104 protein-coding genes, 1 pseudogene, 1 CRISPR repeat array and 1 riboswitch (2 of these 107 cut by a window edge) are annotated in these 115,343 nt (G+C 44.9%); of the genes and pseudogenes, 66 read left to right on the forward strand and 39 right to left on the reverse strand.

Annotation, left to right across the window (positions count from 1 at the left end):
- From csx10 to JGK36_RS00605, 14 genes are all read left to right on the forward strand, one after another.
- Positions 1 to 1,092, forward strand: partial view of a CRISPR-associated RAMP protein Csx10 gene (gene csx10 / locus JGK36_RS00540; protein ID WP_293174781.1) — the 3' portion only. It extends 177 nt beyond the left edge of the window; the window shows 1,092 of its 1,269 coding nt (coding positions 178–1,269); its start codon lies off the left edge, out of view; its stop codon occupies positions 1,090 to 1,092.
- Positions 1,089 to 1,517 carry a hypothetical protein gene (locus JGK36_RS00545; RefSeq protein WP_293174778.1) on the forward strand — a complete coding sequence of 143 codons (429 nt, stop codon included), beginning with the start codon at positions 1,089 to 1,091 and terminating at the stop codon, positions 1,515 to 1,517. Before csx10 ends, JGK36_RS00545 begins: the two co-directional genes overlap by 4 nt.
- 42 nt (positions 1,518 to 1,559) lie before the next feature.
- Positions 1,560 to 2,681 carry a putative CRISPR-associated protein gene (locus tag JGK36_RS00550; RefSeq protein WP_293174775.1) on the forward strand — a complete coding sequence of 374 codons (1,122 nt, stop codon included), beginning with the start codon at positions 1,560 to 1,562 and terminating at the stop codon, positions 2,679 to 2,681.
- A 53-nt stretch (positions 2,682 to 2,734) separates the two neighbouring features.
- On the forward strand, positions 2,735 to 3,586 hold the full coding sequence (gene csx7 / locus JGK36_RS00555) for a CRISPR-associated RAMP protein Csx7 (protein ID WP_293174772.1): 852 nt from the start codon (positions 2,735 to 2,737) through the stop codon (positions 3,584 to 3,586).
- Positions 3,587 to 3,593: 7 nt separating this feature from the next.
- Entirely contained in the window at positions 3,594 to 4,214 is a 621-nt protein-coding gene (locus JGK36_RS00560) for a hypothetical protein (RefSeq protein WP_293174769.1), read from the forward strand.
- A 29-nt stretch (positions 4,215 to 4,243) separates the two neighbouring features.
- Positions 4,244 to 5,203, forward strand: a complete 960-nt coding sequence (locus JGK36_RS00565; protein ID WP_293174767.1) for an RAMP superfamily CRISPR-associated protein — start codon at positions 4,244 to 4,246, stop codon at positions 5,201 to 5,203.
- Positions 5,200 to 5,676: a hypothetical protein gene (locus tag JGK36_RS00570; protein ID WP_293174764.1), complete on the forward strand. Its 477-nt coding sequence runs from the start codon at positions 5,200 to 5,202 to the stop codon at positions 5,674 to 5,676. The genes JGK36_RS00565 and JGK36_RS00570 overlap by 4 nt, the downstream gene beginning before the upstream one ends.
- The gene (locus tag JGK36_RS00575) at positions 5,673 to 6,752 is read left to right on the forward strand and encodes an RAMP superfamily CRISPR-associated protein (RefSeq protein WP_293174761.1); all 1,080 of its coding nucleotides are present in this window, start codon (positions 5,673 to 5,675) and stop codon (positions 6,750 to 6,752) included. Before JGK36_RS00570 ends, JGK36_RS00575 begins: the two co-directional genes overlap by 4 nt.
- 2 nt (positions 6,753 to 6,754) lie before the next feature.
- Positions 6,755 to 7,390, forward strand: coding sequence for a hypothetical protein (locus tag JGK36_RS00580; RefSeq protein ID WP_293174758.1), 636 nt, complete (start codon positions 6,755 to 6,757; stop codon positions 7,388 to 7,390).
- A 236-nt stretch (positions 7,391 to 7,626) separates the two neighbouring features.
- Entirely contained in the window at positions 7,627 to 7,857 is a 231-nt protein-coding gene (locus JGK36_RS00585; RefSeq protein ID WP_293174755.1) for a hypothetical protein, read from the forward strand.
- Between the two features lie 170 nt (positions 7,858 to 8,027).
- Entirely contained in the window at positions 8,028 to 8,249 is a 222-nt protein-coding gene (locus JGK36_RS00590) for a hypothetical protein (RefSeq protein ID WP_293174752.1), read from the forward strand.
- Positions 8,250 to 8,252: 3 nt separating this feature from the next.
- A complete protein-coding gene (locus JGK36_RS00595; RefSeq protein WP_293174749.1) occupies positions 8,253 to 8,747 on the forward strand; it encodes a hypothetical protein in 495 nt (164 codons plus the stop codon).
- A 158-nt stretch (positions 8,748 to 8,905) separates the two neighbouring features.
- Positions 8,906 to 9,331: a hypothetical protein gene (locus JGK36_RS00600; RefSeq protein ID WP_293174746.1), complete on the forward strand. Its 426-nt coding sequence runs from the start codon at positions 8,906 to 8,908 to the stop codon at positions 9,329 to 9,331.
- Between the two features lie 322 nt (positions 9,332 to 9,653).
- Positions 9,654 to 10,868, forward strand: coding sequence for a glycosyltransferase (locus tag JGK36_RS00605; RefSeq protein ID WP_293174743.1), 1,215 nt, complete (start codon positions 9,654 to 9,656; stop codon positions 10,866 to 10,868).
- Between the two features lie 153 nt (positions 10,869 to 11,021).
- Here JGK36_RS00605 and JGK36_RS00610 read toward each other — a convergent pair whose 3' ends face one another.
- The 6 genes from JGK36_RS00610 to JGK36_RS00635 form a co-directional block, all read right to left on the reverse strand.
- On the reverse strand, positions 11,022 to 11,930 hold the full coding sequence (locus JGK36_RS00610) for a MoxR family ATPase (RefSeq protein WP_293195722.1): 909 nt from the start codon (positions 11,928 to 11,930) through the stop codon (positions 11,022 to 11,024).
- 322 nt (positions 11,931 to 12,252) lie between these two features.
- Entirely contained in the window at positions 12,253 to 13,479 is a 1,227-nt protein-coding gene (locus JGK36_RS00615; RefSeq protein ID WP_293174737.1) for a bifunctional riboflavin kinase/FAD synthetase, read from the reverse strand.
- Between the two features lie 373 nt (positions 13,480 to 13,852).
- Entirely contained in the window at positions 13,853 to 14,776 is a 924-nt protein-coding gene (locus tag JGK36_RS00620) for an MBL fold metallo-hydrolase (RefSeq protein WP_293174734.1), read from the reverse strand.
- A gap of 263 nt (positions 14,777 to 15,039) precedes the next feature.
- Entirely contained in the window at positions 15,040 to 16,275 is a 1,236-nt protein-coding gene (locus JGK36_RS00625) for a transposase (RefSeq protein WP_293174989.1), read from the reverse strand.
- A 46-nt stretch (positions 16,276 to 16,321) separates the two neighbouring features.
- Positions 16,322 to 16,465 (reverse strand): hypothetical protein, encoded by a 144-nt coding sequence (locus JGK36_RS00630; RefSeq protein WP_293174987.1) that lies wholly within the window; start codon positions 16,463 to 16,465, stop codon positions 16,322 to 16,324.
- A 333-nt stretch (positions 16,466 to 16,798) separates the two neighbouring features.
- Complete coding sequence (locus JGK36_RS00635; RefSeq protein WP_293174731.1) at positions 16,799 to 16,987, reverse strand: hypothetical protein; 189 nt, start codon at positions 16,985 to 16,987, stop codon at positions 16,799 to 16,801.
- Positions 16,988 to 17,274: 287 nt separating this feature from the next.
- On the opposite strand from JGK36_RS00635, the gene JGK36_RS00640 reads away from it, so the two are divergent.
- Together JGK36_RS00640 and JGK36_RS00645 are read left to right on the forward strand one after the other, a co-directional pair.
- The gene (locus tag JGK36_RS00640) at positions 17,275 to 17,448 is read left to right on the forward strand and encodes a hypothetical protein (RefSeq protein ID WP_293174728.1); all 174 of its coding nucleotides are present in this window, start codon (positions 17,275 to 17,277) and stop codon (positions 17,446 to 17,448) included.
- 211 nt (positions 17,449 to 17,659) lie between these two features.
- Positions 17,660 to 18,589: a hypothetical protein gene (locus tag JGK36_RS00645; protein ID WP_293195720.1), complete on the forward strand. Its 930-nt coding sequence runs from the start codon at positions 17,660 to 17,662 to the stop codon at positions 18,587 to 18,589.
- On the opposite strand, the gene JGK36_RS00650 is transcribed toward JGK36_RS00645, so the two are convergent.
- Positions 18,557 to 19,171: a hypothetical protein gene (locus JGK36_RS00650; RefSeq protein ID WP_293195718.1), complete on the reverse strand. Its 615-nt coding sequence runs from the start codon at positions 19,169 to 19,171 to the stop codon at positions 18,557 to 18,559. The genes JGK36_RS00645 and JGK36_RS00650 overlap by 33 nt on opposite strands.
- 130 nt (positions 19,172 to 19,301) lie before the next feature.
- On the reverse strand, positions 19,302 to 19,466 hold the full coding sequence (locus JGK36_RS00655) for a hypothetical protein (RefSeq protein ID WP_293174719.1): 165 nt from the start codon (positions 19,464 to 19,466) through the stop codon (positions 19,302 to 19,304).
- Positions 19,467 to 19,699: 233 nt separating this feature from the next.
- Here JGK36_RS00655 and JGK36_RS00660 point away from each other — a divergent pair, with 233 nt between their 5' ends.
- Entirely contained in the window at positions 19,700 to 20,599 is a 900-nt protein-coding gene (locus JGK36_RS00660; RefSeq protein WP_293174716.1) for an alpha/beta hydrolase, read from the forward strand.
- A gap of 391 nt (positions 20,600 to 20,990) precedes the next feature.
- Here the strand turns inward: JGK36_RS00660 and JGK36_RS00665 are convergent, their stop codons facing one another.
- Positions 20,991 to 21,518, reverse strand: a complete 528-nt coding sequence (locus JGK36_RS00665) for a DUF4330 domain-containing protein (protein ID WP_293174713.1) — start codon at positions 21,516 to 21,518, stop codon at positions 20,991 to 20,993.
- Between the two features lie 710 nt (positions 21,519 to 22,228).
- Between JGK36_RS00665 and JGK36_RS00670 the strand changes: the two genes are divergently transcribed.
- A complete protein-coding gene (locus JGK36_RS00670; RefSeq protein WP_293195716.1) occupies positions 22,229 to 23,080 on the forward strand; it encodes a M48 family metallopeptidase in 852 nt (283 codons plus the stop codon).
- A 556-nt stretch (positions 23,081 to 23,636) separates the two neighbouring features.
- A CRISPR array of direct repeats spans positions 23,637 to 25,208; the repeat unit is 36 nt; unit sequence GTTTCAATCCCCTTGCGGGGAAGTCGTTTGGGAAAG.
- 392 nt (positions 25,209 to 25,600) lie between these two features.
- Here JGK36_RS00670 and JGK36_RS00675 read toward each other — a convergent pair.
- The 6 genes from JGK36_RS00675 to rfbF all read right to left on the reverse strand — a co-directional run bounded on the left by JGK36_RS00675 (position 25,601) and on the right by rfbF (position 31,045).
- Positions 25,601 to 26,380, reverse strand: a complete 780-nt coding sequence (locus tag JGK36_RS00675; protein WP_293195714.1) for a metallophosphoesterase family protein — start codon at positions 26,378 to 26,380, stop codon at positions 25,601 to 25,603.
- Between the two features lie 528 nt (positions 26,381 to 26,908).
- On the reverse strand, positions 26,909 to 27,655 hold the full coding sequence (locus JGK36_RS00680; RefSeq protein ID WP_293195711.1) for a DUF1995 family protein: 747 nt from the start codon (positions 27,653 to 27,655) through the stop codon (positions 26,909 to 26,911).
- Positions 27,656 to 27,802: 147 nt separating this feature from the next.
- Positions 27,803 to 28,546 (reverse strand): cyclase family protein, encoded by a 744-nt coding sequence (locus JGK36_RS00685; RefSeq protein WP_293195709.1) that lies wholly within the window; start codon positions 28,544 to 28,546, stop codon positions 27,803 to 27,805.
- Positions 28,530 to 28,694, reverse strand: coding sequence for a hypothetical protein (locus tag JGK36_RS00690; protein ID WP_293174698.1), 165 nt, complete (start codon positions 28,692 to 28,694; stop codon positions 28,530 to 28,532). Before JGK36_RS00690 ends, JGK36_RS00685 begins: the two co-directional genes overlap by 17 nt.
- A 41-nt stretch (positions 28,695 to 28,735) precedes the next feature.
- Positions 28,736 to 29,818: an acyl-CoA dehydrogenase family protein gene (locus JGK36_RS00695; protein ID WP_293195707.1), complete on the reverse strand. Its 1,083-nt coding sequence runs from the start codon at positions 29,816 to 29,818 to the stop codon at positions 28,736 to 28,738.
- A gap of 450 nt (positions 29,819 to 30,268) precedes the next feature.
- A complete protein-coding gene (gene rfbF / locus JGK36_RS00700; protein ID WP_293174692.1) occupies positions 30,269 to 31,045 on the reverse strand; it encodes a glucose-1-phosphate cytidylyltransferase in 777 nt (258 codons plus the stop codon).
- Between the two features lie 498 nt (positions 31,046 to 31,543).
- Here rfbF and JGK36_RS00705 point away from each other — a divergent pair, with 498 nt between their 5' ends.
- On the forward strand, positions 31,544 to 32,083 hold the full coding sequence (locus JGK36_RS00705) for an RNase A-like domain-containing protein (RefSeq protein ID WP_293174689.1): 540 nt from the start codon (positions 31,544 to 31,546) through the stop codon (positions 32,081 to 32,083).
- The gene (locus JGK36_RS00710) at positions 32,080 to 32,379 is read left to right on the forward strand and encodes a contact-dependent growth inhibition system immunity protein (protein ID WP_293174686.1); all 300 of its coding nucleotides are present in this window, start codon (positions 32,080 to 32,082) and stop codon (positions 32,377 to 32,379) included. The genes JGK36_RS00705 and JGK36_RS00710 overlap by 4 nt, the downstream gene beginning before the upstream one ends.
- Positions 32,380 to 32,664: 285 nt before the next feature.
- On the opposite strand, the gene JGK36_RS00715 is transcribed toward JGK36_RS00710, so the two are convergent.
- Positions 32,665 to 33,993, reverse strand: a complete 1,329-nt coding sequence (locus JGK36_RS00715; RefSeq protein WP_293174683.1) for a beta-xylosidase — start codon at positions 33,991 to 33,993, stop codon at positions 32,665 to 32,667.
- Between the two features lie 207 nt (positions 33,994 to 34,200).
- Positions 34,201 to 37,725, reverse strand: a complete 3,525-nt coding sequence (locus JGK36_RS00720) for a glycosyltransferase (protein WP_293195704.1) — start codon at positions 37,723 to 37,725, stop codon at positions 34,201 to 34,203.
- Between the two features lie 455 nt (positions 37,726 to 38,180).
- Here JGK36_RS00720 and JGK36_RS00725 point away from each other — a divergent pair, with 455 nt between their 5' ends.
- The 3 genes from JGK36_RS00725 to JGK36_RS00735 all read left to right on the forward strand — a co-directional run bounded on the left by JGK36_RS00725 (position 38,181) and on the right by JGK36_RS00735 (position 48,145).
- Entirely contained in the window at positions 38,181 to 40,499 is a 2,319-nt protein-coding gene (locus JGK36_RS00725) for a tetratricopeptide repeat protein (protein WP_293195701.1), read from the forward strand.
- A 582-nt stretch (positions 40,500 to 41,081) separates the two neighbouring features.
- Positions 41,082 to 42,374, forward strand: coding sequence for an ATP-binding protein (locus JGK36_RS00730; protein ID WP_293174674.1), 1,293 nt, complete (start codon positions 41,082 to 41,084; stop codon positions 42,372 to 42,374).
- A gap of 578 nt (positions 42,375 to 42,952) precedes the next feature.
- Positions 42,953 to 48,145 (forward strand): PAS domain S-box protein, encoded by a 5,193-nt coding sequence (locus JGK36_RS00735; RefSeq protein WP_293195699.1) that lies wholly within the window; start codon positions 42,953 to 42,955, stop codon positions 48,143 to 48,145.
- 150 nt (positions 48,146 to 48,295) lie between these two features.
- Here JGK36_RS00735 and JGK36_RS00740 read toward each other — a convergent pair whose 3' ends face one another.
- Positions 48,296 to 48,859 carry a Uma2 family endonuclease gene (locus JGK36_RS00740; protein ID WP_293174668.1) on the reverse strand — a complete coding sequence of 188 codons (564 nt, stop codon included), beginning with the start codon at positions 48,857 to 48,859 and terminating at the stop codon, positions 48,296 to 48,298.
- Between the two features lie 164 nt (positions 48,860 to 49,023).
- Between JGK36_RS00740 and JGK36_RS00745 the strand changes: the two genes are divergently transcribed.
- Positions 49,024 to 50,418 (forward strand): lipid-A-disaccharide synthase-related protein, encoded by a 1,395-nt coding sequence (locus JGK36_RS00745; RefSeq protein ID WP_293174665.1) that lies wholly within the window; start codon positions 49,024 to 49,026, stop codon positions 50,416 to 50,418.
- Between the two features lie 474 nt (positions 50,419 to 50,892).
- On the opposite strand, the gene JGK36_RS00750 is transcribed toward JGK36_RS00745, so the two are convergent.
- Positions 50,893 to 51,642, reverse strand: coding sequence for a 2-phosphosulfolactate phosphatase family protein (locus tag JGK36_RS00750; RefSeq protein ID WP_293174662.1), 750 nt, complete (start codon positions 51,640 to 51,642; stop codon positions 50,893 to 50,895).
- Between the two features lie 222 nt (positions 51,643 to 51,864).
- On the opposite strand from JGK36_RS00750, the gene JGK36_RS00755 reads away from it, so the two are divergent.
- The gene (locus tag JGK36_RS00755) at positions 51,865 to 52,758 is read left to right on the forward strand and encodes an EI24 domain-containing protein (protein WP_293174659.1); all 894 of its coding nucleotides are present in this window, start codon (positions 51,865 to 51,867) and stop codon (positions 52,756 to 52,758) included.
- A 131-nt stretch (positions 52,759 to 52,889) separates the two neighbouring features.
- On the opposite strand, the gene JGK36_RS00760 is transcribed toward JGK36_RS00755, so the two are convergent.
- The gene (locus tag JGK36_RS00760; RefSeq protein WP_293174656.1) at positions 52,890 to 53,165 is read right to left on the reverse strand and encodes a hypothetical protein; all 276 of its coding nucleotides are present in this window, start codon (positions 53,163 to 53,165) and stop codon (positions 52,890 to 52,892) included.
- 546 nt (positions 53,166 to 53,711) lie between these two features.
- Between JGK36_RS00760 and JGK36_RS00765 the strand changes: the two genes are divergently transcribed.
- The 4 genes from JGK36_RS00765 (at position 53,712) to JGK36_RS00780 (ending at position 58,463) form a co-directional block, all read left to right on the forward strand.
- The gene (locus JGK36_RS00765) at positions 53,712 to 55,223 is read left to right on the forward strand and encodes an MBOAT family O-acyltransferase (protein ID WP_293195697.1); all 1,512 of its coding nucleotides are present in this window, start codon (positions 53,712 to 53,714) and stop codon (positions 55,221 to 55,223) included.
- 10 nt (positions 55,224 to 55,233) lie between these two features.
- Positions 55,234 to 56,136 (forward strand): hypothetical protein, encoded by a 903-nt coding sequence (locus tag JGK36_RS00770; protein ID WP_293195695.1) that lies wholly within the window; start codon positions 55,234 to 55,236, stop codon positions 56,134 to 56,136.
- Between the two features lie 216 nt (positions 56,137 to 56,352).
- On the forward strand, positions 56,353 to 57,084 hold the full coding sequence (locus JGK36_RS00775) for a hypothetical protein (protein WP_293174647.1): 732 nt from the start codon (positions 56,353 to 56,355) through the stop codon (positions 57,082 to 57,084).
- A 461-nt stretch (positions 57,085 to 57,545) separates the two neighbouring features.
- Complete coding sequence (locus JGK36_RS00780) at positions 57,546 to 58,463, forward strand: serine/threonine-protein kinase (protein WP_293189699.1); 918 nt, start codon at positions 57,546 to 57,548, stop codon at positions 58,461 to 58,463.
- Here the strand turns inward: JGK36_RS00780 and JGK36_RS00785 are convergent.
- From JGK36_RS00785 to JGK36_RS00805, 5 genes are all read right to left on the reverse strand, one after another.
- The gene (locus JGK36_RS00785) at positions 58,441 to 58,680 is read right to left on the reverse strand and encodes a hypothetical protein (protein ID WP_293174641.1); all 240 of its coding nucleotides are present in this window, start codon (positions 58,678 to 58,680) and stop codon (positions 58,441 to 58,443) included. The two genes, JGK36_RS00780 and JGK36_RS00785, sit on opposite strands and share 23 nt — an antisense overlap.
- Positions 58,681 to 58,758: 78 nt before the next feature.
- Positions 58,759 to 59,028: a hypothetical protein gene (locus JGK36_RS00790; protein ID WP_293174638.1), complete on the reverse strand. Its 270-nt coding sequence runs from the start codon at positions 59,026 to 59,028 to the stop codon at positions 58,759 to 58,761.
- Positions 59,029 to 59,655, reverse strand: a complete 627-nt coding sequence (locus JGK36_RS00795) for a J domain-containing protein (protein WP_293174635.1) — start codon at positions 59,653 to 59,655, stop codon at positions 59,029 to 59,031.
- A 259-nt stretch (positions 59,656 to 59,914) separates the two neighbouring features.
- On the reverse strand, positions 59,915 to 60,508 hold the full coding sequence (locus JGK36_RS00800) for an ATP-dependent Clp protease proteolytic subunit (protein ID WP_293174632.1): 594 nt from the start codon (positions 60,506 to 60,508) through the stop codon (positions 59,915 to 59,917).
- A gap of 208 nt (positions 60,509 to 60,716) precedes the next feature.
- Entirely contained in the window at positions 60,717 to 61,376 is a 660-nt protein-coding gene (locus JGK36_RS00805; RefSeq protein WP_293174629.1) for an ATP-dependent Clp protease proteolytic subunit, read from the reverse strand.
- Between the two features lie 223 nt (positions 61,377 to 61,599).
- On the opposite strand from JGK36_RS00805, the gene JGK36_RS00810 reads away from it, so the two are divergent.
- The 5 genes from JGK36_RS00810 to thrB all read left to right on the forward strand — a co-directional run bounded on the left by JGK36_RS00810 (position 61,600) and on the right by thrB (position 65,809).
- A complete protein-coding gene (locus JGK36_RS00810; protein WP_293189707.1) occupies positions 61,600 to 62,835 on the forward strand; it encodes a VWA domain-containing protein in 1,236 nt (411 codons plus the stop codon).
- Between the two features lie 142 nt (positions 62,836 to 62,977).
- Positions 62,978 to 63,544 carry a Uma2 family endonuclease gene (locus JGK36_RS00815; protein WP_293174623.1) on the forward strand — a complete coding sequence of 189 codons (567 nt, stop codon included), beginning with the start codon at positions 62,978 to 62,980 and terminating at the stop codon, positions 63,542 to 63,544.
- Between the two features lie 4 nt (positions 63,545 to 63,548).
- A complete protein-coding gene (locus JGK36_RS00820; RefSeq protein ID WP_293189709.1) occupies positions 63,549 to 64,025 on the forward strand; it encodes a tetratricopeptide repeat protein in 477 nt (158 codons plus the stop codon).
- A 52-nt stretch (positions 64,026 to 64,077) separates the two neighbouring features.
- Positions 64,078 to 64,647, forward strand: coding sequence for a Uma2 family endonuclease (locus JGK36_RS00825; RefSeq protein WP_293195692.1), 570 nt, complete (start codon positions 64,078 to 64,080; stop codon positions 64,645 to 64,647).
- 88 nt (positions 64,648 to 64,735) lie between these two features.
- A complete protein-coding gene (gene thrB / locus JGK36_RS00830; protein WP_293174613.1) occupies positions 64,736 to 65,809 on the forward strand; it encodes a homoserine kinase in 1,074 nt (357 codons plus the stop codon).
- Here the strand turns inward: thrB and JGK36_RS00835 are convergent.
- Complete coding sequence (locus tag JGK36_RS00835; protein WP_293174610.1) at positions 65,798 to 67,159, reverse strand: NB-ARC domain-containing protein; 1,362 nt, start codon at positions 67,157 to 67,159, stop codon at positions 65,798 to 65,800. The two genes, thrB and JGK36_RS00835, sit on opposite strands and share 12 nt — an antisense overlap.
- Positions 67,160 to 67,387: 228 nt before the next feature.
- On the opposite strand from JGK36_RS00835, the gene JGK36_RS00840 reads away from it, so the two are divergent.
- The 22 genes from JGK36_RS00840 to JGK36_RS00940 all read left to right on the forward strand — a co-directional run bounded on the left by JGK36_RS00840 (position 67,388) and on the right by JGK36_RS00940 (position 87,928).
- Positions 67,388 to 67,612: a hypothetical protein gene (locus tag JGK36_RS00840; protein WP_293174607.1), complete on the forward strand. Its 225-nt coding sequence runs from the start codon at positions 67,388 to 67,390 to the stop codon at positions 67,610 to 67,612.
- Positions 67,613 to 67,724: 112 nt separating this feature from the next.
- Entirely contained in the window at positions 67,725 to 68,885 is a 1,161-nt protein-coding gene (locus tag JGK36_RS00845) for an FxsB family cyclophane-forming radical SAM/SPASM peptide maturase (protein WP_293174604.1), read from the forward strand.
- A 34-nt stretch (positions 68,886 to 68,919) separates the two neighbouring features.
- Entirely contained in the window at positions 68,920 to 70,764 is a 1,845-nt protein-coding gene (locus JGK36_RS00850) for an HEXXH motif-containing putative peptide modification protein (protein ID WP_293195689.1), read from the forward strand.
- A 7-nt stretch (positions 70,765 to 70,771) separates the two neighbouring features.
- Positions 70,772 to 71,743 (forward strand): DUF483 domain-containing protein, encoded by a 972-nt coding sequence (locus JGK36_RS00855; protein ID WP_293174598.1) that lies wholly within the window; start codon positions 70,772 to 70,774, stop codon positions 71,741 to 71,743.
- An 83-nt stretch (positions 71,744 to 71,826) separates the two neighbouring features.
- Positions 71,827 to 72,627 carry a hypothetical protein gene (locus JGK36_RS00860; RefSeq protein ID WP_293174595.1) on the forward strand — a complete coding sequence of 267 codons (801 nt, stop codon included), beginning with the start codon at positions 71,827 to 71,829 and terminating at the stop codon, positions 72,625 to 72,627.
- Positions 72,628 to 72,952: 325 nt separating this feature from the next.
- Entirely contained in the window at positions 72,953 to 74,026 is a 1,074-nt protein-coding gene (gene fbp / locus JGK36_RS00865) for a class 1 fructose-bisphosphatase (RefSeq protein ID WP_293195687.1), read from the forward strand.
- Between the two features lie 196 nt (positions 74,027 to 74,222).
- Complete coding sequence (tal, locus tag JGK36_RS00870) at positions 74,223 to 75,374, forward strand: transaldolase (protein ID WP_293195684.1); 1,152 nt, start codon at positions 74,223 to 74,225, stop codon at positions 75,372 to 75,374.
- A 252-nt stretch (positions 75,375 to 75,626) separates the two neighbouring features.
- A complete protein-coding gene (locus JGK36_RS00875) occupies positions 75,627 to 76,457 on the forward strand; it encodes a hypothetical protein (RefSeq protein WP_293195681.1) in 831 nt (276 codons plus the stop codon).
- Positions 76,458 to 77,987 carry a glucose-6-phosphate dehydrogenase gene (zwf, locus tag JGK36_RS00880; protein ID WP_293189723.1) on the forward strand — a complete coding sequence of 510 codons (1,530 nt, stop codon included), beginning with the start codon at positions 76,458 to 76,460 and terminating at the stop codon, positions 77,985 to 77,987.
- Positions 77,988 to 78,286: 299 nt separating this feature from the next.
- The gene (opcA, locus tag JGK36_RS00885) at positions 78,287 to 79,651 is read left to right on the forward strand and encodes a glucose-6-phosphate dehydrogenase assembly protein OpcA (protein ID WP_293174581.1); all 1,365 of its coding nucleotides are present in this window, start codon (positions 78,287 to 78,289) and stop codon (positions 79,649 to 79,651) included.
- A gap of 244 nt (positions 79,652 to 79,895) precedes the next feature.
- Positions 79,896 to 81,413, forward strand: coding sequence for a cobyrinate a,c-diamide synthase (locus JGK36_RS00890; RefSeq protein ID WP_293174578.1), 1,518 nt, complete (start codon positions 79,896 to 79,898; stop codon positions 81,411 to 81,413).
- A 100-nt stretch (positions 81,414 to 81,513) separates the two neighbouring features.
- A complete protein-coding gene (locus JGK36_RS00895) occupies positions 81,514 to 82,005 on the forward strand; it encodes an ureidoglycolate lyase (protein WP_293174575.1) in 492 nt (163 codons plus the stop codon).
- Positions 82,006 to 82,140: 135 nt separating this feature from the next.
- Complete coding sequence (locus JGK36_RS33770) at positions 82,141 to 82,431, forward strand: hypothetical protein (protein WP_325314872.1); 291 nt, start codon at positions 82,141 to 82,143, stop codon at positions 82,429 to 82,431.
- The gene (codA, locus tag JGK36_RS00900) at positions 82,386 to 83,399 is read left to right on the forward strand and encodes a cytosine deaminase (protein WP_293231029.1); all 1,014 of its coding nucleotides are present in this window, start codon (positions 82,386 to 82,388) and stop codon (positions 83,397 to 83,399) included. The genes JGK36_RS33770 and codA overlap by 46 nt, the downstream gene beginning before the upstream one ends.
- Positions 83,400 to 83,547: 148 nt before the next feature.
- Positions 83,548 to 83,988, forward strand: a complete 441-nt coding sequence (locus tag JGK36_RS00905; protein ID WP_293174572.1) for a KGK domain-containing protein — start codon at positions 83,548 to 83,550, stop codon at positions 83,986 to 83,988.
- A 19-nt stretch (positions 83,989 to 84,007) separates the two neighbouring features.
- A complete protein-coding gene (locus JGK36_RS00910) occupies positions 84,008 to 84,316 on the forward strand; it encodes a hypothetical protein (RefSeq protein WP_293174569.1) in 309 nt (102 codons plus the stop codon).
- A 17-nt stretch (positions 84,317 to 84,333) separates the two neighbouring features.
- Complete coding sequence (locus JGK36_RS00915; RefSeq protein ID WP_293174565.1) at positions 84,334 to 84,786, forward strand: hypothetical protein; 453 nt, start codon at positions 84,334 to 84,336, stop codon at positions 84,784 to 84,786.
- 84 nt (positions 84,787 to 84,870) lie between these two features.
- A complete protein-coding gene (locus tag JGK36_RS00920) occupies positions 84,871 to 85,179 on the forward strand; it encodes a hypothetical protein (protein ID WP_293174562.1) in 309 nt (102 codons plus the stop codon).
- An 11-nt stretch (positions 85,180 to 85,190) separates the two neighbouring features.
- On the forward strand, positions 85,191 to 85,643 hold the full coding sequence (locus JGK36_RS00925) for a hypothetical protein (RefSeq protein ID WP_293174559.1): 453 nt from the start codon (positions 85,191 to 85,193) through the stop codon (positions 85,641 to 85,643).
- A gap of 100 nt (positions 85,644 to 85,743) precedes the next feature.
- Positions 85,744 to 86,205 carry a KGK domain-containing protein gene (locus JGK36_RS00930; RefSeq protein WP_293174556.1) on the forward strand — a complete coding sequence of 154 codons (462 nt, stop codon included), beginning with the start codon at positions 85,744 to 85,746 and terminating at the stop codon, positions 86,203 to 86,205.
- Between the two features lie 68 nt (positions 86,206 to 86,273).
- Positions 86,274 to 86,450 (forward strand): DUF4089 domain-containing protein, encoded by a 177-nt coding sequence (locus JGK36_RS00935; protein WP_293174553.1) that lies wholly within the window; start codon positions 86,274 to 86,276, stop codon positions 86,448 to 86,450.
- Between the two features lie 14 nt (positions 86,451 to 86,464).
- Entirely contained in the window at positions 86,465 to 87,928 is a 1,464-nt protein-coding gene (locus JGK36_RS00940; RefSeq protein WP_293195678.1) for an AtzE family amidohydrolase, read from the forward strand.
- Positions 87,929 to 87,936: 8 nt separating this feature from the next.
- Here JGK36_RS00940 and rpsU read toward each other — a convergent pair whose 3' ends face one another.
- The 5 genes and pseudogenes from rpsU to JGK36_RS00965 all read right to left on the reverse strand — a co-directional run bounded on the left by rpsU (position 87,937) and on the right by JGK36_RS00965 (position 91,653).
- Positions 87,937 to 88,131, reverse strand: a complete 195-nt coding sequence (gene rpsU / locus JGK36_RS00945) for a 30S ribosomal protein S21 (protein ID WP_006632476.1) — start codon at positions 88,129 to 88,131, stop codon at positions 87,937 to 87,939.
- 329 nt (positions 88,132 to 88,460) lie between these two features.
- Positions 88,461 to 89,571, reverse strand: a protein-coding gene (prfB, locus tag JGK36_RS00950; RefSeq protein WP_293174547.1) for a peptide chain release factor 2 whose coding sequence is annotated in 2 segments (ribosomal slippage) — positions 88,461 to 89,498 and positions 89,500 to 89,571 — 1,110 coding nt in all. Because the reading frame shifts where the segments join, the coding sequence is not laid out codon by codon here.
- Between the two features lie 66 nt (positions 89,572 to 89,637).
- On the reverse strand, positions 89,638 to 90,096 hold the full coding sequence (locus tag JGK36_RS00955) for a peptide chain release factor-like protein (protein WP_366025133.1): 459 nt from the start codon (positions 90,094 to 90,096) through the stop codon (positions 89,638 to 89,640).
- Positions 90,082 to 90,627 (reverse strand): annotated as a pseudogene (locus tag JGK36_RS00960) (PCRF domain-containing protein); the annotation flags it as partial. The gene JGK36_RS00955 and the pseudogene JGK36_RS00960, both read right to left, overlap by 15 nt.
- Before the next feature lie 297 nt (positions 90,628 to 90,924).
- Complete coding sequence (locus tag JGK36_RS00965) at positions 90,925 to 91,653, reverse strand: Bax inhibitor-1 family protein (RefSeq protein WP_293174544.1); 729 nt, start codon at positions 91,651 to 91,653, stop codon at positions 90,925 to 90,927.
- Between the two features lie 568 nt (positions 91,654 to 92,221).
- Between JGK36_RS00965 and JGK36_RS00970 the strand changes: the two genes are divergently transcribed.
- The gene (locus JGK36_RS00970) at positions 92,222 to 92,575 is read left to right on the forward strand and encodes a PEP-CTERM sorting domain-containing protein (RefSeq protein ID WP_293174537.1); all 354 of its coding nucleotides are present in this window, start codon (positions 92,222 to 92,224) and stop codon (positions 92,573 to 92,575) included.
- Between the two features lie 119 nt (positions 92,576 to 92,694).
- Here JGK36_RS00970 and JGK36_RS00975 read toward each other — a convergent pair whose 3' ends face one another.
- The 3 genes from JGK36_RS00975 to JGK36_RS00985 all read right to left on the reverse strand — a co-directional run bounded on the left by JGK36_RS00975 (position 92,695) and on the right by JGK36_RS00985 (position 97,596).
- Positions 92,695 to 93,891, reverse strand: a complete 1,197-nt coding sequence (locus tag JGK36_RS00975) for an RNA-guided endonuclease TnpB family protein (RefSeq protein WP_293195769.1) — start codon at positions 93,889 to 93,891, stop codon at positions 92,695 to 92,697.
- A gap of 210 nt (positions 93,892 to 94,101) precedes the next feature.
- Positions 94,102 to 96,201 (reverse strand): magnesium chelatase ATPase subunit D, encoded by a 2,100-nt coding sequence (gene bchD, locus JGK36_RS00980; RefSeq protein WP_293195676.1) that lies wholly within the window; start codon positions 96,199 to 96,201, stop codon positions 94,102 to 94,104.
- A 42-nt stretch (positions 96,202 to 96,243) separates the two neighbouring features.
- The gene (locus tag JGK36_RS00985; RefSeq protein ID WP_366516513.1) at positions 96,244 to 97,596 is read right to left on the reverse strand and encodes a HAMP domain-containing sensor histidine kinase; all 1,353 of its coding nucleotides are present in this window, start codon (positions 97,594 to 97,596) and stop codon (positions 96,244 to 96,246) included.
- A 137-nt stretch (positions 97,597 to 97,733) separates the two neighbouring features.
- Between JGK36_RS00985 and JGK36_RS00990 the strand changes: the two genes are divergently transcribed.
- From JGK36_RS00990 to JGK36_RS01010, 5 genes are all read left to right on the forward strand, one after another.
- Positions 97,734 to 99,071: an SLC13 family permease gene (locus JGK36_RS00990; RefSeq protein WP_293174531.1), complete on the forward strand. Its 1,338-nt coding sequence runs from the start codon at positions 97,734 to 97,736 to the stop codon at positions 99,069 to 99,071.
- Positions 99,072 to 99,358: 287 nt separating this feature from the next.
- Positions 99,359 to 99,570: riboswitch (cyclic di-AMP (ydaO/yuaA leader) on the forward strand.
- A 100-nt stretch (positions 99,571 to 99,670) separates the two neighbouring features.
- A complete protein-coding gene (ntrB, locus tag JGK36_RS00995) occupies positions 99,671 to 100,519 on the forward strand; it encodes a nitrate ABC transporter permease (RefSeq protein ID WP_293174528.1) in 849 nt (282 codons plus the stop codon).
- Between the two features lie 241 nt (positions 100,520 to 100,760).
- Positions 100,761 to 102,188, forward strand: coding sequence for an ABC transporter substrate-binding protein (locus JGK36_RS01000; protein ID WP_293174526.1), 1,428 nt, complete (start codon positions 100,761 to 100,763; stop codon positions 102,186 to 102,188).
- A gap of 235 nt (positions 102,189 to 102,423) precedes the next feature.
- Entirely contained in the window at positions 102,424 to 103,266 is an 843-nt protein-coding gene (locus tag JGK36_RS01005; protein ID WP_293189735.1) for a nitrate ABC transporter ATP-binding protein, read from the forward strand.
- A 55-nt stretch (positions 103,267 to 103,321) separates the two neighbouring features.
- Positions 103,322 to 104,113, forward strand: a complete 792-nt coding sequence (locus tag JGK36_RS01010; protein WP_293174520.1) for a universal stress protein — start codon at positions 103,322 to 103,324, stop codon at positions 104,111 to 104,113.
- A gap of 129 nt (positions 104,114 to 104,242) precedes the next feature.
- On the opposite strand, the gene JGK36_RS01015 is transcribed toward JGK36_RS01010, so the two are convergent.
- Together JGK36_RS01015 and JGK36_RS01020 are read right to left on the reverse strand one after the other, a co-directional pair.
- Positions 104,243 to 104,461: a hypothetical protein gene (locus JGK36_RS01015; protein WP_293174517.1), complete on the reverse strand. Its 219-nt coding sequence runs from the start codon at positions 104,459 to 104,461 to the stop codon at positions 104,243 to 104,245.
- 354 nt (positions 104,462 to 104,815) lie between these two features.
- Positions 104,816 to 106,792 carry a S9 family peptidase gene (locus tag JGK36_RS01020; RefSeq protein ID WP_293195674.1) on the reverse strand — a complete coding sequence of 659 codons (1,977 nt, stop codon included), beginning with the start codon at positions 106,790 to 106,792 and terminating at the stop codon, positions 104,816 to 104,818.
- On the opposite strand from JGK36_RS01020, the gene JGK36_RS01025 reads away from it, so the two are divergent.
- The 3 genes from JGK36_RS01025 (at position 106,782) to JGK36_RS01035 (ending at position 108,530) form a co-directional block, all read left to right on the forward strand.
- Positions 106,782 to 106,925, forward strand: a complete 144-nt coding sequence (locus JGK36_RS01025; RefSeq protein ID WP_293195671.1) for a hypothetical protein — start codon at positions 106,782 to 106,784, stop codon at positions 106,923 to 106,925. The two genes, JGK36_RS01020 and JGK36_RS01025, sit on opposite strands and share 11 nt — an antisense overlap.
- Before the next feature lie 86 nt (positions 106,926 to 107,011).
- Positions 107,012 to 107,935: a nucleoside hydrolase gene (locus tag JGK36_RS01030; protein ID WP_293195669.1), complete on the forward strand. Its 924-nt coding sequence runs from the start codon at positions 107,012 to 107,014 to the stop codon at positions 107,933 to 107,935.
- 217 nt (positions 107,936 to 108,152) lie between these two features.
- Positions 108,153 to 108,530: a VanZ family protein gene (locus tag JGK36_RS01035; protein ID WP_293195667.1), complete on the forward strand. Its 378-nt coding sequence runs from the start codon at positions 108,153 to 108,155 to the stop codon at positions 108,528 to 108,530.
- 347 nt (positions 108,531 to 108,877) lie between these two features.
- Here JGK36_RS01035 and JGK36_RS01040 read toward each other — a convergent pair whose 3' ends face one another.
- The 3 genes from JGK36_RS01040 to JGK36_RS01050 form a co-directional block, all read right to left on the reverse strand.
- Complete coding sequence (locus JGK36_RS01040; RefSeq protein ID WP_293195665.1) at positions 108,878 to 110,482, reverse strand: DUF4335 domain-containing protein; 1,605 nt, start codon at positions 110,480 to 110,482, stop codon at positions 108,878 to 108,880.
- A gap of 93 nt (positions 110,483 to 110,575) precedes the next feature.
- Positions 110,576 to 111,181 (reverse strand): DUF3038 domain-containing protein, encoded by a 606-nt coding sequence (locus tag JGK36_RS01045; protein WP_293156631.1) that lies wholly within the window; start codon positions 111,179 to 111,181, stop codon positions 110,576 to 110,578.
- A gap of 368 nt (positions 111,182 to 111,549) precedes the next feature.
- The gene (locus tag JGK36_RS01050; protein ID WP_367120242.1) at positions 111,550 to 114,189 is read right to left on the reverse strand and encodes an endonuclease MutS2; all 2,640 of its coding nucleotides are present in this window, start codon (positions 114,187 to 114,189) and stop codon (positions 111,550 to 111,552) included.
- Positions 114,190 to 114,746: 557 nt separating this feature from the next.
- Between JGK36_RS01050 and JGK36_RS01055 the strand changes: the two genes are divergently transcribed.
- Positions 114,747 to 115,343 carry the beginning of a response regulator gene (locus JGK36_RS01055; protein ID WP_293195663.1) on the forward strand. The gene runs 648 nt beyond the window's last position, so 597 of the gene's 1,245 nt are visible here — the first part of the coding sequence; it begins with the start codon at positions 114,747 to 114,749; the stop codon falls past the right edge of the window.

Genomic DNA, 115,343 nt, shown 5'->3' on the forward strand with positions numbered 1-115,343 from the left:
GGCGGCGATTTTCAAGCTTTATTCTTGAGTGAACATCCCGCAATTTTTCAAAATGCTTATCCAGCACTGATATTTGATGGCGATCTAGTCTCTAAAGATACATTTGAAGAATATGGAGTTTTACCTGCAACAGCACTCAGTTCTAAAAATAAGCCTGGTTTCAAAGAGGAAGAGGACGATCCAGAAAGAAATGGCGTTTTTGACACTTTAATCGATCGCTTTTGTGCTGAAGGTTATGGACATCCCTACGATCCAAATTGCCCAAAAGATGGAGGGAGAGTCGATTCTGCTGGAATTACTTTTTATGGTAAATTCGACGATATGTATCACAGTCTTAAGGTCAACAAACGCCTACTAACGCGAGTTGGGATTAATCGTCGCAGGGCTACATCGGAGGAAGAAATACTTTACAGCCTGGAAGTTTTGAATGAATCTCAGGAAACCAAACAAAATCCTGTTTACTATCTAGGTGCGATTTTAGTGGAAGACGATTTAGCAGAATCTCTGCGAAATTTCATTCAGGATCGCCATCAAAATTTTCGGTTGGGCGGTTCGACTTCCAGAGGATTGGGGAAAGTTGAAATTCAGACAAAAAATCCTGTTGATGCTAAGATAGATGTGAGCGATCGCATCGATGAATTCAATCAAAGGCTAAAAGAGCGTTGGGACAAATGGGTAGTTTTTGGCAGTCCTATTAAAGAGTCACCAACAAAGCTAACTTACTTCACCCTGGACTTGCAATCTGATGCTATACTGACTGAAAACTGGCGACGTACAACTGTAATATCTGAAAAGATGTTGCACCAGTTTGCAGGGGTTGAAGCTCAAGATAAATCTTTGCGTTTGGAGGCGGCTTACAGCAGTTATGATTTTCTGTCTGGTTGGAATGCGGGCTGGGGGTTGATGAAAGATGTAGAGCTGATTACCACGAAAGGAGCGGTTTATTTGTTCAGTACAACTCAACCAGAGCTTTGGATTCAGAGATTGGGAGAGTTGGAAATGAGGGGATTGGGCGATCGAACTTCTGAAGGCTTCGGTCAAATTCAAATTTGCAACGATTTTCACCTTATATTTAGAGACAAGCCAGTATGAGTATAAGCACAGAGCAAAAAATAGAGTTAGAAGTACAAAGATCTATTCGCCAAGTAGAAGACGATCTAGTCATTTGGATTCAGGATGCTTTAGATACTTGTCAATATGGCAAGTCGGGAAAAGAAGAACTAGAGGAATCACAGTTCCGCAACTTAGTCCGCGTTGCTGACACAACTGATAGTGCAGAAGTTATTAAAAACTTTGTGCGATATCAAGTAGGAAGAGATAGAAAATGGGGAAGGGGGGAAGAATCTTTAGCGACAAGGCTGATTCAAGATATTGATGGTAACATTAAAAATAGTGCTGGAATAATTGCAGAATGTTCTCAAACTGACTTTAAACCTATTTGGCTGGAACTAATTCGCCGTTATTTAGGTTATGGCTCTCGACATCTCAAGTATTTGAAAGATGGACAAAATCTCTAACTATCTATAACAGTCTTCCATAAATTAATAGGAGATTTTGAAATGATTAAGACAGTTATATGCTCCGTGGGTATCAGCGCTGCCAGAAAAATTTCAGGAGTTAAACCGCGGGAGCTAACTAATTGGGTTAGACAGCAACAAAGTATGGAATGTGCTGCTGAAACAATATTTTCTACTTTCCGTGATATCCGTCCAGAAGGAGAAAGCTTGAAGAACGACTTATCCGCGGAAATTCATTCTCTTGTTCGGATTGGGATTACCAATCAAGATAGAATAATTTTGCTTGCTTCAAGTACGGACGACGGATATTGCTGCGCTCTTGCGGTTGAGAAATATCTAAAACATCATTGGGAGGGTATATATGCCAAAGCAGAATCAGTTCCGGGGCTTCAAGTTATAGATCCCGATCTTTTCCGAACAACAGGAGTAGTTGAATTTGTACAGCGCATTATTAAAGAAGTTAATAGCTATGAGGCAAGTAATATTATTCTGAATCCGACTGGAGGATATAAAGCACTGGTTCCTTACACAGTTTTACTGGGGATGTTGAAAGGAGTTAAGTGTGATTATATTTTTGAACAGTCAACTACAGTTATAGAATTACCTCCACTTCCTGTAGAATTTAAGCGATCGCAATTTGAAGCTTATAAAGATTTACTAGAAAAGATTGAGCGTGAGACAGCAATTACTCAAGCAGAATGGGAAAATAATGTCCCTTATTCTGAAAGAGAAGCGTTTAAGCCACTAATTGAGTTTTCCGAGGAAGGAGTAACTATTTCTGGTGTAGGTTTCTTGTTTCTTGAGGAAATGCGTAAACCTTCAGTTTTAGTCCCCTTTCTTTCTCAAAAAGCTATTAGAGATTGTTTTGATAATCTGGCACAACTAAGACAGTGTGATCCATTTGCTTTTTTGTTGAAGGCTGCTAGTTCCAAAGATGGTTTTCAACAATATGAACATATTAACGTTGGGAATGGGTTGCGCTGGCTCAAGCCTGGTAGAACAACCGATCGCTATTTAGTATCTGTGGAAGATTGGCGTATGCTGGTGTGGAGAGCAATCCGCGAAGATCAGGAGGGTCCAAAATATGCAAGTAAGGTTACAGTCGATCCTACAACTGAACGGCGATCGTATGCTCCTTTCATGCGTATGGAATTTGTGAAATAATTGATGTGTTCAGTTGGTTAAGTCTGAATTAACTTAATTACGTAGGTAAGTTTATGTTTGATACATTCAAAAATCGACTGGAAATCACAGGAACACTTACAACAGTAACGGCATTACGCATTAGTGCCGGACGTTCCACTGAGCCCATCGGCTCCGATTTACCAGTAATCAAAGATGCTTTGGGTAGACCTTTAATTCCCGGTTCAAGCTTTAAAGGTGCTCTGCGATCGCGCTTAGAGAGCTTCCTTCGAGGTATTGACCCAAATTTAGCAGAAGATCCGGCTAACTACACAACTTCAACTAGAAACAATCAAGTCAAAGCTTTCAAAGAAAAGTACAAAAATAATGACTTAAATTTAACACAAGAACTCATCGGTATAACCGACGATATTGGTAGTTTATTTGGCACTCCTTGGATGGCTAGTAAATTCCAAGTTCGCGACTTAACCGTACAACCCGATGCGTGGTTTGGACAATATCAAGAACGAGATGGTGTAGCCATTGACAGAGACACAGAAACCGCCGCAGATGGCAAACTTTACGACTACCAAGTTGTCCCCGCCGCAACACCGTTTGATTTTAAAGCAGTAGTTGAAAATGCTCACGATTGGGAATTGGGTTTATTGATGATTGGTTTGCACCAATTTGAGACAGAACAAATACCTCTCGGAGGCGGACGATCGCGCGGCTTAGGTGTGGTTAAACTAGAAATTGACAAAATGCGCTGGATTGATGTCGAAGACCATCCCGAATTTTTGTTAGAATACTTACAAAAGTTAGTCATGGGAGATGAAACGGCTTATGAAGATGCGGCCGATTATAAAGATGAGTGGGTACAAAAGCTGATCGATCGACTGACTCCTAAACAAACCAAATCATCTGAAACTATAACTCAGACACAGTGAGGTAAATATGGCGTTCAGCAATTATCAAGAACTCGGCGAAGTTCTTCAAAATTTTCAGATTTACTACACAGAAGTCAATTTTATAGGCGAAACTGAGTTTGATATTCCTAGCTGCTTTCTAAAAGATTTGGAAATTGTCATTCAGGATGGATTACCTGATGATTCAGAATTTACAATTTGTGAGAACTTAATTTATCCAGTTGTCAAAGAAGTTTGGAAACATTATCGTACTAAGTTTGTTTTGTGGAGTCATAAATATCTCACGGATTGTGAAAACCCTGACAGGTTTCCTGAATATATTTTGGCTAAACGCTCTCATTTGGGAAAAGTCGTTTTTGATAAACCTTATTTGGTATTAGTCGATGCTAAGCAAGATAGATTTCATGAAGGGTGGGTTCAATGTCTTCTTGAAATGATTGTTGCACAGCAGACTGGCGATCGAACAAATAACGCTATCTTTGGAATTGTTTCCCACGGTAGACTTTGGGAATTTGGCAAACTTGAAGGGGATAAATTTATATGCAATAGAAAATCCTATACAATTCAGGAAATCGATCTACTCTTTGCTGCCGTTAACTATGTTTTTCAGCAATGCGAAATTCAGCTAAATGAGTTAGTAGCTGCTTAATTCTAAATCATCTCTCGACCTACTAAACTATGCACAAACGATTTGTCAATCATTGTACCATTGACTTAACTCTCATTCCTGACGGGCCGATTCTGATAAAATCCGGTAAAGAAGGAGCCGATCCGACTAAACCGGATATGGAATTTGTCGAGACTTACCACGCAGGAGGCAAGTCAATTTATCTACCGGGAAGCAGTTTAAAAGGTGCTATTCGCGCTCATGCTGAGAGAATTGTCAGAACCATAGGAACAGATAGTAATCCTAATAATCCAGACATTCTCTGGGCTAACGATCCATTGAATGACAATTACGATTACTTACAGAAGAAATCATCCAGCGATATTTACAAGTTATCTTCATTTACCGATCGCATTTTCGGCAACACTTCAATTGCTAGCAGACTTAGAATAGAAGATGCTCACCCAATTGATAAGAAACAGCTTAAAATTCAAGAACGAAATGGAGTCGCGATCGATCGCGTTTTTGGTTCCGTAGCCGTGGGCCCATTTAACTATCAAGTCTGCACCGCTGGAGAATTTCGCACTAAAATACATCTGAAAAACTTTTCCTTAGCACAATTAGGCTTAATTGGCTTAGTTTTGCGAGACTTAAATGATGGCTGGTTTGGCATCGGTTTTGCTAAATCTCGCGGTTTGGGGACGGTGACAGTAAAATTTAACGAAGCCGTAGTTCAGTATCCCGGTTGTGTATTAGATGAAGATAATCGCCAAATTAAACAAATAGTAAAGCCTGGTCAATGGGGACACGCTTTCTTGCTGGGTGCAGGAGAATTTTTAGAAGTTGATGAAGCCGGAAATTACGGCTTTTCTCAACCCGATCGCGAACAAACTCCAATTGCTGCTGAACCGATGGATTTAGGTTTTGGAGTGCAGCTAAAATGGCAAGGTGATGGTGAGACTGGTGTACCCAATTTATTTAAATGTGCAGTTTCTGCTTGGAGTAAGCTTTTAACAGGTGCTGTAGCATGAATACAGGTTTTGTATATGTTCGATCGCGTTTATCACCGGATGAAGCCAAAAAGTTGCTAGAAGAGTTAGCAACTGAGGAAAGTTACTATTTTGTGCGATCGCCCCACGCAGTCAGTGGCATTTGCAGGAAATTGCCCGATGAGTTGTCTCTCGGCTTTGAAGGGCAGATGTTTAATAGCGATCGCGAATTGCGCTGGAAAAAGCAGGGAAGTACATATGAAGCGTTAATCCTGAGTAGGGTTCCAGCCGATTTAGAGGGATTTGAGGCGATCGGCGAAAATTGGGAATGCTGCGATCGCGCTGCTTACTTTCACAGCCTTGACGAACCCAAATTTCCTAAAACTTTTATCTATAAAGGAGAAAATGACGAAAAAATTGACTCTAAGAATATTACCATAGGTCAGCGATACTTTAAAGACCAAAGAACTGCCACCGTTCATTTTATCGCCCTCACCGTCAGGAGTAAAAAATGACTAATAATCCCGTACCTAAACTCCGAGGTTCTACACCGCCGCCAAGCCGCCCCGTTTCTAATAACTATGCTGGTGAAATCGGAGTGCCTAAACCTTATGAATTAATTAGTTTTCCCAACGAACGCCCGCCGAAAAAAGCTCCTGCCGGACATCACAAATATTTGGTCGATCGCCTGCACGGAACTTTGTTTATCACTTTGAAAGTTCAGACTACTTTGCACGTCTCTACAGGCGTAGTTGTCATGGGTAGCGACATAGGCAGCCGCGTCCCTTTAATCAAAACAATGGTTCAAAATATTGACCAAAAACTATCAATTCAAGGTAGTTCTCTCAAAGGCTGCATCCGATCGGCATACGAAGCCATTACTAATAGCACTTTAGCAGTAATTACATCAAGATACAAAGATAAAATTCCGTCCGATCGCCTGCCTTGTAAAAATAAACAAGAACTCTGTCCGGCAAGTCAAGTATTCGGTGCTTTAGATTGGCAAGGGCTAATTGAATTCAGCGATGCTAAATGCGAAAAAACAGGTTTTGCTACTGGATTTATGCCATCTTTATATCGTCCCCGTCCTGACCAAAGAAGAGCATATTTTGACCAAAGAGGTAATGTAGCTGGACGCAAGTTTTATTATCACACAATTAGAGCGATCGACAAAGGTCAAAATCAAGGCATTACTGTTCAGCAAGCTGCTAAAGAGTATACTTTTAAAACACAGATACAATTCAAAAATTTAACGCCAGCAGAGTTGGGAACGCTTTTGATTGTGCTGGGCCAAGATCCAAAATATGCGATCGCCCTCAAGGTAGGTGGCGGGAAGCCGATCGGCATGGGAACCATGACTGTGGAAGTCACAGCAGCAAGGGTGTTGCAGAACAAGGGAGATTTGCGCGATCGCTATTCTTCCTACAATCCTCCCGAATCTGACAGCATGAATGGCACTGAATTGCAACAGTTCATGCAAAAAAATATTCAAGCTGCTCATTCGAGTTTAGTGCAAGCAACTCAATTGCAAGAACTGGCTGAAGTCTTAAAATATCCGACCGATCGCGAACCTCCAACAGGAATGTATTAAAGATGTCGAATACTGAATTAGTCACAGAATCTTTGACCGAACACCAGTGGGGAATTGCTCACGCGATCGCGCAAACTCTGGTAAAAGAACAAACCGATGTCAATGAATTGGGAAAGGCGATCGCCTATCTTCGCGCTTCAGTCAATGAGTCCAATGCGGGAGCGAGGTTTTTCAAATACTTGAAAACCTTAGTCAGTAATGGCAGACAAATCGGTCACAGCAAAAAAACATCTGACTATTACCAGAATATTGACGAAGCTTGCACCAAGTATCTTCAAAGCGAACAAACTAATCCGCAGAAAATGCTGGAAATTTTAGGTTGGTCAGCACGTCTGATGAGATATTACAGAGAAGCTGTGCCAATTGAGGAAATTGTTGCGCCAGTAGCCGAGTCAGCGCGGCAAGCGGAAATTGCTCAAGTTATGCAGTCTGAAAAGTTTGAAATTGGTCAAATCTTGGCAGCTACTGTTATTGCCGTAAAAGCAAATAAGGTAACTTATGAAATTCTGGGAACTATTAAGCTGACGGAAAAAGAACCCAAAAAAGCTAGTTCTCTCCAAGAAGGACAAGCTGTCGCAGTCAAGATTGTCGCTATCAAGGAAGATGGGAATCTCAAAAGTGTAAAATGTGTGGACTGATCTAGCCATCAAATCTACCAACTTTTACGGATTATAACAATAGTCCGGACAGTGTTTAGGTCGTAGTCTGAAACCCTCGATTTTCCGTTGGCAGCTCGCCCAATCGCCCTAAACCCCTTATTTGAGACTGGACAACCAAAAACTGTCTGCGGAAGTATTGTTACAACAGGGTTGCACATGAGTTATGAAAAGGTTTAGAATGGTTAGTGTAAGATTCTTAAAAACTTTAGTTGTTTATGGATAGCCCCCAAATGGTCAACTCTAAACTATCTCTAGCTAACTCTCAGCCGTTTATGGAGAAATACCAAAACGAATCTGACTATTACTCAGCATTGAACCGTTCCGAGTCCACTCAAAAGAAAGTCAAACAGAAGTATTGTGTAGCTTGCTATACAGTTTTCTGGGGAAATGCTGTTCCAGGCTACTTTGTCTCGTCACAAAAGTCCGAATACCGACTTGTAGCCTAACAGAAAACGGCGCAGCTTAAATAATTAGCTCCTAAAAGCAGCCCATTGTGTCAGCTAGCGTTTGCCTATAAACTAGGAACTGCCCACATGAATATATCCAGTTCCTAGTTTTAAACAAAGCCCAAGAATCTGTGATAGTTTTTCTAAGATAATACCTAAGGATGACACAAATGAATGATGTAGAAAAAAACAAAGTTTATCTGGTGACTGGTGTAGTAATAGCTATTGACGAGAGCGATGGGATATTAATAGCAGGGATGTTATCAGATAGTCCTTTTACTGCGGAAGAGCCAGAGTCAAAACAGACACAAAATTTGGTAGGCAATTTTGCATTTACCAGGCAAAAAGCCAAGTTTTTAAGAGACCGTCTTAATGAATTTTTGCAGGAATAGACAATGACAGTAATCACAAACTCAAGAGCAGAACTTCAAAGCTCAAAATCGAATCCAAAAACTTTTAAATTCTTTGAATTCCCTCCTTCTCCTCTGAAACCAAAGCAGTCATTTAAATCGCCTACTGCTCCTGTTGAAGTACAGGAATTAGTCCAGAAGTTAGCCAAGATAGATGGTGTCGCCAAAGTTAGAGCAATAGCTCCTAGAACGGAAGACATTCACTGGATTGAGTTTGAATTAGAACTATGCCCTGAAACAGAGTTGGATTATGAAACTTGGGACAAAATCCAAGACTTAGTAATTGATTGTGAATGGGATTTACGCGATAAAACTAATGAAAAATGGTACTTTGACGAAAAACTCGTGGAAAAGTTTGTCAAAATCCAAGACGGAGCGAAAGAAGTTGCTCGATCGGAAATAATAACTTTGTCAAGTCCTACAAGTTATTATAATCCAGTTAAGTCTGGCAGTAATTGGTATGTTATAGCTAGAACTTAAAACAATTAGGCGTTGCTGAATAGAGACATAATTCATCGACGATCTCGATACACACGGCAAGGGAGAATAACCGTTCATTCCTACCCAAATTTATATCTGCGATCGGCAACGCCAAAGATTAAATTACTGAACAAACTAGAAAGTAGCTGTTGATTTTTATGCCGAGCGAACAGTCCCATCGCGAACAAGCTAAGAATAATGAAGAGGCGGCACTTAGTATCAGAGATACTTTTCCTGATTGGGCAGTGACAATGTGTTTTTACTCAGCTTTACACTGCATCGAAGCTTATGCAAAGGTTCAGAAAGTCGATCTTGAAGAAAAATATCAAGGTTCCTCATCGCCACACGATCGCCTGTTTGATTATGTTCGTGACATTGCTGACAGGCGAGATAGAAGCTTGGAGAAGGCTTATAAAAATCTGAAAAATGAAAGTCAAATAGCGCGATACTTAACAGGTATGAAAGCAGGTATAAAAACAAGTATAAAAACTAATTCTCGGTTTCATTATACTAGACATACAAAAATAGATGTCGATCGGTCTTTTGATAATCTACAAATAGTTAAAAAGCTATTAAATCCCTGAGAAAAAGATATAAAACTCAGCTTCTAACTTTCACATACTTGAATTTTAAACAAAATAGGGATAGGCTGGTAAGCTTAAGAAGCAAGAGTTTCTTAAGTGAAAAATCAAACAACTGCCAACTTCCCCTAACGGGGACGGAAACAAACTCTTCCGTAATGCTGAATAACAGTCAGATTCATTCTGATAGTTGCTCAGACTTCCCCGCAAGGGGACTTTAATCATCCACCTAATTGACCCAAACTTTCCCGATCGCCCGATCGCCCTTCACCTCCCATAAGGCTAGACTGGTTTAGAGTTTTACCACAAAAATTTCTCCCCCTTCATGAACATCGCCTACCTAGTCAACCAATACCCCAAAGTCAGCCACAGCTTCGTCCGCAGAGAACTCCTAGCCGTCGAAACTTGCGGCCTCAAAGTCGGGCGTTACTCCATTCGATCCTGCGAATCCGAACTCGTAGACGGCGCAGACAAACAAGAACAAGAATTGACCAAAGTCATCCTAGGAGTTGGCGTACAGGGCTTAGCGTTGGGCTTACTCCGCACTGCCGCAACTAGACCAATTCGATTCCTCGAAGCTTTGCGCTTAATGTTCAAAGTTGGCTTACACTCAGAACGCGGGATTTTACTGCATCTAGCTTATTTCGCAGAAGCTTGCATTCTTTTAAACTGGTTCGCAGAATCCGGTACCACACACGTTCACGCTCACTTCGGCACAAATTCCACAACTGTTGCAATGTTATGTCGCGTCCTAGGCGGCCCGACTTACAGTTTCACCGTTCACGGCCCCGAAGAATTTGATAAAGCTACACTTCTTTCCTTAGATGAAAAAATTAAACGATCGACCTTTGTAGCAGCAGTCAGTTCCTTCGGCAAAAGTCAGCTATTTCGGTGGTGCGATCGCGCTTATTGGTCAAAAATCAACGTCATACACTGCGGCGTCGATGCAGCATTTTTAGCCGCACCCCACGTCCCCATACCCGCAGCACCCCGCTTAGCCTGCATCGGGAGACTCAGCGAACAAAAAGGTCATTTGTTACTACTAGAAGCCGCCAGCAAGCTAGCCGTTCAAGGCTTGGAGTTTAAATTGGTATTTGTTGGAGACGGGCCGCTGCGAGCTGAAATTGAACAGCAGATTGCACAACTCAATCTGCAAAACTATATAGAAATTACCGGCTGGGCCAGTGGCGATCGAGTTCAGAAAGAGATTTTAGCTTCCCGCGCCATGGTATTGCCGAGTTTTGCTGAAGGTTTACCCGTCGTAATTATGGAAGCCCTCGCTCTCAATCGACCTGTAATTAGCACCTATGTTGCTGGTATCCCGGAGCTCGTAGAACCCGGTGTTTGCGGTTGGTTAGTTCCTCCCGGTTCCGTAGAAGCATTAGCGGTTGCAATGCGTGCGGCATTGGAAGCACCTTTAGAAAAGCTAGAAGAAATGGGGAAAATAGGAGCCGAACGGGTTGCTCAACAACATAATGTTGATCTAGAGGCAAAGAAATTAGTGGCGCTATTTCAAGGATCTATTCAACAATCATCATAATATAAGAAGACCGGGCGGTTAAAACCGCGTCGATACAGACGAAACCCGCCTCCGCGGGTTGAAGAATTGGCGATTTCAACCGCCGAATTATCTTTAGTCCGCGGAGGCGGACTTTGTTTGTGTAGACGCGGTTTCAACCGCCGTCTTATCTTTTTAAGGAATAGCAACTTCTCTCAACAACTTATCAACAATCGTCTTCGCCTTCCTTCCCCCCGCCGGAATCAACCGATGAGAAAGTACGTGCGGCGCTAAATCCTTCACATCATCCGGGGTAGCAAAATCCCGCCCCGAAATAAATGCCAACGCTTGAGATGCCCGGTGCAACGCCACCGCACCACGGGGACTCACGCCTAGAGTAATCTCTTCATCCTCGCGAGTCGATCGCACCAAATCCACAATATACTGCTTCAAAGAGCCTTCCACCTGCACCGCAGCGCACAAACGGCGCAATTCCTGCACCTGTTCCAAGGAAATACAAGGCTGCAAATCTTCCACAGCAAAAGTATCAGACAGCCGTTCCAACATTTGCAACTCTTCCGACGCAGCGGGATAGCCCAACGTCAAAGACAAAGTAAATCGATCCATCTGCGCTTCCGGTAGCGGAAAAGTGCCTTGATATTCGATCGGGTTTTGAGTTGCAATCACAAAAAACGGCGCCGGAACATTCCGAGAAACTCCATCTACCGTCACCTGCTTTTCTTCCATCACTTCCAGCAAAGCAGATTGAGTTCGCGGCGTCGCCCGATTGATTTCATCCGCCAGCAAAACATTAGCAAAAACTGGGCCCGGCAAAAACTCAAACTTGCCACTGCTAGGATTCCAAATATTAGTACCGGTAATATCCGTTGGTAACAAATCGGGAGTACACTGAATTCGTTGAAACTTCCCATCGATCGATCGCGCTAAAGACTTCGCTAACAGCGTTTTTCCCACACCAGGCACGTCTTCCAGCAGCGCGTGTCCGCCCGAAAGCACGGCTACAAGTACCAAGCGAATAGCATCCGCTTTACCGACAATTGTCTTGCCTAGATTTTGTTTGAGCCGCTCAATATGTTCTCTCATATCCCTGATTTTTAAGTAGAAGGAAGAAGGAAGAAGGAAGAAGGAAGAAGGAAGAAGGAAGCTTTTTAGCCTTCCGCATTTTACCTTAATTACGTTGATTTACTTAATTGCTAATTGCTAGTTGTTAATTGCTTGTTCTTTTATTCTCACTCAGCCTGCGCGGACTTCGTTTTTGTACACGCGATTTCAATCGCCCAAGCAAAACTATACACAATGGATTCATAATTAGGACGGGCTAGAAGCCCATCCCACAATTATTTTTCTTGTGGGATGGGCTTCTAGCCCGTCCGAAATTTTGCTTAAAAAAACTTTTGCAAGAGATCTATTCATCATTGGCAGCTAACACCTTTCTAGCAACATCACAATCTGCCTGAATTTGATTTTTGAGAGCATCCAGAGAAGCGAATTTTTGTTCGGGTCGCAAAAATTCTATCAAACTTGCGCTCAAGGTTTGACCGTACAAATCCCCAGACCAATCTAACAGATGAACTTCTACAGTTAGTTGTAGACCGTTTACCGTCGGGCGGCAACCAACATTCATCACCCCATTTATGAATGATAAATCTGATGCTTGGCGCGGAATTAGAGATTGGGGATTTTCCCACTTATAGGCAGAATTTTCATCTTTTTTGATGATTCCGCCTCCATCCTTCACCGAGACTCGCACCGCGTACACGCCAAAACGCGGCAAAAATTTTTCCGGTGGCAGTTCGATATTAGCAGTCGGAAATCCGATCGTCCTACCCAGCCGCTGTCCGCCCACCACAGGCCCGACTAAACTGTAAGGCCGCCCCAGCAACTTATTCGCTTTTGTGAGGTCGCCGGATGCTAAACCTTCGCGGATCGCGGAACTGCTGATTCGATCGCCCTCATCGCAATTGTGCAGGGGTATCAGCGCAACATCAATACCGTAACCCGAGGCGATCGACTGCAAATCTACAGCCGTCCCAGCACGTCCGCGTCCGAACCGAAAATCCACCCCCACACTAATACGACTCGCTTGCAGTTGCCGCACCAGAATTTCCTCGACAAACTCAGCAGCAGTCAATGCTGCCAATTCTCGATCGAACGGCAGCAGCACAAGTTGCTCGACACCCATTGCTGCGAGCAATTCTACCTTTTCTGCCAGAGGTGTCAGCAGTTTTTTGGGTTGACCTGTAAAAAATTCTTGCGGGTGGGGATTGAATGTCACCACAGTACCGTAAAGCCGATCGCCCGCAGCATCATCGCGACCAGAGAGGCTGTTGCCCTCGGCCCGGGGGTGCGCCACGATCGCACCATTGAAATTCAGGGCGCTGCGGGCTGTTTCCGGCAGTGCTGCTGAGTCGTTTTCCCAGCTTGCCGGATGTTCGCCTTCCAAATTTTGATCTCTGCCAGCGTTTGGGCGCAAGTTTTGCCCCGACGCAGAAACCGTCGCAGAAGTTAGCCCCGGCGATCGATTTAAAATTGGCTGCACGACTTGTTGATGCCCTAGGTGCAAACCATCAAAGTTTCCCAAGGCAACAGAAGTTGGAGTCAGAGCAGCGGTTGAAGAAGAAGTTATCCACACGCTTAAGATTTTGCCATACTTAGCCAGATTGCGATCGCCAGTCGATTTTAGATTTTAGATTTTAGATTTTAGATTTGACTCCACAGAATCGATACTGGGAGTTAGAACTTCGATCTAAACTTTTTGGTTCTCTACGACTTAAGCCGGGGCTTGTATCCGTCTTTGAGTCAGGTCAGCCCTCACTTAAATTTTAGATTTCAGACCTCAAGATTTACCATAAAGAATTGGTTGAAAGCCTCTCTCTTTGAGGGAGAAATAAAAATCAGACTATTCATTACTCCCATCCTCTTCCTTGTAGATGCCGCTCTCAAACTGTCAACTGTCAACTGTCAACTGTCAACTGTTTAAGAACCATCTGGCAATCTCAAATCCATCACGCAGGCACTTTAGGGGCTTCCACCGACCCTTCAGACGACCCTTCAGACAAATCCTTGTTTTGAGGAGGCAGCAACTGTAACGACAAACCTTCCCGCGCCATCAAACTGTTCGGGAACCTTTGAGCCACTTGCTCTCCCACCTTGTCTAAAAACTCGTCATTGTGCAGCGGATCGTGGTGAAAAATCACCAACTTTTTGACATTAGCAGCCTTTGCCACCTTCACCGCTTCCTGCCAAGTCGAATGTCCCCAGCCAACCCTGCTAGACTTTTCCGAATAATACTCATCATCCGTATAAGTAGCATCATAGATCAGCACCTCAGCATCGCGAGCCAAATACAGCACATTTTCGTCCAAACGATCGGGAAAATGTTCAGTATCAGTCACGTAAGCAGCCGCATAACCCCGCCAGTTGACGCGGTAGCCGATCGCTTCACCGGGGTGGTTCAACAAAGCTGTTTCCACCTTAATCTCTCCGATTTCCATGGGTTCACCCACTTCTATATCGTTAAATTTCAGGTCTGCCCCCATAATTTGCAGGGGCACCGGAAAATTAGGGTGGAGCATCTGGTCGTTGAGTCGCTGCTGGATAGTAGCTTGATTAGGAGTAGGAGCAACGGCCCCATAGATGTGAAAACAATTGCCTTTAATAAAAGCTGGGACAAAAAATGGGAATCCTTGAATGTGATCCCAGTGAGTGTGAGTAAAAAACATATGAGCTTCTACGGGCATCTGCGACAGGAGAGTTTGTCCCAAAACCCGCAACCCAGTACCGCCATCGAAAATTAGGCGGCTGTCACCCACTCGCATTTCTATACAGGGCGTGTTGCCCCCGTAACGTACTGTTTCAGCTCCGGGAGACGCTATACTACCTCTAACGCCCCAAAAGTGAACCGTAAATTGGTTTTGCATACTAGACATGGGTTTTCCTGCAAGATTGTTCCGGCGAGCCATCGATAAGGTGTTTACATAATATTAGTAAGGCTTTTACCATCAAACCCAAGCTTTTTGACGGTCTAGTTTCCCACTTGTTGGAAGTGCCAAGAGTCTCGCTTCCCAGAAAATGCAAAACTGTTGGGCTTGATAACTGAGGAATAAATTACAAGGTGGACTGATGAAGTCTCGATCGTAACTATTCTTTTCTCTCTTCACTAGCGTAACCGATACTTTTTTGCTAACATTCGTCAACAAATACATAGGCTGAGATGTTCTCTCAACCAAGGTGTATCAACCGATGCCCGCAAGAAAATCCCGCGAGCACCATTTAGATCCCTGTTCATGCAGCGTCCATCTCGGTCTCTAATAACACGAGAACCGCCAATCTTCTTGACTTCTCCAGTCCAAGAAACTGTCTTTGATGTATAAGCTTCGTTGATGTCAGTCAGGGCTACCTTACCTGACTCCCAAGCTTTCCATTCAAGATGTTTCTTGAACTGATAATGAGATAAAGTCAGCATCTGACGCACGGTTTTAGAGCGAATTTTGCGACGTGACTTGCTAACCATCTTTGAAGATTCAAATGATGGCAATAAGATGACATCGAAATTATCAACTAAGAATTTAGCAGTCTTGTCGTGCAACTCTTTAACCATGTGTTGAACCTTGGACTTCAACCTGTCAGCAGCCTTTTTAAATCTTTTCTTCTGCGCGCTAGGAGATGCGCTCATTTTTGAGATTAACCTGTCTAGCTTGAAGCACAGTTTTTGGATTTGAAGATTGGAGTCATTGCCGAGATATCCGTAAGAACTCTCGGAAATAAAAGTCATGAACGTGCGAACACCGGGATCTAAGGCAACCACGCGACCTTGGTTGTCGGTCTGACGCGGCTGCACTTCTTCGGAGACAATTAGATAATACTCGCCATAGGCAAGCATTAGCCGTCCGTCACTGAAATCCTTGGGTAATGCCTCTTTCAGCTTTGACCGACCCAATATTGTGTGATAGATGCCACAATCTTTGATTGCAGATTTAGGGATGTAAATAGATTGCTTTGTATCCTTGCGACTGCGGAATTTACAGCGACGCACTTGTCCGTCTTTTTTGAAGTCTGCTTTGGCTTTTTTGACGGCTTGACAGGCGTCTTTAATTGCAATTGATTTAATTTGAAATGGAACCGATGACGCCCAGTCAGGTAATGAGTTGAGAATCCCTGTCTTGATCGTTAGCCAGTTGGCTTTGGTTCCCGGCTCCTGTAAGTATTTAATTGTTGCATTAAATACGAATCGGGAAACACCGAACCATCTTTTCAACAGAGCTTTTTGTTCAGGGCTGGGGAATATTCGGATCTTTCTTGATTTTCTGGCTGTAGCTCCTGAGGCCGTGCATTCGGCAACGGTAGCCGTGAAGGATGGCAAGAAAATCGGCTGTGAGTTCGGTTTCAGGGCAGTGAAAAGGGTTTGAGAGAACCAGGAGTTCTCCACCGTTTTGCTTGACCATAAACTCGAATAGCTCAAATCCGAATCTGCTTTAGATGTCTCTACAGGCAACAACAATCTTGAGCTGATCTGTGCGCATAACTCTGACCAGTAGGGCTTGCAGTCCTTTTCTCTTAAAGTTGAGTCCAGAGCCGATGCCTTGGAGGATTTCAGCTTCTGGATATCGTTCTCGCATAAATTCAACTTGCCTAGCAAGGTCGTCTCGCTGTTTGGTTGAACTGACGCGACATTCGCAAATAGTTCCCACGACAATTGCACCGCGCTGGTATGACTCAACATCGTAGAGTCTTTGTCCTGCTTCGTTTTTGATGCTTTTGATCTTGCCTTCATCGGAGAACTTCCTGATATGTGTTTGCGTGCAAGCCCAGAAATTTGACTCATGAGTCTGAGTGGTATATATGCCATTCACTCAATCTAGGCGGTTTGTTACCAAATGTTAACATTCGTTAGAAAACTATATACTGTTGATTTACCCCATCTCAAGTGAAGTTTCTTTCCAGAGGATTATTTAACGGGCGATGCCGCCGTCCTTGGAACTTTTGCCGTCCGATTCCGAGTGACTGGAACTTTTGCCCGATCGCTCCCTAAAATAAAAAGGAAATCCTCTGCGGTCGTACTCGATCGAGGTCGTACCGAGGAATGGGATTCGGTCGTGCCAATTTAATGCCCTACCTGAAAAAATTATAGCTGATGGCAACGCATCTGTTTGCTGGCAACGCTCGACTCCTACTCAGCTTTTGTTCTAGTTTGGGAGGGCGATCGACATTTTCTTCAAAAATCTTAGCCAATGAGGCTGGTTTGAAACGCTGCACAGCTTGACAGCGAGCTGGACGGACCGCCGTAGGTGTCGGCCACAGCATCCAAAAAGTATGATTTGATTCATGGCAGAAGCATTTCTCAACTGTAGGCCTCCGATCCCAACCACGATCGCAATCAGTGATTCTACCCAATTTTTCAATTATTTAATCTAAAATCGGAAATGGTATGACACCGGGCGTAGCGAGATCCCAGACTGTTGGCAAAAGGCTATATTTTCGTCGCGCAGTTCTCGGCGGGCGAATTCCAGCACTCAAAATACCCGAAATTTCTGAAATTGTCAATTTTTGTGTTTTTTGCCGGCACCCAACTCCGATCGCCTTTGAACTCAAAAGTCAGTGAGAAATATTCGTGCGTTACCTGTTGTGCTTTTCCCAACTATCTTCAATCAGTCTTTTGCGAGTAATAAGTTCTCGGAATTTGACTCATCTGTGGCACTCACCACAAGTTGATATTTCTGGTATTCTAAAGTCTCACACTCTTGTTTGGAAAAAATCAAAATCTGTACAAAAGACGCCTAAATAACTTAAAGTTATTTGTAAAAAAAGTAACTATGAATCAATTTAAAAAAACTACAACTAAGCTGAATCAAACCGTAACGAAAGAGTCCGATCGCACTTTGCAACTAGGTCAGCTTCCTTTGAGCGAGATCTCCTTAGAAATGACTGAGGCCGGAGCTTTGAGGACATTTAGCAGTCTAGACGATCGCCCGCAGGAAACCCCAGAGAGAACCGAAAAAAAACGCCGGAGGGTGGATGGGAAGAGCAATCGAGCTCGATCGCCTGTGGTTTCTAGCGCCTTTCTCAAGTGGCTGCTACCGCGTTTGAGTCGATCGAAAGGTGGGTTGGCGGCTTTCACCCTGGCAGCAGTTTGGGGGTGGTGGAACAGTCAGTTATTGCTTTCGACAGGGTTGGGGATCGCAGCGATGATGCTGGTTTACCGAGGGCAGTCCGGGGAATGGCAATTGCTGCGATCGAAAGCCGAGCAATTTTGGCAGAGCCCGAACCGCCGGTTGGTTTTAGCAGTAGGCGCCGGCGGGATTGCTACCTTGGGTGCTTACATGAGTTTGGCGATTTGGGCGGACTCTGAGAGCCACTGGATGGCTTTGAGCCTGATTTTGCAGAATTTTGGCACGATCGCGATTGCAGGGCTGTTGCTGCGCCAAGCGCTGAGTCTGGGATCCTCAAAAGATGAAGATGAAGCAGCGCTCGATCGGATCTTGGGAGATTTGACTGATGCTGACCCTGTGAAGCGTTTGATTGCAGTGCGGCAAATGACCGATTTGGTGAATCAGGGTGGGTTTAACCGCGTGACTTCTGTCAAAAGTTGGAGCGCCCGTTCCCGGGCTGCCGAGTGCTTTCGCCTGATGTTGAGTCGGGAACCCGAGGCTATAGTCCGCAATGCCATTCTTGAAGGTTTGCAGACTTGGGACGATACTTATGGCATTGTTTTAGAATCCAAAAATAAAGTCATCGACTATTAGCTGACCGTCAAAAGCATAAAATGTAATGCGATGAATGTTCGGGGCTTTGACGCGCAGGGGTGTGTTGGGCGCGATCGGAGAATTAGACCCTGCTAGATTCGGCGCCGGCATTTCATCTTGAACGATCGGGTTACCGTCGATGTCGCAAGCAGATAAAACCGTTCGCCGCGAACTGGTGACAAGTCCTGCTACGCTGCGAACTGGATACTTGAAACTTACTTCTATTAGTCCGCTTTTTGGGGCACCCATTAACACTGTTGAGCCAGAAACCGTTAGGAATGCTGGGTTTGAAGGTTGGATGGCGACGGCATTGCTAAAAGTCACTCCCCAATGGGCAAACTGGTTGTCTACTACTTCAAAGCATTTCAATTCTTCTAAAGCTAGGCGAACCATTCCCGGTGCGCTGACGCGCGATCGCACATCTAACCCTGAACCCGATCGTTCTGGAGTGGCGACAAATGTCTGTTTGCCGTTTAAATCCATGCTTCGACAGGCAGTATCAAACTCTGCAAACCCGTCAGCTAGAAGACTTTTTGCATCAACCATAAAACCCTCGCGATCCCGTTTCCTAAGCAGTTGCATTTTTTATACCTCCCTGATATTAGTTGTTTCTTGTGTTTTGGAATTGATAGCGGCGAGGCTCGTGATTTCATTGCCTGCAATCAGAGGTATGGAAAACCCATCGCCCGCCTTTTAACAGAAACCTTCGACATTAAAAGCCACTGCTCCGTAAAATATGGTAATTAATTATTTGCGATCGGCGATCGGGTGTAAACCTGCCGCGATTAAAAGCTAGATCTGATACCGCTGCTTTCCGAGTGCCTGCTTTCGGAGTCGGCGAACCGACTTGATTGTGTTGAGGGGTCTTACCCATCATTTTGTTATTATCTCCGATCGCAAGTAGTTTGCAACGGTGAGGATAACTGCACAACCTGAGCGCGCAGATCGCAAAACTTAGTTGCTGTGTGTAGTTTCAGGCTTCACTTGTACTAAAATAGATTGAAATCAATACTGAATCTTTACAAAAACGGCGCCAGCTTTGCAATCTTTTTAAATAAAGACGAGGCGACCCGCGAAACTCTACAATCTCACAGCGATTGAGGCTTATTTATGCTTGTTCCTCTCGGCTTCGGTCAGCGATCGATCGTGACTTCTCTCGGCAGAATGGTATATTACACTGCTGAAAAAATGCCTTGGATCGGATTGCCGAACTCAAATTCGGAAAATAAACCGAACTTAGTATTTTTTCACGGCTTTGGGGGCGGGTCAAGTGCCTACGAATGGTCGAAAGTTTATCCGGCTTTTGCAGCGGAATATCGAGTCTTAGCACCGGATTTAATCGGTTGGGGGCGATCGGAACATCCCCAAAAAAATTATCAGGTCGAAGATTATATCACATCTCTGATCCAATTTATCGAAAAAACTTGCGGAAGTCCTACGGATGTGATAGCTTCTTCGCTGACAGGGGCGATCGCGATTCGAGCTGCGATCGCCCGCCCGGATCTGTTCAAATCGCTGATTTTGACGATTCCCAGCGGTTTGTCAGACTTCGGACAAGATTACGGCAGCAGTTTCTTTGCTAAACTCGTCAACACTCCAATTTTAGACCGCTTGCTCTACAGTACGGGCATTGCCACAGATGGCGGCATTCGCAGCTTTTTAGAAGAGCGCCAATTTGCCGATTCCCGTCGAGTCTACCAAGAAATTGTCGATGCTTATCTGCAATCTGCTTTGGAACCAAATGCAGAATATGCAGCCTTGTCTTTTGTGCGGGGAGATTTGTGTTTTGATTTGTCACTTTATATCACTCAGCTAACAACACCGACTGCGATTATTTGGGGTGAAAAATCTCAGTTTACTAGCCCCGAGATTGGCCAGCGGTTGGCTAATCTCAACCCGGATGCAATTAAGGTTTTTCAAACTCTGGAAAATGTGGGTTTGACTCCGCAGTTGGAAGTTCCGGCTGTGACTATTGGTTTAATTCGGCAGTATTTAAGGTTGTTTTCTTAAGAGTAAAGAAGTTCGGCAACCAATTCTGTAACGGATTTGACGGATGTCACGGATAGAGGTTCCAAGTTCGAGGAAAGAAGAAGGTCTGCTCGTGTCTGGGACGCAACTGTCAAAATTAATCAAGGTACGTAGTTGGGCTTGAGCCTCCTTTAAATATATGTGTAAAGAGGGCTGAAGCCCAACTACGTACCTATTTGACTGTCAACTGACTATTCTTTGACTCGCACGTTGATGACGCTGGCGTTGAAATCGAAGCAGGGTAGTTTTATTGTCGGGAGATGAAAGCATCGCTCAAAATTAATCAAGGTACGTAGTTGGGCTTTAGCCCTCTTTAAATATATGTGTAAAGAGGGCTGAAGCCCAACTACGTACCTATTTGACTGTCAACTGACTATTCTTTGACTCGCACGTCGATGACGCTGGCGTTGAAAATGTATTTTTTGCCTTCAAGTTCGAGAGTAGTTCCGATTTTGACTTTCATATTTCCTAAAACCGGGCCGTTTTCAGTAATTTGACCTTTCCCCTCTAGAGTAAATCTCATATTTCTGCTGAAAGATTCTTCTTCTCTAGGATCTGGGACAGCTTTTAAGGTGCCGTTGGGCTGAGGAACTGCGAGGGTTCTAGTTATGGTTTTTACCTCTTTGATTGTAATCTGACCAGAGGGCTGGTTGCGGATTACTACGTTGATTTTATCGCCGGCTTTGAATAACTCTTGAAAGTTTGTGCCTTTGAGTCCGATCGCAATTGCATCCATTTCTACGGTTTTGACGCTGGCGCCGCCGACTTGGGCGACGGAACCGCCGGAAGTACCGGGAAAGAAGAAGATGCCGACTGCAACTAGCAGCACAATCATTGCTGCACCTACGTCTAGAATGCTGAGTTTGCCGAACAACCGGCCTTGAGAATCCAAAATTTTCATAAATCGCTTACTTAATTCACTGACAGCGACAGGAGTATCTGTACAAGCCAAAAGATATTACCACAACGATCGCCCAAAATCCGCAGGACTTGGAGAGTGGGGGATGGGAAGAGGGGGAGATGGGGAGAGGGGAGAGTGGTTAAAATTTAGGAACAAGTTAAAATAGCAACTAAGTAGCGTTATATTTCGTCTGCCGATTTAGTGACTTTTTGAGTTTTTCCTAAAAAAAAAGACCGGGCGGTTGAAACCGCGTCTATACAAACAAAACCTGCCTCCGCAGGTTGAAGAAGCGACGGTTGAAATTACATTATTTTCTTGAGTCTCGCGTTTCGCGGACGGGTGCATCTGGCGCAAGGAAGAGGGCGAAGCATGACCGCATATAAGTTATTAGTTATAATCTCCTATTTTCTGCGGTCATGCTTCGCCCCTACGAATATATAGCGGTTCTCAGAAAGATGAGGTATGTTGTTGGGCTTCAGCCCTCTTGGTTTAAGCGGTTATATAAGCTGTCAGTCATACCTCATCTTTTTGATAAAGGCTATATTCGCCTTGCGCCAGATGCACCCTAGCGGACTTTGTTTTTGTAGATTCGGTTTCAACCGACATCTTATCTCCTTCTTCCTTCTTCCTTCTTCCTTCTTCCTTCTTCCTTCTTCCTTCTTCCTTCTTCCTTCCTTCTTCCTTCTTCCTTCTTCTAGGGCGTATAAATCATGTTAAAAGGTTTTTGGTTGACTTGTCGGCGTAGTTGTGGCCGGGGGATTTATCTATTTCTGTCGGTGATTGTGGCTGCGGGTATCTGCGTGATTTCCCCACAACCGACTCAAGCATTTTCTTTACCGGAACTGATTTTGCGGGGGATTCAAGTTATTCAATTGTCGAATATGTCCGATCGCCAGGAGGTGACTGTTGGCCGACAAATCAATCAGCAGTTGGCGAATAGGGAGTTTAGGATCGATCGCGATCGGGCTACTACAGCATACATCAACCGCATCGGTCAGCGACTGGCCCAAGAAAGCGATCGCCCGGATATTCCTTATACTTTTCAGGTGATTGACGATAACAATATTAATGCTTTTGCGACGATGGGCGGTTTTGTTTATGTGAATAAGGGTTTGATGGCGGCGGCGGATAATGAGGCGGAGTTAGCAAGTGTGATCGCGCATGAAATCGGGCATATTAGTGCTCGCCATTCGATTAAGCAAATGCGTCAAATGGCGATCGCATCTGGTGTTGCTTCGGCGACTGGGCTGGATGGTTCTAAGGCGGTACAGATTGGGGTGGAGTTGGCTTTGCGTCGCCCTCACAGCCGTCAAGCTGAGTATGAGGCGGATCAGTTGGGTTTGCAAACTATGGGGCGATCGGGCTACGCTCAATCTGGGATGGTTGATTTTATGAAGAAGTTGCTAAATAAGCCTTCTCCACCAAGTATTTTGAGCACTCACCCGGCGACTAGCGATCGAATTGCTGCGATTTCCCAGGCGATCGATCCGGATCTGGCTAGCGGTGAGGGTTTGAATAATGCGGCTTATAAGCTGGAAATGCGTCGGTTGTTGCGATCGTAGTTTTTGGTAGGGTGGGTGAGTTGCGTTGAAGTGCGATCGAACTCAAGGTGACGCATTCTATAGAACCCATTTGAGAGCTATTTTGCGTAAATCTGAGAAACCGGGTTTCTTTCTATATGTCTCATCACCCAACCGAAAAACTCGTAGAAACCCGGTTTCTTGCCATGAGCGTAAATCTGAGAAACCGGGTTTCTCTCTATATGTCTCGTCACCCAACCGAAAAACTCGTAGAAACCCGGTTTCTTGCCATGAGCGTAAATCTCAGAAACCGGGTTTCTCTCTATATTTCTCGTCACCCAACCCAAAAACTCGTAGAAACCCGGTTTCTTGCCCCTTGCCTAAATCTGAGAAACCGGGTTTCTCTCTATATTTCTCGTCACCCAACCGAAAAACTCGTAGAAACCCGGTTTCTTGCCCCTTGCCTAAATCTGAGAAACCGGGTTTCTCTCTATATTTCTCGTCACACAACCCAAAAACTCAAAGATGTCAAATGGGTTCTATAACTGACACATAAAACTCAAGAAACCGGGTTTTTCACCGAGATTAAGTTTTTGGAGTTTCAATCCCCTTGCGGGGGAGTGGTTTGGGAAAGAAGCAAAATTCCAAGTGATTTGGCAATCAAAATCAAGAAGTTTCAATCCCCTTGCGGGGAAGTCGTTTGGGAAAGTCAACAAAGTCAAAACCTTGAGTTTAACAATTTCATGTTTCAATCCCCTTGCGGGGGAGTGGTTTGGGAAAGTTCAGTGCAGAGAGGTACAAGAAAGCATACCGTTTCAATCCCCTTGCGGGGGAGTGGTTTGGGAAAGACTGTTTCTGTCTCGGGTGCACTCGCACAACGTTGGGGCGTTTCAATCCCCTTGCGGGGGAGTGGTTTGGGAAAGAACCTATAGAAGCGGAAGTTGAAATTCTGACTTTTAATAGAGTTTCAATCCCCTTGCGGGGGAGTGGTTTGGGAAAGCTGACAGAGAACAAACTTCCAAAGTTCCAGAATCTTGTTTCAATCCCCTTGCGGGGAAGTCGTTTGGGAAAGAAGGGGAAATAATAAACCATTGTTGCTTTTTGTTTCAATCCCCTTGCGGGGAAGTCGTTTGGGAAAGTTGTATTTTCGCCATCGTTGGCGGATCGTCGCAGAAGTTTCAATCCCCTTGCGGGGAAGTCGTTTGGGAAAGTGTCTTTTCTGTCCTTATGGCAGCTTTAGCCACTCTCGTTTCAATCCCCTTGCGGGGAAGTCGTTTGGGAAAGTTGGCTAAGAAGCCAGGCGACAATTATTGCGGAATTTGGTTTCAATCCCCTTGCGGGGAAGTCGTTTGGGAAAGCTAACTCAATTTTAATTGTTGGAACAGACATCAACAGTTTCAATCCCCTTGCGGGGAAGTCGTTTGGGAAAGCCACGAAATTATTCAAGTTGCCAAGGAGGTACTTGGTTTCAATCCCCTTGCGGGGAAGTCGTTTGGGAAAGCAGACCAATTACAAGAATTAAATTTCCAGCAACCCTGCGTTTCAATCCCCTTGCGGGGAAGTAGTTTGGGAAAGGCTCGAAGAAATGAGCTATGGAGAATAGAAATGAAAACGTTTCAATCCCCTTGCGGGGAAGTAGTTTGGGAAAGTTTTGCGAAATATTGTTTTCCGAAAGTCAAATACAGTTTCAATCCCCTTGCGGGGGAGTGGTTTGGGAAAGGATTTGGGTTTGTGTATAAATTTTTCTTCGGAAGAAACAATGTTTCAATCCCCTTGCGGGGGAGTGGTTTGGGAAAGTGGATTGTTTGTTGTTTTAGTTTCTGGTTTAATCCAAAAGTTTCAATCCCCTTGCGGGGAAGTCGTTTGGGAAAGTTGACTATCAATTTTTGGAACCGGGCCGTTCAAGCTCAAGAAGTTTCAATCCCCTTGCGGGGAAGTCGTTTGGGAAAGCGACGTGTTTCGTTGCAACTGGCGGACGGCGTTCTCGTTTCAATCCCCTTGCGGGGAAGTCGTTTGGAAAAGGTACTTGTAACAAGACAGTTACGATTTTTACTGAGGAACGGTTTCAATCCCCTTGCGGGGAAGTCGTTTGGGAAAGGCTATACGAAATTCGGAGTACTTTGTACCTCTAAATGTTTCAATCCCCTTGCGGGGAAGTCGTTTGGGAAAGAGTTCGGCTACAAACCCTTACCCAGAGAGCGTTCCAGACGCCAAATCGACGCACCGTTTTTTCACTCTCAATAGATGGGGGGTCATCTTCAACAAGCATAGGATTGAAAACGCTCAACCCCAGACTACAAACACAATCGACGCACCTCAACTCAAGAATCAGGGTTTCACCGATCGCCCTAGGTGCGTCGAAATCAATTGCGGCAATGAAACCCACCGCAGCCGATCGCCCACCTAGATCAAAATCGCTTGCAGTTATGAAACCAACCGCAGGCGATCGCAAAATCTATTCAATTTTCAAAGTTCCGCGTGAAAAACCCTTGCTTTCCACTACTACAAACAATAGAGACTCAAGAACAAATTGTCAAGCTTTTCCCAGCACTTCGTTTGGAATTAAGCTTCCTGTTGAACAACAGAGTTCAACTGAGCTTTCAACTGAGCTTTTGGAGGTGGAATCTGCGGCTTCAATTGTCTGACAACTTCATCAAACGGCAAAATCCGCACTTGATTGTTAAACACATTTACCTGATAAACTCTGCGATAACTCAAGTCAAATCCAGTCAGCCAGCCACTTTTTGGATGATAAGCCCCCGTGTCAATATCCAGCCACCCTTGGCCCCTGACTAATTCCCCGGGCCTCACACCCTCAAAGGTAAACGTGATCGTGTGACCGGTAATAATTAATTTATCGGGAAAATACGGTTTCGGTATCGCGTGAAATTCCTTGCGAATCCAGCACAATTGTTCGATCGACTGTTTGTCAATTGGCATAGTTGGATGCACACCCGCGTGCACCAGCCAGATATCCCCTAAGTCTAGATGCGTTGGGAGCGATCGCAGCCAATCTAAGTGTTTGTACGGCATCATCCCTGTATCCTTGTAACTAGCGACAGTCGCATCCCCACCGCTGTACAGCCAAGACTGCCACGCCCGCATATCCACTGAGGGCCCCGACAAAGCATCTAACATCAGTTGTTCGTGGTTTCCCAGCAGCGTTTGGTAGGGGCTTTGCTGCACAAAATCTAATACCTGAGCGCTTTTCGGCCCGCGATCGATTAAATCTCCTAAAAAATATACGCGATCGTCCGAACTCGGGGCAAGTGCCTCTAGCAAAAGCATTAACCCGTCGTAATGCCCGTGTACGTCCCCAATAACAATGCGCCGCTGGTTCACTGTATTTATCCGCTTTCCTGAATCGAAACCTTAATTACTCGCTTATAGCATCTGATTTAGCTGCTATTTCCTCCGATCTTTCGCTGAGGAGGGGTGTCACCCATTATACTACTTTTATAAACTTTTGGTAAAGTTCACAATTTTATTTGCGTAGTTACAGATCGCAACACTGAGAAGTTATCCCAGCTTTCGGTATAAGTGAAGTACAAAGATACCCTAGAAACACGGGAGTGCCCTCTCCTGCAAGTCTTTCAGAGAATTGATAACCGCTGTTAATTCTGCTGTGGCAATTACTACTATCGAGTCAGTCGATTTTAGATTGACTCAACAATGATTTCACCGAATAGCATGGGTTTGAAGCCCCAGCATGAAGGCAGATTGTGATAATAGCGGAGTTTAAATCTCCGTTCTTATCACTTCGCTGTCAACTGTCAACTGTCAACTGTCAACTGTTTAAGGTGCAGGATGCGCCAGCAATGAGTCGATCGAGCAAATCGAAAATAACTCTAGCTAACGCACTCTACAATACTACTGAGTCAAAGCCTTGAGGAAAGTCTGCATTTCTGCTAACAAACCTTTCTTTTTTAGCGGTTTTGCCGGTGCAGTCGAATCGGGATCGGCGACTCCCATAGCTTTCGCTAAAATTCGTTCTAAATCGTCTCCCACAGGTTTTTGGGCAGTTTCCGAAATTAATTTGTATTCGTCGTTTATTTCCAGCCAGACTTGCCACGGTTGCGGATAGCAGCGGAATAAAGCTGCCGTATCTAGCGGCCTGATGTAATAGCAAGATTCGATTTTGCTCAGGAATCGATCGCGCAACTGACGGCCTGCGTACCCTATACCTATAGTAGCAACATCTTCCAGCCGCGGGTTGAGCAAGATCACAGGGCGGCCCGCCGCAGCTATGTAAAGTTTTTCAACTTGCGACACCTCTACCGCCGCCGGATTCACCAGCAAAAACAGTTCATCTTCCGGTGCTATATTATCTTCAACAGGAGTACGGCTGCTGCCCAAATCACTTATTTTAAAAGGTACTTCTCCCCAATCGCGGCGGGCGAGGGCGGCTGCACCAGCATCGGGAAAAAACACTTTCATCCCGGAGTGGCTTTCCTCAAATTCTGGTAAGAATTGTTGCGTGATCGACTGTGCTTGCAGGGCGATTTCGGGAAAGACTAATTCGACTTGCAGGAGATTCATGCCATCCGAGAGGGCGGCGGCGGTGGCTATGCGCGATTGGGCGATCGCATCATTGAGATCGTTAGGCAGTTCTGTCATTAATCTTATTATTCGTACTCGACTTCTCTCAATCCAATTTTACCGCATTAAGCTAATCAAAATTTAAATTAGACTTAATAAATAATCAAAATCTTGTGGGGTGGGCTTCCAGCCCGCCCGAAATATGCAATTCAAATATGCCACAGCTTAAGCTACAAAAGCTAACACGGACACGGGCGAGCCGGAACCTCCCAAAAGGCGCAATATTCCGATCGCCAAAGTGAAGTCTGCCGCAGGTAAAAAGTGGAGATTTGCCAGATTTTCCAGCACAATTCGCTGCTGTTGCAATACCATTTTATTCACAGCAAAACTTTCATCTTGTCCCGGATCGACTCCGTGAGTGTCAATACCAATTCCCGCAATCGATCGCTCTTCTAGCAAAAATTGAGTCGCAGCTCGACCAAATCCCGGAAAGTGGCAAACTCCGCCTTCGTCAGGATTGAAAAATGCTCGCTCATCATGCCATTTGGCTTGCCATCCAGTATATAATAGAACTAGATTTTCCGGTTCAATAAATTTGTGCTGGCGTTCCCAATTCAATATATCATCTATCGTTAAAGTGTAATCGGGATTGGCAAGACATTGCTCCCGAAGGTCGATCGCAATTCCGGGCAAAACTAGAGACTGGGGCGCATAACTATCAACACTCGCGCCTGCTGGATAGAAGGTATTCGGTGCGTTGATGTGAGTGCCGCTGTGTTCTCCCATGGAGAATTTTCTCAGGAAATAGCCGTTTTTGTCTATTTCAGATACTATTTCAAATTCCGGCGCTGGATCACCCGGCCAGATGGGAATCTGTGGATGAATTGCATGGGTTAAGTCTATAATGTCGCGGTAGGCGATCGTTTTTAAATTATTTGAGTTACTGTTTGAGTTAAAGTTGTTTGTCATCGACACAAAAACTCAGGTTAGCTGATATACCTACAATATTAGGACGGGCAAGATGCCCATCCCACATTTTTTTTTCTTCTTGTGGAATGGGCATCTTGCCCCTTCCAGATGCCCATCCCACATTTTTTTCTTCTTGTGGAATGGGCATCTTGCCCGTTCCAGATTCAAATCAAAATCAACCTAGCTGAATCACTCTAGAATGCGATCGAGCGTCGCTGCCATCACATCCTTTGTTTGCCCGGAAACAGTATACACCAAAGCCTCTCGATAAACTCTTCCAGCCGGGTGCAGCCTACCGTTAGCCGCACCGCTGGAAACCACCACCGCAGCGTGCCCGCACCGCACCGCCAAATCAATAGCTTCCGCTCGGAGCGCTAATTGTTCGGCTTTTGAGCTATGTTGAGATTGTAGGAAATGCTGTTTTAGCCGATCGAGCTTCTGCTCCAATTTTGTGCAAGCCGCCACAATCGCAGGCGAATCTTTAACTATCGCCGCCGCTACAATTACATCCAATCCCGCGCGAATACAGCCAAAAGTAACCGGCACAAAATTCAGGATATTTTTGCTGTCATTTTCCGCAATCCAACCGACAGGTTTAATAGAAATTATTTCCGATTCCTGCAACAACCAATTATCGAGAGTTGCTGTCACAGTATTAGTCGAATTCATCGCGATTAACGGCATGATTTCGCTGACAGCTATTTTACCAGATTCCCGTTCAATATTAGCAAAAGGCAGCAAACCAAAAACCGCGCGATTGTCTGGAAGTACCGCAGCCACAATAAACTTTTCAAACAAGCCAAAACCAGTAATCCAAGGAACATTCCCCGACAGTAGATAGCCATCTTTTACGGGAGTTGCGGTGACTGCCGGATTGCCCGTTAGCGAAGCCCTCGAAGAGGATCGCCTCAAATGCGAAAACCCAACACCCAAGCGTAACTCTTTTTGGGCGATCGCGCGCAAGTATCTGCCTTTTAGCATTTCATTGTCACTGCCAGCAATCATCGCAGTTGCGCTGTGGTGCTGAGTTTGCAGAAAAGACAAAGCCCCAGAATATCGCGCCGTCAATTCCTGATATTGGTAAAAAAGCTCCGGTGGAATACCCGCGCCGCCGTATTTTTGGGGAAAGCGCAACGCTAAGAGCGATCGATTTTCCAATCCTAAAAGTGCTGTTTTCAGCGCTTCCGAGTCACTGTCGATAATTTCCGCGCGGGGTGCAACGCACTCTTTCAGGTAACTTTCTGCGCTGTTTAGAATATATTGAAAATCCATTTTTTATGATGATTTTATAGAAGACTGGGCGGTTGAAACCGCGTCTATAGAAACAAAACCCACCTCCGTGGGTTGAATCTTCAGACTCGGCGGTTGAAACCGCGTCTACACAAACAAAACCCACCTCCGTGGGTTGAATCTTCAGAAACGGCGGTTGAAACCGCGTCTATAGAAACAAAACCCACCTCCGTGGGTTGAATCTTCAGACTCGGCGGTTGAAACCGCGTCTATAGAAACAAAACCCACCTCCGTGGGTTGAAGACAATGCGATTAAAATTATATTAGCTTCTTCAGTCTGCGGAGGCAGACTTCCTTTGTGTAGACGCGGTTTAAACCGCCGTTTCTTCAGTCTGCGGAGGCAGACTTCCTTTGTGTAGACGCGGTTTAAACCGCCGTTTTCCTGGTTTAAACCGCCGTTTTCCTGGTTTAAACCGCCATCTTAATTAATCATTATTCCCAAACTTTCCAAGGAGCCTTACCTTCATCCCAAAGCTCGTTTAAATACTTATATTCCCGATAAGTATCCATCGCATAAAAGAAGCCTTCATGGCGGTAAGCCATCAACTGTCCATCTGCTGCCAAACGCTGCATTGGCTCCTGTTCTAAAACACAATCATCCTCACCCAAATACTCAAATATCCGGCGGTTAAATATAATATATCCAACACTAATCCAGCCGTCTATTTGAGGTTTTTCAGCAAATTCTCGTACTTGACCTTCACTGTCAACATCCAAAATCCCAAAACGTGAAATCGGGCGAAATGTAGTTACAGTTGCCAGCTTACCGTGAGACTTGTGAAACTCCATCAATTTATCGATATTGACATCAGCAACTCCATCACCATAAGTCACCATAAAATTCTCGCCATCGATATATTTTTCGATCCGTTTTACCCGCCCTCCCGTCATGCTTTCTGCACCAGTATCAGCCAGCGTTACATGAAAATTTTGTTCGCGATGTTCCTGCTGATAAGTGATGGTATTTTTCCGTCCCAGACATATCGTAAAGTCATTGTTCATGGCTTCATAATTCAGGAAATATTCTTTAATCATGTTGCCGCGATAGCCCAAGCAGACAATGAAGTTTTGGAAGCCGTAGTGGGCGTAGATTTTCATGATGTGCCAAATAATCGGGCGCCCGCCGACATCAACTAAAGGCTTGGGGCGAAATTCTGTTTCTTCTCTCAGACGAGTACCAAGACCGCCCGCTAGGATGACTACTTGCATTTTTTCACCTTTTGAAAACTTATCAATTAATCTATCATCAATTATCTGGGATTTTTTCAAAGAATTATTAATAATTTCTCAGATTGAGTGAAGCTTTGTAAACCCTAAAAAAATCCTATTCTAAATACAATGTAGGGTGCGGACTGTGCATCGCGCACTTAAATGCTGCGTGCAATTCCTAACTCACTCAGTCCCGGACGCATCAACCTCAAAAAAACCTGGTTTTTAACCTAATTTGTGGGTGAGAGCGGGGTGCATCTCAATTTTGAAGAGGGCGAAGCATGACCGCATATAAGTTATTAGTTATAATCCTATATTGACTACGGTCATGCTTCGCCCCTACAAACATATTTTCCTTGCGTGAGATGCACCCTGAGAGCGCATAATTTTCGTAAAAAATTTGGTTTCTAGGCACCTGTGCGTCCAGGACTATCACTAATGCTAAACTAGGAAACAGACAAAAACATTAGACAACTATACTGAACATCAAAAACAACAATGAAAAGTCAACTCGATCGCCTAAAAAGATTTTTAGGTATAATCTGCGCGATCGCCTCAATCACAATCTTATTGCACTCGGCAATATCCGCTGTTGGTGGCGCTGTTTTTGCAGGGGAAATCTCAAATATACCACAAACCACCATAGCCTTTGTCCCTAAGATACCGGGCGGCGGATTGGATGTTCACGAAGCCGCAGGAGGACACACTTTAGAGAGACACGTTGGTAAAACAGAAGGAGAATTAGCACAGCGACTCGGACGAGAAATGGAAATTGCTGCTGCATCTTCCTTTGCTAACCGTTCCGTCGCTGAAGCGGCGATTGCGGAAGCAATGTCCAAAAATCAAAGTGCGATCGCCTCCTGGGTAAAAAAAGGAGGCAATCGTTATACGATCGACTACAACGCCAACAGAACAATTGGCATTACTCTGCGCCGCCGCTCATCCAAAGCAACTCCAGTCTCTCGCCTGAAAATCGTCCTCCAGCGCAGCAATAAATTACCTCCCGGATACTTTATTCTCACAGCTTATCCCCAATGATCGATCAATTTCCTAATTTAACCCAATTTTTCAGTTCCTACTTTCACCAAGAGTGGGCGCTAGAAGCTGACACTCCCAGTGATGTAGTCAATAACTACCTGAACAGCGAACCCCCCGCAAGTATTGAAGCTGCATCGCAAGAACTTAGTCAACTGCTAGAAATGTCGATTTCCGAACCAGATTTAGAAACCTTCGTCCTGGATGAATTAGGCTGTTACTATGACCCACAATCGAAAAATCAAACTGTCAGAGAATGGCTGGAATCCGTGCAGCAATCGTTGATAAATCTCCGATGATTCGGCGGTTGGAAACCGCTACTACACAAGCCAAGTCTGCCTCCGCAGACTAAGAGATAGAGGAGTATTTAAGCCTGATTTTTTTGTAGATACTGCCTACTATTTAGTCTCGCGTTGCGCGGACTTCGTTTGTGTAGTCGCGGTTTCCAACCCCCGGGTTTCTAACCACCTCGGATTTAAAATTAGATCGCACATTTCTCTCAAATCCCATCCATATTTCTTCGTCCGCGGAGGCGGACATCGTTTGTGTAGTCGCGGTTTCCAACCGCCGACTCTTGAGTGATTTTACTTGGTAATAGTCAACAAATAACCTTCATGAACTTTGACATTAGGAACAACATAAGTCAAATTATTTCCACCAACCGAAATACTTTCTTCTTTAACCGTAACCAGCTTTTGCACAGCGCCTTCGAGATTGTTAGGAATCTTCTCTAATTTGAGACTAACTTTTTGACCGTTTTTAATCCCAAGCTGCTGCAAATTTACAAGATTCAAGGTAACGGTTGTGGCTGACGAATAATTGCGATCGAAATAACCTAAAAGTACCTGTGCTTTACCTTCTGGATTTGACTTGCTAGCTAAGGCCACAAGACGATCGCTATCCGATCGACTCAGCACCCGCGAATTCACTCCATCAGCATAAGCTTTGTAAGTCCACCAAGCAGCCCTCGGCTCAAAAGTATTCGGCGTAACCATCCCTGTCAGCGTATTATTGAAGCAATTACTAACTTTTTTACCTACTGTTGTATCCCAACAAGCTCTGCAAGCACCATCAGCTCTTGCATACTCCAAGTTAGACAAATAACCTAAAATTTCCCCCGGCTGATACTGCGCTAATTCTCCGACAATTTCGTTGACATAAATCTTTTGCAATTTTAGTTCCTTGTAAAAGGGACTTTGTTGGAAATTGCGTTTAGCATCAAATACGTGATCGTCAACAAATAAAATTATGGTATCATTGAGTTCGTGCCAAGCTAGGAAATTTACTTCCAGTTTGTTCGCTTTGCAGTAATCCAAAAAAGCCGCGAGATATTCTTTGTTGTAAGTGCTGATGCTCGGCCCGCCAATCATCGCTGACGGCCCCAATTCTTGCCGCAAGATTTTGTAAGCCCTTTTGTAAGTTTCAAAGAATTGTTCTCTGCTTCCCTTCCAAAACGGATTTACTAAATCTGGTTCGTTCCAGATATCCCAAATAATTTTTTTGCCCTTATTCTGTTGGGCTAACTGTCGGATGAAGGCTTCCCACGCGGGGTAATTTTGATAGGGCCAGCCTTTGGGGTTGCTGCCGTAGCCCCAGAGGTCGCTAACTAATAGTTGAAATTCGGCTCCGCTGGCGATTACTCGATCGTAAATATCGAGTCTTCCGGCGCGCCACAGCTTGGGCTGCAAGGGCTTAATGGAGCTATCGGGGGGCTTGCTGGGGTCGATTCCGTGCAAGAAGCCGCTCATGGAGGTGATACCGGTGGCTGGCTGTCCAAAATCGACTGTGACGTTCGATCGCATTTGGGCAATTGTTGGCTGCTGCCCAAAATACGCGATTAACAGGATTGTTACCAAAGCTAAGCAAATTGGCAGCAGCTTATTAATAGGTTTGAACTTGAAGGTGAATTGCATATTGTATGTGGTTGCAAACAGAAAAAGACTTCAATTCAATCAAGGTATGTAGTTGCGCTTCAGCGCTCTTTGTTTATATATTGAAAGAGCGCTTTCATCGCAACAACGTACCTTAAAATGAGTTCTTTCCAAGGTATGTAGTTGCGCTTCAGCGCTCTTTGTTTATATATGAAAGAGCGCTTTCATCGCAACAACGTACCTTAAAATTTAACGAGACAAGGCGAGTTCAAAACCCTGTACTAATTCCATCAATTCTTGCCAAGCTTCGGAATTAATCAGCGCACAAGTATCGAATTGCTCCCCTTTCTCTGAAGATAAGGCAACAAAATTTACAATCCAACTCAAGATAGTTTCGCTTGTCAACAATGGCGTGCATTTCCAAGCTGACTGCAACTTCTCCACCATCCCGGACATATCCCCGCGCTCCCAAGCTTGCCAAGCCTGCCATACTAGATAATAGTAATGGAGCATACTGTCAACTTTTTCGATCTGCTTTTGGACTTTGGGCGCGATCCTCTTCGAGGGCTTCGCTAACGCAAATTCGTCTCGATTGCCGCTAGCAGATAAGACTTGGGCGACAACTTCTGAGTATTCCAACAGCATCCGTTCTTCCTTAAAAAGCTCTTGGGCTCGCAGTTTGCAAGCTTGTCCTGCCAGCCTCCGCAATTCGGGATTTTGGGCCCATAGTTCTACCGTTGCGGCTAACTCTTGTGCTGTCTGTTGCGCGTCAATTGTCGGATCGGCAATTAACTTTCCGGTATCTCCCAACTCTTCGGGAATTCCGCTGACTGCTGTAGCAATTACGGGCAATCCCTTCGCCATTGCTTCCATCACTGCTAGCGGCATTCCCTCTGCTTTGGATGATAAAATAAAGATGTCGCTGGCATCCAACCAATCGGCAATATCCCACCGCTGGCCGATAAATTTAACTTGTTCGGTGACTCCTAATTCGTTGACAGTTGCTCTCAATTCCGGTTCCATGTTGTCGTGAGTCGTGGAACCGGGGCCGGCCCAAACGAAGTAAATTTGCGGCCAAACAGGCAGATTTTTCAGTTTGGCGATCGCCTGCAATTGATACTGATATCCTTTAATTGGAGTCAGTCTCGCCGCCGTGAAACAAACCACAGCCTCTTCGGGAATGCCTTGTTCTTGGCGCAGGCGTTGGCGGGTTGAGAGATTGGGCGGTTCAAAGTAATTGTTCGGCCTGCCGTAATAAATTACTTTCCCCCATTCCCGAGGCATTTTGAACAAACTCTTGAACAAGTTTAAATTCTCGTGGGAAACAGCTATCACCGCTTTAGCTAAATTGTACTGATAGGCCACTGCATCGAAATAGGGAACCTGATCTCCACGGTTAAAAGTCTTATAAGTGCGATCGATATAACCCAGAGTAATTACATAAGGTATGTTCTGTTTGAGTGCAACTTGTTTCGCAGCAAAATTTGCCATCGGCCAGCCATCGCTAAATATAATTAAATCCGGTTTAGCTTCCGCGTAAATTCTTTCAGCATCGCTACAATTGTAGGCAATTCGCAAAAACTCCCTCATCGTATCGAACTCCAGCCAAATATGCTCGATACCTAGTTGTTGCTGTTCGGTAATTAAAGGATTAGAAGCTTTAGTTTGCACGCTAGTAACTCGGTAGCCGTCGGCTGCTAATTTGGAAAGTAGCGAGTGGTTGAACTGCGCCAAACCGCCGATTCCGTGGTCTTCTGCATAGACGAGTACGTGCGGTGCAAGCTGGCGGCCAATTGAACTAGGCTCTGATTTAAATTGATAGGTATTGTTGACTGCCTCCGCCACCATGTCTTGCCATTCTTTTAAATTGGTTAAGGCATAAGCATCAAAGTTGTTCGTGTATTTTTCCGAAGAAACTCTAAAAGTTTCCAACCATTTAAAAACTGTTTCTGTGCCATTATAAGGAGTATAGTACAGGGATTTTCTCAAACACTCGACCATCTCTGGCAAATATCCGTCGCGGTACATCCGCCACGCTATCCACACTAAAGACTTGTAACGTTCTGCCTTTTGTAATTGGCGTATGCGATCGGGCAAATTGGGTTGGGCGAAGAATTGCTCCATTACAATTTCCATGCTTTTCATCACTTTTTCCCCACCGGACATGAGATTGCTATCGTGCTGGCGGTAGCAGGTTAATATCTCTTTTAACCACGCACATTTGCAGCCTTTTAAACCCAAACGCAAAGCAAAATCTAAATCTTCTGTTGGCGGAAAGCGATGGTCAAAACCGCCCAGACGTTCCCACCACTCGCGCCGCACCATCATTGCACTGGGACGCACGCTTTTGTGCAGGACAAAGCTTTCTAAATCTAAGTTGGGCGTGTCTTCCCAAGGCATGACTGGGTAGATGTCTTTTCCGGTTTCATCAACCATCAACCAGCCGTTTTGTACCATCCCTAAAGTGGGGTCAGCTTCAAAACAAGCAATTTGTTTGGCGAGTTTTTCTGGCAGGAAAAAGTCGTCGGCATCCAGAAATGCTAAAAATTCGCCTTTGGCCATTTCGCAAGCGCGGTTTCGAGCTTTTGCTGCTCCTTGATTTTCTTGATATACGTACTGAATCACATCGCGGTACGGCTCTAAAGTTTGCCTCGTATTGTCTGTAGAACCATCATCTACGACGATAATTTCCCAGTTTTGGTAAGTTTGATTTACAGCGCTCTCCACAGCTCTAGTAATGTAGTGTTCGCAGTTGTATGCCGGGATAATTACGCTGACTCGCGGTGTTTTTGAGGTAGGTATGCTAGCCATTATTTTTTTCCATTCTGGTAAGTTTCTTAACGATTGAAAATCGATTGTAACTCCGTAAGTTTGAGCGATCGCACTCAGACGCTTCTGCCAATCGGTGACTGTTGGCCTTAGAGGATAAGGACTGTACTGGATAGATTTTTGGAAAAATTCAACCGCCTCTACTGGATAGTTACTATAGTACAATTGCCAAGCCATCCAAGTCAATGCTTCGTAAAAAGCCGGATTTTCTAACTCGCGGATGTGCTGCGGTAAATCTGGTTTGGCGAAAAATTGCTGTTTTAAGGTAATAAAAAGATTGGCTTGTTTGAGAGCTTTTTTTATTGATACATTTTGATCGTGCTGGCGGTAGGATACTGTCACTTGAGGCAGCCATGCTGCTTCGCAACCCAAGAGGGCTAAACGCAGAACTAAATCTGAATCGTCTACTGAATCAAATTCTGAATTAAATCCGCCTGCAAGTTCCAGCCACTGACGTGAAAACATCATGGCGCTGGGAAGTACGGGCATTTGTACTATCCAAGTTTCTAAGTTCAATTTTGGGAAATATTCCCAAGCTTTGATATCGGAAATTTTGTCGCCTTGCTGGTTGACAATGCGCCAGCCGCTGTTAACAATTCCTAAGGAGAGTTGCTGGCGAAATAGGGATATTTGTGCTGCTAATTTATCTGGCAAAAAGAAGTCATCTTGATCTAAAAAAGCGATGAATTCGCCTTTGGATTCCTGAATTCCTCGGTTGCGGGCTGCTGCTACTCCGGCATTTTCTTGATATACGTAGCGAATTCTGTCGAAATAAGGCTGCAATACCTGATGTGTCTCATCTGTCGAACCGTCGTCTACAACGATTATTTCTAAATCTGTAAAAGTTTGGCACAACACGCTTTCTACCGCTTGTACGATGTAGCGAGATCCGTTGTATGCTGCTATAATTACGCTGACTTGCGGTGTGCGTGTGGCTGCTGACATTGTTTACCTGGTTGTTCAGTAGAAGGAAGAGGGAAGAGGGAAGAGGGAAGAGGGAAAAAGATATACACAACAAGCTTAAGCGCGAGCCGTATTTTGAGTTTTATTAGGTGGGTTTACTTAACTGGTTGCTATCTTAGTTTAATCGAAATATGTGTTTGCTCGACTTGCGTACAAATTAACTTAAACAGTCCTCGACGCACTCCGACAAAGAAACCGGGTTTTTTCCCAAATTTGCGAATCACAGCGCGTCTTCTCAGCAAAAACCCGGTTTCTGGCAACCTGTGCGTAAGTCCTATTAAAGTTCGTTAGCGTAGCCCTCGATGACGATCGCATAAATGCCATCCAGGTACTCGGTATTTACAGTCAGGCTGATGTCGGTGCACGATCTGGAGGATATTAGAGAGGTTTTGCTCTACAATTACACAGGGAATTATTACTAAACAGGAACGTTAAAAGTGAATTCAGAAACAGCCGCGGTTGATTTGCAACAACAGGCAGAAATATATTTAGCTTTAGGGAAGTTGGATCGGACGATCGCACTTTGCCACCAAATTCTCGAATCCCACCCCGATTCCGCCGAGACTTGCAAAACCTTAGGAAAGGCGCTGCAAGCTCAGGGTAAGCTAGAAGACGCTCGGTATTGGTATAAAGTTGCGATCGCCCACAAACCGGATTTTGCCGAAGCTTTTGCTAACCTCGGCACCCTCTGCGCTAGTTTGCAACAATGGCAAGAAGCGATCGACTGTTACCAAAAAGCGATCGCCCTACAACCAGACTTTGCAGGATTTTACCGCAATTTGAGCCGGATATTTACCGAAGTCGGTCAAGCTGAGCCAGCAGCCGACTGTTGGTATCAATCACTCAGCGTGGAACCGATCGACATACCGGAAGAATATCTAGATTTGGGCAATACTTTGTTGGCGCAAAACAAGCCACAAAAAGCTCTAGTTTGTTACCACCGCGCTATTTATTTAAACCCTAGTTGTTGTGAAGCTTACACCAAATTAGCCGAAGCTGCTAGCGCCCTAAAACAGTGGGACGAAGCTATTGTTAACTACCGCAAAGCTATCAAGCTGCAACCGGATATTTCGGAGTTTCATTACAAATTAGGCAATGTTTTGCAAGCCAATAAACTCTGGCGCCAAGCCGAAGCTGCCTACCGCGAAAGTATTGAGCTGAATCTGAATTCTTTTTGGTCTTACTACAATTTAGGCAGCGTTCTGCTCGAATTAGAACAATGGCAAGAAGCTATTATTGTCTACCGCACGGCTGTGGCAATTGACCCAAATTTTTCTTGGTCTTACTACAGCCTCGGTGAAGCTTACGGCAAATTAGAAAAATGGTCGGAGTCCGCAGCAGCATACCAGCAAGCTGTTGACTTAGATCCGAATTTTTCTGGTTCTTGTCACAAGTTGGGAGATGCGCTTTTTCAATTAGAAAAATGGTCGGAAGCTGCGACAGCTTACCAGCGGGCGATCGCTCTTAATTCAGATTTTTTTTGGTCTCATTATAATTTAGCATTAACTTTAGTTAAACTCCAGGATTGGTTGGCAGCAATCTTGGCATACCAGCGGGCGATCGAACTCAATCGAGACTTTTCTTGGGCTTACCACAATTTAGGAGAACCGCTGTTAAAAACCGATCAGTGGAAAGCAGCAGCTACTGCTTATCAGCGCGCTATTGAACTCAACCCCAATTTTTCTTGGTCTTATTATAATTTAGGCGATGCTTTGACTGAGATCCACAACTGGAACGAAGCTGTTTCTGCTTACCTTTGTGCGCTGCAAATCGAACCGGATCTCCCCAACATTTACGCCAAGTTAGGCGATGCTCTCATCAAAAGAGTGCCGTCAGGTTTAGATCCGGCAACGAGTTACTATCACCACGAATTGCAGCCGCTGCACGCTCCTGAATTTTACTGCGAAACAGCCCAAAAGTTTGCCGAGAGCGATCGCCCCGACGCAGCTACAGTCTTGTACTTGATGGCGTTAGAAATTCGGCCGCAAGATGCCGCAATATCCGGGAAATTGGCGGAAATTTTGCAAAAAAATGACTCTACGGGCGATCGCAGTATATTATCAGAGTTGGAGAATGACGATATTCGCGATCGCTACATTGCCCGAGTCGTCAAAAATCAGACTTTTGCAGAAGTCGGGGGATTGTGGGGCACAGTCAACGAAAAAGTATCCGTAGCAAGCAAATACGGTGCAGTTTCTCTGACAATGATTGATGTCACGCCGGCATCCGCACACATTTGGGATGATTTTCGCGATCGCATGGCAAGTTTAAATATTGCTAATTATAATTGTATCAGTCAAGATATAACTCAGATTCAGCTTGCAGAAATTGGTGAGCCTTACGATGTCGTCCACTGTGCAGGAGTTTTGTACCATCACCCCCACCCTTTGCAAATTTTAATGAGCTTGCGTCAAATAACAGGGCAGTATTTAATCTTAACTTCAGCAATTACCCAAGAACTTATAGAAAACGAGCGGGGACGCTACGAAATTCCAGCTTCTGGGGTAATCTTCATTCCCGCTTTGGGCGAAGCAGAACGAGCTATCTTAACAGCTTACTGGCAGCAGTACACCTACGGCACACCAATTCTCGGAGTAATTGATAAAGCCGTTTTTGACATCAACGACTTTGGCCCTTGGTGGTGGCTGCCTACAGCTTATGCTTTAGAATCTATGTGTAAAGTAGCTGGCTTTAAGGTTTTAGATAAAGGATTGACTTGGTACAATAACGCTCTGACTCTATTGCTGGAGATTTAAAGATTGTTCATTCAGTTGACAGTTGACAGTTGACAGTTGACAGTTGACAGTTGACAGCTTGAGGGCGACCTCTACCTAGAAGGAAGAGGATTGGAGTAATGAATCGTCTAATTTTAATTTCTTCCAAAAGGGAGAGGATTTAAACCAATTCTTTCTGGTAAACGAACAATTCCAAAAAATCCGCACAAACAAATGATAGAAAATTCTATGTCTGAGATGATTCCTAGTTCTATTTCCCCAATATTCCTACTAGAACCCAGTCTGTTTTTAATTACGAAATAAAATATACGAACCGCACCCGAGGGTTAGGATTTTATTAATTACCGAAATCCTTGCTTTATTGCTTCTGACTTCTCTTCTACATATAGCGGTTCTCAAAAAAGTGAGGTATGCGCTATGCGCTATGCCCTATGCCCTATGCCCTATGCCCTATGCCCTATGCCCTATGCCCTATGCCCTATGCCCAGTCGTACCTCATCTTTCTCAGAAAAGCTATAACTAAGCCTTATTCCATCCGTTACATCTTGTGTTACATAATCCATTGCCGAACTTCCTTCTTCCTTTATATTGGGAAAACACTCAATGAACAATCAGCAACCAGAGACGCCATTAGGAAACATTTTAGTAGTAGACGATACGCCAGAAAATCTGCGCCTGTTGTCTACAATGTTGACTCATCGGGGGTACGCGCCCCGCTGCGTGATTAATGGGCAAATGGCTCTGAGAGCCTGCAATTCTAATCCGCCCGATTTGATTTTACTCGACATAATGATGCCGGAAATGAACGGCTACGAAGTGTGTCAGCATCTAAAATCTGAACCTAAAACTCGCGAAATTCCGGTAATTTTTATCAGCGCTAAAGATGAAGTTTTCGACAAAGTAAACGCATTTGCAGTAGGAGCAGTTGACTACATCAGCAAGCCATTTCAGTTTGAAGAAGTGCTCGCCCGCATCGAAAGTCACCTTACCCTGCGGAACTTACAAAAACAGCTAAAAGAACAAAATGTGCTGCTTCTAGAAGAAATCACCAGCCGTTTAGCCGTTGAAAAAACTCTTTACGAAAAAAACCAGATTTTGCAAGAAGAAATCAGCAACCGCCTCGCCGTTGAAAAAGCCTTGCAAGAGCAAAATTTGCTCCTCCAACAAGAGATATCGAACCGCAAGCGCGCTGAATCTGCCCTCTTAAAATCTAACCAAGAATTGGCGCGGTCGAATGCCGAACTAGAACAATTTGCTTATGTAGCTTCTCACGACTTGCAAGCGCCTTTAGCAACTATTGCCAGCTACGCTCAACTTTTAGAAAAACGCTACAAAGACCAACTCGACAGCCAAGCTATTAAGTTTATCACCAATATCGTTCAGGGCTGCACGAGAATGCAAACTTTAATTGACGATTTGCTCGAATATTCGCGAGTTGGTCGCAGTCAGAAACCCTTTGAATTGGCAGATTGCAATCATGTAGTCCAGCAAGCAATTGCCAACCTGCAAGGGGCTATCCGCAACGATCAAGCAGTTGTTACCTACAGTGAATTGCCAGAGATAATGGGAGATATTTCTCAACTGGTACAGCTTTTTCAGAATTTACTCAGCAATGCAATTAAATATCGCCACGATGCACCGCCTACGGTTCATATTACCGCTTCCAAACAGGAGGAGAACTGGTTGTTTTCTGTGTCAGATAATGGGATTGGGATTGCTCCACAGCATCAAGAACGCATCTTTCAAATTTTCCAGCGCTTGCACACTCAAAGAGAATATTCTGGAACAGGTATTGGTTTAGCAATTTGTCAAAAGATTGTGGAACGTCACGGTGGATCTATGTGGGTGGAGTCGGAACCTGGTCAAGGTTCAACTTTTCACTTTACTCTCCCTTAATCGAGACATCAGGCACGCACTTATAGCGGTTATCGGAAAGATGAGGTATTGACCAATTCATTAACAATTCCCCAATTCCGCAATCCCCGAATCCTCGAATCCTCGAATCTCCTAATCTCAAATCTCAAATCTCAAATCAAATTTGTACCTCATCTTTCGCTCGAAAGGCTATATAGCGGTTCTCAAAAAAGTGAAGTATTCCCGATGCCCTCTTTGCCCCATGCCCGATGCCCTATGCCCTATTCCCGATGCCCTATGCCCTATGCCCATGAGTACCTCATATTTTTGAGAAAGGCTATATCCAGAAGCTAGATGGCAGGAGAAGCTGAATTAAATCCTATATTTTCAGGGCGAAGCTTGAAGGTAGCAGTTAAATTGCAAGTTAGAATAAAACATATTTCGCGTTGACAGCCGAGTGAATTTGTGATATAATTATAACTCTTAAACACAAGTTTTGTAGCGTTCAGTCACACCGCAATCCGATCGCCGATGTATGTGTAGGTGCAATTCGATAACTCCCCCGGAAATAAAAGATAAAATCCAAGTTAGCTTGAGACAACTTTTAATTAATAAATATTATGAAAGCAGTTTTTAACTTAGCTGTACCTCCTACGTGCTTCAAGGTTCTGTTAGTAGAAGACCACCCTCAGGAAGCTGAGCTTATTGAAGATTTGCTGTCAGGAATTAGCGGTCGGCAGTATATATTGCTGACGAAAGTAGAGTGCCTCAGCGAAGCGCAGCAGCGATTGAATCAAGAAAGTTTTGACATAATTTTATTAGACCTTTCACTACCAGACAGTCAGGGCATCGAGACGGTGGCTCGGATACAAGAGTATGGGGTAAATGTGCCGATCGTAGTTTTGACTGCCCAAAACGACGAAGAGCTGGCGCTGCGGTTGATTTCGGTGGGCGTACAGGATTATTTAGTCAAAAGAAAAATCGACGGCGAACTGTTAGTGCGATCGCTCCGTTACGCCATAGAACGCCAGAACAGTCAAGATGCTTTGCGAAAAAGCGAAGAAAAATATCGCTCGGTGGTGGAAAATTCCCTGATCGGAATTGCCATCGTCGCTCCAATTATTGACCCCGCAATTGCTGAAAATTGCAATTGGATTGAAGTTAACGACGCTCTGTGCGATTTGCTCTTATACGATCGCGACGAACTCGTGCACAAGCATTGCCTGGAGCTTACTCATCCAGAGGATTTTGAGGCCAATTTTGAAAAATTTTCTCAGATGTTAGCAGGTAAAACCGACGGTTACATCTCAGATAAAAGGTGGTTTAGAAAAGATGGCGAAATAGTTTACACGCGAGTTTCGCTGCGCTGCATCCGCGGCCTAGATGGATCTATTGACCGGATAATTGAAGTGGTGTTGGACGTGAGCGATCGCTACCGCTACGAAGCACAACTGAAAGCATCTGAAGAATTTTTAAACCACACTCTAAATGCGACCCCAGATCCAATTTTTGTCAAAGATGACCAGAACCGGTGGATGATATTAAATGATGCTTTTTGTCAGTTGATAGGGAAATCTCGACAAGAACTGATCGGCAAATCAGAATATGACTTTCTTCCAAAATCAGAAGCGGATGTTTTTTGCAGAAAAGATGAAGAATTATTGGCAAAAGATATCTGTTTGGAAACAGAAGATAAATTCACCGACACTGCGGGAAAAGAATGGATAATTTCTACCAAAAAAAGCGTTTTTAAAAGAGCTGATAACAGTAAAGTAATAGTTGGCACAATCAGAAATTTTACCGAATACAGACGGCAGCAAATAGCTCTGGAACAAAGCGAAGCTCGATTTCAAAAACTCGTAGCCAACCTGCCCGGAGTAATTTATCAATTCCGACTCTCAGCTAGCGGAGAAAAATATTTTCCTTACGTTTCTTCAGGCAGTCGGGAACTTTACGAATTAGAGCCAGAAGCAATAGAGCAAAATGCAGAATTGATTTTCAGCCGAATTCATGCAGACGATCGCTTAGATTTAGAAGCATCGATCGCAATTTCAGCCGCTATGCTGGAACCTTGGCGGCAGCAGTGGCGGCAGATTATGCCATCCGGAAAAGTTAAGTGGCTGCAAGGAGCATCCAGACCGGAAAGGCTCACCAATCAGAGCAAATCTGGGAGCAAAGGCGATATTCTCTGGGACGGTTTAGTGATGGATATCACTGAGTTAAAGCAGGCACAGACAGAGCGCGATCGCTTTTTTACTATATCCTTAGACTTGCTTTGTATTGCTGGTTTCGACGGCTATTTTAAACGATTAAACCCTGCTTGGTCAAATGCTCTGGGCTACAGCAGCGCCGAACTGCTCGCCAAACCATTAATCGAATTTATTCATCCAGACGATCGAGTAGCCACTCTAATCGAAGCGGAAAAGCTAATAAGTGGCACGCCCAGTATTTACTTTGAAAACCGCTATATTTGCCAAGACGGTTCTTACAAATGGTTGCTGTGGACGGCATCGCCTTTTAGCGAAGAAGGTTTGATTTATGCAGTGGCTCGCGATATTACTTCTCGCAAAAAAGCTGAGTCGGAACTTCAGCGACAAGCAGTCGCTATGGGCGCTGCTCATGACGGCATTGCTATTTTTAACGAGCGTAAAGAATGTATTTATTCAAACGACGCTTATCTTAAAATGTACGGCTTGGCTAGCGCTAGCGAACTGTATGGGAAGAAATGGAAAATGCTCTACAGCCGTGCTGAAATTCAATATCTTGAACGTGAAATAATCCCGGTGCTCCAGGAAAAAGGGTACTGCAATATAGAAGCGATCGGTCAGCGGCGCGACGGTACTAAGTTCCCTCAAGAATTGTCGCTGACAATGCTTGCAGGGGGCGAGATAATTTCGATCTTCCGCGATATCACCAAAAGAAAACAAGCAGAATCAGAACTGCAATCTAGCCAGCGCCGCTATCAAACTTTGGCAGAAGCATCGCCGGTTTGCATATTTCACAGTGATGCGTTTGGTAATTGTCTTTATGTGAATCAGCGGTGGAGCGAAATCACGGGATTAAATGCAGAATTAGCAGCCGAAACTGGCTGGATGAATGCCCTACATCCCGATGATGCGGATCGGGTGAAGAATGAATGGTATGGAGCAATTATTCACAAAATTCCTTTTAAATCAGAATACCGCTTTCTGCGTCCAGACGGTCGGGTAATTTGGGCGATCGGTCAGGCGATCGCCGAAATCGGAGACAAGCACGAAGTTAAAGGCTATATCGGCAGCATTACTGATATTAGCGATCGCAAACAAGCCGAATTAGACCTACTGCGGGTGACTCAAGCCGTAGAAAGCACCAGTGATGCGATCGGCATTGCTGACTTGACAGGGCGATCGATCTACCACAATCAAGCCTTTATTCAGCGGTACGGCTACACAGCAGAAGAACTGAACGCAGCGGGTGGAGCAACGGCAATTTATCCGCAAAATTCAGTGCTGCAAGAAATGTTTAAAACGATTCGTAAAGGCAAATCTTGGCAAGGCGAACTCAAAATCAAAACTAAAAGCAAGGAACTGGTAACAACCTTATTTCGCGCTGACTGTATTAAAGATGAAACTGATAATTTAATCGGGTTTGTGGGAGTAATTACCGACATCACAGACCGGAAACAAGCTGAGATGGCGCTGCTAAAGCAATTAAGGCGAGAACGCCTGGTAGTTGCCATGCTCGATCGCATTCGCTCTTCCCTCAATTTAGAAGAAGTTCTCACCGCTGCTGTCGATCAAGTGCGGCAATTATTGCAAACAGACCGCACAGTTATTTACCGCTTTAATCCCGACTGGAGCGGCACTGTAGTTGTCGAATCCGTGGCAAATAATCGAATTTCTCTCCGAGGTTTTAACAATCTTGACCCCTGTTTTAAAGATAAATTTGTTGCTATTTACCAGCAAGGCTGTATTCGAGCTATCGAAGATATTTATGGTGAAAATCTGAGCGAATGCTACATTAAAATTCTTGAAAATTTTGAAGTTAGAGCTAACTTAATAGTGCCAATTTTACAAGCACGAGAAAGCATTTACCCTGCCCAACCCACCGCAGAAAATCAACTTTGGGGACTGCTGATCGCCCACGATTGCAGCGGCCCCCGTGTCTGGGATTCCTCAGAAATAGAATCCCTGCGGCAATTGTGCGTGCAATTGGCGATCGCGATCCAGCAATCGACACTATTTGAACAAGCACAAACCGAAATAGCCGATCGCAAACAAGCAGAAGCAGCCCTAAAATTAGCTAAAGAAGCCGCCGAAACCGCCAACCGCGCCAAAAGCGAATTTCTCGCCAACATGAGCCACGAACTCCGCACGCCTTTAAACGGGGTTTTAGGTTACGCTCAAATCCTCAAAACCGACAGAGACTTAAGCTGCGATCAACAAGAAAGTCTCAGCAATATTCAACAGTGCGGTCAACACCTGCTGATGTTAATCAACGATGTTTTAGACCTTTCTAAAATCGAAGCTAGAAAAATGGAACTCTACCCGGAAGAGTTAAATTTTCTAAATTTTACGAAAAACATTGCGGATCTGTTTCAGATGCGGGCAGATCAAAAAGGAATTTGTTTCAATTACGAACAAGTATCGCCCCTGCCCACCTGCGTCCAAGTCGATCAAAAAAGATTGCGCCAAGTTCTGATAAATTTACTCAGCAATGCCGTTAAATTTACTAACAGCGGCGGAGTAACTTTCAAAGTCGGCTATGTCGGCACAGAGGCCTGGAGTCGCAGCCAAGGAGAAACATACGAATTCTCGCTTTTGAGTTCTGAACTCAAAGAAACTTATCTGCGCTTTTCCCACAATGCGATCGCAGCTAAACACGCTTTAAAAATCCGATTTCAAGTCGAGGATACCGGGACAGGAATAGACAAAAGCAAGTTAGAAGAAATATTTTTGCCGTTCCACCAAGTAGGAGGCAATACCTTTGTTGAAGGTACGGGTCTCGGACTCTCGATCAGCCAGAAATTAGCTAAACTGATGGGCAGCAAAATTCGCGTCAACAGCACTTTCGGAAAAGGCAGCACTTTCTGGCTAGATTTAGAATTGCCCGCAGCCAAACGCTACTTAGAGGTGTCTCCTTTGCGGGAAAAACGCTGGCTGGTCGGTTTTGTGGGCAATAAGCGGAAAGTGCTAATCGTGGACGACAATCAACTAAATCGCGATTTGTTGTGCAGGATGCTGGGGCGTTTGGGATTTGAAGTTGCAGAGGCACAAAATGGTCAAGAATGCCTCTACAAAGCAGTCAAATTTCAACCTGATGTGATTTTAATGGACTTGCAAATGCCTGTAATGGATGGCTTAGAAACTACAAGGAGACTGCGGCAGTTGCCGGAATTAAAAGATGTCGTGTTAATCGCTTTGTCAGCTAGCGTTTTCGAGTCGGCGCAGCAAGAGAGCATCCTTGCAGGGTGCGATGATTTTCTTCCCAAGCCGATCGAAGCAAATCACTTTTTGGAACAGTTGCGCGTGCATTTGGGACTAGAATGGATTTACGAGGAATCTCCGGAAAACCAAAATTGTAAAACTCCCAGTTTGTCACCAGCATCTGATTTTCCTGCTTATGCTGCTCTGTTACCTGCGGCTTCTGAGTCGGTAGCAAAAATTGTGAAACTTGCGGCTATGGGCGACATTGAAGAAATTTTTGAGGAGAGTGCTAAGCTGGAAAGTTTGGAACCAAAATTAGTGCCGTTTGCCACGAAGCTCCGCCAACTTGCTAAGGGATTTCAGCTCAAACAAATTCGGAATATTTTACAGCAGTATATCGATGGTTAGTAGTTATTAGTTATTGGTTATTAGTTATTGGTTATTAGTTATTGGTTGTCAGATCCAATCCCTCCGCTACGCTGGGCCCAATCCCTCCGCTTCGCTTCGCCCAATGCGTAACTCATGTTAGTGAGAAAGGCTATATAATATTCTGTTGTTTCACTGTAACAGCCAACCAAATAAATCTCCTACTGTCAGTTGCAATTCCCTGGCAAAAGATGGCACGGGCAATAACTGTTCCGGTTCGTCAAACACCTCGGTTGATTGAGCCGGCCGATATACAAAAACCGATCGCTCTTCTGGATCGATTAACCAACCCATTTGAGTTCCGTGTTTGAGAGAATGTAAAATATTTTTAGTAACTTTAGTTTGGCTTTGGTCAGGGGAGAGGATTTCAATTGTCCAATCCGGGGCGATCGCAAACACATTTGCCACACCGCCATTTTCGTTACGGGGAATGCGCTCCCAAGTGAATACAGTCACGTCGGGAACGATCGCGCGACCGCCAAAAACACACCGCAGTTCGGGAAATGCTCGCGCCACCTTTTGAGGTTTGAGAGCAGCATTAGCAGCACTTGTCAACTCGCCTTGAATTACACTATGTTCTCCTTGAGGCATGGGTTTTTGAATGATTTTACCGTCAATGTACTCGCTGGCTGGTTTGGTTTCTGACAACTTCAGAAACTCTTCGAGTGTCAAAGATTTTGGCAGGGTTTGTAGCATCCGATTTTACCTCTAAAATAGGAGTTTCATCCGCTATTTTACCAAAAAGTGCCCGACTCGCGCGGGTCTACTTACTTCATTTTTTCTGCTATATAGTAGTTCTCAAAAAAGTGACGTATGCCCAATGCCCTGTTTGGCCGATGCCCTGTTTGCCCGATGATAATATGAGAGACAGTTTTTTGAGAGATTTGGGATTGAAAATACTTTGCCTCAGTAACGGCCACGGAGAAGATGCGATCGCCCTTCGCATCTTGCGAGAACTGCAACAGCACCCGCATCCCCCAGAAATAGCCGTGTTTCCGCTAGTGGGCGAAGGGCAAGCTTTCGCTCAACTAGAAAACGCCTGCATCATCGGCCCGGTGCAGCGGATGCCTTCGGGTGGCTTTATCTACATGGACGGAAGGGAATTTTTGCGCGATGTCAAAGGCGGGTTGCTTCAGTTGACCCTAGCTCAGTTTAAAGCTATCCGCGCTTGGGTGCGATCGCCACAACAGTCTGGAAATCACAAGCCAGCAATCTTAGCTTGCGGAGATATTGTACCGCTGCTGTTTGCTTGGCTGGGCGCCGCGCCCTATGCCTTTGTCGGCACGGCTAAGTCGGAGTATCACGTGCGGGACGAGCAGGGGCCTCTGGCTGGCAAATCCCGCCCGTGGGCTTGGAAGATTTGGTCGCGATCGGTTTATTTCCCTTGGGAGCGCTGGTTGATGACTAGAAAGCTCTGTAAAGCCGTTTTTGTCCGGGACGCCCTCACCGCCGAGACTTTAGAAAAGCTGGGAATTCCCGCCTACAATCTCGGCAATCCCATGATGGACGGACTCGAACCGGAAAACCCCGCCCGTTTTTACGGCCCTGATGCAGAGTTTCGGGAAATGGAGCGATCGCTCGTCATCACCTTACTGCCCGGTTCCCGAGCGCCGGAAGCCTATGCTAATTGGCTGCTAATAGTAGAGGCTGTAGCCGGAATTTTGTCTCTGTTTGGCGATCGCAAATTGTTATTTTTCGGAGCTATTTCTCCCGAGTTAAACTTAGAAGCTTTGCGACCTAGTTTAGAATTTTTCGGCTGGCGTCAAGACGGCGAAACTAAAACCCAGCGGCGAGAAGGCAGTATTTTGCGACCTCCTGTTTCTAGCGCTCAAGAAATTAGGAAAGAATCTCCTAATTTGCTATTGCCCTTGACTTTTGTGCAAAGAAAAGCCACGATGATTTTAACTCAGCAAAGTTTTAACGATTGTTTGTACCAAGCCGATTTAGCGATCGCAATGGCCGGAACCGCTACAGAACAATTTGTCGGTTTAGGAAAACCGGCGATCGCCATTCCCGGAAGCGGCCCGCAATTTACTCCCGCTTTTGCCGAAGCTCAAAGTCGCCTCTTAGGCCCCTCATTAATTTTAGTCAAACATCCCGCCGAAGTTGCCGGCACCATCCAGTCTTTGCTTCGCGATCCCGACAGGTTGCAGCTAATCGCTGAAAATGGCTGGCGCCGCATGGGAGAAGGCGGTGCATCAGCCAGAATTGCCGAGTGTTTAATTCAACGGTTCGGCGAATCCAACAATTCTTAATTGTCTGGAATACACTAGGAATACAACAATATTGTCTCCCTACTCAATATCTTTAATTGCACTTTATTGAAAAAATATTGTTCGCTAATTACTAACTTCCGTCGTTCGTAGTGAGGACTTCAGTCCTCCGATTGGATGCGGACTCGCAGGGAGCATCTCATTTTGGTAAAAAGCATTTTTTCTTTGAGTGCGAGCTTAAGAGCTCGCGAGTATAATACCCGCGAGCTCTTAAGCTCGCACTACAAATGCAAAACTGAGATGCTCCGGGAGCATCGGGAGCATCTCAGTTTTGTAAAAAGCATTTTTTTTATTGTAGTGCGAGCTTAAGAGCTCGCGTATTGTACAATACGCGAGCTCTTAAGCTCGCACTGTTGTAAATGCAAAACTGAGATGCTCCCAGCGTACCTACCAATACTGCACTCGCAGACAATTTCAATTCGCCGTTTCTTCCGAAGATAAAACCCAGAAATCAGCCTAAGAAATTTTAAAATCCGACTTCACCAACACACCCGGTTCTCGCTGCATAGGAAGCACATCTAAAGTATCTAATTGCGCGCAATATTTTAAATCTTCAATCACACCCAAACCCAGGAGGCGCTGGCCGTGACTGGCTTTTTCCAACAATTCATGCAGCCGATCTTGCCAGTGCAGATAAAGAGCGATCGCCCCAAACACTTCATCGTTACCAGCAAAATCGATCGCAGGAATACCGCTTTCTGCTAAAAGACTTTGGGCGATCGCACCAGCACACACCGTATCCTCCAACGAATAACTCCCTTCCCAACCAGAACCCACAATCCAAATACTTTCCGGCTTTTTGCTTAACAGAAACTGCACCACAGATTTGCGGTTGTTCAAAGCCGCCGTCAACACCGTAGCAGCATCTTGCACTCGTTGCAGAGCCCGAGTACCGTTAGTTGTGCTGATAAAAATTCGCTTTCCAGTCACCTTTTCTGGCGGGCAGTCCAGCGGCGAATTCCCCATGTCAAAACCGTCAACTTTCGCGCCACCGCGCTCTCCGGCGCGAATCCGCTTGTCTCCAGGCCATTTTTCGCTCTCGGCCATCAGCTTATCTAAGTCGCTGAAAACTTGCACAGCTTCCGCCCCATTATTCAAGGCCGTCGCCATCGTCGTAGTCGCCCGCAGTACATCAACTGCGATCGCGCAAGCCGGCATCTTGTCTGCTGGCGTAAGTTCCGGGGTATGGTAAATAAAAAGCTTCACTTTTGGGGCTACCTGCAATAAATCCTCATACGTAATAATAATAGAATTTGTACCCTGAGCGTAGTCGAAGGGCTTTCTTCCTTCTTCCTTCTTCCTTCACCGAATAGCCGGGTTTGAAGCCCTTACTCATGAAGGCAGATTGTGATAAAAACGGAGTTTAAATCTCCGTTCTTATCAATTCGCTGTCAACTGTCAACTGTCAACTGTCAACTGTTTAACCATATGTCAAAACAGCTCAATTCAAATCCCGCCCCCGCAGCCATTACCGCTCCCCTTGGACTTTTGGTAGGTTTCACCTATCCTTTTCGAGCTTTCACGCTGATTTTGCAAACTCCCAAGCTGTGGACTTATGTATTAATTCCCGTCGTCCTAAATTTTTTAATTGGTATCGGTCTTTATTTAAGCTTGCTATTTCCTAGTTTGGCAGGCATAGACGTTTTAGTTGCCGATTTGTCAGTCAAATTTAATGATTTAATTGCGAGTTTGCCAGCTTGGCTGAGCTTTCTTGGCGTCTTAACAATCGGTTTCGGCTGGCTGCTGCGCGTACTTTTGGTTTCAGGACTTTTGTTAATAATCGGGTTTTTATTAGTCCAGTTTGGCGTGATTTTAGGTTCGCCCTGGTACGGCAAATTATCCGAACAATTGGAACTTCTGCGGAACGGTCAATTGCCCGCAGAAGCACCAATGAACTTGGCGAGTATTTTTCGGGATCTACAAATGGCGATCGGCTTTGAAATCCGAAAACTACAACTTTTGTTCAGCATCGGGATACCGCTCCTGCTGCTGAATTTTCTCCCCGGCCCCGGCTCTATTCTTAGCAGTTTAGGAGGCGTAGCTTTGGGCGCGACTATTGTCTGTTTGGACTTTTTAAATGCACCTTTGGAGCGGCGGAAGCTACCTTTTCAGGATAAATTTGAGATAATTCGGGCGAGTTTGCCGGCTAGCGGGAGTTTTGGTTTGGTTTGTTTGGGTTTGGTGAGCATTCCCCTGTTGAATCTGTTGGCGATTCCACTGTGTATGACGGCGGGGACTTTGTTTTTTTGCGATCGCATTTGGCCCGCCCGCTTCGCCACAGAAGAAACCAACAGCCCGACCGAATCTAACATAACAACTTAGGATCGCAAATTAAATAATTTACACTCTTGAAAGTGGGATGGGCGTCCCGCCCGTCCTTTCTGGACGGGCGGGACGCCCATCCCACAAGAACAATAAAGATTGTAAGTTATTTAATTCTCATTCCTTAAAAACTAGCGAGATGCTTCTACTTTCTGCCGAATGCCTTCTACCTTCCGCTGACTCTGGGAGTTAGAACTCAGAAACGGGCTTAAAAAAATCCAACTAACGAAAAAGAAGGAAGCTGTAAATAGCTGGACAATATCGATCGCGGACAGGTATCCGTCAGACAATAGTGCAATGCTTCTATCTGTCAGCCCGAATATCCAAGACAGAATCCCAAACAGCCAAATGCCTTTTTGGAGCATTGGCAAAAATGCTGAAACTTCGGAGTTTTGCTGCTTGTTCATTGATTTAGCCCTTGTTTGCGAAGAATCTGGTTAACCGAGCACCCCAAGGGCTTAAGGATTTTTGGTCTCCTCGGATTCCCTTTGTTATCTATATGTTAAGAAATGTTTCCCAATATTGCAATTTGCCCCTGGAGGTATTTGCACATCTATCTCAGGAGGTAGTCGCAGCGTGAAAAATAGGTAAACTTTGCTACACTTTTGCAGGAAGCGCGATCGACCTCTCACCACGAGTCCGCTCTTGGCATTAGTGCCACTCCTTGATATAGTGAGTGATAACTTTTTCGATTTTCGATTTTCGCTTTTTGCATAGAAAATCAAAAAGTTGGAAATGACTTACTATGTATGGGTTTAAAGCTTGCCAACAGTTGCATTATTTTAGGAAAATGGTGTCACAACTTAGGTAAAAAACTCTGAGACGCAGAAACTGGGTTTTTTCACAAAAATCCCACCAGACAACGCGAGGGATATCGGTTGAAAAACCGATGAAAAACCAAAGTAATCAACCCGCTGTCCGTTAGACTTATCAAAGACCGAAATCAAAAGAATATGTTATTTAACAGTATTGAATTTCTAGTATTTTTTGCAATTGTTTTCACCATATATTATTTCCCTCCCTTACAAAAACTGCAAGTTCCCATCCTCATAATTGCCAGCTTCATATTTTACAGTTGGAACGCTCCCGCACTGCTGTCAATCCTGCTCCTCTCAATTGCGATCAACGCTACAGCCAGCTTTCAAATTGCCAGAATTTCAGACAAGAAACAGCGTTTTTTTTGGGCCTTATTAGGAGTAGTTCTGAATGTATTAATTTTGAGCTTGTTTAAATACGCCGGTTTGCTCACTAACTTTGTTGCAGATGTTTTTAATATTGCTCGAACCGAAGGCAGTATTGCTTATTTATTCTTAAAATTACCTCTGCCAATCGGTATTTCTTTCTACACCTTTGAAGGCATAAGTTTAGTGGTAGATGTACTGAGTCAAAAAGATAAAAGCGAAAGCGAAACAGAATCCCACGCTTACGTATCACCCAAATTTAGCCAACACCTGCTCAATACTTCATTTTTTATTAGCTTTTTTCCCAATTTACTCTCAGGCCCTATTTTAAAATCCAAGACATTCTATCCCCAGATTGAGCCTAAATATTTAAAAGACATTTCTTTCAATTTCATTTTTAGATCGCTCACAGTCGGCTACTTCCTAAAAATGGTCGTCGCCGACAACTTAAAAGACTATACCTTCTGGATCAGCTTTCCCTACTACCAAGGATTTGGAACTATTACCAACCTGACGCTGCTGTTCGGCTACTCAATCCAAATCTTTGCCGATTTTGCCGGTTACTCCTTAATTGCGATCGGTTTAGCAGCGGCTTTGGGCTACGCAATTCCCGACAACTTCAACTTTCCCTACATCTCCCGTTCCCTCTCCGAATTCTGGAGAAGGTGGCACATTTCCCTATCAACTTGGCTCAGAGATTATCTATACTTTCCCCTAGGAGGAAACCGTAAAGGAAAAATCAGAACTTATCTTAACTTAATGACAGTAATGACTTTAGGCGGATTGTGGCACGGTGCTGCTTGGAGTTATGCAGTTTGGGGCATTTATCACGGATTTGGTTTAGCAGTAGAACGCTTTTTTGGGTTCGACAAATCCAAAAATAAATCCCCAGAACCCAATTCAGCAGAAACCAAACCAATCTGGCAGCAATTATTATTTGACAGCGTTAGCGTTGTAGGAATTTTCTCTTTTGTTTCCTTCGGATGGCTGCTTTTCAAACTCCCACGATTTGAAGAAGCAGTTGACTTCGTAGTTACTTTAGTTCGCAACTATAAAGTCAAGCCTGGTTGGACTCACATTATTCCGACGCTAACTTTTTCCCTACCAGTAGTAATTTATCACATTCCTCATTTTCCCACTTGGCAAAATCTGATGAAACATGATTCACTTAAAAAAAATCAAAAATTCTGGAGTATTTATCAAGATGTAGCTTTAGGAATTATGCTAGCAATGATATTCCTCAACAGTGGCAGCTCGAAACAATTTATTTATTTCCAATTCTAGAAGGTGTTCAATGTTTATAAAATACAAGTTGCGATCTATTCTGCGCCCGGTACTAATTTTCCTGTTTGTAATAAGTTTTTATCAAGTTCTCGTCAGTGGCGGAGTGTTGCCAGCTTCTGACGGAGTTAGCCTGATTCAAAATAATATTGTCAAAGCTCAAAGGTATGTATATGATGATTCCGATCTGAAAATTGTCATGGTGGGTAGTTCTCTATCTGCCAACCTTCATGTTACAGACATTGGAAAGGGCGTAAAGAGCATAGCTTTGGGGGGAGGATCGAGCCAGACGGGTTTAGAAATAGTTAAAAAAAGTAATAGCAACCCTCCGATTATTTTGGTAGAAATTAACGATACTATTAGTCGCACAATAGATAGGGATTTAGTTGAATCTTTGTACAATCCTGTTTTTTATTGGATGCGCCAGTATTTGCCAATACTGAGAGAAGAATATCGTCCAGTTAGTATTTTTATACATTCGTTAAAAAAACGCTCTAAACAAAATCAAAAAGCAACAAAAGAGGCACTAGATAGCGGAGAGGCTCGCAATCTTACTCCGGAATTATCGCAAAAAGCTATCCAAACAACAGTTGACATTCAAAGCCAACCTTTGTCTAAAAAAGATGCAGAAGATATCAAAAAAGAAGCTGCTGTAATTAGAGCTCAAATCGCTGAAATCAATAAAAATAGCGGGGCAAAAATAATTTTATTTGACATTCCTCAAGAGTCGCGAGTTGACGCTGCAATCAGGAGAAAACAAGTCCGAGAATTGACTAAAAAGCTGTTTCCGTCCGATCGCTTTGAGTGGTTGCCCCCCCCGCCCCCGCGAGAATGGCGCACTAATGACGGCATTCACTTGATCCGCAGCGATGCTAGGGATTTTGCCAAGTTTTTGAGTCATAAATTGTTGGGCTAGTCAGGGCGGGGACTCTTGGCATGGCCCCTCCAAAGGAAAGGTTGTCATTCTATTTGAAGTATGTCATACTACAAATGTCTGTGATGTCAGCTTAAAAATCGTAAGGTTTGCAGCCAGGACTTCAGTCCTCAAAGCCCTAAAAGCCACACGAGAAAGAGTTTGACGATCGCCCTGCAACCATACTCGACGTGACTTCAGCATCAATAATTTAGAACTATGGCACGATTAAATCAGATTATCGCGATCGAGAAAGGCATCAAAAGCCGATCGATCCAAGAACTAGCAGAAGCCCAAAAAGCCCTCCAGAAGCCCGCCGTGCTTTCGGGAATCTCCCGCACGTACCGCCCCAAAGACGAAGAAGGCGAACAACTGCCGCCCGAGTCCAAAAAAGTCGAAGTCAAAGCCGAAGAGATTATCCGCAAAACAACAGAAGTTTTGACCAAACTCTTCGACGTAACCGCAACCAAAGACTGGACAAATTGCAGAGCCCGTGCCGACGTAACTGTAGACGGAAACGTGCTTTTGAGCCAAGTGCCAGTCAGCTATTTACTATTCATTGAAAAGCAACTGTCAGATTTGCAAGCATTCATCAAAAAACTTCCTGTTTTAGATGCTTCCGAGACTTGGAACTTTGATGCTTCAGCCGACTGTTGGGCAACAGAACCGGTGCAAACTCTCAAGACTTTTAAAACTCCCCGCAATCACGTTAAAGCTGAAGCTACGGAACACCATCCGGCTCAAGTCGATGTTTATTACGAAGATATTACGATCGGCTACTGGCGCACTGTCAAGTTTTCTGGAGCTTTACCAGCGCAGCGGATCAATGAGTTGCTGCAAAGGGTGGAAATATTGCAGAAAGCTGTGATGTTTTCCCGCGAAGAAGCTAACAATTCTGAAGTTGAAGAACAGAGAGTAGGAGAGCGAATTTTTCAATTTATTTTCCGCTAATAGCTTGCTTTTTTGATAGTTATGGTTTAAGATATAAACAGAGTACAAGCTCAATCTCAAACTTTAATTTAAACCGTACAACTGTGACAGTACAGGTTCGACTCCTGTCCCTTCAACCTAATAATGAGGGGTAGCCCAAATTGGCAGAGGCAGCGTTGCGTACAAATTCAATAGCAAGTTATTACTCTAAACTCAGCATTCACCGCCGATCGCCAAAACGAATGTCAGGAACAATCAGGTCATCGAGGTTGCTGGTTCAATTCCAGCCTCCCCAACCAAACACTGGGGAGTAGCTCAATCGGTAGAGCGCGATGATATTAATCTTAAATCCTTGACTTAAATGTGGTAGCGTGTAAAATGGCCGGTAATAGAAACCCAGTAGTAAGGTCAGAACTACTGGGTTTCGCGCTAATAATTGAATCAATCCGTTAAATCCGTCAGTCCAGGACGCATCAAGACAGATGAGTTACTGTATCAATCCTCAATGCGAACAACGGGAAAATACTGCTGCTACTCAAAATTGTCAGGCTTGTGGCACGGCTTTACTAATTGCCGATCGCTATCGTATCATCAAGCCAGTGCGATCGCCCAATCCCGCACGCCCCACAGACATCTTTGAAGTCAAAGATTGGGGAACAGGGGAAAACGAATGGGGAACTGTCAAAGTTTTAAAAGTCTTGAAACACACCCACAATCCCGACTTAGTTCGCTTGTTCAAGCAAGAAGCGCGAGTTTTGATTTGGCTGGCGGGAAGTGGTGGAGTTCCCAAAGTCGAACCTGACGCTTATTTCCAAATTAAACTCCCCAATAACTTCCAGAAATTGTCTTGTTTGGTAATGGAAAAAATTAGCGGAGAAAACTTGGCGGAATTCTTAACTAAAAACCAGTACGTTTCTCAAGAATTAGCTTTCGATTGGCTGCAACAAATGCTTGATATTTTGCAGGAAATTCACAAATATCATTTAGTGCATCGGGATATTAAGCCATCCAACCTGATGGTTGCAGCCGATGGGAAATTGAGACTAATTGACTTTGGGGCTGCAACAGAAGCAGGGATTGATACAACGCCCGTAGGTTCTGCGGGATATTGCGCGCCGGAACAAGTTGCAGGTAAAGCTGAAGTGCGATCGGACTTTTTCGCCCTGGGGCGTACTTTTGTACATTTATTAACGGGTTTACAGCCGATCGACTTTCCCGTCAATCCAACAACAGGTAAAATAAATTGGAGAAATCAAGCTGTAGGCGTTGACGAGTTGTTCGTAAGCTTGATCGACCAATTGATGGAACCGCTACCCGAAAACCGACCTGAAAATACCCAAGTTATTTTAGAAAAACTCAAAAATATTAACCTTTTGATTACCGACGCAGAACCGAAGTAACAATCACCGTGATCGTGGCACTAGCAATCAGAGTAAAAGCAAGCTGCACAACCCATTGAGTCGCTTGCTGGTAGTTGGAAAATCGATCGTTGAACTTCTCGACATCAGTCGCTAGGTTGTCAACACGAGTTGATAGGTGGTCAACACGGGTTGATAGGCTGTCTAATTTTTCGATTACATCTGTCAGTGTTGGTTCGGTGGATGGTGTGTCAATCATCTCTGGTTTCTCAACTCAATAATTCTATGATACCAGATCGGAATTGCCGAGCGTAAAAAATAGTAAGGTGCGCCCCATCTACAATCTGCAAATTTCATCGAACATTTCATAGTGACGCACCCTACAAGTTGATACAACACAGTATAGTCTTTCGATTACCTGCACAGAACCAATGCCCAATTCCCAATGCCCAATGCCCAATGCCCAATTCCCAATTCCCAATTCCCAATTCCCAATTCCCAATTCCCAATTCTCAATGCCCAATTCCCAATTCCCAATTCCCAATTCCCAATTCCCAATTCCCAATTCCCAATTCCCAATTCCCAATTCCCAATTCCCAATTCCCAATCAATAAATCTCTTCTAACCTGCGAAAATCTCGCTCAACTTCCGCCCACAAAGCTCGATTGTGAGGGTCAGTTTTCACAGCCTTTTTCAAATAAATTCTCGCCTTATCCACCTGCTTTTCCCCGATCAAATGCCGTCCCCAGCGCTGATAGGCGATCGCCTGCCACTGCCGCACCTCCCGATCTTCGGGCATCCGCTGGGCCAAACCCTCAATTAGGGCGATCGCCCGCGGAAACCTCTGATATTTCAGCAACTGTTGCAGTTCAAAATAAGCATCTTTTTTTAACTTGTCTTCCGCCGCCGACAGATCCTGCTTATCTTCAGTGGGTTGCTGTTTCCGAGTCACCTTAACTGCTTGCGGTTGAGCTTTCACCGCCTCCGCTGGCGCTGTCGGAGTCGGCGGTACAGTTGAATTGGCAACTTTCGATTCCGCAACATCGGCGGGTGCAATATTCACCAGGAACTTATAAGCCTCAGTAATAGTAATAAACTTATTCTTAGCCTGTTCGTTTCCCGGATTCACATCGGGGTGATACTGTCTGGCTAACTTTCGATAAGAGGCCTTAACTTGCGATAAACTCGCACCAGATCTTAGCCCTAACTGTCGGTAATAATCTGCAATATCCATTTAGCATGAATCAAGTTTTCTAATACCATTAAATATGGCAGAATCCTTAAATGTAAAGATTCTGCCAAAATTTACCGCGAACTATGGTAGTGCGAGGGTTGCCCGCACTACTACACTATCAAAACCACTTACCAGAAAGAATTGGTTTAAAGCCTCTCCCTTAAGCGGGAGAAATTAAAACAAGACTATTCATTACTCAAATCCTCGGACTTGCAGGTCAACTGTCAACTGTCAACTGTCAACTGTCAACTGTCAACTGTCAAGGACGATCTTCTACCACTTTGTCGATCAAGCCGTATTCCTTGGCTTCCTCGGCGGACATGAAATAGTCGCGATCCATGTCTTTCTCGATTTTCTCGATCGGCTTTCCGGTATTTTTAGCATAGATACCGTTGAGTTGGTGGCGCAAGCGCAGAATCTCCTTCGCCTCAATCTGAATATCCGTTGCTTGTCCCCGCGTCCCCCCAGAAGGCTGGTGAATCATGATCCGCGAGTGAGGCAAAGCCAACCGTTTGCCCTTCGTACCCGCAGCCAGCAGGAAAGAACCCATCGAAGCAGCCAAGCCCACACAAATCGTCACCACGTCAGATTTAATGTGCTGCATGGTATCAAAAATAGCCATGCCTGCCGACACCATCCCCCCGGGGGAATTGATGTACAAAATAATATCTTTGCCCGAATCTTCCGAATCGAGATACAGCATCACCGCGATGATTTGATTGGCAATTTCATCGTCAATGTCCTTGCCCAAGAAAATAATCCGTTCCCGGTAAAGGCGATCGTAGATATTAATCCACTGAGTATCATAACCACCCGGCATTTTGTAGGGAACTTTTGGCACACCTATAGGCATAATTCGGAACTCCGTTTAGTTGGTAATTGGTAATTGGGAATTGGGAATTGGGAATCGGTAATTGGGAATCGGTAATTGGGAATTGTTAGTCATAAAAAAACTATTGAATAACTAATTCAGGGTAGAAACTACTAGCCATTAACCCTTAATTTTTACTCATGCCACATTCCCCATTCCCCATTCCCCATTCCCCATTCCCCATTCCCAGTTATACGACGGCCGCAGAAAGGGCTTTCGGCAATTCTTCCGAACTTTCAAGAACGCGATCGATCAAACCGTATTCTTTCGCTTCATAGGGCGTCAGGTACAGCAACCGATCCATATCTTTAGTAATTTTGTCGATCGGTTGGCCAGTACAGCTTGCAAAAATATCGAGCATCGTCGCCTTATTTGCCAGCACTTCCTTCGCCCGAATTTGAATGTCGCTGGCTTGACCTCGCGTGTAAGCCTTGGGTTGGTGCAATACAATCGAAGCGTGGGGCAAACTCGCCCGAAAGCCCTTTGTACCAGCCGCTAACAGCATCGCAGCCATGCCCATTGCCGAACCGAGACAAATAGTCTGCACGGGCGGCTTAATGTACCTGATCGTGTCGCAGATAGCGAAGGCTTCGGTTTCAAAGCCGACGGGTTCGCCACTGTAACCAGAAGTGCCGGTCGAGTTGATATAGATTTTGATCGGCTTATCCGGGTCTTCGTACTGCAAGAACAGCAGTTCAGCGATAATCAGTTCTGTTACCGCAGGCACCAGAGGCATACCCAGATAAACGATCCGCTCCTTCAGCAACAGGGAAGGTAAATCGGGAGGGGGAGTTCGAGAGTTGCCCTCTCCGTAGTATTGCGATTGCACGGCTTTAATGGGTGTGTTCATGTTTGTTTTTGCCTGGGGACACCCACCATACTTCGGCTACGGCTCGCTTGAGCTAAGTCGAAGGGCTCAGCACAAGTATCTGTACTCAGCTTGGTGGGACGAAGAAAGGAGGGCAGAGTGTGTGCCTTTCCTCAAAAGAATGGGGTTGTTGACAACCGAAATGTTGCCTGAACTCATGGAGTTATTCTTAAAGAAATAGTAACGCAATCTTTAGGTATCCCGCATGAAAGTTAGTTTGCTCCCGGTCTTGAACGACCCCAACCTTGATGCTGCTGCGCCATCAACCCAGCGCCAGCTAGCCGTTTCAGTGTCGGCGACGGCAAGCGCGATCGACTCCAGCGTACCTTTAAACCTGTGCCTGATTCTCGACCACAGCGGCTCGATGGGCGGGCGTCCCTTGGAAACCGTCAAACAAGCCGCCGGACGGTTGCTGGACAGGTTAAAACCTGGGGATCGCTTTTGTGCGGTGGCTTTCGATCACAAAGCCAAAGTTCTCGTCCCCAATCAAGTTGTGGGAGATCCCGCCAGCATTAAACGGCAAATCGAGCAATTGCGCCCCGCTGGCGGCACAGCAATTGATGAAGGGATTAAGTTAGGTATTGAAGAGTTGGGGAAAGGCAAAAAAGAAGCAATATCTCAGGCGTTTCTGCTGACTGACGGCGAAAACGAACACGGCGACAATAACCGCTGTTTGAAGTTGGCGAAACTGGCCGCTGAGTACAACATGACTTTAAATTCTCTGGGATTTGGGGATAACTGGAACCAGGATATTTTGGAAAAGATTGCTGATGCTGGCGGCGGTGCTCTGGCTCATATTCAGCGGCCGGAAGATGCGGTTGATGAGTTTGGCAAGTTGTTTACTCGCATCCAAGGTGTAGGTTTGACTAATGCTTATTTGCTATTTTCGTTGATGCCAAAAGTGCGGTTAGCCGAACTAAAACCGATCGCGCAAGTTGCCCCGGATACGATCGAATTACCGGTGCAGCAGGATGGCGATCGCTTTATGGTGCGTTTGGGAGATTTAATGAAGGATGTAGAGCGAGTAGTTTTGGCTAATATTTATATTGGACAGTTGCCGGAAGGTACGCAGGCGATCGGGCAATTACAAATTCGCTATGACGATCCGACAGTCGGTGAAGGTTTGCTTTCCGATCCTGTTGCAGTTTCGGCTAATGTCCTAAAAGTTTATCAGCCTGCACTTAACCCGATGGTGCAGCAGCACATTTTAGCTTTGGCTAAGTACCGCCAAACTCAACTCGCAGAAACTAGACTGCAACAGGGCGATCGCGCTGGTGCGGCCACGATGCTACAAACGGCTGCTAAAACTGCTCTGCAAATGGGCGATAAAAGTGCCGCAACTGTGCTGCAAACCTCTGCTACTCGTTTGCAGTCTGGTGCAGAATTGACGGAAGCCGATCGCAAGAAAACTCGCATTGCTTCTAAAACTGTATTGAAGTAATATTATTTTCGCTTAATTGCGATCGGCAGCATTGTTCGTAGTAAGGAATGCAAGTCCTAATTTACTAAAAGCCTTAGAGAGGACTAAAGTCCTTACTACGAACCGGTTTATAATGTTTGTACCACCTATCGAGAGTGCTTGTATGAGCCAGACAATATCTGATAAAGTACGCTGGACTACCGCCGATTTAGAACTCTTACCCGATAACGGCGATCGTTATGAACTTATTGATGGAGAGTTATTTGTGACTAGAGCACCGCATTGGGGTCATCAACAGACTTGTGGCAGATTTTTCTCTGTGCTTGATACTTGGTCGATGTCTGCTGGTTTAGGACGAGCTGCAATCAATCCAGGGCTGATTTTCACAGAGGCCGATAACGTCATTCCTGATGTAGTTTGGGCGAGCAATGAACGCTTGGCCCTCTTGCTAGACGAAGCCGGTCATTTAACCGCCGCTCCTGAGTTAGTGGTTGAAGTATTATCTGCTGGTACAGATAATGAAAGAAGGGATAGAGATTTGAAACTCCGACTTTATTCAGTGCGGGGAGTACAAGAATACTGGATTGCTAATTGGCGGTTGCAGCAAATAGAGGTTTATCGCAGGGAACAAGCAAGTTTAAGATTAGTTGCTACGCTGTTGAGAAACGATCAACTTACTTCACCTTTGTTACCTGGTTTTAGTTGCTCTGTAGCTCAGGTTTTTGCTTAGACTTATGAAATATTTGTACAGAGCGATCGCACTTTGCGGATTTGTTACCGTTTTGGGTGGCATATCCCCTGCCATTTCTATTCAACCCTCACCAATACTCATCGTTCAAAATTCGGCTGAAGACTTATTTAACAGCGGTTTAGCCAAGTCAGAGGCTGGAGATATCCCAGGGGCGATCGCAGATTACACCGCAGCTATTGCCATCAACCCCAACTACGCCAAAGCTTATAACAAACGCGGCATCATTCACGGCCGCTATCTCAAGGACTATCCAGCAGCCAAAGCCGACTTCGATCGCGCCATTGAAATTAACCCGAAGTATGCCGATGCTTACTACAACCGTGCGAAAGTCCGCTATTTATTAAAAGACAAACCGGGCGCGATCGCTGACTATCAAAAAGCCGCCGATTTTTATCAAAAAGACGGCAAGACAGAAGATTATCAAGATGCAATAAAACACCTGCACAGGCTGCTATTATAAATGTTTTGGGAAACAGGGTATAATATAACCACAGCTTTAAAATTTTCAAATTATGACCTTAAGCAAAAGTTACAACTACGCCTCCCATGAAGACTATTTAGAAGGGGAAAAATTTAGCCCGATCAAACACGAATACAGACAAGGAGAAATCTACGCAATGGCGGGAGCAAGCGATGCCCATGAAACAATTTGCATCAACCTCGTCAACTTGCTCACAACTCACGTTAGAGGTAGAGGTTGTCGCATCTATGCAGGAAACATGAAAGCCAGAATTGAAGAGGCAGATGTATTTTACTATCCCGACATCATGGTTACTTGCGATGAAAGAGATAGAAGCCTTCAATACTTCAAACGCTACCCGCGCTTAATCGTAGAAGTTTTATCTCCGACAACAGCAGCATTCGATCGCGGCAATAAATTTGCCGACTACCGCACCATCGAAACTTTACAAGAATACGTAGTTATCAATCAAGAAAGCATCGGCGTAGAATGTTATCGCCGCAACTCAGAGGGCCGTTGGGAACTTTATCCTTACGGTGTTGGCGCAGAAGTTCGCTTGGATAGCGCAGACTTTCAATGCCCGATCGCCTCAATTTATGAAGATGTTTTAGAAATCGGTTAAAATAGTCGATCGCACAAACACCAAAAATTCATCAGCGTTCATCAGCGTCCATCTGCGGTTGAACACTCCAAATTCACCCCGTCAAAAAATGTCTGCAACCTCCACCGTCACCGTCACCGTACCCGCCACAACTGCCAACCTCGGCCCAGGTTTTGACTGCATCGGCGCCGCTTTAAGCCTCTACAACCACTTCCAATTCTCCCTCCTCGAACCGCCAGCAACCGAGAAATTGCAAATTACCGTTACGGGTGCGGAAGCAGCCAAAGTTAAGACAGACGACAGCAATCTCGCTTACCAAGCCTTTGTCAAGTTATACGAATACCTCCGTCAATCCCCCCCACCAGTTGCGATACATATAGATATGCAAGTGCCGCTGGCGAGGGGTTTGGGGAGCTCCGCTACTGCTATTGTCGGCGGGTTGGTAGGGGCGAATTGTTTAGCCGGCAACCCTTTGAGTCAGGTTGATGTGATGCAGTTGGCGATCGAACTTGAAGGACATCCCGACAACGTTGTCCCCGCTTTACTCGGAGGATGTCGCCTCGCTGCTAGCAATACACCCCCCCAACCCCCCCTTAGTAAGGGGGGGCTAAGAGAAGGATTTTCTCTCCATGAGGGGGGGCTAACAGAAGAATTCCCCCTTAGCGAAGCGGGGCTAAGAGAATCACCCCCCCTTAGCAAGGGGGGGCAGGGGGGGGTTTCCTGGCAAATTTGCGATATTCCCTGGCATCCTGATATTGTACCCGTGGTAGCGATTCCCGATTTTGAACTTTCTACAGCCGAGGCGCGCCAAGTTTTGCCCGCAGATTACAGCAGGGCTGATGCAATTTTCAATGCCGCACACCTGGGTTTGTTGGTGCGGGCTTTAGCAACGGGCGATCGAGATTGGCTGCGCTGCGCCCTCCAAGACAAAATTCACCAGCCTTACCGCCGATCGCTGATTCAGGGATATGAAGCTGTGCAAGAAGCAGCCATGAATGCAGGGGCTTGTGGGATGGTAATTAGCGGTGCCGGGCCGACGCTTTTGGCTTTAACGGATGTTACTAATGCTGATGCAGTTGAGAAAGCGATGGCTGCTGCTTGGATGGAGGTTGGGGTGAAGGCTGATGTCAGGGCGATCGCGATCGATACTCAAGGCGCGCAAATCTCAAATTTAGGGTTGTAAATTTAAACAACAATTCTTTACATATTCTTGGAAAACAGAAGACAATTTAAACAAGATTTTATCCTCTTTTATTTTCCTTACTAAATACCTTTGTTGTAAGGACTGTAAACCATTAATTAAATCCATTGATGATAAATCTAAACTCTGTCTTAAATATTCTCTGGATACAGGCTGCTCGAACTTACTTAATTCTAAAACAAGTTGCTGTTCAATAGGCGAGAGTTTGTTAAACAAATGGTTAAAATTAGATTGCAGATTTTGGGTAATAATCAAACTATTATCCCCTAAAAACTCAGCAACATCGCCATCAAAAATCTTTTTAATTGAAATAGCAATACTTTTTAAATAAGCGGGATTGCCTTCATATAACTTAACTAAATTTAACCAACTCTCCTCATTTTTTAATCCTGTACCTTTCAGAATCTCCACATCATCTAAACCTGATAACTCTAAAGACTTAATAGGATATTCCCCATCTAAAGACTCCATTTCTGCACATTGTTCTTGACTAATTAAAATCACATTACTTTGATGTTCAACTTCTGCGATCGCGCTGAAAAAGTTTTGATAATCTTGATATTCCGATCTATATTCTCCAGCGAATTGACCGTCAATAAATATATTCTCAACATCATCAAGAATAATCAAACTTTTTTTATACATGAGTATATCTAATAGCTGCTTTAATTTCTCATCTAGATTTTCTGGAATCTGTTGTTTGTTACAAACCTTCAATAAATCATTTACAAGTAATTCTAAAGACTTAGGATTTTTTATGCTTCTCCATATAATTACTTCAAATTGTTGCAAATTGAGCTCGACAAACCTTTTAACTAGAGTAGTTTTCCCAATTCCACTCAAGCCCAACACTGATATTAAACGAGTATTTCGATCGAATATCCAATTATAAAGGGTTTTAAGTTCAGATTCTCTAGAGTAAAAATTAATAATTTGAGGAGCTACAGTTAAATCGTGATACTTTAATGGATTATGGCTTGCTTGATGTTTTTTATTGTCTCGTTCGGGAAATGAACAAAAGCTAAAATTATGACTGCTATGACTGCTTTGTATATTAATAAATTGTGAGGATGTTAACTTTAATCTTTCAAATGTAGAGCGAAAATTAGTTTTTTTTATATCCTCACCCAATATTTCAGATAAAAGTTGCCATAATTCAGCCCCCACATCACCTACATGATTTTTACTGACATGGCACTTCTGGGCGATATCATCATAGGTTTGTCTTTCCCAAGTCCCCTCAACTACAGCCCTTTGAACATCATCTAGGTGCTTTCCAGTTCGTTCAACCACTAGCCGATCGACAAATTGTAACAGTTGGTTTACATTCATAAAGACTATACAGGGTAAAGGTTTAGCTCATTATAGCTTAACCTGAATCCTATTTTTTCCGAACTTTTCCGATTTTTTGCTTAATATTGTGTAACAAAACTCCAGTTGAAATCCGAGTTTTTCCGATCGCACTCCCATCTTTAATTTTGGTATGCTCTTAAATTGAAACACAGGCTTAAAAAGTCGTGCTTTTTCCGTTGTTGATAATTTTTTAGGAGCATTACTAAAATGACACAAGCAAAAGAAAGATTACTCACTGATACTTACTCACAAAATGATTGTATTGTTCTTGACCTTGAAGAATTCGACTTAAGTGACTTAGATGCACTCAAAAATACAGCACTTGGTAATATTTTAGAAATAAATTTTCAAAATCCAATGGCAACATCTGATAATAATCGACATGAGAGCCATTCTTCTCATGGTGAGTTCAATCAACGTGCTTGGGGGTAGTCAAGCACTGGCTATTACAGAATACTAATTAAATGGCTACTAAGTTACCTCAAGCAATAGCAGCCATTTAATTCTGGCAGACATAATTTAAGTTTTGAACATATCATGATTTATGGCTGAGTTTACACCCTTACATTCGCTGGTTTGTAAAGTAATATCCCGTTGCAACCTTAACTGTGATTATTGCTATATGTATCAGCATAGCGATCAAAGTTGGCAACAGCAACCTTTGAAAATGTCAGAAGCAACTATTACACAATTAGGTAAGAGAATTGATGAACATACCACCAAACATCAAGTATCAGAATTTTCTGTAATCATGCACGGTGGAGAACCTCTTTTAGCAGGGTTAGACTATCTCCAAAAATTTCAAGAAATTATTTCAAAAAATGTACCTAATGTTAAACTAAGATTTGGCATACAAAGTAATGGTGTGTTGTTAAACGATGAAATCTTAGACTTCTGTATTTCTAATAATACAACAATAGGTCTAAGTATGGATGGCGATCGAGAAGCTAACGATCTACATCGCTTAGATCATCAAGGTAAATCTACATTTTCCAGTTTGGAAAAAACTCTTCAATTATTAAGTAGCGATCGAGGACGGAAAATATGGGCAGGTTTTTTATGTGTGATCGATCTACATAACGATCCTGAAGCTGTATATTCTTATTTATCACAATATAATCCTCCTTCGATTGATTTTTTGTTACCTTTAAATCACCATGATTTAAGACCTCTTGGTAAAAAACAATCTCTTGATGTAACTCCTTATGCAGACTGGCTACTTAAGATTTTTAATATTTGGTATCATCAAAAACCTCAAACAATCAAAATTAGGAAATTTAAGGAAATTATTTTGCTAATGCTAGGATTGCAAGGAAATTCAGAAGAATGGGGTTTAAGCCCTGTTGATTTTGCAGTTATTGAAACCAACGGTGATATTGAAGCCGTTGATTCTTTGAAAGTTACTTATCCCGAAGCTACCAAGTTAGGAATGGATATATTTACCCACAGTTTTGATGATATTTTTGACTCTCAAAAGGTTATTGAGCGTCAAGAAAAGTGGCAATACTTGAGCGAAACTTGTCAAAAATGTAACTTAGTTAAAGTTTGTGGTGGTGGTTATCTTCCCCATAGATACTCTAGCGAAAATTACTTTCATAATCCATCAGTGTATTGTTCCGATCTCAAAAAAATGATTACTACAATTCGCCACCAAGTAATTGAAGATATGCAAACAATAAAGAAGAAAAAAATTCCTGCTGTTTAGTCAAAATTTGTCTGATTAAATTAGGGTTAGTGCAATGAAGATCGAGCTGGATATTAATACCATCAAAAACTTAGTTTCTCCTACGGGGGCTTCCGATCCATTAGTTAAAGTAATTTACTTAGCAGAATATCATAGAACCTTGCTAAGGTTAAGTAATCTCTGTCAAAAATTGCAATCAGAATCACCTAAGTTAATTGATGATTTAACCAATTTTTGTCAATCTTTTGAGTTGGTAAAATCATTTTCCAAAAATGCCCAAAGAAAGATTTTACGTTATCCATCTTTTAGCGTTTGGTTAGATACAGCTTGGCAATTAGTTAACCGAAAAGCTCATATTCTGTTTCCAGAAATGCACATTAAATTTCATCTGGAATCTTTCTCAAAGTTTCTTTTAGCAATGGCAAAATATGACAATATAGAAAATCTAGAGTGTTTTTTATATACCGATCATGCTGGAATTATTGCCATACCCGGAACCGGAATTTATTTACAGCATCCTCAACATATTGCCTTTCAAAGATTGCGTTTTGTGACCACAACTAATGAGAGTTTTAATATTTATACAGATGGTAATCAAAATTTGGAGATGATTCAAAATGAAATACCTCATCTCAATAATGGCATTGAATTAAATGCTTTTGATAGCGATCTACGTTTAGGTGGTCGCTATGATTTGAATTTTGAGGAATTAACACCAACTTCCACTATTAAATGGCTATCTACTTTAGAGGAAGCTTGGTTTTTGATAGATAGTTGTTCAAGTTTATTAGCAAGTGAAATTTTCATGGGAGTACAATCTTTAGTTCCAGTATATTCTCATGCTATTGATGTTCATAGAAGTCAGACATTTCGCGAAATACCCGGACTTCTCGTTTTATCTTGGATGTCAGATACCTCAGTAATAGTAGAAGCTTTAGTCCATGAATATCATCATCATAAACTTAATGCTTTATTAAATTTAGATCCAATCATTGTAGAAGGTAGTCCTGAAGCAGTTTATTATTCTCCTTGGCGTGACGATCCTCGACCTCTCAGTGGTATTTTGCAGGGAATTTATGTCTTTCAAGCTGTTTTAGAATTTGGGCATAAAATTCTGAAAACAGATATACCTCTTTTACAAGAAAAGCGTTTACAACAAAGAGTGTATGCTGCTAAACAACAACTGCTAACTGCACTTAAAGTTTTAAAAACAAATGCAGTATTTTCTTTAATTGGTCAAGCATTGATTGAAGCAATAGAAGAAAATATTAATCGAGTTGAACCTGAAATCTCTCAAACAGAAAAACAACTGATCGACCTTAGATCAAAAGAACATCAGCAGAAATGGGAAGCGGCAAATCCTAATTTAGTGGAAAGTAAAATATTTCCAATTAAACTCTCTGTAGATTTGGAAAATAAGGACAGCAATAAAATATTAAATCAATCATGTCAATGGTTAGGAATTGACCCAAATATTGATTTACGTCCCTTAACTTATCTGAGACAACCCTTCGATCCAATTCTGGAAACTTTGGTAGCTATTTACCACGATCGAGGCTTAAAAAAATTAGAAGACATATTAAAAGAAACTCAGTTGGGAGATTCAATTTTATTAGACTTAATATGTGGACATACTGCTTATCTTAATCAAGACTATCAGAAAGCAGCAGAATTTTATCAAAGTTGTATTGAGCAATATCTTAATGCTCCTTATTTTTGGCAATGTTTTATGTTTGCATTGAGACATTTAAACCTGTTAGAAAATTACGAATTAATCTTGCTTAATCTAGATAAACTTGTTGCTAATAGTTTAGAAATAAAAAGATTAATCAGGCAAAACTCAAATTCTGAAAATAAAGTTCAAATGATGGTTAAATTAGTTCAAACTTTAGTTAATTAAAAAAAATATGAATACAGCAAGTTTGAGCAAATACTTAGTAAATAGTCCTTTTAGCAAATACCTTGAGATATTTCCTGATGGGGGACAATTACCTTCTTTTATTGCTACTGTTAAGGGGTTAAAATCGGCAACAGATTTATGGGTACAACAGCCAAAATGGCAAATTTTTTGTGAATTAGCTCAATATTTTGGCTTGTATTATTATGTAGATGCTTATTTTTATAAAGATCGGGAAACATTAAACAGTTTACCTCAAGAGTTATTTACTACAACTAAAGCTGTTTTTAGTAAAGATTTTTCTGATGAAGCTCATGTTTTTATTGCCAAGTCACAAGATGCTTTAACAAATGCGATTGCTTCAGGATGGTATCCTTTAGTTGTCGATCGAAGAGTCGTTGAAAAACATTTAGCAGATCATCATACTTTTGGAAAAGCACTAGGTTATCCGCAATGTTGTCTGGATTTTTTTCAAAATCGAAATAATTGGTATTTTTATAATAATTACTATGAAACTTATCGCCATACAACTGACACACCTACGTATTTATCTAATGGGTTGTTACGTCACACTCCATTCTCATTGATTCCCCATATACCTTGTTCTTTTAATTGTGAAGCCTCTATCCAATATGCTCAAAAAAATCGTCTTCTAATTAATGAGGAGAGCCAAGAATATTTAAAGGAAATAAAACATCGTTTACAAACACCAATTTTATGTCTTTCTGAACTTAAAATTTACCGTTTTGAAGGTAACATTGTTGCTGAAAATGTAGTCAACTATCAATCTGTAGAGGCAATATATCCTACATCACAAAATGATTTACTATATCAAATACTTGTTAAAGGTGATACTTGTATTGTTGAGGGGAATATTATTATAGTTTACCGAGACAATTCTCAGATCAGTGCTTATTTTGCTAGAGGTGACAAACATGAAGTAGAGATTCCATTTTTAATTAGTTTCTCCAAAGATACTTGATTGACAAAATAGGGATTATTAAAAACACTTTAGGGAGCGTATAAAATGTATAATTTACTTTTAATTAAATGAGGATTAATATAATGAATTTTGTAGAAAAAATTATCAACAATCTTCAAGAAAAAGACTTACAATATATTCTTGATTTAGAAAAAGAGATTTTGAATTCTAAATTAACTTTAGATCGAAATTTGTTAATAGATGTGGAGGATCAAAAAACCGCCCAACGATATTTCTATTTTTATACACTACCTATGTTAGAAGGACTAGGAGTTTTAGAGCAGCAGGAAAATGCTATTTTTTGGGGGACTGTGCAATTATGTTTAGATTTACATCTAAGATATGTGGATTACATCATAGATAATGATAAAATAGACATAAGCAGATTATTAATTACGCAAAAGTCTTATAACTATTTATTCCGAGCGCAAATGCTACTAAATCAAAAAGGCTATTTGTGGGGTTCCGATCAAATGGCTATTTATACGCAATATTTTGACTACGAGAAGGAAGCAAATACCGATCAGTTTCATGATTTTGGTAGCTTATGGAGACGAGCATCTCCTCTATTCATTGTTTCTGGAAGTTATTTAAAATTATCTGGTCAAATAGTTGATTTTGATTTTTATTACAAACGGTATATAAGTTGTTGGTTGCTCAAAGCAGATTGCTCGGATATTATTAAGGATATTAATAAACAAAAAACCCCGATCACCTATTTAGTATATAATTACGATGCTCAAATTGATAAGAATGTAATGTTGATGGCTAAGACTATTAACTCTATTGATGTCAAACTCGATCGAGGTTTAACTCAAATCAAAAACCACATATCTAACAAATTTCCAATTTGGGCAATAATTATTGAAAGTTTGTTGTCTTAAAGTTTCGGGATCGGGTTCGTTCTGCAAAGTATGATTTATAGCTTAATTACAACATTCGTTTCGATTGCCCATGAGATATTCCCAACATTAAGCGTCCTCTGCGGTTAATTAAAAAATTTAGTGATTTGGAATACAATTTTCAACTCAACAGTCGATCGCACTCCTCAATTTTGTCTGGGGATCTAAAGTTCACCTAAAGTTCCATGCCCGATCGCAAAACCCTCCCTAAGATAGAAGTTGCAGGACGATCGGTCTCATCGCCGATTCAGGAATACCTGAAAAATCCCAAACGATCCAGCCACAAGACAGGGAGGACATCAAAATCATGGTAAACGCGCCGACAGGGGAAGCCCGCCTAGGCCAAACCGAGCAGGTACAAGCCTTAGACCGCGATTGTACGACTCTATCCCGTCATGTACTCCAGCAACTGCACAGCTTTAGTGCAGATGCTCAGGATCTGAGTGCGCTAATGAGTCGCATCGGGCTGGCGGCCAAGCTGATCGCAAGGCGGCTCAGCAGAGCCGGGTTAATGGAAGATGCTTTAGGGTTTACAGGGGCTGTAAACGTGCAGGGAGAATCCGTCAAAAAGATGGATATCTATGCTAATGAAGTGTTTATCTCCGTATTCCAGCAAAGCGGACTTGTCTGCCGTTTGGCTTCCGAGGAAATGGAAAAACCCTACTACATTCCGGAAAACTGTCCGATCGGGCGTTACAGTCTGCTCTACGATCCCATAGACGGTTCTTCCAATCTTGACATCAATCTCAATGTCGGCTCCATATTCAGCATCCGCAAGCAAGAAGGGGATGATGCAGACGGTTCTGCTGCCGATTTGCTCCAACACGGGCACAAACAAATCGCAGCGGGCTACGTGCTCTACGGCCCTAGTACCATGCTGGTTTATTCGATCGGGCAGGGCGTTCATTCATTTACCCTCGACCCCAGTTTAGGCGAGTTTATTCTATCAACCGAAAACATCAAGGTTCCAGACAGCGGCCCGATCTACAGTGTCAATGAAGGTAGCTTTTGGCAGTGGGATGAATCTTATCGGGATTACATTCGCTACGTACATCGAAATCAAGGCTATACCGCCCGGTACGGAGGCGCTTTGGTGGGAGATTTCCACCGGATTTTATCTCAGGGAGGTGTGTTTTTGTACCCAGGAACGGTGAAAAACCCCGATGGCAAATTGCGCTTACTCTACGAGTCTGCTCCTTTGGCGTTTTTGATGGAGCAAGCTGGCGGGCGGGCTAGTACGGGTATTCAAGACATCTTGGACGTGGTGCCGACTAAAATTCATGAGCGCACGCCTTTGATTATTGGCAGTAAAGAAAATGTAGCGCTGGTTGAGTCTTTTATTAAAGAGCGATCGCGCAATCCCATAACACTTGAAGAGTGAAGTTAGTTGACAGTTGACAGTTGACAGTTGACAGTTGACAGTTGACAGTTGTCAATTGATAGTTGTTAGTTGTTAGTTATTAGACCGAAGTTGGAAGATAGTAAGAGGAAAAAAGGAAGAAGGAAGAAAGTTTTCACTGCCCATTACCAATTACCCATTACCCATTACCAATTATCCAAGTTTAGGAGTTAAATCAATGACGGACCAGACAAAGAATCACCTGTTAGAAATCAAAGAAATTGGCCAGAGCATCTGGATGGACAATTTGACCCGCAATCTGATCGAGTCCGGCGAACTCAAAAAGATGATTGAAAGTCGCGGGCTGCGCGGGATTACATCGAATCCGGCTATTTTTGAGAAGGCGATCGCGGGTAATGTCATTTACGACGCGGATATTGAAGCGGGCATCCGGGCTGGCAAATCTGTGCTAGAGATTTACGAATCTCTGGTATTTGCAGATATCCGCAACGCTTGCGACATCTTCGCCCCGGTTTACGCAGAGTCGAAGGGTTTGGACGGTTACATCAGTATCGAAGTGCCACCGACGATCGCGAATGACACAGAAAGTACAATTAGCGAAGCCTTGCGCTATTATCAGGCGATCGGCAAACCAAATGTGATGATTAAGATTCCCGGAACTGCTCAAGGTTTGCCCGCCGTAGAGCGAGTCATCAGTGAAGGGATTAACGTTAACGTGACTTTGCTGTTCTCTGTTGACAGCTACGTCGAAACTTTCTGGGCGTACATTCGCGGTTTGGAAGCGCGGGCAGCTAAGGGTTTGGATGTGAGCAACATCGCTTCTGTTGCCAGTTTCTTCTTGAGCCGGATCGACATCAATATTGACGGCAAGATTGACGAGAAACTCAAAAACGTCACAGATATTTCCACCAAAGCCAAACTGGAAGCAGTGAAGGGGAAAATTGCGATCGCCAATGCCAAGGTAGCTTACCAGAAGTATAAAGAGATCGTCGCGAGCGATCGTTGGCAAGCATTAGCAGCAAAGGGAGCCGAAGTGCAGCGACTGCTGTGGGCGAGTACCAGCACTAAAAACCCCAACTACAGCGATGTGATGTATGTGGATGAGCTAATCGGCCCCGATACGGTGAACACTTTGCCACCGAACACCGTTGAAGCTTGTTTCGATCACTGCGATGTCGCGCCCCGGATTGAGAATAACGTTGCAGAAGCTTACAGTCTGATCGAAAGTCTCAAAGATCCCGACATCGACATCAACTTGGACAAAGTGATGGAAGACTTGCTCCTGGACGGGATCGAGAAATTCGTCAGCCCCTTCCAATCCCTGATGGATTCCTTGGAAGAGAAAGTTAAGAAGCTCGCACCCGTATAGTTCGCCGATTTGGTATCGGTAAGGGCAGAAACTCTCAGGAGTCTGAACACATAATCGTTTTGGCTCCTGAATCCTGATTAAATGCTCGTCCCCAATTATTGACGCGACTGAGATTATGGAAAATTTGTGTACGAACGTACACAATTCCCTTGTCAAAGAATATTTTGTGTACGAACGTACACAATTCCCTTGTCAAAGAATATCAAGTCCGCAAATTCCTGATTTTTCATACCTGACTGCTAAAGAAGTGTTATGTTAACTCCCCATACCATTCAACAAAGCGAGGAAGTCAACGCCCAACTGGATATCGCTGAACGGGCGAGGCTTCAACAACTCGAATCGATCGTAGAACAAGGACTTCATACTTTTTACGAAGTTGGCAAAGCCCTTGAGGAAATTCGGGAACAAAAACTGTACCGGGAAACCCACAAGAATTTTGAGGCTTATTGCCACGAAAAGTGGGGAATCACGAAACGAAGAGCTTATCAGTTCATTGACGCGGCTGAGATTATGGAAAATTTGTGTACGAACGTACACAATTCCCTTGTTAAAGAATATCAAATCCGCCCATTAAAGGGATTGCCCCCCGAGGTACAGCTAGAAATTTGGCAAGAAGCAGTAGAGTCATCGCCCAACGGGATTCCTACTGGTGCAGCAGTTCAGCGTTTGGTTGAACAGCGATTTCCATCGCTAGGAAGCGGGCGAACTCCCAAGGATACTGCTTCAGAATTGGAAAAATTGCGATCGGACAATCAACGCCTCAGACAGCAAATCCGAGAGCAAAACAGAGAGAGGGATCGGCGTGCTGCTGCTGTGGCGTTGGAAATGGAGCAACTTCGAGCCGAAAACAGGCAGCTAAAAGCTGAACTGCGACAACGAGATAAAGATTGGGAAGTTCGACTAGCTGCTGAAAGGGTTAAAATCCGGGCGGAAGTTATAGCGGAACTCAGAGAGGAAATCCGGGCGGAAGTCAAAGCCGAATATGAAGGGCAGATCAACTCTCTGACCCAGCAATTAGCAGAAATGACGGCAAATTATCATGCTGTACTGGCAAGATTAACAGCACTAGAACAAGGAAAATAAATGGTAACGATACTTGAAAATCCACTGCGGGTTGGTTTGCGAAAAGAACGGATGCCGGAACCGCAAATTCTGGTGATATTTGGAGCTTCCGGCGATCTCACCCAGCGCAAACTGGTACCAGCAATTTATCAGATGAAGCTCGATCGGCGTTTACCACCAGAAACTACCGTGGTGGGAGTCGCCCGTCGCCCTTGGAGTCACGATTACTTCCGAGAACAAATGCGGGAAGGCATCGAAGAATTTGGCGGCGGTATTAGCAATGAGGAATTGTGGCAAGATTTCGCCAAAGGTTTGTACTACTGTCCCGGCGACATTGATAACCCCGAAAGCTATCAAAAACTCAAAGCTTTCTTAGCCGAACTCGATGAAGAAAGGAGAACCCGCGGCAATCACATCTTTTATCTGTCCGTTTCTCCGAACTTTTTCCCAGAAGCAATTCGGCAACTGGGCGCAGCTCAAATGCTTGCCGATCCAATAAAACATCGCTTGGTAATTGAAAAACCCTTCGGCCGCGACTTGAGTTCGGCAAAAGCTCTCAACCGTGTGGTGCAGCAGGTTTGCCAAGAACAGCAAGTTTACCGGATCGACCACTATTTGGGTAAAGAAACGGTTCAAAATTTGATGGTGTTCCGGTTTGCGAACGCGATTTTTGAACCGCTGTGGAACAGGCAATTTGTGGATCACGTACAAATTACGGTTGCAGAAACTGTGGGCGTAGAAGACCGGGCCGGTTACTACGAATCCTCTGGGGCGTTGCGGGATATGCTGCAAAACCACTTGATGCAGATTTTCTGTCTGACGGCGATGGAACCGCCAAACTCCCTCGATGCTGACAGCATCCGCACCGAAAAGATGAAAGTTCTGCAAGCAACTCGCTTGGCGGATTTGAATAACTTAGAGTTTTCCGCGATTCGCGGTCAATATTCCGCAGGGTGGATGAAAGGCAAACCCGTGCCGGGTTATCACGAAGAACCGGGGGTTGCTCCCAACTCGACAACGCCGACTTTTGTGGCGATGAAGTTTATGATTGACAACTGGCGATGGCAGGGAGTGCCTTTCTACCTGCGGACTGGTAAGCGGTTGCCGAAAAAAGTTAGCGAAATTGCAATTCAGTTTCGGGAAGTGCCGCTGTTAATTTTTCAGTCGGCGGCCCAACAAACTACTCCTAACGTTTTGACGATGCGGGTGCATCCCAATGAGGGGATTTCGCTGAGGTTTGAGGCGAAAATGCCGGGGCCAGATTTGCGGACGCGGACGGTGGATATGGATTTTAGTTATGGTGCTTCGTTTGGGGTGACATCTTCGGATGCTTACGATCGCCTGTTGATTGATTGTATGCTGGGCGACCAAACTTTGTTTACCCGTTCTGATGAAGTGGAAGAAGCTTGGCGGGTGGTAACTCCGGCGCTGATGGCTTGGGAATCTTCCAACGACCAAAGTTTGGTTCCTAAATATGAAGCTGGTACTTGGGAACCGGCAGAAGCAGAATTAATGATTAACAGAGACGGCCGCAAGTGGCGACGACTTTAAAAGTCAATTGTCAGTTGTCAGTTGTCAGTTGTCAGTTGTCAGTTGTCAGTTGTTAGTTGTTAGTTGTTAGTTGTCATTAGGTAAGAGTTGCTAACTTAAGAATCATCAAGGACTAATTTAGTAATCCTAATGTTCGGGAACTCTTGCGTGATAGCAGTTGTGACCAATGACCAATGACCAATGACCAATGACCAATGACCAATGACCAATGTCCGATGCCCGATGCCCGATGCCCGATGCCCAATGACCAATAACCAATAACCAATAACCAATAACCAATAAGAAAGGAGAAAAAACCGATGACGATGACACCGATGAAAGCTCCGCCTCTGGTTTCGCTGCAAAACCCTAAAGATGTGTCGATCGACCAAATAGAGGCAGAACTGAGTAAAATCTGGGAAAGTTACAGAGAATCAGGATCGAAGGGCGATTTTCCGATCGCGACTAGGGCAGCAACTTTTACTTTTGTCGTGTACGAACCGGAAGAAACCCAGCAATTATTGGCGGATCTGGGATTTTATGACGGGCCTGTCGATGGTATTAGCGGGCCGATGACGGCATCTAGCATCAGGGCTGCTCAAAAAGCTTACGGAATGCCCAGAAGTGGCAAACCTAGCGCTGAATTGTTGGCGATGTTGCGCGAAGAAGTGGCTCGCAAAAATGCCAAGGGAGAGCTTTTGGGTTCGAGTGGCTTGGGTTCCGGGGGTTCGGGGGTGGCTGATGCGATCGTAGCTGCGAATCCCTGCCGGATTATTGCTCTGTGCCCGACGGCGGGAGAAGATACGGGCGTGCAGGCTCAAGTGGCTGCTTACTGTCCGGTGCACAAGCGCGGCAGCGGCAATCTGATCTGCTGCGAGTATATTACGCTGCGGGGTACGGAAGCTGCTCTGGAACGGGTGAGCGCGATCGTGACAGCGCTGACGATCGCGGATTTGCCGACTTTGTTATGGTGGAAAGCGAATCCCGATGCCGATCGAGGTTTGTTCCAGCGGCTGGCGGCAACTAGCAGTTCTGTGATTATCGACTCTAGCAGTTTTGCCGAGTCTGAAGCGGAATTGCTGTTGATGCAAAGTCTGATCGAGGAAGGAATTCCGATCGCGGATTTGAATTGGCGCAGGCTGGCGGCGTGGCAGGAGTTGGCTGCCGAGGCCTTCGATCCGCCGGAACGTAGGGCGGCAATTCGGGAGATCGATCGAGTGACGATCGATTACGAACAAGGCAATTCTACTCAAGCGCTGATGTATTTGGGCTGGCTGGCGAGCCGGCTTCAGTGGCGTCCGGTTGCTTTCAAGCAAGAAGAGGGCGATTACCAAATTAAGCGCATTAAATTCGCAGGTGCGGACGAACGGGTTGTAGAAGCCGAGTTAGCTGCGATTCCGATTGCCGATACGGGCGATGTCCCCGGCGATTTAATTGCTCTGCGTTTAAATTCTACGAACGAGAAAGCGGCCTGCGGTACGGTTCTGTGTTCGGAAACGGGGGGCTGTATGCGGATGGAAATGAAGGGAGGCGCTCAAACCGATCGATTTAACCAGGTGACTCCTCTGTTCGATCAGGTGACGGAACAGTTGCTGGGCCAGCACTTGCAGAGTTGGGGCCGGGATATGCTGTACGAGGAAAGTTTGGCGGTGACGGCTCAAATGCTGAAGTTGGCTAAGAGGTAAAGAGAAGTTCGGCAACGGATGCAAGTAACGGATGTAACGGATGTAACGGATAGAATAAGGAAGAAGGAATTGAGTTAATATAAAGTAGAGCAGGCAATGTCTGCTCTACTTTATATTCTTCTTTCTTTCTTCGCGTTCTTCGTGTCTTCGCGGTTCGTTAAAGCATTATTTAATAGATGAGAGAGCTACACTCATAACTTTATCAACTATCTGTTTTCAGTATTTATTGTAACTAACTAGAACTATGGCTTTAGTAATTGCTGGCGAACGAAGCGGGGCAGGAAAGACTACTGTAACGATCGCCCTTTTAGCTTATTTAATCCGCCAGGGCTTGAACGTGCAATCTTTTAAGGTCGGCCCTGACTACATTGACCCGATGTTTCATGCTTTTGTGACTGGCCGCCCCTGTCGGAATTTAGACCCGGTTTTAACGTCTGAATCTTATGTAAAAAAGTGTTTTTCCCGCCACATTCAAGATGTCGATTGTGCTTTGGTTGAAGGGGTAATGGGTTTATTTGATGGGGTTTCTCCAAAGAAGGAAGAAGGAAGAAGGAAGAGGGAAGAGGGAAGAGAGAAGAGGGAAGAAGAACAAAATTATCCTATTTCCTTTGCTTCTACGGCTCATGTTGCTTATTTGTTGAATTTGCCGATATTGTTTGTGATAGATTGCAGCCGGCTTTCTGGTTCTGTGGCTGCGATCGCCCACGGTTTTCGTTCTTTTAACCCAAATCTTAAGTTCGCGGGTTTGGTGCTCAATCGGGTGGCGAGCGATCGACATTTGGATCTGCTGACAGATGCTCTGGAACCGCTCAATTTACCGATTTTAGGAGTTTTGCGTAGGGATGAGGCTGTGACGATTCCCGATCGGCATTTGGGTTTGATTCCGGCCGAGGAGTTGCCGCATCTTCACGGTGCGATCGATAAATTGGCTGATTTGGCTGCTGTTAGTTTTGACTGGGAGCAACTTTTACCTTTATTGGCTGCAACTCCTCATGGGGGGGGTGAGGGGTCTGAGCAACTTTTGGGTAGATACAGTCTCCCTTACTCAATTGTAACTAAAAAAGATGATGTTGTCAACTGTTTGGAAAAAAAGTTTTCGGTGAGGATTGCAGTTGCGCGCGATCGGGCTTTTAATTTTTACTATCAGGACAATCTTGATTTGCTGGAAGAGTTGGGCGCCGAGTTGGTATTTTGGAGTCCGTTGGATGACTCGGTTTTTCCTGAGAATGTGCAGGGGTTGTATTTTGGCGGTGGTTTTCCCGAAGTGTTTGCTGGGGAATTAAGCGGTAATGTTTTAATTCGGGATGCTGTCAGAAGTGCGATTTTTTCGGGAATGCCGACTTATGCGGAGTGCGGCGGTTTGATGTACTTGTGCGATTCGATTGTAGACTTCGACGGGAATTCTTGGCAAGGAGTGGGAGTTTTGCCGGCTGTGGCTGCGATGGGAAAGCGTTTGACTCTGGGATATCGAGAAGCTGTGGCGGTGGGAGATAGTTTGGTGTTAACTGCGGGGGATGTGGTTTGGGGACATGAGTTTCATCGATCGCATTTAACAGTGGAACCAACTAATCCAATTTATCACAGTTGGAGGTACGGCAAACGGGGAGAAGTTGAGGCGGTTGCTGAAGGTTGGGGGGTTTATGGGGTGCACGCTGCTTATTTGCATTTGCACTGGGGTGCGAACCCTGATATTGCGGTTCGTTTTTTGCAGCAGTGTTCTAATTTTGATTGTAAGGGTGTTTTGGGCGATCGAGTGAATTAGATTTTTTTAACCGCAGAGGGCGCAGAGGGCGCAGAGAAGAGAGATAGAGGAGTATTTGTATTATGTTTTTGATGAAATGAGTGAGGAGGTGTTGGGATTTATGAGTACATCAGTTTCAATGAAGCAATTGCCGGCACAATGGATAACATCGGAGAATTTTCGGAGTTACGGTCAAGTTATTTCTGCGAGTTTTGATGGCAAGTCTTTTGATGATGAGGATGCTAAGTTAAATTTGCAAAATGGCATTCCTAGATTTTACATTATGCGGTTGCACGAGAAGGGTCGCAAGTTTGGTAAAATTACGCGGCACGTTGAATGTACTCAGTGTTTGGGTTCTCTGGAAGGGAAGGATTGGTTGATGGCTGTTGCGCCTCCTGGGGATAGCGATCGACCTAGTTTGGAGGATATTGTTGCTTTTCGGATTCCGGGTGATTGTTTTATTAAGTTAGATGTGGGGACTTGGCACGCGGGGCCTTATTTTGATGCTGATTTTGTGGATTTTTATAATCTGGAGTTGAGCGATACTAATGTGGTTGACCATTTTAGCTTTGATTTGGTGAAGCATCACAATCTGGAGTTTGAGATTGTCTAATGTTGGTGATTTGTCGTTGCGCTTTCTTCCTGGTGATTATTTTTCGTTATGGGTTGTTTTTTTGAGTAAGATTTTTTGACCGCAGAGGGCGCAGAGGGCACAGAGGAAGAGATGGAAGAGAAAGAAATAAATAGGATGTGTGAACAAAAGTATAGCATGGTTCTGCGCCGATGTCGTTTGTTGGGTGCGGGCGATCGCGAAACGGTGGATATTGCGATCGATGATGATACAATAGTTGCGGTATCGCCGCGCATATCAGGAATGGGCGAACAGGAAATCGACATTCAAGGCAATTTAGTTAGTCCTCCGTTTGTGGAGTCGCACATTCATCTCGATTCTGCTTTGACTGCGGGGAACCGCGATGGAATCAAAGCGGCACTTTGTTTGAGGGAATTCAAATTTGGGGTGAACGCAAGCAAGGTTTAACTCTGGATGATGTCAAAAAACGGGCGATTGAAACTTTAAGGTTGCAAGCATCTCAAGGGATTTTGTTTGTCAGGAGTCACGCTGATGTTAGCGAACCGACGCTGACTGCTTTGCAAGGACTTTTGGAAGTACGAGAAGAAGTCAAAGATTGGATGACTTTGCAAGTTGTGGCTTTTCCCCAAGACGGGATTTATGGGAGTCCTGGAAACGACAAACTTTTAGATAAATCTCTGGATATGGGTGCGGATGCTGTGGGCGGGATTCCGCATTACGAGTTGACACGGGAAGATGGAGTAAAATCGGTTCACCGCATATTTGAACTTGCAGAAAAATACAATAAATTAATTGATATCCACTGCGATGAAATCGATGACGAACAGTCGAGATTTTTGGAAGTTGTAGCAGCTTGTGCGATTAGAAGCGGTGCGGGTTCGCGGGTGACAGCCAGTCACACGACAGCTTTCGGTTCCTACAACAATGCCTATGCTTTTAAGCTGATGGGAATTTTGCAAAAATCCCACATCAATTTCATCGCTAATCCTTTGATTAATATCACTCTGCAAGGGCGTGCGGATAGTTATCCCAAACGTCGCGGAGTGACGCGGGTTAAGGAGTTGTGGCAGCATGGATTGAATGTGAGTTTGGGGCACGACTGCGTGCAAGATCCGTGGTACAGTTTGGGTACGGGAAATATGTTAGATGTGGCTCACATGGCGGTTCATGTTTGTCAGATGACGGGAATGGCTGAGATTGCAGCTTGTTTTAATATGGTCACTGTCAACGGTGCTAAAACTCTCTATCTGGGAGATGATAATTATGGGATAGATGCGGGGAAACCTGCAAATTTGATTGTGTTGGATGCTGAGGATTGTTATGATGCAATTAGGAGGCGCGCTGCGGTTCGGTATGTGATTTCGCGGGGTAAGTTGCTAGCGGAAACTGTCCCAGCAAAAACTTGTTTTTTCTGACTGTCAACTTGCGGTTTTTTTTAGTAGTGCGCTGTACAAACAACAACTTTATCGATATAAAATATCAAGGGTTTTAGCTGGAAAAGCAACCTTGACTAATATCGTAAAAAATGATAGCTTTTAGATAAAATTAATCCTTCAAACACATATGAACGCTAAGTTTCAAGACCTAGAGTGCGATACAGATATTTTGCTTATAGAGAAAGATACTTTTACAGTTGAAAGATTTAAAGACCTAATGCGACAGAAGCTTGCTAAAAACCTTAATGAAATAATACCCAACTCGCGAGAGGTAAGAATGTTTTTTAAATTGTTTTATGATTGCTCTATTGGTGAACTAGATCTAAAAGTAGATAAAGGTCAATGGATTTTTCCTCCTGCAGGAATGACCTGTCAGCTTCTCAAAATCGGTTCCCAAGCTTGGCAAAAAGGTAAGCTAAGAGTAAAAGCCTATTTAAAATTTAATTTCTCTAGCGTGGAAGTGCAAATAAGTTGTGATTTTTGTCCTGATGAACCTGCCGAACCAGAATCTATTCTAGATGACATCCGCCAATCTGAAGAGTACAAAAAACTCGCTAATAACAACTGACCTCTGAAACTGCTAAACTATGAGTCAAGGTGCTATTCCCGATGAGAGTCCGAGAAACTTGCCAGAGCAACTGCTTCTGCAAGATGCAGTTGCTGGAAATAGCAAAGGTATTCAAGGCGGAGTGAATAATATGCTGGGAGATGCTCCCAGACTTGTGGCAATCTATGGTGGATATCCTGAACATTGGTATAAAATGACCAGCATTCAGTCTTTTATGATTGATGGAGCGTCTGTACAAGTTCATTGGTTTCGGAATAGTCAGACTCAGGAAAATGTAGAGTACAAGTTCAAACGTCAGTACCCGAAAATAGCTCCCAAGAATCTGTAATTAGGAAAGAAAAAAATATGATAATTCGCTGTATCGCTAATACAGGTGCATTGCTTCCTGATGATTACATAGAACCTACTATAGGTTACACAAGACAACTACAGTTCTCATTAACGGTAGGTCGTGAATATGTTGTTTATGCTTTTAGAGAATGGCGGGGAACTATTTGGTATTATATCTGCGATGATAATTACAGCTATTATCCCATGCAGAATCCGGCGCCACTGTTTGAAGTGGTTGATGACAGAGTTTCTAAGTATTGGCGGTTTAAACTTTCGCCCAATGGATTCTTGATGATAGCATTTGAACAGTGGTTTACCGATCCTTATTTTTATGATAAGCTGACGGATCAGGAAGAGGCGGAGGTTGAGATTTTTGATAAGGTTAAGGAATTGATGGATGCTGAGGATTTTGATTTGCCTCCCTTAGATGTCGCCGTTGAAAAATTGCGGGAAGCTGTCAGTGTTTGAGTTGAGAAAGAGAGAAGTTCAATTTAGTCTTTTTCGTGTGATTCACATACTTTTTCAACAAATGACATCGGAAACTGTTAAACTATGAAGCAAGGTGCTATTCCCGATGAGAGTCCGAGAAATTTACTAGAGCAACTGCTACTGCAAGATGCTAAAGCTGGTAATTGTAGAGCCATTCAGGGCGGATCTGACGATATACTAGGGGATGTTTCCAGACTGGTTGCCCTCTATGGAGGTAATCCCGAAGACTGGTACAAAATAACCAGCATTCAGGCTTTTGTAATTAATGGAGCTTCCGTACAAGTGCACTGGTTTGAAAACAGGGAAATTTTGCAACAAGTTGAATTAAAGTTTAAACGACAATATCCTAAAATAGCCCCTAAGAATTTATAGGTATACAAGTTATGATTGTTCGCTGTATTGCTAATACTGGAGAACTTCTACCGGAAAATTATATTGATCCTGCCCGAGGTTATACTAAAAAGGTTGAATTGCCGTTGACAGTTGGCAAGGAATATGTTGTTTATGCAATCCGATCGTGGCAGGGAAGAGTTTGGTACTATATTTGTGATGATAATTACACCTATTATCCCATACAGACTCCGGCACCGCTGTTTGAAGTAGTTGATAACCGAGTTTCTAAGTATTGGCAGTTTATGCTTGAGCCGAATGGGGTGTTAAGGTTTGCTTTTGAGCAGTGGTTTACTGACGCTTATTTTTATGATAAGCTGACAGACCAAGAAGAGGCGGAGGTGGAAATTTTTGATAAGGTTAAGGAATTGATGGATGCTGAGGTTTTTGATTTGCCTCCCTTAGATGTCGCCGTTGAGAAGTTGCGGGAAACTGTCAGTGTTTGAGTTGGGGAAAGTACGAGAGTAAATTGATTTTGTTAACCAGATTGACTAAGATAGCTTGAAATGGTATAAAATATCAAAGAGCAGAAATTGGTAAAATAAAATGGAAGAAAAAGTTAAAATCAATACAAGCTATGAGACACTAGACGGCGAAGATGATGTTTTGTTATTGGGGAAAGCTACTTTTACTGTTCGTCACTTGAAAGAGCTAACAGCTAGCAAGTTTTACAAGATAATGGTTCAGACTTATATAGCAGAAACTAACAAGCGTGAGCAGTCGATAATTCAGTGGATACAATATCTGTCGATTAACGAAGAAACAAAAATTATGGGAGGGGATATAAACTGGAAATCGCCTCAAGAAGGAATTGATTGTCAAATTCTAAAAATTGGTTCTAAGGGTTGGCAAAAAGGAAAGCTTAAGATAGAAGTCAATGCAACTTTGCAGTCTTGGAAAACGCAGACATCCATAAAGTTTTGTCCTGATGAACCACCAGAGCCAAAATCACCTTTAGATGATATCCGACAATCCGAGGAATACAAAAAACTGAGCGATAATAAATGACAGCCCGATCGCCATTACAATAAAATAATCGATCGCACCCCGCCGCACTGATAAGGGAAAATAGAAAAATGACAAATATAGAAGAATATGTCGATCGCACCGCTGAACTGATAAACTTACCCATCAAACCGGAACATCGCCCCGGCGTTGTGGTAAACTTCGAGAGGATAGTGCAGATCGCCCGACTCGTTACAGAATTCCCCTTACCCCCAGAAATCGAAGCTGCACCAGTGTTTGAACCTTAGATTTTTTACCGCCGATGAACGCAGATGAAGCCAAATTTTTAGCAGGAGCGGATGCAGTCGCTACAGCATCCGCTGTTAAAAGTGGTAAAATTGCAGCGACAGCGGTTGTAAATGCTGCTTTAGAACGAATTGCCGATCGAGATAAAACACTCAATTGCTTTACTGCCATCACCGCAGAAAGTGCGATCGCAGCAGCCGAAAAGATAGATAATGCGATCGCGCGCAACGAAAACCCAGGCCCTTTAGCAGGCGTTCCCTTCGCGGTCAAAAACTTGTTCGATGTCAGCGGAATTACCACTCTAGCAGGGTCAAAAATCAACGCTGACAACCCTCCGGCGAGCCAAGACGCGGCGGGGGTCGCCCGACTCAGACAAGCCGGGGCTGTGCTTGTAGGCACGCTCAACATGGATGAGTACGCCTACGGTTTCGTCACGGAAAACAGCCACTACGGGCCAACTCGCAATCCCCGCGATACTGCGCGCATCGCCGGCGGTTCTAGCGGCGGTTCCGCAGCAGCAGTCGCCGCCGGTTTAGTTCCCTTCACCCTCGGTTCCGATACTAACGGTTCCATCCGCGTACCCGCTGCTTTGTGCGGTGTGTTTGGCTTTAAGCCTACTTACGGCCGTTTGTCAAGGGCCGGTGCTTTTTTGTTTTCGAGTAGTTTGGATTGCGTGGGGCCGTTCGGGCGATCGCTCCGAGACATCGGTCTACTGTATGATATCCTGCAAGGCACGGACGATCGCGATCCTGTTTGCACTCAACGCCCGCCAGAACTTACCTCGCCGCAGTTAGATATAGGAATTGAAGGATTGCGAATTGCTGTTGCTGACGGCTATTTCGCCCAAGGGGCCGAACCGGAAGCGATGGATGCTGTAGAAATAGTTGCCCTAGCCTTGACAAATGTCTTGAATTGTGGTATTGAGACGGAAACAACAACAACAAACCCCCGAAAAATCGGGGGGCTTGCAACTGTCAGCATACCGGAATCCGATCGCGCGAGGGCGGCAGCGTTTATAATAACTGCTTGCGAGGGTGGAAACTTGCATTTGGAGAATTTGCGGACGCGCCCTCAAGACTTCGATCCGGCAACGCGCGATCGTTTTTTGGCTGGAACCCTGATTCCTGCGACATGGTACGTGCAAGCACAGAGATTCAGACAGTGGTATCGGTCTCAAATTCGCGAAATATTCCAACATACAGATATCATTCTCGCACCCGCCACGCCGATCGCGGCTCCTGAAATTGGCGTCGAGAAAATGGTCATCGCCGGACAAGAAACAAGAGTGCGTCCCAATCTGGGACTGTTCACCCAACCCCTATCATTTATAGGCTTGCCGGTGCTTTGCGTGCCCGTACAGCGGCCCGGCGCTTTGCCCTTGGGGGTACAAATTATTGGTGCTCCCTACAGCGAAGCGGTGATTCTCCGAGTCGCTGCGGTACTAGAATCGCAAGGCATTATATGTGCCGAATCAATTTAGTCCTAGTTCTAGGGTTTGTTGTTGCGGTGGAAGCGTCTCTTAGTCCTTCTAGCAATAGCTTTGCGCTTCTGCTTTTCGAGGGGGGTTTCAAAGTGGCGGTGCTTTCTCATGTCGGGAAAAATTCCCGCTTTGGAAACTTGTCGCTTAAACCGTCGTAGGGCTGACTCAATCCCTTCATTTTCGCCGATTACAACTTGGGTCATTCTTTCTCCTTTGGTTCGTTAGATCAAGTTTTATCATATCAAGGTTTCTGGCGGCGCGACCTGTTGGATGTCGGGCGATCGACCAAAACCCCAAAATTATACCAGAAAATAGGTTCTTCATTCAGTTGATAGTTGACAATTGACAGTTGACAGTTAATTGACAGTTGACTACTGACCAACTGACCAACTGACCAACGTATCCGCTCAATAAATCGGGGTAAATCGCTCAATGATGAGCGTTAAATATCGCAAAATCGTTCCAAACGCAGTACTCTACCCCGAGCTATTGAGCGGATACTGACCAACTGTCAACTGTCAACTGTCAACTGTCAACTGACCAACTGATTTTCCTGGCGCAGGTAAGCTTGAATAAACGGCTCTAATTCGCCGTTCATCACATCTAAGACGGCAGTTGTTTCCACTCCAGTCCGCAAATCCTTGACCATTTGATAGGGGTGAAACACGTAGTTGCGAATTTGGTTGCCCCAAGCCGCCTCTACCATATCGCCGCGAATCTCGGCAATTTCGGCGGCGCGCTGTTCCCTAGCAACCACCAACAGCCTAGCTTTGAGTAAGGCGAGAGCTTTTTCTTTATTTTGCAACTGACTGCGTTCTTCGGTACAGCGGACGGCTAAACCAGTCGGAAGGTGAACGATGCGGACAGCCGTTTCTACCTTGTTAACATTTTGTCCGCCCTTGCCGCCTGCGCGAGAAGTCGTGACTTCCAAATCTTTTTCTGGAATATCCAGTTTAACGGATCGATCGAGCACCGGCATCACTTCAACGCCCGCAAAACTTGTTTGACGCTTGTCATTAGCGTTAAACGGCGAAATTCTCACCAAACGGTGAGTACCTTTTTCCGACCTCATGTAGCCGTAGGCGTAGCGGCCGACAATTTCCAAAGACGCAGATTTCACGCCTGCTTCCTCTCCCTCAGAAATCTCGGTTAAATGTACCTTGTAACCCTGACTTTCACCCCAGCGGGTGTACATCCGCAGCAGCATTTCGGCCCAATCTTGAGCATCTGTACCGCCGGCCCCGGCGTTAATTGTCAAAACCGCGCCGCCTTCGTCGTAGGGCCCAGAGAGTAATTGTTGCAGTTCCCACTGGTCAAGTTCGCGGGTTAATTGGGAAAGACTCGATGAGGCTTCTTGGAACAGGGACTCGTCTGCGTCTAACTCCAGCAGTTCTAAAATAGCTCTAGCGTCTTCTAGGCTAGTCTGCCAGCCGTGGTATTGGTCTAAATGAGATTTGAAGTCATTCAGTTCTTGGAGGGTTCCTTGAGCTTGTTCTTGGTCGTCCCAGAATGCCGGTTGGGCGCAGATTTGCTCTAAATCTTGGATTTTGGCTGTGAGTGCGGGGATGTCAAAGATAGTCCTGGGTGGTACCCAGTCGATCGGACAATGTTTCAATATCGTGTTTGATGTCTAGAACTTCCACTGTGAGTTCTCCTAGTTTTGTGGTGTCTTGTCGATTTTAGCTGAAATTGGGTTCAATCTGTGCAAATCAATTTTTCAGCAGCAGACCAGCTTTGATGAATGGGTCAATCTTGCCGTCGAGTACCTCGGCGACGGCTGTTGTTTCGATTCCTGTACGGAAATCCAGAACTTTGTCCTGGTTTGCGCTGTCGCTGGCAAATTGATATTCTCGAATTGGTTGGTTGAGGAATGTTTTTAGCCGATCGCACTGAATGTCTGCAAGCTGCTGAACTCCTTGCCTTTGCATAATAGCAAACAGTTTGCTCTTGAGAACCGCCAAAGCCTTGTCTTTATTTTGCATTTGAGTGCGACATCCGTCACAAATGGCAGAAATACCAGTAGGAATATGCACAATTTTCACCCATGCTTTGGTTCCGTTAGTATTCTGATTGAGATTGGGTAATATGGCTCTTAAATCCTGCTGTGCAATCTCCAATTGCACGTACATTGGCAAAATTTCCACCGTCGCTGTAGAAGAGAGTCGCATTATGGTAATATTAAAAGGCGATTTCCGTTTAAGTCGGTGTATTCCGGTTTCTGACTTGAGATAGCCGCAAGCGTAACGTCCGTCTATTTCCAAGGTTGTAGAAATAATTCCTATTTCAGGCGCTGGGGAAGATTCAACGTCCGCAACTTGGTAGCCTCGGCTTAGTCCCCACATAATATACATTCTGAGCAACATTTCTGCCCAGTATTGAGCATCGATACCGTTTGTTCCGGCCTTAATTATGAGGTAGGCTCCATTTTTGTCGCAAGGCCCGCTCAAGGATTGCTCTATTTCATACTCTTGGAGAGAGTGGTTTAGTTGAGCTAAATTAGTTTGAAGTTCTTGCTCTAGTTCGTCGTCTGCTTGAAATTCGAGTAACTCCAGTGCTGCTGTAGCATCTGCCAAAATTGTTTGGCACTGGTTGAGTTTTGCCTGATAGGATTGGAGTGCGTCTAGTTCTTGGAGTGGTCGTTCAACTCTGTTGATGCTGTTGCCCGATTCCGGCTGTGCTGCTAGCTGTTGTAACTTTTGGCTTTCGGCGGTTAAGGCTGAGTCAAAGACAGTCTTGTAGGTTGGTTAGTCGATCGCACAAAATTTCGATATTGTGTTTGGTCTCTAGAATTTCCACTGTGATTTCTCCAGCGTTGTGGGTGATTATATTAATCTTAGCTTGTGGCTCACTTGTTGTGCCACAAATACTAAAAAATATTTTTTGACCGCGGATGAACGCGGATGAACGCGGATGCAAGCGGGAATTGTCAAGGTAATAAAAAACCGCAGCCGGATGTCGATCGCGCTGCGGTTGTTTTTAAGCTAAACTTTCAATGATTAATCGCGACCGTTGAGAGCAATCATCAGGCGCAGAATGAAGATGAACAAGTTGATGTAAGTCAAGTACATCGACAGGGCGGCGGGCAAATACTGGTCGTCGTGGTAGGTGCGGGGTAAGATGTAAAAATCGACGATCGCAGCACCAGCAAATATAAACACGCCGATGCCAGAAATGCCAATTTCCAACCAAGTTGGGGTGTAAACGCCAAACAGCGACAGCAGAAATTGACCGCCAACGACTACTAACAAAGCAATGACACCTAAACTGATAGTCTTGGTGAGGGCCATGCCGTCTGCTTCCGACAAGTTGGAGCCTATTTGGCGGGCGGCGATGAAAGTAATGCCGCAGCCGAGGGCTGCAAAACCGATGCCGCCGATACCGACGCCTTGGGTTCTGAGGGCTGTAAATACCAATCCGCTGAGGGTGTAGCCGGAAAGCAGGCTGTAGGTAGCCAGCAGGGGCAAGGCGGTGTTTTTGTTGTTTTGTTCGGCGGCGGCGCTGGCGACGAAGAACAGAATTAATTCTAGGACGATCGCAGCAATAAACGTGGGAAAGAAGATACCGGGATAGTTGCGGATGACTCCGAGGCCGCCGTAGGTGCCGACAGCAGTTAAGACAAGTCCGCCGCCCACGAAGGGGAGAGCGTTAGCGATGACGTTGGGGCCAACCAGCGCGTGGTTTTTGGCCTCGCGCACGGCTTCGCGGAAGTTGCTGGTGTTACTCACGAGGATGTTACCTAATTTTGGCTGAGATTTGCTATCTATATTTTGACAGCTTTACAGTTTGTTGACAAAACATGAAGTAGTTTAAAGATTTGATAAAGAACGGGGGTGAGATCACTTCCTACCTGGAAGTGATTGTTTATAATCAACGCCGTACCAGTAAATCTCCACCCTGCGGTCGTTGTCGGGGAACGATGTCTGAGACCGTTGTCAGTCGTCGTAGAGCTATAATTGAGGTTAAAGTACCGGTGCTATTGCCGGCGATGGGCAACCTAAAAGTCGATCGCATTGCAAATATATAGCTGAAGTTAATCAATTTGGAATTTGGGATTTACGATTTGGGATTGAGCAGTTTATGATTGAGTCAGGGACTCCCATTGATTTTAGGTTTTTGATTGGTGACTTAGTTGAAACTACAGCCCGGAAATCTGAATCATCTCAACTATAAAATAAATCTTAAATTTTTAAGCGGTTGGGTGGGTTGCGAAAGTGGTCGAGACAGGGTATGTAAAGCAAATTAATCGTGAAAGTATTTAGTTCGATCGACAAAATGCCAAACAGGTAATATCTAATGCCCACCTTTTTTGCTCGCACATTATTGCCACCTGCCGCCGGAATTCTATTGGCGGCAACTACCCTTATTTCCGGCGGTCAAGCTGCCCTTGCAGCTAATGTCAGTGCCGTTTCTACTGCCACTTCATCGCAGGGTTCAGAACATTTGCTGCTGGCTCTGACTGGTCAATCCGCGCAAGGTACAATTTTACCGAGCCCGAACTCGGGAACGGTAAACCGGGCGGCTGGGCCGGTGAAAATTCCTGAGCCTTCAATGCTGGCGGGGTTGGTTTTAGTCGCCGGTTCGCTGGTGATGACTCGCCGGAGAGGGAGAGTTAAACAGGAGAGTTTTGGCAAAAATCAAAGTTTTTAGATTGTTAAGAGTAGATGCAACACAGGGAAGATGCCTGTGCCACAATTCAGGACACAGGGAAGATGCCTGTGCCACGATCCAGGCTAGTGAATCTCGATGTGAACTACCCGACTCTCACCCTATCGGGTAGAGAGCGGGCTTCCAGCTTCAAGGGGAACCGCGTTCGACAAGACCGAAATCTTGCCACCACGACTTACATTCCCTCCACTGGCAGCAGCACTCGTTCCTAATGCCAAAAACCGCAAGGCTTCATCTCTGATATTTTTTGCCGCATTCACGTCGCGATCGTTTCGAGATTTACATTTAGGACAATCCCAATGACGAACATCCAAAGGCATCTCGGATACTTTGTGCAGACAATTATTGCAAGTTTTGGAGCTAGGGAAAAATCGCTCAACCTCAATATAGGTTTTCCCATCTTTCTCAGCTTTGTACTTGAGCATTGTTCCGAACATCCCCCAGCCAGCATCGCTAATTGCTTTGGCTAGACAGTGGTTGCGTACCATGCCTTTGACATTTAGATCTTCTACTGCAATGACTTGGTTTTCGTCTACTATCTTGCGGGACAGTTTGTGCAGAAAATCCTCGCGAACACGTTTGATTTTAGAGTGGACTTTAGCCACTAATCTTCTAGCTTTGTTTCTAGTGCTACTTCCTTTCTGTTTACGACTGAGTTTTTGCTGTTTGCGCTTGAGGTTTTTGCTATGTTTCTTGAGGTGACGAGGGTTTTTATACTTACTGCCATCGCTAGTTACACAGAAGTCAATCAAGCCTACATCTAAACCAATTGCCTTGCCTTTCGCAGTAGTTTCTACGCTCTTGATGCCATCATCAACCAAGATAGAAGCAAAATACTTTCCATCTGGGTTTTTAGATACGGTAACAGTCTTAACTGTGCCATCAAAAGTGCGATGAACTTTGCAATTCACTTCACCAATGATAGGTAGCTTGATCGACTTTTCGCCAACCTTGACATTCTGAGGATAGCTGACAGATTGCCGACCGTGCTTTGATTTGAAGCTAGGGAATCCAGCTTTTTTCTCAAAGAAGTTTTGGTAGGCAACAGACAGATTTAGCGCAACAACCTGTAGAGATTGCGAGTAAGCCCCTTTCTTCAGCCAAGGATATTCTATTTTTAGCTGAGGTAATAAACCTTGGATCGCACCTCGACTTAGCCCCTTACCCGTAGCCTTGTATGTTTCCTGACTCATATTTAGGCTGTAATTCCACAACCAACGCGAACAGCCGAAAGCACCAGCAAAATACTGCTGCTGTTCGGCTGTCGGATATAGTCGGAACTTGTAAGCCTGATACATTATCATTAACCAAGGTTGCTGATAATATTATAGCTGATATACAAAGAAAATGCAAGGAGTTTGCTCATCTCGTCGCCGAGGAGCCCATCTCTCTATGGCTTACGCCTAGTAGCTTGTGGGCAAATGGGACTCCTCACCTCGCTCGGCTTTCATCCCGACGCTCACGCCCTGCGTTAGAGCGCGGGACTTCCCGCGTGTCCGTTAAGGATTTTAGCCGATCGCGTCGCGCAGAGCATTTTTAGTCATAGCTGCGATCGACTGTTCCGAAGCTTTCGGCAAATGATAGTATTTCCCGCCAGAAGTCTTGGCCAACTCCTTCGCAAAGCCGGTCGAAATAAACTTGCTCTCGGTATCAATCACCAGCAACTGCATTCCCAAACCGCGAATTTTGGCAGCAATTTCTAGCAACTCCTTCTTAATATCCGGCTTTTCGCCATCTAAAATCGGTTCGCCCAAAGAACGAGCCAAAGGAATATTACCGCGTCCGTCAGTAATAGCAACAATCGCCACTTGACCGATATCTCCAGACTGCCGCGCATTAACTCCCACGCGCACCGCCTGAGTCAAACCGTGGGCCAGGGGGGAACCGCCGCCGCAGGGCAATCGTTCCAAACGCTTGCGGGCCAAGGCTATCGATCGAGTCGGCGGTAACAATACTTCTGCTTGTTCTCCGCGAAAGGGAATCAGCGCAACTTGGTCGCGACTTTGATAAGCTTCGGTGAGTAGCTGCATGACAGCACCTTTGGCCGACTGCATCCGGTTGAGCGCCATGGAACCCGAAGCATCCACGACAAATACGACTAAAGCTCCAGCTTTTCGGGCTAAGCGCTTCGCCCGAATGTCTCCCTGTTCCACAAATACCCGCTTATCTCGATTTGGGCTGGAACTCGCCGCGGGTTCCTGGTCTGAATTCCTTTGGCGGCGGGCTTTTTGGTAAGGTGCGGCGGCCCTAAGAGTCGCGTCAACGGCGATGCGACGGACTGGGCCTTTGGGCAATATTGGCTTGACGTAACGGCCTCTATCTTCGGAGAAAATGGTGGTTCTGCTGCCGGATTTGCCTTGTTTGTTGGCGGATTGTTGGGCGAATAAAAGCACGCTGGGGTCGAGAATTACGCCTTCGGGGTCAAACAGAAATTCTTCGGGAATGGTATCTTGCTCTGGTTCTTCTTGAGGTTCGGGGTTGTCTTCATCCTCTTGATTTTCTTCGTCTTCTTGCTCGTTTTCTGGTTCGTCTTGTTCTTGTTCTGACTGCTTTTGGGGTGGTGGCGGCGGGGGAGGAGGAGAGTTTTCGTCTGGGGGAGATTGGATGACGGTGGCGCGGGGTACGATGACTAATTCTACGGCGCGGCGCAAGTCTTCGGCGTTAACTTCTGTACGTCCTTCGATGGCGGCGCAGGCGCGGGCGACGCGCACTGCGAATATTTCGGCGCGGTGTCCTTGAACTGCGCCGCGGATGGCTTCTTCTACTAAGTAGGCAACTTGTTCGCGTTTAATGGTGACATCTTTGAGCCATTCTCTGGCGAGGATGATTTGGGTTTTGAGGTTGTCGGTGTCTTCGGCGTATTGGTTGAGAAATTCTTGGGGCGAGCTGGAGTAGGATAAAGCTTGTTCTACTGCGTAGACTCTTTCTTGTAGTTCGAGGGCTGCGTCGGCGGAAAGGACGATCGCGATGCGATCGAGCAAATGTTCTCTGAGGGGGCCTTCTTCGGGGTTGTAGGTGGCAATGAACAGAGGTTTGCAGGGATGTTGGAAGCTAATTCCTTCGCGCTCTATTTGGTTGCGGCCTTCGGTTAATACTGTGAGCAATTGGTTGGAAATATTGTCATCGAGGAGGTTAATTTCGTCTACATAAAGTACGCCTCGATTTGCTTGGGCTAAGAGTCCGGGTTGAAATACAGTTTGACCGAATTTTACTGATTGTTCGACATCGACTGAACCTAAGAGTCTGTCTTCGGTGACACCGAGAGGAATTTGAATGAATGGTGTGGGAATTATTTCGGTGGCTGGATTTGTATTTGTGGAACGGGCATCTTGCCCGTTTTCTTCTGACAGGTCAGAGGCATTTTCTGCAATAATCTCATCAGGTTCAGCGTTGCAAAAAGAGTCTTTGACAATTTCAATTGGTGGCAGTAGGGAATGCAAGGCGCGGGCCATTACTGATTTTGCTGTACCGCGGCGTCCGGCGATCGCAACTCCTCCCAATCCGGGATCTACTGCTGCCAACAGCAGGGCTAATTTGATTGCTTCTTGCCCAACTACGGCGGTGAGGGGAAAGGATGCTGTGGAAGGGCTAAGGCTGGCTGCGGGCATAGGATTTTCTGATTTTCGGATCTAAAAATTTGAACTTAATGTTTAGGTTACTGCTTGAAGTATTTTAACTTCTAAGGGGAGAATCACGGTAAAAGTTGAGCCGACTCCGATTTCTGATGCGAGCTCGATTTTGCCTTGCATCAGGGTAACGAGCCGCGATACTATAGCTAATCCCAAACCGGTGCTGTCGGGGGGAAAGTGCTGTTGGCCGGCTTCTGAGGCTTGAAAGAATGGCTCAAAGATGCGGTTGGTATGTGCGGGAGCGATGCCGATGCCGGTATCTGTAATGGCGATCGACCAATTTGCATCGACCGCACGGCAGCAACTTAATTCAATGCTACCAGCTTCTGTGTAGCGAATGGCATTGCTCAGCAGGTTAGTGAGAATTTGTTGCAGCCGCTGTGCGTCGGCGATTACTTGTGTGGGGGCGCAGTCGCTGGTAACAGCGAGCTTTAATCCTTTAGCATCAGCTATTGGCTGCATCATTTCTACTACGGTACTAATTATAGATCGTACATTAGTTTGCCGCAGGTTAAGTTTAATTTTGCCGGCATCGGCGCGAGAAAGTTCTAGGGTATCGTTAATCAGGCGCAGCAACTGTCTGCCGTTGCGCAATACTCGCTCGATGTGTTCGATGCCGGGGAGAGTATCTTTGATTTCGGCTTGCCATTTTTCTTGGCGCAAAAATAGTTCGGAATAACCGATAATTGAGTTGAGGGGAGTTTTGAGTTCGTGAGCTAAATGGTAGAGGTTTTCTTGGTTGACGCTGACCAGGCGAGAGAGTTCTTGATTGTTCAGTTCTAACTGAGTTTGGATTTGTTGAAGTTCCTGCATCCTCTGAGCGACGTAGCTATCGAAACACTGGGCAATTGCTTCGTCTACTACGGCATCTATGAGCCGAAAAGCTCTGAATACGTCGGCGGTGGTTCCTGCTAACAATTGTGCTTCTAAGTGGGAGAATATTACTTGACGCAATAAATGGTATTCCCGAGCTACTTCTGCGGCATCGTAGCCTTGTTCTGCTCGCAGAAACCCGTGGTCTAAACTAGCTTCAATTATTGCTTTTATGTCGCTGTTTTGAGATTGTGAAAGCACTGTGACCATCGCCCCCAACAGGTGAGGTATGTGATTTTCGATCGCAGAGTGTGGCAAGGTGTCAGCGCTTTCTATTTTCCGATCCAAGCGTACTGCTTCAATCCAGTTTTTGAGGATGGTATCGGTTTTGTCGGCGAGCAGTTGGCTGTAGTCCATAATGTCTGCGTGGGGGCGAAGTTTGGCAGATATTCCCCATGTTTCATTGTAGTTGAGCGATCGCCCGATCGCCATACCAAACTTCACCCCCACGCGAGCCTGCCAAAAGAAGTAGTTTCGCTCTAATTTTTCCCTGTGCTGCAACTCTCACTATGAATACATTCCAGCTTGGTGCTGCCAAAAGGAGCACTTAAACTTATTGACCTAATAGCCATAAAGTAGTATAATCCCTCAATCCGAGAGGTTTGAATTTTTAATTTTTAATTTTGTCAGGGGACTAAATGGAAAACGTGCAAGCTGCGATCGCTGCGGCCACATTTATCGGTGTAGTTTTCTTAATAATTACAGAATGGATACACCTCACAATTGCGGCATTTCTGGGAGCGCTGATTCTGGTTTTCACCCACGTAATGACGTTAAAGGATGCGATCGAATATATTAGTCGCAGTCACGGAACGCTGGGCTTGTTTTTTGGAGTCATGGTCATGGTGAGAGCCTTTGAGCCTACCAAGATATTCGACTACTTGGCAACTCAAATGGTGCTTTTGGCGAAAGGCAAAGGCAAAAATCTCTTGCTTGGTATTGTCGGAATTACTACCCCAATTTGTGCAGTTTTGCCAAATGCCACGACTGTCATGCTGCTAGCACCGTTAATACCGCCAATGGCAGAAGAAGTCGGTGTAGATTTTGTGCCGCTGCTGATTTTAATGGTATTTGTGGCTAACAGTTCGGGACTGCTGACAATCGTGGGAGATCCGGCGACATTCATAGTCGGCGATGCGATTAACATGAGCTTTACAGATTACCTGTTAAAGTTAAGTTTAGGTGGGGCGATCGCCGTAGCAGTCATCTTAGTTATTCTGCCGTGGATGTTCCCCGAAATCTGGCACAAAGAATTGGATGATTTGGAACATTTGCCACACCCAAAAATCAATCATCCGCGAGTGTTAGCGGTGGGCGGTTTAATTATAGCTTTCGTGCTGACATTTTTTGTAGTGGGAGAGTCGCTGCCCGTGCCAATTTCACCAGCAGCCGTGGCTTTGTTGGGGGCGGCTTTGGCAATGCTCTTGGCTCACCATTCCAAAATAGATTCTTTGAACAATATTTTACGGGATTTAGATTGGAGTACGCTGCTATTTTTCATGTCGATATTTGTGCTAATTGGCGGTTTGGAAAAAACCGGAGTCATCGCTGGGATGTCGGGAATTTTAGCAGCTATTTTAGGTAAAAATATTTTTCTTGGTTCTTTAACGCTGTTATTTTTCGTGGGTTTGATGTCGAGCGTGGTGCCAAATATTCCGCTTGTTGTGGCGATGGTGCCACTGTTAAAACAGTATGTTGTGAATGTCGGACTCGCACCGACGGAGGTGCTGGCACCCGATTTTGCAGGGCAGTTTCCACCTGCTGTGCTGCCACTGTTTTATGCGATGATGTACGGGGCAACTTTAGGAGGAAATGGCACTTTGGTAGGAGCTTCTTCTAATATTGTGGCTGCGGGAATTTCTGAGCTGCACGGGCGCCGGATTTCTTTTCAAACTTTTCTGCGTTACGGGCTTCCTGTGATGGCTTTGCAATTGGTGGCTGCGGCTGTTTATGTAACTATCCGGTTTCTGATTTGAAGAAGTCATTAGTCATTAGTCATTGGTCATTAGTCATTGGTCATTGGTCATTAGTCATTAGTCATTGGTCAGCATTTATTATACCCCTTCAAAAAAAGCAACTGTAGGCCAGCGATCCAAACCCTTAAGTCATCAGTCATTGCCTAATCTCAAATCGAAAAATGGAAAATCTCAAATTGTATTAGTTCTGTTTCTCAACTTTTGGGCTTCGCCGATCATCGCCCCTACCTACTCCTAAAGACGTATTGACAGGATGAGAAGGTCGTGCTAGGTTAATTTAAATTGGCTTAAAAGTCAAGCCTAATCCAGCACTGCGCCCTTAAACAAAGCCTGTGGCTGGAGCGGAGGAACCAATTTTCGGGGCGAATCCCTACAGAATTAAAAACCAAAGTTAAAAATTGCCAAATTTGAGTGTAATTTTGAGTTTGAAATCTTTAGAGAAGGGCATCTCTCAGTCCTAGCCCGTCAGCTAACTTCGCAGGCATTGAGAAGAGACTGAAGAGTCAACTTGTCTTCAATAGATAGTTTGGCTTCGTCAGTGTCTCCGGTTGGTATTGTTCAAGATTTCTTGTACCGCCCCTGACTCTGAGGAGATTTAAATGTCAATTCAACTTAATTTATCTGCGATCGCAATTGCCGGACAAGCTGCCTGGAAACGAACAAAACCCGTCATCATCCGAGATAATGTATTGTTGCCGGCGGTTGGTTTTTTGGGAATTCTTGGCCTGTGGTGGATTGTTGCCAGCTTCAAAAGCGATTTAATTCCCACTCCGTATCAAGCGTTAATCGCTAATTTAGATTACATATTGCATCCATTTTACCAGCGCGGGCCGGGAGATTTAGGCATTGGCTGGCTGCTGCTGGCGAGTTTGCGGCGGGTGTTGCTAGGATTTTTGCTGGGTGCCGTTGTGGCGATTCCCGTGGGATTTCTGATCGGGATGTCGAAACCGGCGATGATGGCGCTCAATCCGCTGATTCAAATCTTCAAACCGGTGTCGCCGCTGGCTTGGCTGCCGATCGCTCTATCAATCTTTAATTTAGCAGATCCGTCGGCAATTTTTGTGATATTTATTACGTCTTTGTGGCCGACAATTATCAACACGGCTTTGGGAGTCTCTAGCGTTTCCAAGGATTATCTGGATGTGGCGCGAGTGTTGGAGATGCCGCGCTGGAGGCGGATTACTAAGATAATTTTGCCTGCGAGTTTGCCTTACATTTTTACTGGCTTGCGGATTAGTTTGGGGATTGCTTGGCTGGTGATTGTGGCGGTGGAAATGCTGACTGGTGGTGTAGGAATTGGCTTTTTTGTGTGGGATGAGTGGAGCCGTTTGAATCTAAGTTCGGTATTTTTAGCGGTGTTTGTAATTGGCATAACTGGTTTGCTGCTCGATTGGGCTGTTGGCAAAGTTCAAGAAATGGTAACGCATCGATCGATCGAGAGTCATTAGTTATTAGTCATTAGTCAGTAGTCATTAGTCAGCAGTCATTAGTCATTAGCTAAAAACTCAGGTTTGAGATGGCGGATAGTTAGCGATTAACGATGGAGAATTATATCATAGTGAACTCCAAATAAAATGCAATTGATTTGCTAGAGCCAAACCCTTAACTCATCAGTAATTGCCAATTCTTCAATTCTTCAATTCTTCAATTCTTCAATTCTAAAATCTAAAATCTAAAATCTAAAATGGTATGAGTGATAACTTTTCCAATGAATGGAATCGGCGGGAGTTTTTGCAAGGAATGGGTGCGGCGGCGGGAATGGCTTTATCTGGTTGTGGGATTAACGCCGATCGATCGGCAAAAGGACTCACAGAAGAAGCCGAAGCGGTAAAGCCGATCGTCAATTCCCAAACCTTAGAGAAACCCAATCTAACCATAGGATACGTACCCGTTAACGATTGTGCACCATTTGCGATCGCCTGGAAGAAAGGATTTTTCCGCAAATACGGCTTAAACGTCAAACTCAACCGCGAAGCAAGCTGGGCAACCTCCCGCGACGGCCTGATTTTCGGGCGCCTCGACGCCTCCCCAGTCGTATCCGGCGCCATCACAAACGCCCGCATTGGTGCCGAAGGAGCGCGTCACGCACCCATGTGCGCGGCAATGACAATTCACCGCCACGGCAACGCGATGACGATGAGCAAAGCAATGTGGGATTTTGGTTTGCGCCCGTGGCACGAATACAACGGCAATTTAGAAGAATTTGGCAAGCAATTTCGAGGTTTTTTTGAGAGTCAACCAGTAGAAAATAAAGTCTGGGCAGTTGTACTAAGTTCTGCTATTTACGAATACTTTGTGCGTTATATATCTGCCGCTGCCGGTATCGATCCGTTCAAAGAATTTAGGATAATTATTGTGCCGCCGCCTCAAATGGTAACGAATATGAGAATCGGGGCGATGCAGGCTTACATGGTGGCAGAACCTTGGAATACGCGGGCAATTAAAGGTAATTTGGGCGTGGGGTTTACCTTCGCGCAAGGTAAGGAAGTTTGGCAGGGACATCCCGATCGCGTTTTGGGAGTAATGCAATCATTCATTGACGAAAACCCGAAGACTTATTACTCGCTGGTGAAGGCAATGGTGGAAGCTTGTCAGTTTTGCAGCAAACCGGAAAATCGCAGTCAAATAGCAGCATTGTTGACCGATCGATCTTTTACGGGGGCTAAACCTAAAAACGGGGCGATCGACAAATTTACGCGACCGGGAATAGTTGGGGAATACAATTATGGTGGGTTTGATGAAAAAGACCGCACTATAATATCTGAAGATACCACAATTTTCTATGACATTCCTAAGAACTTGCCCCAAATACCGGGAAATCATTCAACATTTTTGTGGCAGTCTCACAGTATTTGGTTGATGACTCAAGCGGCCCGCTGGGGACACATTAAGGAGGTGCCGAAAAATGCTGATGAATTAGCTAAACAAGCTTGGAGAACCGACCTTTACCGCAAGATTGTTGCCGAAATGGCGATCGATTGTCCCCAGGAGGATTACAAAGTCGAACCTGCGGAAGTTTTCATTGACAAAAAATCATTTGACCCCAGCGATCCGGTGGGTTATTTGAATAGTTTTGAAATTCGAGCCAATCGCCCTCAATCTTTTTTTCAGTCTTAATATTTGACTGCTTTCGCTGTTCCTATGACATCTTGCACCATTTTCAACAACCTGTATGGGCGGGGAAAGCCAACAGCCTAAAAGGTAGCAGACAGGTTAAATAAACCCGCCCCACCCCACGAAAAAGCCCCAATTGACATTGATGCAAGAGCTCAGTTGAAACCGACTGCTAAATTTGAGGCTTTAGGCAGTGGCAGTTAAATTAAATTACTTTACTACTTGTTAGGAGAATACCGTGACTCAATTTACTTCTACATCTACCCCCACCAACGACAAAGTTAACAGCAAATCTGCTAATTTTCTGGAAATAAACAATTTGTTCAAGTCGTATAAAAATGCTGATGGCAGCGAATTTAGCGTTTTGGAAAATATCAACTTAAGTATTGGATCTGACGAATTTATTTCAGTAATCGGTCACTCGGGTTGTGGCAAATCGACGCTGCTGAAAATAGTAGCAGGTTTGGAACAACAAAGTGGCGGAATCGTGACACTAGAAGGCAAGGAAATTCGCAAACCTGGAGCCGATCGCATGATGGTATTCCAGCACTACGGATTGCTGCCTTGGTTGACGGTGCGGGAAAACATTCGCCTAGCAGTTGATGAAGTTTTGCAAAATCTCAACCGCGCTGAGAAGATTAGCCTTGTCAATGAACACCTAGCAATGGTAAACTTAACAGCAGCAGCAGATAAATATCCCGATCAAATTTCAGGGGGCATGAAGCAACGGGTTGGGATTGCGCGAGCTTTGGCACTTCGGCCGAAGATGTTATTAATGGACGAACCATTTGGAGCGCTGGATGCTCTGACTCGTGGCAAGTTGCAAAAACAGGTGCTCGATATCTGGGAAAATCACAGACAAGCTGCAATGATGATTACCCACGACGTGGACGAGGCTATCTATATGTCCGATCGCATTGTGTTGATGACAAACGGCCCGGCGGCGACAATCGGCGAGATTTTGGCAGTGCCGTTTTCGCATCCGCGCGATCGCCAGGAGTTGCGGGAATCTCAGGAATATTACGAACTGCGAAACTACGCTTTGAATTTTCTCGATCGCTACTTTACTCAAGACGAATAACCCAAGGGCGACTAGAAGAACCGACAAAAAAATTCACTTAAGAGAGGTCTAGCCTGTGAATCTCAAAACAATTTTAGCGCGTTTTGAAAGTGCATTAGGATGCCAAAACTTAGCGGAAGAAATGGTGTTGCTGCCGGAGTCAAAAGTCCCTGTTTCTAAGAAAAAGTCAAAACCGACAAAACCGACAAAATCTATCAATTTTATTGTGGGTTACAACAGTTCTCCTCAAAGTCAAACAGCTCTCGATATTACCCTTTGGATTGCTCATCAAACTCGTTTAGTAACAACTCAAGAAGTCACGGTGCAAGTCGTCTACGTACTCGACGAAACTCCCAACATTTACGATGAAAATACTTGTAGTTTGGGTGTGGAAAATGCCTGGGCTACGAAGCCCCAACTGTCGGATTTAGAGGAAAAATCGGCTCTTTACTGTGCAGCGCCTGCGATCGCATTACCTACAGCCGAAATCCAATCGGTATCCCAGCGAGCGACCTGGATCGATCCGCCTTATTTTCGAGCAATTTTCTGTCAAAATAATGAGTACGAGGTAGCAGATAAGTTGCTGTGGCAAGCCCGCTGTTTGGCTGAGGAATGGCGCGGTTTATTCAAAGCTCATTTACGCATCGGTAAAGTTGCGACAGAATTGAGAAATGTGGTAGAATTAGAATCGGCAAATTTACTATTTTTAGGCTGCAATTCTCGCAACCACCCGCTGGTTAGGCAACTCGGCAAGAATTTTCCCTGCTGCGTGTTGGGGATTCCTGCCGCACTCAGCTATCCGATGGATTTGGGGCCCGAAGAAAGTTTGAGCAACTTGCAGTTGGCTACAGCTATGCCTGCACGTTAAACTTGTGGGAAATGGAAGCCTCTGAGGTGAGATTTTATAGCGCGAGCGAGTTAAGATCCCTGCGCGGTTGGTGCTTCTCTTGCTTCAAAAACGCTAGATTGATGAGTGTTATTAAGGGTTGTTGAATGCTTATCGGATCGCAGAAAGTTCATCAACTAATTTTATCCTGCCCCGGCAGACAGAGCGCAGGAGGCGATCGATAGAGCGTTTGTCATCCTCAGTCAAAGTCTCGTCAAAAATAGCCGCCAGCAAACCGTAGCGATCGGCTATAGTAATGTAGCCTCTATGATTCACTTCGGCAAACAACTCGCCCAAAGCAGATGGAATCAGGTTGACAGGGGTTTGCATAGAGATTGACTCTCAACTCGACATCGCGCGATCGATCTTTTCTGCGGTAACAGAGATCGATCGGACTATTTTATTCTCTCGGTATATTGCCTTAAAAGATGTGATAATAAACAGCAAAATTTGTGATAATAAACATCAGAATTTGTGAACGAAATCACATTTAATCTTGGCGAATTATGATTCAATTTTACAGTTGCGTTGGGATCATCTCAGTTTTGCAAGAAGCATTTTTAAAGAGCGGACTGAAGTCCGTACTACGAAGCATTTTTTGAGCGGGGCAGCACTGTAAATGCAAAACTGAGATGCTCCCGTTGCGTTCGATCGCAAACAGAGCAACTGCAACGTTAATTTTTGTTAAAGATTGTAAATCGGCACTGGTTCCACCGGTTCAGCTAACTCAAACCCAAACACGCGGGAATAGAAATAGAATTCCCCATCAAGAGTTCTTTTAATATTTTCAGCGCGACGAAAACCGTGCTGTTCCCCTTCATAAGCAACGTAAGCAACCGGTAAACCTTTAGCTTTCAATATCTCTACCATCATTTCGGCTTGATTGGGCGGCACGACTTTATCTTCCAATCCTTGAAAGAAGATAACGGGACAAGATAAACCTTCGGCTGCATGAATGGGCGATCGAGCTACATACAAATCTTTTCGTGCAGGATAAGGCCCGATCAATCCATCCAGATACCGCGCTTCAAACTTGTGAGTATCATTTGTCAAAGCCTCCAAATCGCTAACTCCATAATAGCTCGCACCGGCCTTAAACACATCGCGGAAAGTCAGAGCGCACAGAGTTGTGTAGCCCCCTGCACTGCCTCCGGCGATCGCCATTCTTTCGCCGTCTACCAAACCCTGTTCGGCTAAATATTTAGCACCATTAGCGCAGTCATCAACATCAACAATACCCCAACTATCTTGCAGCCTTCTTCTGTATTCCCGGCCGTAACCAGTGCTACCACCGTAGTTGACATCAAGCACCGCAAAACCGCGACTCGTCCAATATTGAATTTTCAAATTCATGCTGCTAGAAGTAGCAGCAGTCGGGCCGCCGTGGCTTTTGACAACTAACGGCGGTTTTTCAGATTCAGGTGCAGCGAAGTCTTGGTTTTTCGGAGGGTAGAAGAAGCCAAAAGCAGTCAAACCATTTTCGGTGGGAAATTCCAGCGGTTCCGGTACAGAAAGATAACCAGAATCGATGTTTAAATCGCTCGACTTTCGCAAAATTTTCCGTTGACTTGTGGCTAAATTTAGCTGTACAATAGCAGTAGATGCGATCGGCGAACCTGCCAGAAAAACTACAGTTTCTCCCCGCGCTTTCACCGACGAAATATCAGTGTAACCTGTCTCAATATTTGTCAACTGCTTTGTCGCTAAATCGAGACTTCCTAGATGCCACTTACCTTGCTGAGTGTAGGTGCAAATAATTTTGCTTTCCGAGACAAAGGCATAGGTAGACATTCCAAAAACCCATTGGGGAAGGCCGAATTCAGCGGACATTTCGCAGACTGGTTCAATTTCTGGTTGTTCGCGCAAGCTTTTTTCTATCTTTGCTTCCCCCCTTGCTAAGGGGGGATTGAGGGGGGTTCTGTAAAAATTCCACCAGTTCGACTTATCGGAAACAAAATACAAAACTCCATCGGGCGACCATTCTGGCTGAAAAATAGACTCATCAACTCCGCCCGCAACTAAATATTTTTCGCCTAAAGAACCATCAGCATTAATTTCTGCCACCCACAATTCTGTGCCATCCCACGGCATATTTGGGTGGTTCCAACAAATCCAGGAAAGTTGAACACCGTCAGGACTCAAACGAGGGGAAGCATAAAAATCGTTGCCCTGAGTTAAAATTTGAATATCTTCGCCGTTATCTAGATTAATACTAACAATTGTATTCACAGATTCGCCTTTTCCTGCATTGTCTTCGCGCACACAAATCAGGCGATTTCTTGGTTTGTCAACGATCGCATCTGCGTAGCAACATTTAGCAGCCGGTGTCAATGGTTCTGGTGGAGAATTTAATGTTTGACAATAAATTCTTTGGTCGGCAAAATGAGAGAAATAAACCACGCTATCAGAAACTGCAAAAGCAGCGCCGCCGTATTCGTGGACGCGAGTGCGAACGTTGAACGGAGGCGGTGTTACGTCAGTTATTTTACCGTCGGGAGTCCGCCGCACGAGGACGCTTCTTCCTGCTTCCGATGGTCTTCCTTCTACCCAGTAAATATCATCGCCGTCAATGGCAATTTGTCCGAGTCCGACAGTTCCTGAAACAATTAAATCTGAGGTGATGGGAGATTTCCAAGAGCCGTAAGGTGATATGGTATTCATAATAAATTATTTAGTGAGTGAGGGACAGATTGGGAATTGGGAATTGGGAATTGGGAATTGGGAATTGGGAATTGGGAATTGGGAATTGGGAATTGGGAATTGGGAATTGGGAATTGGCGAGTACCTCACTTGAGAACGGCTATAGTTGAATCAGTTGTGTTTTTAGAACAAATAAATTTATATTTGTACTTTACACTAATTCAATGATGGGGAAGCAGAATGTCGAAAAAGCTGGTACTAATGGATCACGACGGTGCAGTTGACGACTATCTCTCAGTCGTGTTGCTGATGACAATGGAGGAAGTGCAAACTCTGGGAGTAATTGTCACTCCGGCGGATTGCTACATTCAGCCAGCCGTGAGTGCAACGCGCAAAATCCTCGATTTGATGGGGTGTTCAGAGGTGCCAGTGGCGGCGAGTACGGTGCGGGGATTGAATCCATTTCCGGTGTTGTTTAGGCGAGATTCCTTTGCGTGCGATCGACTTCCCATTCTAAATGAAAAAGCAACCATTGACACACCGTTAATATCAGAACCCGGACAAAACTTTATGGTGGGAGTTTTGCGGGATGCAAAGGAACCGGTCACATTAATGGTAACGGGGCCGCTAACAACAGTGGCACAAGCCTTAGATATTGCACCAGAAATTGAAAGCAAAATCAAAGAAATTGTGTGGATGGGAGGGGCGCTCAACGCTATAGGCAATGTTAGCAAAGATATGAAACCGGGACAAGATATGTCGGCGGAATGGAATGCTTACTGGGATCCGATAGCCATTGAGAGAATTTGGCAAACACAAATTCCCGTTGTGATGTGTCCTTTAGATATCACCAATAATGTACCGCTGACTGTGGATTTTTCTAATCGCTTAGCCAGACAGCGCAAATATTCAATCTCCGATTTAGCAGGACAGTGTTATGCTTTAGCAATATCTCAAGATTACTATTTTTGGGATATTTTGGCAACGGCTTATTTGGCACATCCAGAATTTTACGAACTGCGAGAATGGGAAACCGAAATAGTTACTGAAGGTGTCAGTCAAGGGCGTACAAAAGTTGAAACAGGAGGGCGAAAAATTCAAGCAATGGATCGAGTAGATACGGAAAAGTTTTACAATTACATATTGCAACAGTGGGCGCGTTAAGCATAACAATATCTGGTAGAGGCGGGTTCTTAGCCAAAAATATCCCTACAAAACCCGCCCTAACTCAAATATTTACGCTATCTTCTCTTTCCTCTCTTTCTCTGCGCCCTCTGCGCCCTCTGCGGTTAATCAAAAAAAATCTCATTCACAAATCCAACAAAATTGCGGTAAGCGGCGTGGACTCGGTTCGTCAATTGTCGATAGTGGAAAAAATCCGATGAAATTATCCTCAAAAAAATTCTGGATTGTTGCGTGTGTTTTGTACTTGTTAATTATTCTCAGTATCATGCTGGTAGCAGATATGGGAAAGTTAACTAACTTTCCTCTGGCTCATCCGCCTTATGATAAACTCGGACATTTTATTTTGTACGGAATAGCATCTTTTTTGTGCCATAGAGCAACGGGCAAAAAAATGATGATGGTGTTGAATTATCCAATTCCTTTCGGGCCAGCACTGTTTACTATTTTCACTGCTGGGGAAGAAATGCTGCAAGCGATTTTACCGAATCGTACTGCTAGTATTGAAGATTTTTTAGCGAGTTTTGCGGGGATTGTAGTTTTTTATTGGATTGGTGAAGCTTGGGATAGAAAATAAGGGAAGTTCGGCAACGGATTGTGTAACGGATGTAACGGATGTAACGGATGCAAGGAAGAAATAAGAATAAGGAAGAAGGAAGGAAAGAAGGAAGAAAGAAAGAAGAAGGAAGAAGGAAGAAGGAAGAAGGAAGAAGTTGAGTTTGTAGGGTGATATTCGGCGCATCGGTTGATGGGGGCGATCGACTAATGTTGTGTTTATGTATTATCCAACCATTGCGATCGGGTGCGTAGCTATTAAATTAGCTAGGGATTGTTGGTGGAGCCACACCCTAGGACTTTTTTGGTATAAGGATATTTTGGCAGCATAAAATGGAGCAAATGTCAATAAAATGTGTTTGCGAAAGTTCAATTAGTCTCTTCCAAAAAGGTTTGTACTCGACCGTTTGGTCTCAATACAACTCGAATTTTCGGGTTTTTTCCATGAGTAACCGCAGAAACAAACGGCTCGCCGACTAAGGGCATACTAGCCCGATCGATATAATCGGCGGCTGCTTTGCCCATCGGGACAATAGTTTGAATTGAGCCGTTTTCATCGATCTGCAGGCTGTATTCCAAGGTTTGTTCCATTCCTTCTGGTGGCTTCCAGCGTTCCTCAAAGTAGGTTCTAGCTTCTGAAACTTGAGGAATTGTATCAAATAAAGTGCGGTTTTTTTTGCTGGCGGTAGCCCGGTTGTTGTCCTCTGACTCGGCTTGCGGTTTAGTGTCCTCAAGGGGTGGGAGTTCGGTGCTGGGGGGGGAAATCGGCTGGGGGAGGGGGGGGAATGATTGCGGTGGGGGAACTGGGAATCGCGATGCAGATAGGGATGGTGGCAGGGGGGGCGGTACGGCGGGAGCTAGTCTCGGCGGTATGGGGGGCAGCAGGTAGGGTGCTTGGGGGGCGGCAATTGGGGGCCCTGCGGGATCGGGAATTGTGATGATTTGCCCTTGGGGGAGGGCTGGGGCGCTCTGTGATGCTGCGGGTGCGCTGCTGTTGGGGGGGAATAGCAGGGGTGGCTGCTGGATGGGGCTGGGTTTGTTGGTGCTTGGGCTTGGGGCTAGGGCGATTGGGGGCAAGCTGGGGCTGGGGGTGGCGGCGGCGGTGTTGATGGGCGGGGGCGGTAGGGGGGGTAAGCCTGGTGTGGCTGCGGCTGTTGGTGTTGCTGTTGGGGATGTGGTGGGGGATGTGGTGGGGGCGGGAACTGGGCTGGGGGTGGCGCCGGCAAGTATTTGGGGCTGCGGGAGTGCGGGGGTAAATTGTGGGTTGGTGGGGGCTGTGACGGGGGCTGTGGCGGTTGTTGGGGAGGTGTTGGAGGAGGATCGATCGAGCATTTTAACAATTCCCGTGGTCATTCCGACGCTGGCGACTAGGATTGCTGCGATATTCAGCCATGGTAATGGTTTCGCTTCTGGGCGATCGCGGTTGAGGTTAGGGACTGCCATGACTTCGGCGGCGCAGTCATCTAGTGCGGTGGCTAAGTCAAAGAGTTGGAGGGTACTCAAGTGTACTTCCGGCCCGGATTCGGCGGCGCTCAATGAGCCTAAGAACAAGTTGTGGGCGAGCAAGCCGCGGGGTTCTAGGCGGGGGGGAACTGGCAGGTAGGTAGTGTTTGGGGCTGCGGTTGCTAGTTCGGATGTGCTGGGGGGTCGATCGAATGTAACGACATTGCGCGCGACTTCTGGCGAGTCTGGGGCTGTGGTAAAACCTGTTTGGGAGTTGAGGTTGTTGTCCCAATCGCGGGCTTCGCCGAGGAAGTTTTGGACGTAGTTGGTGACTGCTTCGTGGAGGGTTTCGAGTTGATTGCGATCGCCCCTGAGAGTAACGTGTTCGGTATCTGGTAGCCTGGGGTCATCTAGTCGCAACTCAAAATTTAAAGATTTAAACACGGGTTTGCCCGCCCAACGAGATAGAGGCGAACTTTTGGCTGTAATTTCCAGCGTGCAAGTGGGGGGCGTGTAGCGTTTGAGAGCCATAGCAAGAAGACTGTATGTTATTTGTTATTTGTTATTTGTTATTTGTTATTTGTTTGTTCTAATAACCAATAACCAATAACTAATGACTGGTGACTAATTCTTAGCACGATCTAGGAGGGCGAGCCAGAGGCGCCGGTGGCCGCCGGGACTGCTGTAAAACAGCAAATCGATCAGGAGTTTCAGGGCCAAATTAGTTAGTTCTTTTGCCGATAAGCTTTCTGCATCTTCCATGCGATCGGCATAAGTGTTGCTGAACCTATCAATATAGTCTCCCAACAAAGCGACTGTGTGAGGTTCGCGGTTTTGCTCAGCCATTTGTTCGAGCAAGGCCACGGCGCGGCGGATTAAAGCTTGATGCTGTTTTGCCAAATTACAGCTTATCAAAACGAGCGATCGAGCTTCCTCCACATCCAGTTTTTTCCGTCCTCCCTGGCCTTTTCGCAGCGGGTTCGACTGGCGCAGCCGCCACAAAGCCACGCGATCGGCTACCATTGGCTCTAAATTCAGTTCGGCTGCTACCTTGAGCATCGCCTCTGAGCCAATTTCTGCCAGGGCTTCTAGGGCTAACAGCACTAAATCCAGTTGGGCTTTAATGTTGTCCAACTGGGTAGGTTCTGGTGCTTTTTGGGTCAATTCTTCCCAGTTGGGAGATGGGCCCGTTTCGTTTGTGGGAGCGGAGGGCTTTACAGTCGAGCGCATGGCTTGGGCACGGGAAATAAGACAGGTTGATGCAGGATATCGACAGTATGCAGTAATGCAAGCTTTGTGGCCGGACAAAAGCTGATCTGTTAATTTTTCTCCATAACTCGTGGCTTTGATTCCGGCAATCCTAGTTGCTGGACGGATTTGCGAGTTGAAAGTTGCGGTTGCAAGTTCGATCGACCAACCGCAGCAAAACCCAAAAATTTTCACCCCCAACCATCCTACGCCGCCCGTTGCCCGAAATCAATTCTGCGCGTTCCAACTAAGCTGTTGCGGTACAAAAGATTTAAGTTTTCGGGCGGGCAGGATGCCCAGCCCACAGGAGTTTCAAGCAACATGATGCTGAAAATTAGATGCACGCGAGCTTATTTGAGATAAACCAACGTCACACCTCCACCTCCTTCTTTTTGACTGGCGAGCTCGTAGCGGGAAACCTGCGGGTGAGAATCGAGGAACTCGTGAACCCCGCGCCGTAACTGTCCTGTACCTTTGCCGTGAATTATCCACAGCGCACCGTATTCGACTGCTTTGGAAAGAGCTCTGTCGATTTCGATTTCGGCATCGGAGACTCTGGCGCCCCGAAGGTCGATCGAATTATTAGCAGTGCGGATGGCAATTTCGGGATTGGGTTTTGCTGGTTCCGACGCTGCTTGTTTAGCTTTGGCGGTAGCGGCTGCTTGAGCTGCAACCTTGGCTAATTGAGCCTTAGTTTCCGGTTTTTGACCGTCGAGGGATTCAATTTCTGTTAGTTTGACGGTCATTTTCATAATCCCAAACCGCACGCTCAACTCTTCGTTAGCATCTGGCCCGCTGAGAACTTCGGCGGTTTGGCCTAAGCTGGGAATGCGGATACGATCGCCCGTTTTTGGCATAAAACCCGGTTTCGGTTTCGCCGGTTGTTTCCGAGAGGGCAGGTGTTTTTGGGAAATTTGATTTAAGGTTTCTGTCGCTATTTGGGCATTTTGAGCCGTTTGGTCGCCCGCCTGCAAGCGACGAATAATTTGAGCAATTTCTGATTTTGCCGATCCTATTGCCTCATTTACTGCCACTTCCTGAGCTATTTTTAGTTCTCGCTCCCGCTCTTGCAAAGCCGCTGCTTTTTGAGAAACTTCCTTGTGCAGTTTTTCGGTTTGGTGCAGCAGTTGAGTTGCTTCTCTGGCCTTGGTTTCCTGTCTCCGGCGCTGGGCTTCGAGTCCTGCAATCACTTGATTGACATCTTGAGATGCTCCGCCGACATAGGTTTGAGCTTCATCGACTATCGATGCTAGCAAACCGAGTCTTTTAGCAATAGTTAGGGCGTTGGAACGTCCGGGAATTCCCCACAGCAAGCGGTAGGTTGGCTGCATCGAACTGTCGTCAAATTCTACTGAGGCATTTTCAAAGCGGGCGTCTTGATATTTGAGGGCTTTGAGTTCGCCAAAGTGGGTAGTTGCGACTGTTAGCAGCGAATGTTGGGCGAGATATTGCAATAGGGCGATCGCCAATGCACTACCTTCAGATGGGTCTGTCCCCGCTCCTACTTCGTCTAACAAAACTAAAGATTTGGGAATTGGGAATTGGGAATTGGGAATTGGGAATTGGGAATTGGGAATTGGGAATTGGGAATTGGGAATTGGGAATTGGGAATTGGGAATTGGGATTTCTCCTTCCGATTTATTATGCAAAACTTCTAAAATACGGCTGATGCGACGGATGTGACCGCTGAAAGTAGACAAACTTTGCTGCAAAGATTGTTCGTCACCAATATCGGCAAGAATATTGTCGAACCAAGGCAATTCTACGGGTTCGCGAGCGGCGACAAACATTCCGGTTTTTGCCATTACAGCAGCCAATCCCAAGGTTTTGAGGGTGACAGTTTTGCCGCCGGTGTTCGGGCCGGTGATGGCGACTACGCGGATCTGGGGGCTGATTGTTAAATCGACGGGAACGACTGCAAAGCCTTGTTCGTGTTGTTGCTGCCAAACTAATAAAGGATGGCGCAATTGACGGAGGGTAATTGGCGATCGCAAGTTGCGAATTAATACTTGGCTTTTTTCTGGTTGTTCCTCATCTAAATTTTCATCACTCGAATTTTCATCATCTAATTTTTCTGTATTTTTTGGTGCTAATTCTGGCTCTCCCAAGTCGATAAATTTCGGCGGGTTTGCTTGGAGCCAATAACCGTAGCGTGCTTTAGCCGCAGCTAAATCTATAGTTGTTACTACCACCACCAATCTATCTAAATCTGGTTTGACTGCTGCGACTTGCTCGGTGAGGGCGCGGCGGACTGCTTCTTCTTCGGCTTGTTCTTGCCGGAGCAACTGCCGCATTTGGTTGTTAAGATTGACTGTGTTGTGGGGTTCTACGTACAGTGTCGCGCCGCTGGCGGAGGAGTCGTGAACGATGCCCGGTATAGCATCTTTTTGGGGAGCTTTTACCGGAATCACAAAGCGCGAACTTCTTTGGGTAATTACCTGTTCTTGGACGGCGTTGGATTGGCGCTGTAAAATTCCTTGCAATATTTGATAAATGCGATCGCGCAACTGTCGCATTTGCACTCGAATTCCTGCTAATTTAGGAGTGGCGCGATCGGCTACTTGAGCGCGATCGTCTATACAGCGATGGATTTCTTGCTCGATTTCGGGATAAGTCCGCAGTTGCGATGCCAGTTCTTTGAGCGTCGGGACATCGGGCGCCGAGTCAATTATCCGGCGCAATTGCCTTGCTCCTGCGAGTGTAGTAGCAATCGCGAGCAATTCTTCGCCACCGAGCAAACCTTGAAGTTCGGCTCGTTGCAGGGTAGAGCCGATGTCTTGGATGCCCTCAAAACTCAAAGCACCCCCAGCGCGGCTTTCTAACTGATAAGCTTCCTGAGTTTGGGCTAGGAGTTCGGCTGTTTGAGCTTGAGTTGCTGGGATTTGGAGGTCGAGGGCGGCCGCGACGCCGAGTTTAGTAGCAGCGAAGGTAGCCAAGTGCTGACACAGGCGCGGCCATTCTAATAGTTCTAGTGTTTCGGATTGAATCAAAGTTGAGGTGGTGTTGGTGATTGGCATTCCCAGGCGCTGACCGAGAAGGTTCATTTGACGATACTATTAATTAATTTTAAAGTTTTTTATGGTTTCCGGGCGCAACTTGAGAAAGTATCTGGGATAACCGTCAGTCTATTTTCCATGTTTGGATTTGAGATTTGAGATTTATTGCACAGGTGAATCTGCGAACTTTAACGGGGTCTAAATTTGTGGGATCTCCACGACTCCTGTCGGGGGCTGCTATCTGTTTGCGGGCGGGTGACAAATTAGCAAGGCGAGAATTTGTATTTTTGGGTTCGCCGTCTCAAATTATACATTCTACTGATACCTGTTTGGCAAAACGATGCAACTGTAGGCCCGCAATCCAAATCATTATCCAGTAACTCCTGCCCAATCTAAAATCTCCAATCTAAAATCTCAAATGGTATGAGCATTTTTGCTGTTGAGGGAGCTAGCATCTACTGTTTTTTGCTGGGATTAAACTATTTTGTTTTAAATATGTCCGGGTAATTGTGGCGGTTGTATCCTAAAGAGAAAGTTGTGGAGCTGGTGTTATGGCAAAGATTCTGACGATCGCAGATAGTGTGACTTGGGAAGTCGTCCAAGAGTTACTGGAAAAGGAGGGACATCAGGTAAAAGTCGCTTCCGACGGCAAAGATGGTTTTGACATGGCGAGGGAATTATCTCCGGATGTGATAATTTGCGATGGGACTTTGCCTCAAATTCACTGGTTGGAGGTGTGCCGGCTGGTGAAAGCCGATAGAGAATTGAGTACAGGGTATTTTCTGCTGCTGACAACACCCGAGCAATTTGCCGAAGTTCAAGAATTGGACGGGCTGGTGGACGATTTTCTGTTGAAACCGATAGTGAAGCAAGAATTGTTGGGGAGGCTGCGGGCGGGATTGCGCGAGCGCGAGTTGAGGCTGGAGTTGGCACGAACTCAGCAAGAATTGCAACTGTCGCGCGATCGATCGCTGGAAAATGAAAAAATGTCCAACTTGGGGGAATTAGTGTCTGGTATTGCCCACGAAATTAACAATCCAATTACTTTTATTTACAGCAATCTCACCCACGTCCAAAGTTACGCTACCGATTTAATTGAACTACTGCGATTGTATCAAAAACAGCTCGTCAATCCTGACGCGGAAATT

The organism is Microcoleus sp. PH2017_35_SFW_U_B, assembly GCF_020737865.1.
Classification (GTDB): domain Bacteria; phylum Cyanobacteriota; class Cyanobacteriia; order Cyanobacteriales; family Microcoleaceae; genus Microcoleus.

Excerpts from the sequence above, each read along its gene's own strand:
- JGK36_RS00940 (WP_293195678.1), top strand. The coding sequence starts at position 86,465 with ATGAACGCAGATGAAGCCAAATTTTTAGCAGGAGCGGATGCAGTCGCT.
- JGK36_RS00815 (WP_293174623.1), top strand. The coding sequence starts at position 62,978 with ATGAGCCAGACAATATCTGATAAAGTACGCTGGACTACCGCCGATTTA.
- JGK36_RS00970 (WP_293174537.1), top strand. The coding sequence starts at position 92,222 with ATGCCCACCTTTTTTGCTCGCACATTATTGCCACCTGCCGCCGGAATT.
- JGK36_RS01000 (WP_293174526.1), top strand. The coding sequence starts at position 100,761 with ATGAGTGATAACTTTTCCAATGAATGGAATCGGCGGGAGTTTTTGCAA.
- csx7 (WP_293174772.1), top strand. The coding sequence starts at position 2,735 with ATGTTTGATACATTCAAAAATCGACTGGAAATCACAGGAACACTTACA.
- JGK36_RS33770 (WP_325314872.1), top strand. The coding sequence starts at position 82,141 with ATGTGTGAACAAAAGTATAGCATGGTTCTGCGCCGATGTCGTTTGTTG.
- JGK36_RS00695 (WP_293195707.1), bottom strand. The coding sequence starts at position 29,818 with ATGGATTTTCAATATATTCTAAACAGCGCAGAAAGTTACCTGAAAGAG.
- JGK36_RS00895 (WP_293174575.1), top strand. The coding sequence starts at position 81,514 with ATGAGTACATCAGTTTCAATGAAGCAATTGCCGGCACAATGGATAACA.
- JGK36_RS00785 (WP_293174641.1), bottom strand. The coding sequence starts at position 58,680 with ATGATTGACACACCATCCACCGAACCAACACTGACAGATGTAATCGAA.
- JGK36_RS00765 (WP_293195697.1), top strand. The coding sequence starts at position 53,712 with ATGTTATTTAACAGTATTGAATTTCTAGTATTTTTTGCAATTGTTTTC.
- JGK36_RS01040 (WP_293195665.1), bottom strand. The coding sequence starts at position 110,482 with ATGGCTCTCAAACGCTACACGCCCCCCACTTGCACGCTGGAAATTACA.
- JGK36_RS00660 (WP_293174716.1), top strand. The coding sequence starts at position 19,700 with ATGCTTGTTCCTCTCGGCTTCGGTCAGCGATCGATCGTGACTTCTCTC.
- JGK36_RS00845 (WP_293174604.1), top strand. The coding sequence starts at position 67,725 with ATGGCTGAGTTTACACCCTTACATTCGCTGGTTTGTAAAGTAATATCC.
- JGK36_RS00835 (WP_293174610.1), bottom strand. The coding sequence starts at position 67,159 with ATGAATGTAAACCAACTGTTACAATTTGTCGATCGGCTAGTGGTTGAA.
- JGK36_RS00745 (WP_293174665.1), top strand. The coding sequence starts at position 49,024 with ATGAGAGACAGTTTTTTGAGAGATTTGGGATTGAAAATACTTTGCCTC.
- JGK36_RS00780 (WP_293189699.1), top strand. The coding sequence starts at position 57,546 with ATGAGTTACTGTATCAATCCTCAATGCGAACAACGGGAAAATACTGCT.
- rfbF (WP_293174692.1), bottom strand. The coding sequence starts at position 31,045 with ATGCAAGTAGTCATCCTAGCGGGCGGTCTTGGTACTCGTCTGAGAGAA.
- JGK36_RS01030 (WP_293195669.1), top strand. The coding sequence starts at position 107,012 with ATGTCGAAAAAGCTGGTACTAATGGATCACGACGGTGCAGTTGACGAC.
- JGK36_RS01025 (WP_293195671.1), top strand. The coding sequence starts at position 106,782 with ATGGTATTCATAATAAATTATTTAGTGAGTGAGGGACAGATTGGGAAT.
- JGK36_RS00630 (WP_293174987.1), bottom strand. The coding sequence starts at position 16,465 with ATGCGAGAACGATATCCAGAAGCTGAAATCCTCCAAGGCATCGGCTCT.
- fbp (WP_293195687.1), top strand. The coding sequence starts at position 72,953 with ATGGTAAACGCGCCGACAGGGGAAGCCCGCCTAGGCCAAACCGAGCAG.
- ntrB (WP_293174528.1), top strand. The coding sequence starts at position 99,671 with ATGTCAATTCAACTTAATTTATCTGCGATCGCAATTGCCGGACAAGCT.
- JGK36_RS00840 (WP_293174607.1), top strand. The coding sequence starts at position 67,388 with ATGACACAAGCAAAAGAAAGATTACTCACTGATACTTACTCACAAAAT.
- JGK36_RS00650 (WP_293195718.1), bottom strand. The coding sequence starts at position 19,171 with ATGCAACTGCTTAGGAAACGGGATCGCGAGGGTTTTATGGTTGATGCA.
- JGK36_RS00975 (WP_293195769.1), bottom strand. The coding sequence starts at position 93,891 with ATGTATCAGGCTTACAAGTTCCGACTATATCCGACAGCCGAACAGCAG.
- JGK36_RS00685 (WP_293195709.1), bottom strand. The coding sequence starts at position 28,546 with ATGACAAACAACTTTAACTCAAACAGTAACTCAAATAATTTAAAAACG.
- JGK36_RS00935 (WP_293174553.1), top strand. The coding sequence starts at position 86,274 with ATGACAAATATAGAAGAATATGTCGATCGCACCGCTGAACTGATAAAC.
- JGK36_RS00905 (WP_293174572.1), top strand. The coding sequence starts at position 83,548 with ATGAACGCTAAGTTTCAAGACCTAGAGTGCGATACAGATATTTTGCTT.
- JGK36_RS00575 (WP_293174761.1), top strand. The coding sequence starts at position 5,673 with ATGACTAATAATCCCGTACCTAAACTCCGAGGTTCTACACCGCCGCCA.
- JGK36_RS00550 (WP_293174775.1), top strand. The coding sequence starts at position 1,560 with ATGATTAAGACAGTTATATGCTCCGTGGGTATCAGCGCTGCCAGAAAA.
- tal (WP_293195684.1), top strand. The coding sequence starts at position 74,223 with ATGACGGACCAGACAAAGAATCACCTGTTAGAAATCAAAGAAATTGGC.
- JGK36_RS00600 (WP_293174746.1), top strand. The coding sequence starts at position 8,906 with ATGCCGAGCGAACAGTCCCATCGCGAACAAGCTAAGAATAATGAAGAG.
- JGK36_RS00850 (WP_293195689.1), top strand. The coding sequence starts at position 68,920 with ATGAAGATCGAGCTGGATATTAATACCATCAAAAACTTAGTTTCTCCT.
- JGK36_RS00715 (WP_293174683.1), bottom strand. The coding sequence starts at position 33,993 with ATGCAATTCACCTTCAAGTTCAAACCTATTAATAAGCTGCTGCCAATT.
- JGK36_RS00770 (WP_293195695.1), top strand. The coding sequence starts at position 55,234 with ATGTTTATAAAATACAAGTTGCGATCTATTCTGCGCCCGGTACTAATT.
- JGK36_RS00560 (WP_293174769.1), top strand. The coding sequence starts at position 3,594 with ATGGCGTTCAGCAATTATCAAGAACTCGGCGAAGTTCTTCAAAATTTT.
- JGK36_RS00655 (WP_293174719.1), bottom strand. The coding sequence starts at position 19,466 with ATGATGGGTAAGACCCCTCAACACAATCAAGTCGGTTCGCCGACTCCG.
- JGK36_RS00720 (WP_293195704.1), bottom strand. The coding sequence starts at position 37,725 with ATGTCAGCAGCCACACGCACACCGCAAGTCAGCGTAATTATAGCAGCA.
- JGK36_RS00730 (WP_293174674.1), top strand. The coding sequence starts at position 41,082 with ATGAACAATCAGCAACCAGAGACGCCATTAGGAAACATTTTAGTAGTA.
- JGK36_RS00670 (WP_293195716.1), top strand. The coding sequence starts at position 22,229 with ATGTTAAAAGGTTTTTGGTTGACTTGTCGGCGTAGTTGTGGCCGGGGG.
- JGK36_RS00545 (WP_293174778.1), top strand. The coding sequence starts at position 1,089 with ATGAGTATAAGCACAGAGCAAAAAATAGAGTTAGAAGTACAAAGATCT.
- JGK36_RS00775 (WP_293174647.1), top strand. The coding sequence starts at position 56,353 with ATGGCACGATTAAATCAGATTATCGCGATCGAGAAAGGCATCAAAAGC.
- JGK36_RS01035 (WP_293195667.1), top strand. The coding sequence starts at position 108,153 with ATGAAATTATCCTCAAAAAAATTCTGGATTGTTGCGTGTGTTTTGTAC.
- JGK36_RS00620 (WP_293174734.1), bottom strand. The coding sequence starts at position 14,776 with ATGTCTAGTATGCAAAACCAATTTACGGTTCACTTTTGGGGCGTTAGA.
- JGK36_RS00705 (WP_293174689.1), top strand. The coding sequence starts at position 31,544 with ATGAAAAGTCAACTCGATCGCCTAAAAAGATTTTTAGGTATAATCTGC.
- JGK36_RS01020 (WP_293195674.1), bottom strand. The coding sequence starts at position 106,792 with ATGAATACCATATCACCTTACGGCTCTTGGAAATCTCCCATCACCTCA.
- JGK36_RS00805 (WP_293174629.1), bottom strand. The coding sequence starts at position 61,376 with ATGAACACACCCATTAAAGCCGTGCAATCGCAATACTACGGAGAGGGC.
- JGK36_RS00690 (WP_293174698.1), bottom strand. The coding sequence starts at position 28,694 with ATGCCCATTCCACAAGAAGAAAAAAATGTGGGATGGGCATCTGGAAGG.
- JGK36_RS01045 (WP_293156631.1), bottom strand. The coding sequence starts at position 111,181 with ATGCGCTCGACTGTAAAGCCCTCCGCTCCCACAAACGAAACGGGCCCA.
- JGK36_RS00760 (WP_293174656.1), bottom strand. The coding sequence starts at position 53,165 with ATGAACAAGCAGCAAAACTCCGAAGTTTCAGCATTTTTGCCAATGCTC.
- JGK36_RS00820 (WP_293189709.1), top strand. The coding sequence starts at position 63,549 with ATGAAATATTTGTACAGAGCGATCGCACTTTGCGGATTTGTTACCGTT.
- JGK36_RS00795 (WP_293174635.1), bottom strand. The coding sequence starts at position 59,655 with ATGGATATTGCAGATTATTACCGACAGTTAGGGCTAAGATCTGGTGCG.
- bchD (WP_293195676.1), bottom strand. The coding sequence starts at position 96,201 with ATGCCCGCAGCCAGCCTTAGCCCTTCCACAGCATCCTTTCCCCTCACC.
- JGK36_RS00860 (WP_293174595.1), top strand. The coding sequence starts at position 71,827 with ATGAATTTTGTAGAAAAAATTATCAACAATCTTCAAGAAAAAGACTTA.
- JGK36_RS00910 (WP_293174569.1), top strand. The coding sequence starts at position 84,008 with ATGAGTCAAGGTGCTATTCCCGATGAGAGTCCGAGAAACTTGCCAGAG.
- rpsU (WP_006632476.1), bottom strand. The coding sequence starts at position 88,131 with ATGACCCAAGTTGTAATCGGCGAAAATGAAGGGATTGAGTCAGCCCTA.
- JGK36_RS00855 (WP_293174598.1), top strand. The coding sequence starts at position 70,772 with ATGAATACAGCAAGTTTGAGCAAATACTTAGTAAATAGTCCTTTTAGC.
- JGK36_RS00570 (WP_293174764.1), top strand. The coding sequence starts at position 5,200 with ATGAATACAGGTTTTGTATATGTTCGATCGCGTTTATCACCGGATGAA.
- JGK36_RS00800 (WP_293174632.1), bottom strand. The coding sequence starts at position 60,508 with ATGCCTATAGGTGTGCCAAAAGTTCCCTACAAAATGCCGGGTGGTTAT.
- JGK36_RS00605 (WP_293174743.1), top strand. The coding sequence starts at position 9,654 with ATGAACATCGCCTACCTAGTCAACCAATACCCCAAAGTCAGCCACAGC.
- JGK36_RS01015 (WP_293174517.1), bottom strand. The coding sequence starts at position 104,461 with ATGCAAACCCCTGTCAACCTGATTCCATCTGCTTTGGGCGAGTTGTTT.
- JGK36_RS00610 (WP_293195722.1), bottom strand. The coding sequence starts at position 11,930 with ATGAGAGAACATATTGAGCGGCTCAAACAAAATCTAGGCAAGACAATT.
- JGK36_RS00645 (WP_293195720.1), top strand. The coding sequence starts at position 17,660 with ATGAATCAATTTAAAAAAACTACAACTAAGCTGAATCAAACCGTAACG.
- JGK36_RS00875 (WP_293195681.1), top strand. The coding sequence starts at position 75,627 with ATGTTAACTCCCCATACCATTCAACAAAGCGAGGAAGTCAACGCCCAA.
- JGK36_RS00990 (WP_293174531.1), top strand. The coding sequence starts at position 97,734 with ATGGAAAACGTGCAAGCTGCGATCGCTGCGGCCACATTTATCGGTGTA.
- JGK36_RS00590 (WP_293174752.1), top strand. The coding sequence starts at position 8,028 with ATGAATGATGTAGAAAAAAACAAAGTTTATCTGGTGACTGGTGTAGTA.
- JGK36_RS00825 (WP_293195692.1), top strand. The coding sequence starts at position 64,078 with ATGACCTTAAGCAAAAGTTACAACTACGCCTCCCATGAAGACTATTTA.
- JGK36_RS00925 (WP_293174559.1), top strand. The coding sequence starts at position 85,191 with ATGATTGTTCGCTGTATTGCTAATACTGGAGAACTTCTACCGGAAAAT.
- JGK36_RS00665 (WP_293174713.1), bottom strand. The coding sequence starts at position 21,518 with ATGAAAATTTTGGATTCTCAAGGCCGGTTGTTCGGCAAACTCAGCATT.
- JGK36_RS00580 (WP_293174758.1), top strand. The coding sequence starts at position 6,755 with ATGTCGAATACTGAATTAGTCACAGAATCTTTGACCGAACACCAGTGG.
- JGK36_RS00810 (WP_293189707.1), top strand. The coding sequence starts at position 61,600 with ATGAAAGTTAGTTTGCTCCCGGTCTTGAACGACCCCAACCTTGATGCT.
- JGK36_RS00920 (WP_293174562.1), top strand. The coding sequence starts at position 84,871 with ATGAAGCAAGGTGCTATTCCCGATGAGAGTCCGAGAAATTTACTAGAG.
- JGK36_RS00755 (WP_293174659.1), top strand. The coding sequence starts at position 51,865 with ATGTCAAAACAGCTCAATTCAAATCCCGCCCCCGCAGCCATTACCGCT.
- JGK36_RS00740 (WP_293174668.1), bottom strand. The coding sequence starts at position 48,859 with ATGCTACAAACCCTGCCAAAATCTTTGACACTCGAAGAGTTTCTGAAG.
- thrB (WP_293174613.1), top strand. The coding sequence starts at position 64,736 with ATGTCTGCAACCTCCACCGTCACCGTCACCGTACCCGCCACAACTGCC.
- JGK36_RS00890 (WP_293174578.1), top strand. The coding sequence starts at position 79,896 with ATGGCTTTAGTAATTGCTGGCGAACGAAGCGGGGCAGGAAAGACTACT.
- JGK36_RS00585 (WP_293174755.1), top strand. The coding sequence starts at position 7,627 with ATGGATAGCCCCCAAATGGTCAACTCTAAACTATCTCTAGCTAACTCT.
- JGK36_RS00930 (WP_293174556.1), top strand. The coding sequence starts at position 85,744 with ATGGAAGAAAAAGTTAAAATCAATACAAGCTATGAGACACTAGACGGC.
- JGK36_RS00640 (WP_293174728.1), top strand. The coding sequence starts at position 17,275 with ATGACACCGGGCGTAGCGAGATCCCAGACTGTTGGCAAAAGGCTATAT.
- JGK36_RS00915 (WP_293174565.1), top strand. The coding sequence starts at position 84,334 with ATGATAATTCGCTGTATCGCTAATACAGGTGCATTGCTTCCTGATGAT.
- JGK36_RS00680 (WP_293195711.1), bottom strand. The coding sequence starts at position 27,655 with ATGACAGAACTGCCTAACGATCTCAATGATGCGATCGCCCAATCGCGC.
- JGK36_RS00735 (WP_293195699.1), top strand. The coding sequence starts at position 42,953 with ATGAAAGCAGTTTTTAACTTAGCTGTACCTCCTACGTGCTTCAAGGTT.
- JGK36_RS00595 (WP_293174749.1), top strand. The coding sequence starts at position 8,253 with ATGACAGTAATCACAAACTCAAGAGCAGAACTTCAAAGCTCAAAATCG.
- JGK36_RS00710 (WP_293174686.1), top strand. The coding sequence starts at position 32,080 with ATGATCGATCAATTTCCTAATTTAACCCAATTTTTCAGTTCCTACTTT.
- opcA (WP_293174581.1), top strand. The coding sequence starts at position 78,287 with ATGACGATGACACCGATGAAAGCTCCGCCTCTGGTTTCGCTGCAAAAC.
- JGK36_RS00955 (WP_366025133.1), bottom strand. The coding sequence starts at position 90,096 with ATGCGACTCTCTTCTACAGCGACGGTGGAAATTTTGCCAATGTACGTG.
- zwf (WP_293189723.1), top strand. The coding sequence starts at position 76,458 with ATGGTAACGATACTTGAAAATCCACTGCGGGTTGGTTTGCGAAAAGAA.
- JGK36_RS00565 (WP_293174767.1), top strand. The coding sequence starts at position 4,244 with ATGCACAAACGATTTGTCAATCATTGTACCATTGACTTAACTCTCATT.